Annotated in this window: 74 protein-coding genes and 1 pseudogene (1 of these 75 cut by a window edge); 39 read left to right on the forward strand and 36 right to left on the reverse strand. The window is 68.3% G+C overall.

Annotation, left to right across the window (positions count from 1 at the left end; genetic code table 11):
* A protein-coding gene (locus FJV41_RS00110) for an invertase recombinase-like protein (protein WP_141640303.1) crosses the window boundary here: on the reverse strand, nt 1-810 show its start. Its footprint begins 1,041 nt before the window's first position; the window shows 810 of its 1,851 coding nt (coding positions 1-810); the start codon lies at nt 808-810; its stop codon lies beyond the left edge, outside the window.
* A gap of 353 nt (nt 811-1,163) precedes the next feature.
* On the opposite strand from FJV41_RS00110, the gene FJV41_RS00115 reads away from it, so the two are divergent.
* From FJV41_RS00115 to FJV41_RS00125, 3 genes are all read left to right on the forward strand, one after another.
* Nucleotides 1,164-3,623: an ABC transporter permease gene (locus FJV41_RS00115; protein ID WP_141640368.1), complete on the forward strand. Its 2,460-nt coding sequence runs from the start codon at nt 1,164-1,166 to the stop codon at nt 3,621-3,623.
* Between the two features lie 76 nt (nt 3,624-3,699).
* On the forward strand, nt 3,700-4,983 hold the full coding sequence (locus FJV41_RS00120) for a radical SAM protein (protein ID WP_141640304.1): 1,284 nt from the start codon (nt 3,700-3,702) through the stop codon (nt 4,981-4,983).
* Nucleotides 4,980-5,957 carry a PLP-dependent aminotransferase family protein gene (locus FJV41_RS00125; RefSeq protein WP_141640305.1) on the forward strand — a complete coding sequence of 326 codons (978 nt, stop codon included), beginning with the start codon at nt 4,980-4,982 and terminating at the stop codon, nt 5,955-5,957. Before FJV41_RS00120 ends, FJV41_RS00125 begins: the two co-directional genes overlap by 4 nt.
* Before the next feature lie 57 nt (nt 5,958-6,014).
* Here the strand turns inward: FJV41_RS00125 and FJV41_RS00130 are convergent, their stop codons facing one another.
* On the reverse strand, nt 6,015-6,653 hold the full coding sequence (locus FJV41_RS00130) for a TetR/AcrR family transcriptional regulator (protein WP_174463896.1): 639 nt from the start codon (nt 6,651-6,653) through the stop codon (nt 6,015-6,017).
* Nucleotides 6,654-6,738: 85 nt separating this feature from the next.
* Here FJV41_RS00130 and FJV41_RS00135 point away from each other — a divergent pair, with 85 nt between their 5' ends.
* Nucleotides 6,739-7,518: a fatty acid desaturase gene (locus tag FJV41_RS00135; protein ID WP_174456280.1), complete on the forward strand. Its 780-nt coding sequence runs from the start codon at nt 6,739-6,741 to the stop codon at nt 7,516-7,518.
* Nucleotides 7,519-7,545: 27 nt separating this feature from the next.
* Here FJV41_RS00135 and roxB read toward each other — a convergent pair whose 3' ends face one another.
* Entirely contained in the window at nt 7,546-9,609 is a 2,064-nt protein-coding gene (gene roxB, locus FJV41_RS00140; RefSeq protein WP_141640307.1) for a rubber dioxygenase RoxB, read from the reverse strand.
* A 348-nt stretch (nt 9,610-9,957) separates the two neighbouring features.
* Nucleotides 9,958-10,971: an MBL fold metallo-hydrolase gene (locus FJV41_RS00145; protein WP_181790286.1), complete on the reverse strand. Its 1,014-nt coding sequence runs from the start codon at nt 10,969-10,971 to the stop codon at nt 9,958-9,960.
* Between the two features lie 131 nt (nt 10,972-11,102).
* Between FJV41_RS00145 and FJV41_RS00150 the strand changes: the two genes are divergently transcribed.
* Nucleotides 11,103-12,026 (forward strand): LysR family transcriptional regulator, encoded by a 924-nt coding sequence (locus tag FJV41_RS00150; RefSeq protein ID WP_141640308.1) that lies wholly within the window; start codon nt 11,103-11,105, stop codon nt 12,024-12,026.
* Nucleotides 12,027-12,044: 18 nt separating this feature from the next.
* Here FJV41_RS00150 and FJV41_RS00155 read toward each other — a convergent pair whose 3' ends face one another.
* Nucleotides 12,045-13,112, reverse strand: coding sequence for a hypothetical protein (locus FJV41_RS00155; protein ID WP_141640309.1), 1,068 nt, complete (start codon nt 13,110-13,112; stop codon nt 12,045-12,047).
* A 308-nt stretch (nt 13,113-13,420) separates the two neighbouring features.
* On the opposite strand from FJV41_RS00155, the gene FJV41_RS00160 reads away from it, so the two are divergent.
* A complete protein-coding gene (locus tag FJV41_RS00160) occupies nt 13,421-13,993 on the forward strand; it encodes a DUF1801 domain-containing protein (RefSeq protein ID WP_141640310.1) in 573 nt (190 codons plus the stop codon).
* Between the two features lie 111 nt (nt 13,994-14,104).
* On the opposite strand, the gene FJV41_RS00165 is transcribed toward FJV41_RS00160, so the two are convergent.
* Complete coding sequence (locus FJV41_RS00165) at nt 14,105-15,046, reverse strand: DUF808 domain-containing protein (RefSeq protein ID WP_141640311.1); 942 nt, start codon at nt 15,044-15,046, stop codon at nt 14,105-14,107.
* A 179-nt stretch (nt 15,047-15,225) separates the two neighbouring features.
* Here FJV41_RS00165 and FJV41_RS00170 point away from each other — a divergent pair, with 179 nt between their 5' ends.
* Together FJV41_RS00170 and FJV41_RS00175 are read left to right on the forward strand one after the other, a co-directional pair.
* Nucleotides 15,226-16,059 carry a TrmB family transcriptional regulator gene (locus FJV41_RS00170; RefSeq protein ID WP_141640312.1) on the forward strand — a complete coding sequence of 278 codons (834 nt, stop codon included), beginning with the start codon at nt 15,226-15,228 and terminating at the stop codon, nt 16,057-16,059.
* Nucleotides 16,056-17,885, forward strand: a complete 1,830-nt coding sequence (locus FJV41_RS00175; protein ID WP_141640313.1) for an aspartyl protease family protein — start codon at nt 16,056-16,058, stop codon at nt 17,883-17,885. Before FJV41_RS00170 ends, FJV41_RS00175 begins: the two co-directional genes overlap by 4 nt.
* Here FJV41_RS00175 and FJV41_RS00180 read toward each other — a convergent pair.
* On the reverse strand, nt 17,882-18,277 hold the full coding sequence (locus tag FJV41_RS00180; RefSeq protein WP_141640314.1) for a GlcG/HbpS family heme-binding protein: 396 nt from the start codon (nt 18,275-18,277) through the stop codon (nt 17,882-17,884). The two genes, FJV41_RS00175 and FJV41_RS00180, sit on opposite strands and share 4 nt — an antisense overlap.
* Nucleotides 18,278-18,514: 237 nt before the next feature.
* Between FJV41_RS00180 and FJV41_RS00185 the strand changes: the two genes are divergently transcribed.
* The 5 genes from FJV41_RS00185 to cml all read left to right on the forward strand — a co-directional run bounded on the left by FJV41_RS00185 (nt 18,515) and on the right by cml (nt 25,912).
* Nucleotides 18,515-19,519, forward strand: coding sequence for a serine/threonine-protein kinase (locus tag FJV41_RS00185; RefSeq protein ID WP_141640315.1), 1,005 nt, complete (start codon nt 18,515-18,517; stop codon nt 19,517-19,519).
* Nucleotides 19,520-19,580: 61 nt separating this feature from the next.
* A complete protein-coding gene (locus FJV41_RS00190; RefSeq protein ID WP_174476584.1) occupies nt 19,581-20,921 on the forward strand; it encodes a sigma 54-interacting transcriptional regulator in 1,341 nt (446 codons plus the stop codon).
* Between the two features lie 124 nt (nt 20,922-21,045).
* Nucleotides 21,046-22,410: a serine/threonine-protein kinase gene (locus FJV41_RS00195; RefSeq protein ID WP_246136914.1), complete on the forward strand. Its 1,365-nt coding sequence runs from the start codon at nt 21,046-21,048 to the stop codon at nt 22,408-22,410.
* Nucleotides 22,411-22,414: 4 nt separating this feature from the next.
* Nucleotides 22,415-23,302: a tetratricopeptide repeat protein gene (locus FJV41_RS00200; protein ID WP_141640318.1), complete on the forward strand. Its 888-nt coding sequence runs from the start codon at nt 22,415-22,417 to the stop codon at nt 23,300-23,302.
* Between the two features lie 1,347 nt (nt 23,303-24,649).
* Complete coding sequence (cml, locus tag FJV41_RS00205) at nt 24,650-25,912, forward strand: CmlA/FloR family chloramphenicol efflux MFS transporter (protein ID WP_181790290.1); 1,263 nt, start codon at nt 24,650-24,652, stop codon at nt 25,910-25,912.
* A gap of 247 nt (nt 25,913-26,159) precedes the next feature.
* On the opposite strand, the gene FJV41_RS00210 is transcribed toward cml, so the two are convergent.
* Together FJV41_RS00210 and FJV41_RS00215 are read right to left on the reverse strand one after the other, a co-directional pair.
* On the reverse strand, nt 26,160-26,888 hold the full coding sequence (locus FJV41_RS00210; protein WP_141640320.1) for a glutathione S-transferase family protein: 729 nt from the start codon (nt 26,886-26,888) through the stop codon (nt 26,160-26,162).
* Between the two features lie 42 nt (nt 26,889-26,930).
* The gene (locus tag FJV41_RS00215; protein ID WP_141640321.1) at nt 26,931-27,719 is read right to left on the reverse strand and encodes an AraC family transcriptional regulator; all 789 of its coding nucleotides are present in this window, start codon (nt 27,717-27,719) and stop codon (nt 26,931-26,933) included.
* Nucleotides 27,720-27,796: 77 nt separating this feature from the next.
* Here FJV41_RS00215 and FJV41_RS00220 point away from each other — a divergent pair, with 77 nt between their 5' ends.
* The 3 genes from FJV41_RS00220 (at nt 27,797) to FJV41_RS00230 (ending at nt 31,292) form a co-directional block, all read left to right on the forward strand.
* Complete coding sequence (locus tag FJV41_RS00220) at nt 27,797-28,288, forward strand: DUF1772 domain-containing protein (RefSeq protein WP_141640322.1); 492 nt, start codon at nt 27,797-27,799, stop codon at nt 28,286-28,288.
* A 254-nt stretch (nt 28,289-28,542) separates the two neighbouring features.
* Nucleotides 28,543-29,007, forward strand: a complete 465-nt coding sequence (locus FJV41_RS00225) for a GNAT family N-acetyltransferase (protein WP_181790292.1) — start codon at nt 28,543-28,545, stop codon at nt 29,005-29,007.
* Nucleotides 28,998-31,292 carry a hypothetical protein gene (locus FJV41_RS00230; RefSeq protein WP_141640324.1) on the forward strand — a complete coding sequence of 765 codons (2,295 nt, stop codon included), beginning with the start codon at nt 28,998-29,000 and terminating at the stop codon, nt 31,290-31,292. The genes FJV41_RS00225 and FJV41_RS00230 overlap by 10 nt, the downstream gene beginning before the upstream one ends.
* Before the next feature lie 30 nt (nt 31,293-31,322).
* On the opposite strand, the gene FJV41_RS00235 is transcribed toward FJV41_RS00230, so the two are convergent.
* Genes FJV41_RS00235 through FJV41_RS00245 form a run of 3 tightly spaced genes read right to left on the reverse strand, consistent with a single transcriptional unit; the run spans nt 31,323 to nt 34,053 of the window.
* Nucleotides 31,323-32,915 (reverse strand): caspase family protein, encoded by a 1,593-nt coding sequence (locus FJV41_RS00235; protein WP_141640325.1) that lies wholly within the window; start codon nt 32,913-32,915, stop codon nt 31,323-31,325.
* On the reverse strand, nt 32,912-33,577 hold the full coding sequence (locus tag FJV41_RS00240; protein WP_141640326.1) for a hypothetical protein: 666 nt from the start codon (nt 33,575-33,577) through the stop codon (nt 32,912-32,914). Before FJV41_RS00240 ends, FJV41_RS00235 begins: the two co-directional genes overlap by 4 nt.
* Nucleotides 33,574-34,053 carry an RNA polymerase sigma factor gene (locus tag FJV41_RS00245; protein WP_174456299.1) on the reverse strand — a complete coding sequence of 160 codons (480 nt, stop codon included), beginning with the start codon at nt 34,051-34,053 and terminating at the stop codon, nt 33,574-33,576. Before FJV41_RS00245 ends, FJV41_RS00240 begins: the two co-directional genes overlap by 4 nt.
* Before the next feature lie 145 nt (nt 34,054-34,198).
* On the opposite strand from FJV41_RS00245, the gene FJV41_RS00250 reads away from it, so the two are divergent.
* The 3 genes from FJV41_RS00250 (at nt 34,199) to FJV41_RS00260 (ending at nt 39,792) form a co-directional block, all read left to right on the forward strand.
* A complete protein-coding gene (locus tag FJV41_RS00250; protein ID WP_246136908.1) occupies nt 34,199-36,601 on the forward strand; it encodes a TonB-dependent receptor in 2,403 nt (800 codons plus the stop codon).
* A 1-nt stretch (nt 36,602) separates the two neighbouring features.
* Complete coding sequence (locus FJV41_RS00255; protein WP_141640329.1) at nt 36,603-37,895, forward strand: hypothetical protein; 1,293 nt, start codon at nt 36,603-36,605, stop codon at nt 37,893-37,895.
* Nucleotides 37,896-38,340: 445 nt separating this feature from the next.
* On the forward strand, nt 38,341-39,792 hold the full coding sequence (locus FJV41_RS00260; RefSeq protein ID WP_181790294.1) for a putative metal-binding motif-containing protein: 1,452 nt from the start codon (nt 38,341-38,343) through the stop codon (nt 39,790-39,792).
* 97 nt (nt 39,793-39,889) lie between these two features.
* Here the strand turns inward: FJV41_RS00260 and FJV41_RS00265 are convergent, their stop codons facing one another.
* The gene (locus FJV41_RS00265; protein ID WP_141640331.1) at nt 39,890-40,783 is read right to left on the reverse strand and encodes an SGNH/GDSL hydrolase family protein; all 894 of its coding nucleotides are present in this window, start codon (nt 40,781-40,783) and stop codon (nt 39,890-39,892) included.
* Nucleotides 40,784-41,026: 243 nt separating this feature from the next.
* On the opposite strand from FJV41_RS00265, the gene FJV41_RS00270 reads away from it, so the two are divergent.
* A complete protein-coding gene (locus FJV41_RS00270; RefSeq protein ID WP_141640332.1) occupies nt 41,027-41,437 on the forward strand; it encodes a VOC family protein in 411 nt (136 codons plus the stop codon).
* Nucleotides 41,438-41,503: 66 nt separating this feature from the next.
* Here the strand turns inward: FJV41_RS00270 and FJV41_RS00275 are convergent, their stop codons facing one another.
* From FJV41_RS00275 to FJV41_RS00300, 6 genes are all read right to left on the reverse strand, one after another.
* Nucleotides 41,504-43,123, reverse strand: coding sequence for a hybrid sensor histidine kinase/response regulator (locus tag FJV41_RS00275; protein WP_141640333.1), 1,620 nt, complete (start codon nt 43,121-43,123; stop codon nt 41,504-41,506).
* Nucleotides 43,120-44,589 (reverse strand): DUF7125 family protein, encoded by a 1,470-nt coding sequence (locus FJV41_RS00280; RefSeq protein WP_141640334.1) that lies wholly within the window; start codon nt 44,587-44,589, stop codon nt 43,120-43,122. The genes FJV41_RS00275 and FJV41_RS00280 overlap by 4 nt, the downstream gene beginning before the upstream one ends.
* Entirely contained in the window at nt 44,586-44,981 is a 396-nt protein-coding gene (locus FJV41_RS00285) for a hypothetical protein (protein ID WP_141640335.1), read from the reverse strand. Before FJV41_RS00285 ends, FJV41_RS00280 begins: the two co-directional genes overlap by 4 nt.
* 104 nt (nt 44,982-45,085) lie before the next feature.
* Nucleotides 45,086-45,304 carry a helix-turn-helix domain-containing protein gene (locus tag FJV41_RS00290; RefSeq protein ID WP_217440864.1) on the reverse strand — a complete coding sequence of 73 codons (219 nt, stop codon included), beginning with the start codon at nt 45,302-45,304 and terminating at the stop codon, nt 45,086-45,088.
* 121 nt (nt 45,305-45,425) lie between these two features.
* Nucleotides 45,426-46,559, reverse strand: coding sequence for an FAD-dependent monooxygenase (locus FJV41_RS00295; protein WP_141640336.1), 1,134 nt, complete (start codon nt 46,557-46,559; stop codon nt 45,426-45,428).
* Nucleotides 46,556-47,167 carry a TetR/AcrR family transcriptional regulator gene (locus tag FJV41_RS00300; protein WP_181790296.1) on the reverse strand — a complete coding sequence of 204 codons (612 nt, stop codon included), beginning with the start codon at nt 47,165-47,167 and terminating at the stop codon, nt 46,556-46,558. Before FJV41_RS00300 ends, FJV41_RS00295 begins: the two co-directional genes overlap by 4 nt.
* Nucleotides 47,168-47,396: 229 nt before the next feature.
* On the opposite strand from FJV41_RS00300, the gene FJV41_RS00305 reads away from it, so the two are divergent.
* Both FJV41_RS00305 and FJV41_RS00310 read left to right on the forward strand, forming a co-directional pair.
* On the forward strand, nt 47,397-48,443 hold the full coding sequence (locus FJV41_RS00305; protein WP_141640338.1) for a hypothetical protein: 1,047 nt from the start codon (nt 47,397-47,399) through the stop codon (nt 48,441-48,443).
* A 181-nt stretch (nt 48,444-48,624) separates the two neighbouring features.
* Nucleotides 48,625-49,653 carry a trigger factor gene (locus FJV41_RS00310; protein ID WP_141640372.1) on the forward strand — a complete coding sequence of 343 codons (1,029 nt, stop codon included), beginning with the start codon at nt 48,625-48,627 and terminating at the stop codon, nt 49,651-49,653.
* Nucleotides 49,654-49,671: 18 nt separating this feature from the next.
* Here FJV41_RS00310 and FJV41_RS00315 read toward each other — a convergent pair whose 3' ends face one another.
* From FJV41_RS00315 to FJV41_RS00345, 7 genes are all read right to left on the reverse strand, one after another.
* Entirely contained in the window at nt 49,672-50,046 is a 375-nt protein-coding gene (locus FJV41_RS00315) for a hypothetical protein (protein ID WP_246136909.1), read from the reverse strand.
* A gap of 80 nt (nt 50,047-50,126) precedes the next feature.
* Nucleotides 50,127-53,288 carry an efflux RND transporter permease subunit gene (locus tag FJV41_RS00320; protein WP_141640340.1) on the reverse strand — a complete coding sequence of 1,054 codons (3,162 nt, stop codon included), beginning with the start codon at nt 53,286-53,288 and terminating at the stop codon, nt 50,127-50,129.
* 22 nt (nt 53,289-53,310) lie between these two features.
* Nucleotides 53,311-54,459, reverse strand: coding sequence for an efflux RND transporter periplasmic adaptor subunit (locus FJV41_RS00325; protein WP_438616724.1), 1,149 nt, complete (start codon nt 54,457-54,459; stop codon nt 53,311-53,313).
* Nucleotides 54,456-55,727, reverse strand: coding sequence for a TolC family protein (locus FJV41_RS00330; protein WP_246136910.1), 1,272 nt, complete (start codon nt 55,725-55,727; stop codon nt 54,456-54,458). The genes FJV41_RS00325 and FJV41_RS00330 overlap by 4 nt, the downstream gene beginning before the upstream one ends.
* Before the next feature lie 188 nt (nt 55,728-55,915).
* Complete coding sequence (locus FJV41_RS00335) at nt 55,916-56,668, reverse strand: LolA-like protein (RefSeq protein WP_141640342.1); 753 nt, start codon at nt 56,666-56,668, stop codon at nt 55,916-55,918.
* A gap of 550 nt (nt 56,669-57,218) precedes the next feature.
* Nucleotides 57,219-58,025: a LytR/AlgR family response regulator transcription factor gene (locus FJV41_RS00340; RefSeq protein WP_141640343.1), complete on the reverse strand. Its 807-nt coding sequence runs from the start codon at nt 58,023-58,025 to the stop codon at nt 57,219-57,221.
* Entirely contained in the window at nt 58,022-59,212 is a 1,191-nt protein-coding gene (locus FJV41_RS00345) for a sensor histidine kinase (protein ID WP_141640344.1), read from the reverse strand. Before FJV41_RS00345 ends, FJV41_RS00340 begins: the two co-directional genes overlap by 4 nt.
* A 170-nt stretch (nt 59,213-59,382) precedes the next feature.
* Between FJV41_RS00345 and FJV41_RS00350 the strand changes: the two genes are divergently transcribed.
* Nucleotides 59,383-60,141 carry a 2OG-Fe(II) oxygenase gene (locus FJV41_RS00350; RefSeq protein WP_141640345.1) on the forward strand — a complete coding sequence of 253 codons (759 nt, stop codon included), beginning with the start codon at nt 59,383-59,385 and terminating at the stop codon, nt 60,139-60,141.
* A 44-nt stretch (nt 60,142-60,185) separates the two neighbouring features.
* Entirely contained in the window at nt 60,186-61,040 is an 855-nt protein-coding gene (locus FJV41_RS00355) for a nucleotidyltransferase domain-containing protein (protein WP_141640346.1), read from the forward strand.
* A gap of 11 nt (nt 61,041-61,051) precedes the next feature.
* On the opposite strand, the gene FJV41_RS00360 is transcribed toward FJV41_RS00355, so the two are convergent.
* Nucleotides 61,052-62,476, reverse strand: coding sequence for a M1 family aminopeptidase (locus FJV41_RS00360; protein ID WP_141640347.1), 1,425 nt, complete (start codon nt 62,474-62,476; stop codon nt 61,052-61,054).
* 218 nt (nt 62,477-62,694) lie between these two features.
* Between FJV41_RS00360 and FJV41_RS00365 the strand changes: the two genes are divergently transcribed.
* The 4 genes from FJV41_RS00365 (at nt 62,695) to FJV41_RS00380 (ending at nt 68,927) form a co-directional block, all read left to right on the forward strand.
* Complete coding sequence (locus FJV41_RS00365; RefSeq protein ID WP_306440843.1) at nt 62,695-64,125, forward strand: FAD-dependent oxidoreductase; 1,431 nt, start codon at nt 62,695-62,697, stop codon at nt 64,123-64,125.
* A gap of 153 nt (nt 64,126-64,278) precedes the next feature.
* On the forward strand, nt 64,279-65,715 hold the full coding sequence (locus FJV41_RS00370) for a S28 family serine protease (protein ID WP_141640349.1): 1,437 nt from the start codon (nt 64,279-64,281) through the stop codon (nt 65,713-65,715).
* A 33-nt stretch (nt 65,716-65,748) separates the two neighbouring features.
* Nucleotides 65,749-68,571: an eCIS core domain-containing protein gene (locus FJV41_RS00375; protein ID WP_141640350.1), complete on the forward strand. Its 2,823-nt coding sequence runs from the start codon at nt 65,749-65,751 to the stop codon at nt 68,569-68,571.
* Between the two features lie 8 nt (nt 68,572-68,579).
* Nucleotides 68,580-68,927 (forward strand): hypothetical protein, encoded by a 348-nt coding sequence (locus FJV41_RS00380; protein ID WP_141640351.1) that lies wholly within the window; start codon nt 68,580-68,582, stop codon nt 68,925-68,927.
* Between the two features lie 65 nt (nt 68,928-68,992).
* On the opposite strand, the gene FJV41_RS00385 is transcribed toward FJV41_RS00380, so the two are convergent.
* Nucleotides 68,993-69,337, reverse strand: a complete 345-nt coding sequence (locus FJV41_RS00385; RefSeq protein ID WP_141640352.1) for a winged helix-turn-helix transcriptional regulator — start codon at nt 69,335-69,337, stop codon at nt 68,993-68,995.
* A 74-nt stretch (nt 69,338-69,411) separates the two neighbouring features.
* On the opposite strand from FJV41_RS00385, the gene FJV41_RS00390 reads away from it, so the two are divergent.
* Both FJV41_RS00390 and FJV41_RS00395 read left to right on the forward strand, forming a co-directional pair.
* On the forward strand, nt 69,412-70,437 hold the full coding sequence (locus FJV41_RS00390) for a zinc-dependent alcohol dehydrogenase family protein (protein WP_141640353.1): 1,026 nt from the start codon (nt 69,412-69,414) through the stop codon (nt 70,435-70,437).
* Nucleotides 70,434-71,267, forward strand: a complete 834-nt coding sequence (locus FJV41_RS00395; protein ID WP_141640354.1) for an NAD(P)H-dependent oxidoreductase — start codon at nt 70,434-70,436, stop codon at nt 71,265-71,267. The genes FJV41_RS00390 and FJV41_RS00395 overlap by 4 nt, the downstream gene beginning before the upstream one ends.
* 32 nt (nt 71,268-71,299) lie before the next feature.
* Here FJV41_RS00395 and FJV41_RS00400 read toward each other — a convergent pair whose 3' ends face one another.
* Together FJV41_RS00400 and FJV41_RS00405 are read right to left on the reverse strand one after the other, a co-directional pair.
* Nucleotides 71,300-72,127, reverse strand: coding sequence for a hypothetical protein (locus FJV41_RS00400; protein WP_141640355.1), 828 nt, complete (start codon nt 72,125-72,127; stop codon nt 71,300-71,302).
* Between the two features lie 246 nt (nt 72,128-72,373).
* On the reverse strand, nt 72,374-73,309 hold the full coding sequence (locus FJV41_RS00405) for a LysR family transcriptional regulator (protein ID WP_141640356.1): 936 nt from the start codon (nt 73,307-73,309) through the stop codon (nt 72,374-72,376).
* A gap of 61 nt (nt 73,310-73,370) precedes the next feature.
* Here FJV41_RS00405 and FJV41_RS00410 point away from each other — a divergent pair, with 61 nt between their 5' ends.
* Both FJV41_RS00410 and FJV41_RS00415 read left to right on the forward strand, forming a co-directional pair.
* Nucleotides 73,371-74,087, forward strand: coding sequence for an SDR family oxidoreductase (locus FJV41_RS00410; RefSeq protein WP_141640357.1), 717 nt, complete (start codon nt 73,371-73,373; stop codon nt 74,085-74,087).
* 559 nt (nt 74,088-74,646) lie between these two features.
* The gene (locus FJV41_RS00415; RefSeq protein ID WP_141640358.1) at nt 74,647-75,921 is read left to right on the forward strand and encodes a hypothetical protein; all 1,275 of its coding nucleotides are present in this window, start codon (nt 74,647-74,649) and stop codon (nt 75,919-75,921) included.
* A gap of 107 nt (nt 75,922-76,028) precedes the next feature.
* Here FJV41_RS00415 and FJV41_RS00420 read toward each other — a convergent pair whose 3' ends face one another.
* Nucleotides 76,029-76,322, reverse strand: coding sequence for a hypothetical protein (locus FJV41_RS00420; RefSeq protein WP_246136911.1), 294 nt, complete (start codon nt 76,320-76,322; stop codon nt 76,029-76,031).
* Nucleotides 76,323-76,695: 373 nt separating this feature from the next.
* On the opposite strand from FJV41_RS00420, the gene FJV41_RS00425 reads away from it, so the two are divergent.
* Together FJV41_RS00425 and FJV41_RS00430 are read left to right on the forward strand one after the other, a co-directional pair.
* The gene (locus FJV41_RS00425) at nt 76,696-78,855 is read left to right on the forward strand and encodes a xanthine dehydrogenase family protein molybdopterin-binding subunit (RefSeq protein WP_141640359.1); all 2,160 of its coding nucleotides are present in this window, start codon (nt 76,696-76,698) and stop codon (nt 78,853-78,855) included.
* 2 nt (nt 78,856-78,857) lie between these two features.
* Nucleotides 78,858-79,343, forward strand: a complete 486-nt coding sequence (locus FJV41_RS00430; RefSeq protein ID WP_141640360.1) for a (2Fe-2S)-binding protein — start codon at nt 78,858-78,860, stop codon at nt 79,341-79,343.
* Between the two features lie 78 nt (nt 79,344-79,421).
* On the opposite strand, the gene FJV41_RS00435 is transcribed toward FJV41_RS00430, so the two are convergent.
* Nucleotides 79,422-79,898, reverse strand: a complete 477-nt coding sequence (locus FJV41_RS00435; RefSeq protein ID WP_141640361.1) for a DUF2147 domain-containing protein — start codon at nt 79,896-79,898, stop codon at nt 79,422-79,424.
* A gap of 369 nt (nt 79,899-80,267) precedes the next feature.
* Here FJV41_RS00435 and FJV41_RS00440 point away from each other — a divergent pair, with 369 nt between their 5' ends.
* The 3 genes and pseudogenes from FJV41_RS00440 to FJV41_RS00450 form a co-directional block, all read left to right on the forward strand.
* Entirely contained in the window at nt 80,268-81,140 is an 873-nt protein-coding gene (locus FJV41_RS00440; RefSeq protein ID WP_141640362.1) for a hypothetical protein, read from the forward strand.
* 229 nt (nt 81,141-81,369) lie between these two features.
* A complete protein-coding gene (locus FJV41_RS00445; RefSeq protein WP_141640363.1) occupies nt 81,370-82,359 on the forward strand; it encodes an aldo/keto reductase in 990 nt (329 codons plus the stop codon).
* A 129-nt stretch (nt 82,360-82,488) separates the two neighbouring features.
* Nucleotides 82,489-82,656 (forward strand): annotated as a pseudogene (locus FJV41_RS00450) (deaminase); the annotation flags it as partial.
* 31 nt (nt 82,657-82,687) lie between these two features.
* On the opposite strand, the gene FJV41_RS00455 reads toward FJV41_RS00450, so the two are convergent.
* Nucleotides 82,688-85,015, reverse strand: coding sequence for an arylsulfatase (locus tag FJV41_RS00455; RefSeq protein WP_141640364.1), 2,328 nt, complete (start codon nt 85,013-85,015; stop codon nt 82,688-82,690).
* 185 nt (nt 85,016-85,200) lie between these two features.
* Between FJV41_RS00455 and FJV41_RS00460 the strand changes: the two genes are divergently transcribed.
* Nucleotides 85,201-85,461, forward strand: coding sequence for a hypothetical protein (locus FJV41_RS00460; RefSeq protein WP_217441645.1), 261 nt, complete (start codon nt 85,201-85,203; stop codon nt 85,459-85,461).
* A 109-nt stretch (nt 85,462-85,570) separates the two neighbouring features.
* The gene (locus tag FJV41_RS00465; RefSeq protein WP_246136913.1) at nt 85,571-86,767 is read left to right on the forward strand and encodes an SGNH/GDSL hydrolase family protein; all 1,197 of its coding nucleotides are present in this window, start codon (nt 85,571-85,573) and stop codon (nt 86,765-86,767) included.
* 62 nt (nt 86,768-86,829) lie between these two features.
* Here the strand turns inward: FJV41_RS00465 and FJV41_RS00470 are convergent, their stop codons facing one another.
* From FJV41_RS00470 to FJV41_RS00480, 3 genes are all read right to left on the reverse strand, one after another.
* Nucleotides 86,830-87,261: a DoxX family protein gene (locus FJV41_RS00470; RefSeq protein WP_141640365.1), complete on the reverse strand. Its 432-nt coding sequence runs from the start codon at nt 87,259-87,261 to the stop codon at nt 86,830-86,832.
* Nucleotides 87,262-87,479: 218 nt separating this feature from the next.
* Nucleotides 87,480-87,683 carry a cold-shock protein gene (locus FJV41_RS00475; protein WP_141640366.1) on the reverse strand — a complete coding sequence of 68 codons (204 nt, stop codon included), beginning with the start codon at nt 87,681-87,683 and terminating at the stop codon, nt 87,480-87,482.
* 237 nt (nt 87,684-87,920) lie between these two features.
* Complete coding sequence (locus FJV41_RS00480) at nt 87,921-89,816, reverse strand: bifunctional metallophosphatase/5'-nucleotidase (RefSeq protein ID WP_141640367.1); 1,896 nt, start codon at nt 89,814-89,816, stop codon at nt 87,921-87,923.
* Nucleotides 89,817-89,907: the final 91 nt, after the last annotated feature.

Below are 89,907 nucleotides of genomic sequence, written 5' to 3' on the forward strand. Positions count from 1 at the left end.
GGACGAGTACGAGGAGTAGTCGTCGTCGAAGAAGGCATTCCGGACATCACCGGTGCCCCGCGCCTGGAAGGTGCAGGAGTAGCGACCGGCGGGCATCGACTTCGCCAGCGTCGTGAACCGCCGATGCGTGGAAGAGGCGTTGGTCAGCCGGACCGCGTTCACTCCTTCGAAGGCATTCGTCGTCACCTTTTGCACGGCGCCGGAATCGATATTCGACTTGCTGCCAAACCACTGCGCCGGAAGCGCATCGGGCCACACCTCGAAGCCCCAGTTGTCGATGACGCTCACGACGGGAGGCTCACCGGCGTCCGGAGTCCCACCACCCGCGTCAGGCGTCCCACCACCCGCATCGGGGAGCTCACCACCCGCGTCCGGCGTCTCACCTCCAGCATCGGGGAGCTCACCACCTGCGTCCGGAAGCTCTCCGCCCGCGTCCGGCGTCACCTCGCCTGCGTCGGGAAGCTCTCCGCCCGCGTCCGGCGTCACCTCGCCCGCGTCGGGAAGCTCTCCGCCCGCATCCGGCGTCACCTCGCCCGCGTCCGGAAGCTCTCCGCCCGCGTCCGGCGTCACCTCACCCGCGTCCGGAAGCTCTCCGCCTGCGTCCGGAATGTCTCCGCCCGCGTCCGGCGTCACCTCGCCCGCATCCGGAGTCCCATCACCCGCGTCGGGCGTCCCAACACCCGCGTCCGGCGTCCCATTTCCCGCGTCAGTCCGGGTCTCCCCCGCATCGGGAATCACCCCAGGCTCTGAATCACCACAGGAAACAACCAAGACCAGCAACGCGGTCAGACACCCTCGAAACAACGTCAAAGCAAGCCTCCGGGTCCCAGCAAAGTTCCTCTCGTACCACAATTTTCAAGCAGCGCGGGTGGCGCCGGGGTCACAAGAGGACCGCACCGGGGAGGGTTCACAACTCGGGAGGATTCGCCAGGACGGTCGGTGCTGCTGGCCTCGGACCCAGCGCGGCGCAACGGAGCAAGCCCGCGCCAACCGCTCCCCCATGCGGTTCCGAGCCGCTCGTTCCCATCTGGAATCAGCTCAAGGACAAGCCTGGCGGGAATTGGCGACGCCCTCGACCCGAGGCCTGATTGACGCAGCGGCCGGGTTTCAGTCTCCCCCACCCCGTGCGGCAATCGTTCGACGGCCAGGACGTAGCCTCCCGCGTGGACACCTTCTTTGTTGGATTGCGTCAGGCACTGCGCTCGCTGCGCCGGAGCCCCGGTTTCACGCTCAGTTGCGTCCTGATGCTGGCGGTAGGCATCGGAGCGAGCACCGCGCTCTTCAGCGTGGTGGAGGGGGTGCTGCTGCGCCCCCTGCCCTATCCAAGTCCCGAGCGCCTCGTGCACCTGTCGCAGCGGACGGCCGTCGGCCGCTCGATTCCGTTCTCGGACCCCAACTTCGAGGATGTGCGGACACAGAGCCGCACCGTCTCGGCGCTGGCCCAGGTATCGGGAGCGGCGAGCGTCGCCGTCACCGGCACGGACGAGCCGACCTTCGCCATGATGGCGCTCGCCTCGCGCGACTTCTTCCGCGCCTTCGCGGTGCAGCCCGTACAGGGCCGCCTATTCGCCGAGGATGAGCAACAGCAGGGAGGCGCCCCGGTGGTGGTCGTGAGCCAGACCTTCTGGAAGCGGCACCTGGGCGCACGGCCGCTGCCGCTGTCGGACACCCTCACCTTCGAGGGGCGCGCCTATACCGTGGTGGGTGTGATGCCCAAGTCCTTCGACTACCCGGTGGGCACACAGCTGTGGATTCCGCGCGAGTTGAAGGCGCCCCTGCCCAGCAGGACCGCGCACAACTGGTGGGTGGTGGGACGGCTGGCGGAGGGCGTCAACCCCCAAGCCGCGCAAGCGGAGCTCACGGGCATCGCACGGGAGCTCGAGGCGCGGTACGGCCGGGAAATCTCGATGCAAGACATCGCCATGGTGCCCCTGCACGAGAGCCTGGTGGGGAGTGCCCAGTCCACGCTCTACGTGCTGCTGGGCGCCGCGGCCTTCCTGTTGCTGGTGGCGGGAGCCAACGTCACCAACCTGCTGCTGGCCCGCGCGGCGACCCACAGGCGCGAGCTCGCCGTCCGAGTGGCGCTGGGCGCCGGGCCCGGCGCGTTGGCGCGGCGGTTCCTCACAGAGTCGCTGCTGCTGTCGCTGGCCGGCGGTGCGCTGGGCACCCTGCTCGCAGCATGGAGCGTGCGCGCACTGCTCGCGTTCGAGCCGGGCCGCCTGCCACGCGTGGACGAGGTGGAGGTGAACGCCACCGCGCTCCTCTTCGCGCTCGGGCTCTCGCTGCTCCTCGCGCTGGGGCTCGGGCTGGTGACGGCGTTGCGCGCGGCGCGCCAGAACCCCTGGGCCACGCTGGTGCAGGCGGGGCGCACCCAGGCCGGAGGAGTCGGAGCGGAGCGCACGCGCCGTGCCCTCGTGGTCGGACAGCTCGCGCTCGCGCTGGTGCTGCTGCTGGGCGCGGCGCTGCTCGGGCGCAGCCTGATGCGCCTGCTCTCGCTGGACCCGGGATATCGCACCGAGGACGTCGCGGTGCTCAGCCTCGTGCTCCCTCCCGTCGAGGACGAGGCGGGGTGGCGGCGCAACCTTCAACTGCAGGAGCAACTCCTCGCGCGGCTGGGCGCACTGCCCGGAGTGCGCGCGGTGGGCGCCGTGAGCAACTTCCCGCTCGAGGGGAGCCCCTCGGGCTACGGCACCTTCCTCGTGCTCAACCGTCCCGACGAGGTGAAGAGCATCGAGGACTTCGGGCGGCTGGCGCATGAGCGCGAGCGCACGGGCTCCGCCGAGTACCGCGTGGCGAGCGAGGGCTACTTCCATGCGCTCGACATTCCGCTCGTGCGCGGGCGCCACTTCGATGCACGCGACACCGCCGAGGCGCCTCATGTCGCCGTCATCAGCGAGTCGCTCGCGAAGGCCCGCTGGCCCCAAGAAGACCCGCTGGGCAAGACCATCCAGTTCGGCAACATGGACGGCGACCTGCGTCCCTTCACCATCGTCGGCGTGGTGGCGGACGTGCGCGAGCGGGGGTTGGATGAGGCGCCGAAGCCCATGTTCTATGGCTGCTCCCGCCAACGGGCGCGCGCCTCCTCCCGCTTCCACCTCGCCGTGTACGGCCCGATGGGCTCCGCGGCCCTCGTCACCGCGGTCCGGCCGGTGCTGCGTGAGCTCGCCCCCGAGCTGCCCTCGCGCCTGCACACCGTGGAGAGCCTGCTCACGGACTCACTCGCGCCCAGGCGCTTCAGCCTCCTGCTGCTGGGGGCCTTCGGTGTCGTGGCGCTGCTGCTCTCTGTCGCGGGGCTCGCGGCCGTCGTGTCCTATGCGGTGGCGCAGCGCACCCAGGAGTTCGGCATCCGCTTCGCCCTGGGAGCGACGGCGGGGGACGTACTGAAGCTGGTGCTCCGGCAGGCGGCGCTGCTCTCGGGGCTGGGCGTGGCGCTCGGCGTGCTGGGCGCCATCGGGCTCAGTCAGGTGCTCGCGGGGCTCGTCTACGGAGTGAGCACCACCGACCCGCTCGTCTTCGCCGCGGTGGCGCTCCTCCTGCTCGGCGTGGCGCTGCTCGCAAGCTGGTTGCCGGCCCGGCGAGCCTCGCGGGTGGACCCGATGACGGCGCTGCGCTCGGAGGCCTGAACCGCGCCCCACGAGCCCTTCACACATAAGTGTACTATTGACACGAAGCCTATGATGCTGCGAGAGTGCAGCCACCATGGACACCGCCTTCGTCGCCTTCATTCCGCTGTCGAACTGGCTGCGCGGATTTGATCGCTACCGAATGCGGTACTCGAAGGCGTCCATCGCCGAGTCGACCTTCCCCGACGCGTTCTACATGTTGAAGGAAGACGAGCCCTGGGCCCCCGGGCTCGAGAAGGCTCGGCGGCTGGTGGCGAAGCTCGGTCGCGCGAAGGACCGCGTCGTCGCGTTGCGCGCGCGGCTGCCGACGTCGGGGGCGCCAGCGATGCGCCCCAATGACACCACGGGCACCGGAATCGGCTGGCGCTGGCCCGCCCCCGAAGTGCCCCTGAGCGGAGTGGCCTGGGTCGACGACGCCGGTGCGCTGCGGCCCACGCTTCATGAGGAGGTCACCGCGCAGGCCTTCCTGCTCGAAGACACGGGGCTCGCGCCCTGGGCCGACTGTCGGCCTCGCTCCTTCTCGGTGCTGCCCGTGGCGAAGGCCTGCCAGGCGAAATGTGCGTTCTGCTTCTCGAAGGCCAGTGTCTCGGACCTCGCGCGGCAGCGGAGTGTCTCGCTTGAAGAGCAACTGCACTGGGCGGACCTCGCGCGCTCACGAGGGGCGGAGCGCGCCGTCATCACCGGCGGCGGCGAGCCGACCCTGCTGGCGCCTGGCCAGTTGCGTTCGCTGGTCCGTGGCCTCGCCGAGCGATTCCCGAAGACGCTGTTGATCACCAATGGCGCGCGGCTCGACGCCGAGCAACTGCACGCCCTGCGTGACGAGGGACTCACCACGCTGGCCGTCAGCCGTCACGGCGTCACCCGCGAGGACGACGCGCGCATCATGGGCCTGTCCGTCGACTCGGGTGCGCTCGCGCGAGCCTTTGGCCTCCGCAGCCGGGCCATCTGCGTGCTTCAGCGCGGCGGAGTCGATGACGCGGCCCAGGTCCACGCGTACCTGGAGCGCAGCGCGCGCGAAGGGTTCCACGAGGTCTGCTTCAAGGAACTCTACGTCTCCAGCCTCTCCGAGAACGCCTGGGCGCCGAGCGCCGTGAATCGCTACTGCGAGGCGAACCAGGTGCCGCTCGAAGTGGTGCTCCGCGCGATGGACGCGTGGGGCTTCACGAAGGTCACCGAACTGCCGTGGGGCAGCCCGGTGTTCGAGGGAGAGGTCGCAGGGCGCGTGCTGCGCGTCGCGGCCTACACGGAGCCCTCGGTCGGTTGGGAGCGAACACATCGGTTGGTGCGCTCGTGGAACCTCATGAGTGATGGAACCTGCCTGGCCTCGCTGGAAGACCCGGCCTCGGAGCTGCGCCGATGAAACACGACGCCTTTCTCTCCCTGGCTGACGCGTGGCGTGGCAAGCGCCCCGAGCTCGTCGACCTGGCGGAGCTCAATGTCTATCGCAGCCTCGCGCCGGCCTTCGCCGCCATCGCTCCGTCGACGCATCCCGAGGCTCCGTATCGGTGTCACCTCGCCGAACGCTTTCTCGCGCACCTCGAACTCGACGCGGAACTCAAGTCCAGGACCCAGGTCAGTCACGGCGTGCGCCGCTCCCTGCGAGCGCTGTTCGGTTGGCTCGCGTCACGCAACGCCCGCGTCGCGGTTCCCGCCGACGTGTATCCGGTCTACCTCCAGCTCGCTGGGGAAGCAGGCGTCGAGGTCGTTCCATTCTCCGCGCGGGAGGGGCTGCCCGAACTCGAGGCCCGCGACGCGCTGCTCCTGTGCGAGCCGCTCAAGCCCTGGGGACGAACCCCACGGAGCGAAGAGACCGAGCGCGTGGAGCGCTGGGTCCGCGCCGAGCCGGGAAAGCGGGTGCTCATCATCGACTCCGCGTACGCGACCCCTCCCACCCCGTGGACACTCCGGCTGCTGCGAGAGGAGCTCGCGTTCGTCCTCGTCTCGCTCTCGAAGAGCTGGCTCATCCCCGACCACGTGGGGTTGTGCATCACGCCTTCGCGGTGGCACCAGGACGCGCGCGCCGTCTTCGCGCCGCTGCCGAAAGACGAACAGAAGCTGCGCATCGGCTACGCGGCCCTCACGGAGCACGCGTCCCGTCCTCGCCAGGTCGGCGCGCTGCTGGCCGAGCGAGCCCGCGCCCTGGACGCGTTCACCGCCACCCGGCCCGAGCTCCGGGCCTCACCGTGCGTGGGCTACTTCGCCACCTCCCAGTGCTCCTTCGATGAACTCCTGGAGCAAGGGGTCCTCGGAGTGCCCGCCTCGGTCTTCGGCGGCCCCGCGCAGGTGACCATTCTTTCGAGCCTGCCCGCCGCCGTGAGCCCTTCGGCGTCCTGAGCGGGCGGGCGACTCCCAACGGAATCGCCAGACGGAAACCCGCGCGACGCGGCGCACTCAGCCCTTGGCCTTGCCCTTGGTCCGGAGGCCACTGGCCGAGGGGTCGCGCGGCAGGTGCCGCAGGCCCATCCAGCCCAGCGCCGACACGTGCCGCACCACGTGCTCCAGGGGGATGGGACGGCCCTCCGCCGCCCACCACACCCCCACCTGCGTCACCATGCCGACGAGCGCGTTGGCGTACACCGGGGCGACCTTGGGGTTGAAGCCCGCTCGGCTGAACTCCGCCTGGAAGATGTCTCCCACCCGCTGCGCCAGGTCGTCGATGACGCGCGTGAGGCCGCGCCGGGCGCTGGACGTGGGCGAGTCGCGCGTGAGGACGGCGAAGCCCGCCGGCTCCTCCTTCGCGTAGGTGAGGAAGACCAGCACCGCGGCCTCGAAGCGCTCGCGGGCGCTGCCCTGGGCGATGGCATCCGACATGCCCTGCACCAGCCCGTCCATCTCCCGCTCCACGATGGCCGCGTAGAGGCCCTCCTTCGCCCCGAAGTGCTCGTAGACGATGGGCTTGGAGACGCCGGCCTTCGCCGCCACCTCCTCGATGGACGTCGCCTCGTAGCCGCGCGAGGCGAAGAGCTCGCGGCCCACCTCCAGCAACTGGGCGCGCCGCTGCGGGCCCGTCAAACGCTGTTTCTTGGCCACCTTGACCTCTGGGCTACCCGAGCGTAGGTTACTTCAACGTAACTTACCGGTGAGTAGGCTACCTGCCGGTTTTCAGGAGACCTCCGTGTACCTCATCCTCTGCGGCCTCGTCTTCACTGGCGCCTACCTGCTCAACATCCTCACCATCTCCGTGGGCTATCACCGCGCGCTCGCGCACAAGGCGGTGCGGCTGCACCCGGCGCTGCGGCGTCTGCTCGTGGTGGGCGGCAACTGGTTCACCGGGCTGGACCCCAAGGCGTGGGTGGTGATGCACCGGCTGCACCACGAGCACTCGGACACGCCGCTCGACCCGCACTCCCCCGTGAATGTGGGGCTGCTGGGCATCGCGAACGAGCAACTGCGCAACTACAAGCGCATCATCGTGGGGCTCATGCGAGAGAAGCCCGAGTACACGAAGTACGCGAAGGACCTCGACTTCCCGCTCAACGCCCTCAACCGCAAGAACCTCTGGTGGCTGCCCTATGCGCTGCACGCGGGCGTGGGGCTGGCGCTGGCGCTGAGCGTGGGCTGGGTGCTGGGCGCGGCGTACTTCCTCGGGATGATGAGCCACCCGGTGCAGGGCGGCATCGTCAACGCGCTGGGGCACGCGGTGGGCGGGCGCAACTTCGACACCCGGGACAACTCGCGCAACAACCACCTGGCCGCCTGGCTCATCCTGGGCGAGGGCTTCCAGAACAACCACCACGCCTACCCGGGCTCGGCGTCCTTCTCGCACCACCGCCACGAGGTGGACCTGGGCTTCGTGGCCTGCCTCGCGCTCGAGCGGCTGGGGCTGCTGACCATCGACCGCGCCTATCTCATTCCCAGGCCCGAGCAGTTGGACACGGCGCGGGCACGGGCGTAATCGCCCGGCCCGATGACGACTCCGGGGCTACAGCGTCTTGAGGTACTCGATGAGCGCCAGGCGCTCCGGGTCCGTGAGGACGGCGTTGAACTCATGTCCGCCGTTGTCCTGGCCGAACGCGTGGGTGTTGTAGATTTTCCGGTCCTCGAGCTGCTGCCGTGTGCGCGTCGGTGGGAAGAGGATGTTCCATGAAGCGCTCAGGTTGCTGAAGAGCACGGCCATGATTTCCTGCGCGAGGGGCGTGCGGAACTCGTCACCCGGGTCGCAGTTGATGTACGGCGATACCGCCGGATTCCAGGGCGTGCGCCACTGGCAGGCGATTGTGTCGTACTTCCAGCCGAGCCTGCTGGAGTCGTAGGCGCGCTGCAGACTGGTGTCGAAGCCCATGATGACGAGCGGCTGGTCCCAGCGCGGTGGAGCGGAGACGCGGCGCCAGATGGGCTTGCGGTCAGCGGGCTTGAGCACCTCCCAGACATTGGGAACCGAGCCGTTGTGGAAGTACGGCGCGGTGGCCCAGACCCCGTAGAGCGGCGGCGCGAGATAGCCGTGCTCGCGGTCTCCACGAAGATGGGGCTGGTTCTGCGGGCCGCAGTCCTGCGCGGTGCCGGCCGTCTGCGGATAGCCGAAGAAGTTCTTGGCGCCAGCGGACTGCACCGCGGCGTTGTTGGTGTTCACCCGGACCGGGTCGGTGCCGATGATGCGCAGCGGCGCGATGTAGCTCGCCATGCCCGCCAACGCGGGGGTCGCGAGGAACGCCGGGTCATTGACGTAACGGGGCGAGTAGGCCCCATGGCAGCTCGCACAGGAGCCATTGCCTTGAGGCCGTGGCACGGCGTTGTTGCGCCCCGGAGCCCACATGTCGAGGGTGTGGAACAGCACCGCGCCCTGCTCGGCCAACGACGTGTTGACGGGCAGCGGATAGGGCGGTGACTTGAGCGACTCCACCCAGGTGTTGAGCGCCGGGCCGTTGGCGCGCATCCAGTCCTGCCCCGCTTCGCTCACCGGCCCGCCGATGCCGCCGAACAGTCCGAGGAACGGTGTGTAGAACACCATGTCCACGCGGGGTGCATCCATCGGGAACACGCCGTCGATGAACTTCACCGGCCGGTGCCCCATGTTCCACCAGGCGGGCGTATCCATTCCGGCGGTCGAGCCGGAGTTGATGAGGCCAATCACCTCCGAGGGCGTCAGCGGCTCCTCGTCCGGGAACAGGAAGGCGAGGTTGATGTCGCTGGCGTTGTTGGTGCCCCGAGTGCGGTTGAGGTTCAGGAACGTGGCCAGCGACGCCGGATACCCCAGGGGCAAGAGGTCGCTCAGGAACAGGTCCAGGTCCGCCAGGCTGCTGCCGCCGCCCATCAACACCCCAAGGCCCGGGCCGTCCGAAGGAGTGCCCACCACGCCGCTGTGGCAGGCGTGACAGGTGACTCCCATGCGTCCGCTCCAGCTCCCGTCCGGGTTGCGCAGCTGCGTGAGCATCTGCGGCAGCTGGCCGCTTCCTCCGTTGGTGCGATTGGGCAGCTGCAAGGGCAGCGGATAGGGATTGCGCTCGGTGCTCAGCCCCGACCCGTAGCGCTGGGCCACCAGGGCATCGAAGTTGTCGGGACGAAATGGAAAGCCCCAGACACGCCACAGCTCGTTGTACTGCGCCGCGGAGAAGGTGGCGATGCCGAAGCCCGCCTCGGGGCGAGTGGCGTCGGTGCCGGTGAACAGCGCACCCACGCCTGGATGGCCGTTCGTCAGCAGCCCCTCCCCGCGACTGAAGCGTCCACGCAGCTCGCCGCAAGTCCTGGCCGCGCCCTCCTCCTGCACCGCCTCTGGATTGACATGACAGTTCTTCCAGAAGGCATTGAAGTGCACCGCCCGGCCATTGCTGATGCCGGGCTGCACCAGGGTTCGTGGGTCCGCCGGTAGGACGGCTCCGTCCGGCTTGCCGTAACAGAAGTCCCACTGCGCCGAGCCGCCTCGGCTGCTGCCCAGCAAATCACTGGCGACGGAGACACCGGGCATCGCCAGTGTCCCCATGGCCAGCAACACTCGAATGAATGGAACAGCGGTGCCGCGCGCTGCGAACGCCTTCCTGACTGCGCTCATGGGTCCCTCCTCCTTCGCTGCGTGTTCCCACTTCCCGGTCGGCGGGGCGGACGTCCGCGGGGAGGAGAATCGGCGAGCGCAGCTCGGAGTTCGTCCGCCAGGCCATGGTCAACGTGCAGCCGTTGCGCGCCTCCGGAGGGTGGAGTTCGACAGTGGCGGCCTGCGCGGCAACCGACGACCGGCTGCGGTGACAGGCCATGAGAGCGATTCGTGAGAGGGATGATGGGCCGCTATTGGCACAACGTCAATAGAACCACCCCGGACTTGCCCGGAACCCGGTCGCCACGGCCCGCCGAGGTGTCCCTTACCCAGACAACCTGCACACCAGTGAACAGAGCCGGGAGCGAATCACTCCGCGAGGACCTTCGCGTCCGGCCACCGCTGGCCTGAGCTGTAATTGGCCGGAATCCACCGGTAGCTCCTCCCCTCCGCGCCCAGGCGGCCCAGTCCAGGGAAGGGCATGTGCGAAAGGCCGAGCAGGTCGCCGCGCTGCGCCGCCTCAGCGAATGTGCGTGCTCGCTGGGCCGCAGCCGCACGGTCGTCCACGTCGTAGGCGACCGTCACCGACGGCTCGCGCAGTTGCACCGAGCCGAAGTGCATCAGGTCGCCAAACAGGACCAGCCGCTGCCTCCGGCTCTCGATGATGTAGCTGCTGTGCCCCGGCGTGTGTCCCGCGGTGGGCATGACCCGGATGCCCGGGACGACGGAGTCCCCGCCTCCGAACGTCTTCAGCTTCCCCGCGACCCGGTAGGGCTCCACCATCGCCCGCGCCTCCTCGAAGTACTTCGGGTCCACCTGTCCCCGCGCCTTCTCACGCCCCAGCCAGAAGTCCGCTTCGCGTGCGTGGACCTGGAGGATGGCGTTGGGGAACGCCCGGCGCGTGCCAGACATGAGCCCGCCGGAGTGGTCGGAATGGATGTGCGTGAGCAGCACCACGTCAATCTGCTCGGGTTGGTAGCCCGCGGCCTGGAGGCTCTGCTGGAGTTGGCCTCCCACGCCGGGGCCAAAGAAGCCACCCACGCCCGTATCCACGAGCACCAGCGCCGTGCCGGTGTTGATGAGGAACGCGTTGATGGACAGCTCGACGGGGTCCTCGAGGTGGTCGCGCGCGAGCAGGTCCTTCACCCGCTCCGGCGTCGTGTGCGTCGCCACGTCGCGCACCGTCTGGGGGACGGTTCCGTCGGACAGCGCGGTGACCTCGAAGTCTCCGAGCATCATCCGGTAGAAGCCAGGTGCCTGCGTTCGCACCTGGGACGCGGCCGCGTGGGCGGCGGCCGGAAGCAGTGAAGCCGTGGCCATCACCAGCAAGGCCAGGGCGCGTGAGACAGCGAGAAAGACACCGCGAGGAAGAGGTCTTGTCATGGGTGACGAAGTAGCGCCCGACCTCGCCTCGGATAAACGGGCGCACGTCACACACACTGTTTCACCCTGGAAACAATCAGGAGCCCGCGGCCCGCGGGCTGAACGCGATATGCCATCAGCGGAGGTGGAAGATGGACAGGTTCACGGCGATGGAGGCCTTCGTCCGCGTGGTGGAGAGCGGCACCTTCACCAAGGCGGCGGACGCGCTGGGCCGCCCGAAGACAGCGGTGACCCGGCTCATCCAACAACTGGAGGCGCAGTTGCGCGTGAAGCTGCTGCACCGCACCACGCGCCGCGTGACTGTCACGCCGGAGGGCATGACCTACTACCACCAGGCCTTGCGCCTGCTCGGGGAGGTGCGGGAGCTCGAAGCCACGCTGTCCCAGTCACGGCGCGGCCCCCGGGGACGCCTGCGCGTGGAGTCGAGCGGAACCATTTCCCGGCTGCTGCTCGTCCCCGCGCTGCCGTCGTTCTACGCGCGCTACCCGCAGATGCACATCGAACTGGGGGTGAGCGACCGCGTCGTGGACCTGCTCGCGGACAATGTCGACTGCGCCATTCGCGGAGGGGGCGTGAAGGATGAGTCCCTGGTGGCGCGACACCTGGGAGACCTCTGCTATTGGCTGTGCGCGTCCCCCAGATATGTGGAGCGTCACGGTGCGCCAGGCCACCCGCGAGAGCTGGCGGGCCCGACGCACGCGGTGGTCAGCTACTTCTCGTCGCTGAGTGGCAAGGAGCTCCCCTTCGTCTTCCTCCGCGACGGTGAGCGGCTGGAGGTCCAGGGCCGCAGCCTGCTCACACTCAACGAAACCAACGCGTACCTGGCCGCCGGACTGGCCGGCCTCGGTGTCATGTTCGCGCCCCGCTTCGTGGTGGAGCCGTACGTCGCCACCGGGGAGCTGGTGCAGGTGCTGGAGGATTGGCGGCCCGAAGCCCGGCCCCTGTTCCTGGTCTACCCACCCGCACGCCCGCGGGGCGCCGGCCCGCGGGTCTTCATCGAATGGACGATGGAGCTGTTCGCGAGCCGGCCGGACCTGTGGCGCCATGAAGGGTAGCCGTCCGCGAGCGCGTCGCTACTCGAAGACGGAGAGCTGTCCCAGCGAGCGAAGCTCTCCCGTCGTATCCCTCGGGGTGGCTCGCACGCGGACGTGCGACACGGACGTCGTGCCCGTGAGGTCCACTTCCATGAAGAGCCGCACGCCAGCGCCGCCGAGCAGGTTGGCCAGGGGCAGCCACTGGGTGCCGTCGGCGCTGCCCTCCAGCAACAGCTCGGTCATGGTGCCGGACACCTCGAAGTTGCGCAGCACGGCCTTGCGCGGAACCACGGGCCGCGAGAGCTGCACGGCGACCTCCCGGACTCCCTGCTGGAAGAGCACGAGCCCGCTGAGGTCGCCGTTGGTGATGCGGCAGGGCGTCTCCGCGTTCAGGTAGGTACACGCCGCGCCACGGCTCACCGGGACGAGCGCGCGGCGAGGCAGCGCCACGAAGTTGCTGGAGTAGGAGAGGCCGACCGTCACGCCCCCCGCATTCGCCTCGCGCTCGACGCTGATGGAGGCCTTGAGTCCTTGGACATCCTCGAGGACGGAGTCGCTCAGGTGGACCGGCGAGGTGACCTTGGGGACCTGCCAGGCCGCCCTGAGGGAGGTGGTGTGAACGGAGAGCACGTGGTCGTCGTCCCCCGCGCCGTGGGTGGCGGACAGGGGCCGGAAGCCCACACCCACGCCCTGCGCTTCCCCGGTGGCCGTCAGCGTGCCGGTCCACTCCTGGAGGGTGGGCAGCGCCACCCCTGACTGCTGGATGAGGAAGAAGGCCGAGAGGCTCCTTCCCTGGGAGTGCTCGGGCGAGCGGGCGACGAAGCAGCGCGCGATGCTCCCGTTGCGGGTGTCCGCGCCCAGCAGGTCGAGTTCGAAGGTGCCATCAGCCCGGGTCTTCACCGACTTCCAGCTCGACGTGAAGCCCGCGAACGCGCACGAGGAGTTCTCGCTGCGGTAGAGCTTCAACAGCGCTTCCGGGAGCGGTGCGCCGGCCTCGTCGATGAATCGCCCACTCAGGGCGATCTCCTGGTCCGCATCCACCTTGCTCTCGGTACAGCCCCCCAACATCACCAGCACACCCAGGGACAACGTGCGCGTCCATCGCATGAGAACCTCCTTCACTTGTGAGTCGCGCTGTCAGTGCAAGACTGGTGCACGGCCCGGCTCCCTCTGAGGACGCGAGCCCGGGCCTGTCCTTTCCGGACAAGGCCGTCGTGGCGCGCCCCTTACGCGGGTGCCACCGCCACTTCGCAGTGCCCTAGAACCCGCCACGGCGACGGGCGTCAGGGTGGCGCGGGAACTCCAGCCGCTTGGAGGGGCCCGACAAGAAAAGCAGGGGTGTGTCGATCTCCCAGTGGGTCATTCGTCGCCAGGGTGAAGCAGCGAACCGAACCCAATAGGGAGGGCACCACCCGATGGCTACCGCGAAGAAGTCCGCGCCCCGAAAGGCGGCGATGAAGAACTCCACCTCGAAGACCGCCACGTCGAAGAAGCACGAAGCGCCCAAGAAGGTCGCGCCCCCGAAGAAGGCCCCCACGGCGCGGAAGTCCTCGTCGAAGGACAGGTCCGAGCGCCCCGTACCGAAGCTCGCGCCGGCGCAGGTCACCCCCCAGACGTCATCGGCGCAGGGGTCGGCGGTGGACGCCTTTGTCGCCAGGATGGAGGGTTGGCAGCAGGACATCGTGCGCCCGCTCGCGGCGCTCATCGCGAAGGAGGCGCCCGGCGCCTCGGCCTACATCAAGTGGGGACACCCCGTGTGGGACCATGCGGGCCCCTTCGCGCTGGTGAAGGCGGCCAAGGCGCATGTCACCCTCGGGTTCTGGCGTGGCGGGCAGATGCGCGATGCGGACGGCATCCTGGAGGGTGACAGCGACGGGATGCGGTACGTGAGAATCCAGTCGGGCCAGCGGCTCCCGGCTTCGCTCGCGGCGCTGGTGCACGAGGCCTTGGCGCTCAACCAGAAGCACGGCGACCCGCTGAAGCGCTGAGCGCTGGAATGACGGTCCATCCAGTCGCCTCGACAGCTCCCTCCTGGGCACCTTCAAGAGGCGCTGGCCAGGAGGGAGGAATCGAGGCGGGGGTCCCGCGCTCGCTCCGCGCTACTTCTTCGCGGCCTTCCCCTTCATCACCTTCTTGCCCAGGACGACGAGCAGGACCAGCACGGCTCCGGCGCCCAGACCCACCGCGGCATTGAGCAGCATGGGGGCAAGCCCCCCCAGGAGGCGGCCCACACCCGGCACGGTGGTGACCCAATCGGTGAAGGACGTCTCCGCGTGGTGCAGGAGGGAGACGCCGTGCACGAGGATGCCGCCGCCCACCAGGAACATGGCCGCCGTCCCCGCCACGGAGAGGAACTTCATCAACCACGGCGCGGCGCGGAGGATGCCCGCGCCCAGGCTGCGCTGGAAGGCCCCGGACTGGCGGCTGAGATACAGCCCCGCGTCGTCCAGCTTCACGATGCCCGCCACGAGCCCGTACACGCCCACGGTCATGATGAGGGCGATGCCCACCAGGACCGAGACGCGGGTGGCGAAGCTCACCGTCGCCACGGTGCCCAGCGTGATGGCGATGATTTCCGCGGAGAGGATGAAGTCGGTGCGCACCGCGCCCTTGATTTTGTCCTTCTCCAGCGCCACCAGGTCCACGCTCGGGTTCACCAGCGCCTCGCGCAGCTCGGCGCGGTGCGCGGTGTCCTCCTCCTCGCTGTGGAGGAACTTGTGCGCGAGCTTCTCGAAGCCCTCGAAGCAGAGGAAGGCGCCGCCCACCATCAGCAGGGGGGTCACCAGCCAGGGCGCCAGCGCGCTGATGGCCAGCGCCGCGGGGACCAGGATGGCCTTGTTGACCAGCGAGCCCTTCGCCACCGCCCACACCACCGGCAGCTCGCGGTCCGCGTTCACGCCCGTCACCTGCTGAGCGTTGAGCGCCAGGTCGTCTCCGAGCACACCCGCCGTCTTCTTCGCCGCCACCTTCGTCAGGATGGAGACGTCATCCAGGATGGTCGCGATATCGTCGATGAGCGCAATCAGACTGCTGCCTGCCATGGAGTTCTTTCGGGCTGGAGGGTGAAAAGTCGCTGTGCGGTCAGCGCGGATTAGCACAGGGCGGCGCTCGGGGCACGGCCTCGGACGGTCGCCTGCCCCATGGAGCCCTCCGGAGGTCGGGGCACCGGTTCACGACGCTTCGGCTTGACTATTATTATTCGCGAGTAATAACAGCGTCCATGAACGCGGATGAAGGGCTCGTGGCCCTTGGGTTCACCGAGGTCGAGGCGCGGGTGTATTGCGAGCTGCTCAAGGGAGCGCCCGCCACCGGGTACCGGCTCGCGCAGGCGCTGGGGAAGGCGCCGCCGAGCATCTACCAGGCGCTCGCTTCGCTCGAACACAAGGGGGCCGTGCTCGTCGAAGAGGGTGAGCCCCGCTCCTTCCGGCCCGTGCCTCCGGACGAGGTGCTCGCGGCGCTCCAGCGGGGCTTCGAGACACGCAGCCGCGAGGCCGCGAACGCGCTGCGCAAGCTCCACGCCCCGGTGCAGGACGACCGCATCTACCACCTCAAGAGCACCGCGCAGGTGATGGAGCGCGCACGGACGATGATTGCCGGCGCCACCGAGCGGCTGCTCTTCGACCTCTTCCCTCCCCCCTTCGCATCCCTCACCCAGGCGCTCACCGAAGCGAGCTCCCGGCGCGTGGCCATCGCGGGGCTCGTCTACGACGAGACTCCCAAGGTGCCCTTCGACTGCGTGCGCTCGTCCGAGGCGGACTTCGTGCGGGAGCGCTGGCCGGGCGCGCAGCTCACGCTCGTGGTCGATGCCCGCGAGTTCCTGGTGGCGCTGCTCACCCCGGATGGCACCGGCGTCAAGCAGGCCATCTGGAGCGACAGCGGCTATCTCTCCTGCCTGCAGCACAGCGGGCTGTCCGCGGAGGTCCGGCTGAACGCGCCCCAGTCCGCGCGCGCACGGCTGGCGCGGTCCTTCTCCCTCATTGCCTCGAGCCCACCCGGCCTGCGCCAGCTCGTGGGCCAGACCTCTTCCACTTCCAAGCGCGGAGACACTCCATGAGATTCCTCCTCCCGGGCCTGATGGCCCTGACCCTCGTGCTCACTCCCGTCGCATCCAGGGCGGACGCGCTGCGGTCGCTCGTCGACAAGCACCTCGCATGGCGTGGCGGGGACGCCTTCACGCGACTGGAGAGCATCCACGCCCAGGGGAAGACGGCGACGGGCGGGCTCCAGGGCCCGATGGAGTCCTGGAGACATCGGGACGGACGCGTCCGCATGAACGCGGATTATGGCGTGGTGCGCGAAGCGATGGCCGTCACCCCCAAGGGCGGCTGGAAGGTGAACACCAGCGGCCAGGTCGAAGACGCGTCACCCACCGACGCGCGCGATGCGCTGCACCGGGTGGCGCTCGACTTCGGAACGGCGCTGCGGGGCGGTGCCGGGGCGAAAATCGCCCTGCAACCCGACGCGCAGCGCGACGGCCGCACCTGGAAGGTGGTGCGCGTCACGTTCGGCGACGAAGACCTCTATGACCTGTTCCTCCATGACGCCGACGGAGCCCTCCACGGCGTGCTCATCCGCGAGGACAACGTCACCCGCTTCGTGCGGCTGGGAGACTGGCGTCAGGTGCAGGGCGTGCGCATGCCCTTCCTGGAGGAGGAGCTCACCGACAACCCGGACTCCGACTCGCGCACGGTGGTGGAGACGCTGGAGCTGAACGTGCCCATTCCGCCCGCCGTCCTCGAACGGCCCGAGGACGTCCGCAAGGCGACCTTCGCGAACGGCCGACACAGCACGGGCTTCATCCCCTTCGAGTTCTTCAACGAGAACCGCGTCTACATTCCGGCCCAGGTGAACGGCCGTGCGACGCAGGTGCTGCTGGACAGCGGCGCGGAGATGACGGTGGTCGACACGGCGTATGCCCGCGAGCTGGGGCTGAAGACGCAGGGGCAGCTCGCGGCGGTCGGCAGCGGCGGACAGGCGCAGGCCCAGTTCGCCGGCGGCGTGGACATCACCGTGGGCAACCTGCGACTGACGGGGCTGACCGTCGCCGTCATCGACCTGGCGGAGGTCGCGCGGCATCTCGGTCACTCGCTGCCCGTCATCCTGGGCAAGGAGGCCTTCAACCAGCTCGTCGTGGACGTGGACTTCCCCAACCGGCGCGTCGCCTTCCACGAGCCGCGAAGCTTCAAGGCTCCGCCGCGAGCGGTGCGCATCCCCCTGGTCGAGTCCGCGGGCGGGCAGCGCGCGGTCCAGCTCTCCATCGAGGACCGGCCCGCCATCGAGGTGCTGTTCGACGTGGGCAATGGAGGGGCGCTCTCGCTCTTCCCCTCATACTGGCAGCAGGCGGGGCTGCTCGCGGGACGGCGCAGCTCCAAGACGCTGTCCGGCGCGGTGGGCGGCATGCGGGAGCGAGACGTGGCGACGCTGAAGCACATCCAGTTCGCGGGCGTCACCCTGAAGAACGTGCCCACGGTGTTCGACGACGCGGGCAAGAGCATGTCCGCCTCGGACCGGGTCATGGGCAACGTGGGGCTCGACGTCCTCGGACGCTTCCGGATGATTACGGACTATTCGACGGACACGCTGATGCTGGTCCCCGATGCCCGCGCGCTGCGGCAGCCGTTCCGCAAGGACCGGTCCGGACTGATTGCCCTCCCCTCGGAGGGTCGGCTCGTGGTGAAGCTGGTCGCCCCCGGGAGCCCCGCCGCGGCCACGGGCTGGAAGCCCGGCGAGGAGATTGTCGCCATCGATGGACAGGCCATCGGGCCCGACTACTCCAGCACGCAGCTGTCGCGCTGGCGGTATCGCGCCGCGGGCCAGACGGTGGTGCTCACGATGAAGGACGGCGGCAAGCGCAAGCTCACCCTGGGCGACTATTTCTAGAAGGCGGACGCGCCCGCGGTGGCGACGGCATGGTCCTGGTCGCCGGAGCCACCGCTGACGCCGACGGCGCCCACGACCTTGCCGTTCTTCTTCAGCGGGACACCGCCCGCGAAAATCATCACCTTGCCGTCGTTGGACGCGTGGATGCCATAGAACGGCCCCCCCGGCTGGGAGTGCTTCGCCAGTTCCTGCGTGGTGATGTCGAAGGCCCGCGAGGTGAAGGCCTTCTTGATGGAGATGTCCACGCTGCCCAGCCACGCCCCATCCATGCGCACATGCGCGACCAGATTGCCGCCTTCGTCGGCGACGGCGATGTTCATGGGTTGACCCAGCTCCTGGGCCTTCTTCTCGGCTGCGGCGATGATGCGACGAGCGTCTTCCAGACGGACCATGGGGAACTCCTGTGCCCCCGTCTCCAATGGAAGACAAGGCCGCGCTCGCGCGCGCTCGTGGGAGTGTTCTGGACGCAATGAGGGTGGACGGAAGTTGTTCCACCAGGCGACGAAAGTGGGAGTCCGCGAATCCCCCGGGTATGCTGCGGGCGTGGCAAAGCCTGGAGAGCAACGGGACATGTGTGGGACGAGCCTCCCGGACCGTCGGCGCCCGCGTTCAAAGGCAGGTCCGGTGCCATGACGCTCGCGACTGAGTTGGGGATGCTCGGCCGGTACCGGCTGCGCTCGCGGCTGGCGAGTGGAGGGATGGCGGAGCTGTTCCTCGCGGTGCTCCCCGGGGCCGAGGGCTTCGAGAAGCCCGTGGTCATCAAGCGCATGTTGCCGAGGCTCGCCGCGCAGGAGACCTACCGGCAGATGTTCGCCCAGGAGGCCCGGCTCATGGCCACCTTCGGGCACGCACATGTCGTCTCCGCGCTGGACTTCGGCGTGGAGCAGGACAGCCCATACCTGGTGCTGGAGTACGTGGATGGCGTGGACCTGGGGCGCGTCCTGGGCGCGAGGCGCACGTTGCCGCCACCGCTGGTGCGCTATGTGGGACTGAGCCTGCTGCATGCGTTGGAGCACGTGCATGGCTTGCGAGACGCGCGGGGCGAGCTGCTCGGCATCGTCCATCGGGACATCAGCCCGGCCAACGTGCTGCTCGGCCGCACCGGGAATGTGAAGCTGACGGACTTCGGTATCGCCAAGGGGCTGCGGACGCCCTCGCACACCGCGCCGGGCAGCACGCGAGGCAGGCTCCGCTACATGTCCCCCGAGCAGGTCCAGGGAGGGCCGCTGGATGGCCGCGCGGACCTCTTCTCGCTCGCGGTGCTCCTCTACGAGGCGGTGGTGGGCCAGGGTCCGTTCTCCGCCACCAATGACGCGCAGCTGCTGCTCGCCGTGCGCGACGCGCGGCTGGCACCCACCGAGGACCTGCGGCGCACGGCCGGCCCCGCCCTGGCGGACGTGCTGCTTCGAGCCCTGCGACGTCACCCCTCGGAGCGCTATGCCACCGCGGGAGAGATGGCGCGGGCGCTGGCGGCCGTGGACGGCACGGGGGAGAGCGAGCAGCCCTGGCGCGTGGCGGAGGTGGTGGCGGACACGCTCACCTCGGAGGGCACGGCGCCCGCCGCCTCTCGGGGGGCCGGAAACCGCGGTCCGTTCTCGGCGGCCCTGCTCGAGCTGCGCGAGGACGATTCATGAAGCGGCGGGTCCATCGGGCGTCGGACAGGCTCCGCGCCATGACGAGGGGATGAGCGCGAGCATGTCAGAGCATACCGAGGTCATCTCCCTTCAGGACACGCCAGGTGGGCTGTCTGTCCGGCGAGTGCGACTCCAGGTCTCCACGGGCCCGGACACGAACATCGAGGTGTCCTCTTCCTCGGAGAGGCTCACCATCGGCAGCGCGCCCGGAAACGCTTTGGTGCTGAGCGACCCCACCGTGTCCCGCTTCCACGCCGAGCTCGAGAGGAAGCCTGGGGGCTACCGGTTGCGAGACCTGGAGAGCACCAACGGCACGCGGGTGGACCACGTCCGGGTGACGGACGCCTTCGTGGTGGATGGCTCCACGCTGGCCTTCGGCAACACCACGGTGCGCTTCACGTGGGTGGCCGAGCAGGACGTGGTGCCGCTCCACTCCGAGCCGCACTTTGGCAAGCTGGTCGGCGAGGGCGCGGTGATGCGGGCCTTGTTCGCGCGGCTCGCGCGGCTGGCCGTCACGGATGCCACCGTGCTCATCGAAGGAGAGAGCGGCACGGGAAAGGAGCTCGTGGCGGAGGCGCTCCATCAACGGAGCCCCCGCGCCTCCGGCCCCTTCGTGGTGGTGGACTGCGGCTCCATTCCGCCGGAGCTGGTGGAGAGCGAGCTGTTCGGCCATGAGAAGGGCTCCTTCACCGGCGCCACCCACGAGCGGCGCGGGGCCTTCGAGGCCGCCCATGGAGGGACGCTCTTCCTCGACGAGATTGGCGAGCTCCCCCTGGCGGTGCAGCCCCGTCTGCTGCGCGCCCTGGAGCGCCGACAGGTCAAGCGCGTGGGCGCGGATGCCTTCCGGCCCGTGGACGTGCGCTTCGTGGCCGCCACCCATCGGGACCTGCGCGCGGGCGTCAACCGGGGGGAGTTCCGGGAGGACCTCTACTTCCGGCTCGCGGTGGGCATGGTGAGCGTGCCCCCGCTGCGGGCCCACCTGGAGGACCTCTCGCTGCTGCTCCGACATCTGTGGGAGGAGACCTTCCGCTCGCTCGGGCTGCCGCCGCGACCGTACACGCCCCCGGGCGCGGAGACGCTTCGCCAGCTCATGTCGCTTCCCTGGCGAGGCAATGTGCGCGAGCTGCGCAACTTCGTGGAGCGCAGCGTGGCCATGTCCGGAGCGCTGGACGCGGCGTTCGTCCAGGGCACTCCCACGCCGGGCTCCGTGCCGAGCCTTCCCTCGGTGCGCGTGGATCTTTCGTACAAGGATGCAAAGGAAGCCTGGCTGGACCACTTCGAGGAGACCTACCTGCGCCAGCGTTTGAACTCCGCGGGCGGCAATGTGAGTCAGATGGCGCGCGAAGCCGAAGTGGACCGGGCCCACGTCATCAAGCTCTTGCGCAAACACGCGGTGCGCTGAGGCGCATGCCAGGAATGTCCGCGTGCTAACCTCTCGCCCCACGATGCCGCGGTGCTCGAGGTGCCAGAGCGAGTATGCAGAGGGAGTTGTCTACTGCGCCCAGGATGGCGAGGCATTGCTGCCCATGGTGCTCGAGGGGCGCTACCGGCTCCTGTCTCTCCTGGGCGAAGGGGCCATGGGAGTGGTCTACCTGGCCGAGCACATGGGGCTGGGCAAGCGCGTCGCGGTGAAGGTGCTGCGGGGTGAGCTGTCGCGCGATTCGACCTTCTGTCGTCGCTTCGAGCTGGAAGCCATTGCCGCCAGCCAGATTGGCCACGAGAACATCGTCGACGTGACGGACCTGGGGCGCACCGCCCACGGCGAGCTGTTCTACGTGATGGAGTTGTTGGACGGCCAGAGCCTGGGCACGCTGCTGCGGCGTGAGCGCGTCCTGCCGCTGGCGAGGGCCGTTCCCATTCTCGTGCAGGTGTGCCGGGCGTTGGAGGCGGCACATGCGCGCGGAATCATCCATCGCGATGTGAAGTCGCAGAACGTGATGCTGGTGTCGCGCGGGGGGAGGCCGGACTTCGTCAAGGTGGTGGACTTCGGCATCTCCAAGATGAACCACCTGGAGGGCGAGAAGCTCACGCAGACGGGCGCCATCCTCGGCACCGCGGACTACATGGCCCCCGAGCAGGTGTCGGGCGGCGCGGTGGACGCGCGCGCGGACGTCTACGCGGTGGGCGCGCTCACCTACAAGCTGCTCACCGGCACGCCGCCCTTCCATGGGGAGAACTCCTTCGCCACCATGCTCCAGCACCTGGAAGCGACGGTGGAGCCCCCCGGCCAGCGGCGCCCGGAGCTGGGCCTGCCCGCCGAACTGGATGCGCTGGTGGTGCGGGCGCTCGCCAAGGAGCCGCATGCGCGTCCCTCCATGGCGCGCTTTCGCGAGGAGTTGGAGGCGCTCGCCTCGGGGCACCTGCCGGGCGGGTTGGTGACGGCACGGGCCACGACACCCTTCCCCACTCCCATCGCCAGGTCGGCACCGGTCTCCGTGAGCCCGGCGGTGACGCCCCCGCGCGCCTTGCCCTCGAAGCGAGGCGTACGGTGGGGGGTGGCGGGTGGCGTGCTGACCTTGCTCATCGTCCTGGCCGGACTGCTCTCTGAACGCGAGCCTCCGGCGACAGCCCAGGTGGCCGCGTCCCCTGCCCCCGTGCGGACTCCGACTCCAGCGCCCCGGCTCCGCGTGTCCATCGTCTCCGAGCCCCCGGGCGCCACGGTGAGCGCGAAGGGGCAGGTCCTCGGGACGACGCCGCTGGAGCTGGACCGTTCGGATGACGGAGGACCGTGGGTTCTCTCGCTCGCGGGGCATGCTCCGGCATCCGTGGAATTTCTGCCGCCGAGCGGGCGGGTGGAAGTGACGTTGACGAAGCTGCCCGCGCCGCGTGTCCCGAAACCGCCCGCCTCCGAGTTGAAGAAGGTGCGGGAGCTGAAGCCCAACCCCTTTTGAGACGATGATGATCCGCCCCCCTCGAGCCACGTCTCCCCTTCTCCTCGCGCTGGTGCTGACCCTGACGGGCACGACGGCGGTCGCAGCCAATGCCGCCGCTCGGACCGAGGCGCGGCGCGCCTTCGAGCGAGGAACCCGCCTCTACGACGAGGCCCGCTACGCAGAGGCAGCGACTGCCTTCGAGCAGGCGTATCGCCGGGTGCCCAACGGCGTGGTCCTCTACAACCTGGGCCAGTGTTACGAGAAGCTCGGTGAGCTGGACAAGGCGCTGACCTCCTATCGTGAGTACCTGCGGCTGGTGCCCAAGGCGAAGGACCGCGAGGGCGTCCAGAACCGCATCACCAACCTGGAGACGCGGCTCGAGGCTGCGCGTCGGCCTCGGGTGACGGTGGACAGCGAGCCCTCGGGAGCCCAGGTGCTCCTGGATGGTCAGGCCCGCGGGCAGACCCCTTGGAGCGAGCCGGTGGAGGTGGGCGCGCATGAGCTGGAGCTGACCCTGCCGGACCACCTGTCCCTGAAGCGGGGGCTGGAAGTGCGCGCGGGCGAGCCCATCCAGCTTCGACTGGTGCTCGCACCGACGCCGGTGATGGCCGCCGCCCCCGTGCCCGACATCGTGCCCGTCGTCACGGAGGAAGCCCCTTCGCGAGGGCGGACCTGGACCTGGGTGGCCGCTGGGGCCACGGGGGCCGCGACGGTGGGGGCGGTGCTGCTCGGGAGCATCGCGCGAGCCGATGCCCGGGAGCTGACCACCCGTCCGCACGACGGGGCCGACGTCCGGCGGCTGCGAGACTCGGCGCAAGGCAAGTCACGCGCGGCGAACATCCTGTATGGCGTGGCGGGCGTGGCCGCGGCCACGAGCGTCACCCTCTTCTTCATCGAAGGGAGCTTCTGACATGCGCGCGACCTGGATGCTGCTGGGTGTGCTGTGGCTGGGCTGCTCCGTGACGCTCACGCCGGTGCCCTGTCAGGACGACCTCCACTGCCTCGAATCGCAGCACTGCGGGACAGAAGCGGTGTGCGTGGAGGGGGTGCGAACAGCACAGATGGTGGGGGAGTCCTGCCGCGCGGCGATATGGAGCGTCGCGGCCCATGCGAGCGAGTGCCTCGGCGGGTCCGTGGAAGCCTTCGGGCGGCTGCTGGGCCCGAATGACGTTTGCACGTCGGTCGAGTCGAGCGTGGCGGCGGGGCGACAGGTGTTCCGGCCGGAGGAGTTTGGCGCCTGCTTGCGTAAACTCCGGAGTAAGCCCTGTGGGGAGCTGAGCCTCGATGAGACGAACCGCGAGGGAGAGCGGCGCCTCGATGCGTTCGCACAGGGAACACTCTTGAAGGATTGCCCGGCCTTCGAGCCCCACGTGGCCACGGGAGGCACGTGTGCCAACACCGCCGACTGCCAGGGCGGGTGGTGCGATATTACGGAAGGGTGTTCCGGCATGTGCCGTGCGTACATCCCCGTCAGCGCGACGTGTACCAGCCAGGACCGGTGTGAGAAGGGCTCATCCTGCTCGGGGGGACACTGTCTCCTCGACGTGGAGTCGGACGGACGCTGCATCTTGGGAGTGAAGTGTTCGTCGGGCTCGGATACGCACTGCGAAAATGGTCGGTGCATCGCGCGCAGGACGGAGGGCCCTTGTGTGGGAGACGAGCAGTGCTCGCTCCGATATCGATGCGCCAGGACGCAGCCCCCCCTGGGCAACGACTCGCCCAAGGAGTGCCGCCCCGTGAAGGCACTGGGAGAGGCGTGTGAGCCGGGCGCGCTGGATTGTGCGCCGCTCTCCTATTGCGACGTGGGGTCTCGGAGCTGTCGCCCGGCGCCGGGCAGTAGCGCCCCTTGTGGCTGGCTCGGTGGCTTGAGCGGGGAGTTCGTCTCCTGTCTGGAGTCCCGCTGTGGAAACAGCGGCGCGTCCATCGTGTGTCTGCCCCCTGCTCCGGCAGGCGATATTTGTGGGGAGAGCAGGGAATGTGGTCCGACCAGATTCTGCCGGAGCGGTCGTTGCGCGCCCCTGTGGTGTGGCTGAGCCCCTGGAAGCAACCGTCCGACCACTGCCGGAGGATTGAGCGACACCGGCGCGGTTGCTATACCCGCCCGTGGCCTTCGTGCGCAGACACGACGCCCGTAGGAGCCAGCCGGATGAGCACCACCAAATCCGCAGATGAGTGAGCCGCGGCGACACGTCAACCGTTGCCGCGGCCCTCTGTCCCAGCTCATCCCGGTACCCGTGGAGAGGCAGAGCGCCGCCAGATGTTCCTCATTTGTGCGGATGCAATCGTGCCTGACCCTAAAACCCTGTCGTGGAAGCACTCGGTGCCAGCAGCGCTGTGGCTGATGGCCCCGTTCGACCTCCTGGCCTCACTGGCCATGGACATCTACCTCCCCGTGGTTCCGGCGATGACCGGAATCCTCAACACTTCCCCCGCCATCATCCAGCTCACGCTGAGCCTCTACATGGCCGTGCTCGGGCTCGGTCAGGTGGTGTTCGGCCCGGTCTCGGACCGCATCGGCCGGCGTCCAGTCCTGCTGGGAGGCGCGCTGTTGTTCGCGACCGCCTCGTTCCTGCTCGCGGGCACCTCCGATGCCGCGATGTTCGTCGGCCTGCGGCTCCTGCAAGCCGTGGGGGCGTCGGCGGCCCTCGTCGCCACGTTCGCGACGGTCCGTGATGTCTATGCGGACCGACCCGAGAGCGCGGTCATCTACAGCCTGTTCAGCGCCATGCTGGCCTTCGTGCCCGCGCTCGGTCCCATCGCCGGGGCCTTGCTCGCCAAACAGCTGGGATGGCGAGCCATCTTCACCACGCTCGGCATCCTGGCGGCGGCGGCCTTGCTGAACGCCGTTCCGAGATGGCACGAGACGCGCCCCTCCGGCGGGACACACCACCGCGTGGCGTTCCGGCCCATCGTGCGCAGCACAGCGTTCTGGACGTACACGCTGGGCTTCAGCGCGGCCATGGGCGCCTTCTTCGTGTTCTTCTCCACGGCGCCTCGCGTCCTCATCGGACAGGCCGGCTTCTCGGAGCTCGGGTTCAGCCTGGCCTTCGCCACCGCCGCGCTCGCGATGATTCTCACGACACGCTTCGCGAAGCGCTTCGTGGCGACCTGGGGGCTCGCAGGAAGCCTCACCCGCGGCATGCTCCTGTTGTTGCTCGGCGCGGCGTTGCTGACAGCCGGGCAGCTCCTCGCGGCCCCGTCCTTCTGGACGTTCGTCGTGCCGATGTGGGTCATCGCGGCCGGTATCGTGTTCGCCGCGTCCGTCACCGCCAATGGCGCACTCCAGGCCTTTGGCGCCATGGCGGGAACTGCGGTCGCGCTCTACTTCTGCATCCAGAGCCTCATCGTCGGCGTCCTCGGTACGCTGATGGTTGTCCTGCTCGACGGCGACACCGCGTGGCCGCTGGTGGGGTACGCCTCGGTCATGGCCCTGGTGACGTTGACCGCCCTGCGGCACCTCCGACAGCGGCAGCACACCCAGGAGGAGCCGGTGTCAGCGACGAGGCCCGACACGCCCTGAGCAGGGAGCCCAGGGTGCCCCAACAAATGCAGGGGCCACCTCTGTCAGGCGAGTCCCTGATTCGTTCATGAACTTCTGACCCAGGCTGGCCGCGTCGCGAAGGCACTCCCCTTCCGGCGCGGCCGGCTTCCGTCGTGCCCGCGCGGGACGGAAGCCGCGCGGAGAGCGGCCATGGGCAGAGTGGTTCTGTCAGTCGGAGCGGAGACTGAGCGCCGAGCCGCCGCGGCAGCAGCCAGCGACCTTGCGCCTACCGAGCCGAGTGTGTCGCCACCAGACGTGCGCGCCATTGGAGCAAGTCGTCGAATTCGCCCGCGAGGGCTTCGTCGCTCCAGCAGCGACGCGTCGCGGGGCCCAAGGGCGGCTCTATCCGCGCGGCTGGGGCAATGCCCTCCAGCACCACGGCCATGGTGACATCCGCATAGCTGAAGCGCCCGAGCAGGTACTCACCGCCCGACGCGCGCAACCCGGCGCGGGTTCGCTCCAGCGCTTGTCGCAACGAGCCCGGGACCACCAGATGCCGATACTTGCGGTCGAGTCGACGCGCGGCATCGCGTGCGACAAAACGCAGGGGGCGGCGCAGCGGCCGGGGCAGCACCGAGGCGGCGGCTTCGTCGAGCGCCTCCGGGTCGGCCAACACGGAGCGCACCACGCGCGTCCGCGCCTCGGCGAGCGCCGCTTCACTCAATTCATTCCAGGGGGCAATCACCTCGAAGTCACCCAGCCGCCCGTCACCGGCCCATTGCGCCGCATAACGGGCGATGTCCCAGGAACCGCGCACGACCTGCGCACCAGCCAGCAGCACCGGCACCGACACCTTGCCCGACCATTGCCGCATGCGCCAACGCAGCGCCGGCTCGCTCAGCGTCGGCGTGTACTCCCGATACACGAATGCAACGCCGCAATGCTCCAGGGCCCAGCGCGCCTTCTGGGTCCAGGGCGAGAACGCTTCGCCGAACAGGATGGTCGATTGCGACATGGCAGGGCTCCGTCTACGCAGGCACTCCAGCGCCGGAGAGTCTCACCCGCCTCCGCGCCGGAGGACAGCGGGAGTCAGCCCCGTGAGTCGGCGGAAGACGGTGGTGAAGTGGCTCTGCGAGCTGAAGCCCACCTCCAGCGCGATGTCCCCGAGGGAGCGGGAGGTGCGAAGCAACAACTCGCGGGCCCGCTCCACCCGCCGCTGCTGCACGAAGGCGTGCGGCGTCATCCCCGTGGACTGCCGGAAGGCGCGGGTGAAGTAGAAGACGCTCAACCCCGAGCGCTGGGCCAGCTCCTCCACGCGAATCGTCCGCGCGAGGTGCGCCTCGATGAACAACTGCACGCGATGGAGCGCGGCGGCGGAGAGGCCTCCACGCCGCCGCGCCGCCCTGGAGCCTCCGGGGGCCTGGAGCAGCTTCGCCACACGGGATGCATGGCGGTCCTGGACCGCCCGTGCCGAGGTCAGGAAGCCCGCGATGACCTTCAGGTCCGCGTCCGGCAGGGACGACATCAGCTGGAACCCATCCGTGCGAAAGGGTCCCCAGAGGGTCTCAATCCATTCGCGCGCGTGTCCGGTGAGCACCAGCCGCGTGCCACTTCCCGCCGACTCCCGTCGCACATAGCCCGCGAGCTCCAGCCGCGCCACGTCTGTTCCCCGGGCGACGGCGCTCAAGGGCGTGGGTCCGCCGAAGTGCAATTGCGCCAGACACACCAGCTCCGCGCGGCCGAGCGCGAGCACTTCCCCGACGGCCGCGTCGAACTCCGCGGTGGCCTCCTGGAAGCGGACGATGTCGGCGCCAATCTGCTCGAGGAGAGAGTGTCGGGGACCCATGAGGAACACCGCAGGAATCAGAAAAACAGCACAAGGGCACGAAAGACGCTCGCGGGCCCCGGACGCATCCTGCCCGCATGATGAACCTGAAGCCTTCGGCGGCGGAAATCTTCCTGTGGCTCTTCGTGCTCAACCTGGGCGTCTCCCTCGGCGCGGGGCTCTATGAGCACCGCATCGTGCTTCCCCGATGGCTCGACGCCACGGGCGCGCACTGGTTCGCGGAGGCGGCGCGCCAGGACAACGTGGGGCTGCGCTTCTGGGCCTTCGTCAGCACGGGACCACTGACGCTGCTCACCCTGGCGAGCCTCTTCTTCGCCACGCGCGCCACGGGGCCGCTGCGCACCTGGTGGCTCGCGGCCGCCGTGGTGGCGCTCGTGGACAGGCTCCTCACCTTCTCTTACTTCATCCCCACGATGATGCGGCTGATGCAGGCGTCAGACACGTCGGCGTCCGTGGAGAGCGCGGTGCTCTGGGCCCGGCTGAACCACCTGCGCCACCTCCTGGTCGCGGGCGCCTGGTTCGCCTCGCTCCAGGCCCTGTCATGGCTCAGGCTGCAAGGAGGGAGGTGACAGCCATCAACGTGCGGGCAACGAACCCATGGGGGACTCGTTCCTCCAGGACGCAGCCGCGTTCCGATGGCACGCCGGAACTGCCGCGCACTGGCACCCCACACAACCCAAGCGAGAGGCCCGCCGGCCCGGCGCCTGCCTTGCAATAGGCATACGGCATGGTGCCGCGCCCCGCATTGCTCCCTGGTGCTCCTTCCCTACCCCGGGTCATCGAACCGCACATCCGCCGGGCGGAACCCAGGGATGGAGACGCGATGTACCGGTTGGAGCTGGCCTCCATCCACTCCGCCTGGCGTGAGTACTACGATGGCACCCAGATACAGGCCTGGTGCCAGGCGCTCCATCCGACATACCGCCGCGACGCGCAGTCCGTCCGCGAGTTGCTTGTCGCGGAGCAGGAGGGCCGGGTGGTTGCCTTTGGCCAGCTCCATCCCCGCAGGGCCCGTATCGAGGCCCTGTATGCCGCGCCTGGCCACATGCGACGAGGACTGGGGCAAAGCCTCTTGCGATGCCTGGAACGCACCGCCTGGAATCTGGGCATGGAGGCCCTGGACGTCACCGCGTCCCTGTGCGCCGTCCCCTTCTACCGAGCCGCGGGATATGTCGAACAGGGCCCCTGGGACTTCGAGTTCGGCGAGGTCCGGGTTCCCGCCCTCCTGATGAAGAAGCACAGGCCGTCTCCCCACCCTCTCCCCTTCAGGAGGAGCCCATGGACCTGACGCATTACTGCGTGCTCTGCAAGCGCAACGTCGTCGACTTCCGGGGCGACCCATGCGCGCCCTGCAAGCGAAACCTCTGCATCTCGTGCCACTCGTTCCGTCGAGAATCCGAGGACGGGCTCTGCATGGGTTGTGGGAAGAAGTCGAACAGCTCTCGTGGCGGGCCGAGCCAGGGGGGCCCGCAGTCGAACCTGCTGATCTTCGGTCAGGCGCCGTCGCTCTGCTCCAACTGCAAGGGGCCCGTTTCGTTCGATGACGGCTGGTGTCCTGATTGCGGATTCAAGCTGCATCAGCCCAAACCCAAGAACACCAGGCAAGGCCCCGGCACGCTCTCGCTGGAGCTCGTCCTCTCGCTGATTGACCGATGGATCAACACCTATGACTTCTGGAAGGGTTACGAGCTCCAGTCATTCGAGTTGACGAAGAAATACCTCGAGTCGAACTCCTGCGACCTCGTCGTGGTGGTCGACTGTCTGTTGAAAACGCTCGCGCGCCCCATCCCCTTCAGCAACAAGCAGGGCGAGCTGGATATATTCCATCAGGCGCTTCGCAAGGTCACCCTCCTCGCGCAGACGCAGGGGCTCCTGAGCGTCAACCCGAATGACTTCGACCTGCTGTTCCGGCGAATCTTCCTGGACCGCCTGCACACGCTGAAGTACCTGCTCCACCTCCACGAACGAGGGGAGTCCCCCTCGTCGTCCTCGACGACTCAATCCATCAGCCTGATGGACAAGTGGCGCGTCGAGCAGCGCAAGGTGTGGACGAATACAATCCAGGAGAAGATCTACCAGGAGTACATCCACAAGCACGGAAAAGCATACACGCTCGCCATGGAGAGACTGAAGCAGCAGCACGTGCTGGCGGTGTCGTGCGGTTCGCTGCCGGCGACCCTCATCGAGCTGAGCGAGTGCAACCTCTTCTTCGTCATTCAAGAGTTGAATACGAAGCTCCCGCCCAAGGAGGGGGCCTGCGTCACCAAGAAGAAGTTCTATCAATTGCTGTACAGCGGGGAGATCTACGCGGAGTCAGGGTACTCGGCCTGGAAGATCGACCCCATGGAGGTCAAGAAGACCTATACCCGCCTGTCCGTGGAGGAGGACACACGGGAAATCGTCCTGACGTGCGCGGAGTGGATGCTCTACGAGCACTTCATCAAGCTGCCGATGTACTTCAAGCACGGCACCGAGACCGAGGCCATCAAGAGCAGCCACTCGCTGATGTCACCGACGGTCGGCAACCAGAGCGCGAAGTACACCAGCAAGACGATGGACGCCAAGTTCGGCCACATCGAATACGTGTTCGGCCGACTGGAGTTCACGTACAACGCCATGACGGGCGGCTCTCGCTACGGCGACATCGTCCTGTGCATGAACTTCGATGAGATCGGACCGGAGCTGTGCATCTCCCTTCATGACCAGGGCATCCCCTTCGACAACGAGAACACCCACAAGAGCATCTTGTACGACGAGCCGGTCAGGGTGATCGACTTCAAGGAAAAACACTGCAGCGAGTGGACCCAGGTCTACGGCAAGACCAAACACTACAACTGCTTCCTCTTCGAGGTGTTCTACGGGAACTGGGGCTGCCGGGCGGCGCTCGCGCTCTCCCTCATTCGCGAGCTGCGCCGCTATCAAGGCAAGGTCGACCTGCTCGGGATGCTCATCAAGGACCTGTCAGTCGCTTCCGCCACGCTCGAGAGTCCGGAGGATGCCTCCGTGCTCACCCTCCTCCACAAGACCCTCAAGACGTTCTTCCGCACCGAAATCCGGGTGCCGTGCATCCTCAGCCTCGAGGAGCCGACGGTCGTGACGATCTTCGACCAGACGGTCGACACGAACTCCCAAGAGCGAATCGCGCAAAGCAAATGGGCGAAAGCCAGGGCGCTCCCGTACGTGGATTACGGCCCCGTGATGTCAGTCGAACGCCTCACCTTCTGCATCCTGCGAATCTCGCAGATCAACCTCGAGGACGCGGGCTTCGACTTCGCGAAACATGTCCAGCCCAAGTTCAACCTATTGGAGGAGCTCTGCGCGAGGGCGGCGAAAGGCGAGAACGTCCCATTGCGCGACGTGCAGGACTACTTCAAACCCTACAAGGGGAAGCTGGACAAGCTGGACAGCAAGAAGAAGGTCAAGAAGACCAAGAAGCAGACCTTCATCATGAATTGCGACACCCTGTGCGGGGTGATTCATCGGATGTTGCAGACCATGGCGGAAATCGCAAACACGGGACACAGCAACCTGCTCGCGCCTCCGGAGTTGCGCTCGAAGTTCTCCTTCCAGTGAGGCGTGCCCCAGGCTCGGGGAGCAGCGGCGTCAGAACGCGACGCCGACAGCGACCCGATAGTCCGCGGAGAGCCCCAGCTGAGGCCTGCGCGGGCCCATGTCGATGACGATGGGGTGCCACATGCCATCCTCATTGACGTCCCGTGCCGTCGAGAAGGCGTTGCCCACGCCCACGCCCAGGGACAGCACGAGCCGGTTCCAGAGGAAGAGCGAGTAGCCCACCTCGAGCGCCTGGTGCAGCGTGAAGATGGTCCTGTTGGCCCCATCATCCTTGACCCCCAGGATGCTGATGCCCAGCTTCCCTCCGACGAAGAGCCCCTCCGGGGCATTGCCGAAGAGATGGTAGCGGGCGCCCGCGTCGAACCCGCCCATCGTGTAGCTCGTGACGCTGGTCTCCTGCCAGTACGAGGGCTCGAGCGTGAACGCCCAGTACGGGGTGAGGGCGTGGGCGTACTCCATCCGGAACGTCACCGCGAACGCGAGTGCCAAGGGGTGGAGCAACACCATCCGGTGCGGCGTGACCTGGGCCCAGGTCGTGGCGGGGTCCTCGGCCCCCTTGGTCACGATGGGGGCGAAGCTCGCCGGCACCATGTCCTCCTCGTCGAGCTGGAGCGACTGCGCCGCCTGGATGCTGAACTCGCGCACGGCCGGGCGGTCCGGGCCCTTGCGCACCAGCAGGTAGCGCCCCGGGCGAAGTGCCACCTTCATCTGCCGCTCGCCAGCGGGGGTCTCGATGACGCTTTGCCCCGTCGACGTGAGCACCACCTCCAGCGGTCCCCGGCGCTGGACGAGCACGACGACACTGTCGCCCGAGTCCACACGGGTGAGGGCCAGGTCATCGCGCCCCCGGAGGTTCATGTCGAAGCTGGGGTGCTGCAGGCGCTCCACGAACACCGACGTGTCGCGGATGGTGAGCTGCTTCGCATAGGTGAAGGCCTCGACGAGCGACACCTCGCCATCTCCGGCGATGTCGGCGGCGCCGCGCAGCCCCGCCACCAGATGATGGGTGAAGAACGAGCCCTCCAGGGCCTGCGTCTCGTGCGCGTTCTCCAGGCCGGAGCTGGAGGCGATGAGCACCGAGCCCGTGCTCTGCACATGGAGGGGCACCTCCAGCGCGAACGGCGCCTCCGCGTGAAGCCCCTTGGCCTGCGTCCACCCTCCACCACGGCACGCGTCGATGATGCCCACCCGCACCGTGGCATCCGGGCTTTCGATCCGCTGCTTCAACGCGGCGAGCAGGAGCGGTGCACCCTGGGGATACAGGGCCTGCTGGTCCGCGTGCCCGGAGTAGTAGAAAAGCAACATCGTGTCCCCGGGCGTCGAGCGCAGGCGCGCAAGCTGCCCGTCGAGCGCCGCGAGCACCGCCGCGGGGGTGGGGTCCAGGAGCAGCGCGACATCCTCCGCGCGGACCTCTCCCACCTGCACGAGGACGTCCGCCACCCGCCTCGCATCATCGTGCGCATAGCGCAGGGCGGCCCGGCCGGGCACCGCCGCGTTGGAGCCCACGATGACGGCCATCCGCCTCGACGCGGGGGGCGTGGCACGCGCCTCCTCGGCCCGGGCCGTGGCGGCCATCAGCCACGAGAGCAGGACGACGAGGCACGCGCGGGTGAATCCATTCATGGCGGAGGACCCTTGGGCAGACGCAGCTCGGTGGTCCACAGCTTCTCAGTCCTGGGCGCGTCGGAGAAGAGCGCCTCGGTCTGGGACGTGGGCAGCGGCTCGCGGCTGAAGAGGACGCGCAGGACCTCTTCGCCCCCCGCCTCGTCCACCCGCCAGCTCGCGGGCAGCGCCATGTCTGGCCCCTCGGAGAGCGGCCCCGCGAAGAGCACCGCCCACCCCGACGGCGCGCGCGCGGCCACGGCGACGTACCGGTACGACTCCGATGACACCTGCAACCGGATGCGGTCCTCGGGCACGAGCGGCGTCTGCCCATCCCAGAGGAAGACCTGCTCGCCGCGCTTGAGATGAACAGCGACAGCGGGCGCACCCTTGGGGGCCACGTACGGCGTCCCCGGGACGACCACGAACACCAGACAGGCCAGCGCGGCGGTGGCGACGAGGGGCAAACCCCATCGCCTCCACTCCAGACGCCACGTCCCACGGGGCGGCGCTGTCCCAAGCGTCCGCACCCACGCGGGCACGGACTCAGGCTGCTTCACGCGCTGGAGGTAGGAGTCACATTCGGCGCAGGTCTCCAGGTGCCGCGCGAGCGACGGTGCTGGCGGGCCGAGCGCCGCGCGGTCCAGTTCGAGGAAGGAAGGATGCCGTGGGGTCGTCGTCATGGTCCGAGCGTCCTCCTCAGGTGCTCCACCTGCTCATCGAGCCGCTGGAGGAGTCGCCGCACGGTGCGCTCCGACACCTGGAGCACCTCGGATATCTCCTGCTGCGTCAATCCATCCAGCCGGCTCAGCAAGGCGGCCTCCAGCGCATCCGCGGGCAGGTGCCGCGCATAGGCTTCCAACTCCTGACGCCGCCACAAAGTCGCCTCGGCGGAGCGCTCATCCGACAGCTCCTCCGAACGATGGGCGGATGCGCTGCTCGGGCGCTGGCGGAGCCGGTCCACGGCCAGGTTCGTGCTGGTCCGGTAGATCCACGCGGTCGCATGGCGGGCGTCCTTGGGGAGCCCCGTCCGCCACAGCCGGATGAAGGTCTCCTGCGCGACGTCCTGCGCCTCGTCGGAGTCCCCCAGCATCCGGCGGCACTTCTCCCGGATGAGCGGGAAGTAGCGCAGGTAGGCGCTCTGGATGTCGGTGTCCAAGGCTCTGGGAGGCTCCGGAGGGATTCTCCGAGGGAAACGAACAGGGGCCAGAAAAGCGGACAGGAAATCTCGCGACGAATCTCCGGACGAAGGCCTGGCCGGTTCCGAGCCCCCGCCCCGTTGTTCTGGCGGACCGGAGGGATTCATGTCTCGACTGCCGTTGCACCTGGCCAGGTGGGCCTTCACCCTGGGGCTCCTGCTCGCGCCCCACGCCCCGCTGGCACAGGCGCCTCCCGAGGCACCGCGAGAGGGACAGGTGCGGGGCACGGTGCGCGCCCGGGGCACGCGCCGCCCCCTGGCCGACGCCGCCCTCCAGGTGTCCGGAGTGTCGGAGGTGGTGCGGCCCGACGCGGAAGGCCGCTTCGTGCTCCAACTCCCAGCCGGCACCCACTCCATCGAGGTGCGTGCCCCCGGCCACAAGCCCACCACCTTCCTGGAGACTGTCAGCCAGGGCCAGCAGGTCGAGGTCATCTACCGGCTCGACCCCTTGAAGGTGAGCCCCTACGAGACGGTGGTGAGGGAGGACCGGCCGCGCACCGAGGTGACTCGCATCCGACTGCACGCGCAGGAGGTTCGCGAGGTGCCCGGGACGCAGGGAGACCCCTTCCGCGTCATCATGGTGATGCCGGGCGTGGCGAGCCTCGCCTCCGGCCTCGGCTATCCCGTGGTGCGAGGCAGTCAGCCGGCCTCCACGGGCTTCTTCGTCGATGGGGTCCGCCTCCCCATGCTCTATCACTTGATGCTCGGGCCGGCCGTGGTGCAGCCCGAGTTCATCGACGCCATCGACTTCTTCCCCGGGACACCGCCCGTCCAGTACGGGCGACTGCTCGGCGGCATCGTCGAGGGCCGCGTCTCCCGCCCGCGCGAGGACCGGGTCCACGCCTCGGCCACCCTGGACCTCATCAACAGCGCCGCCTTCCTGGAGGTGCCGTTCGCGTCCACCGGCACCAGCATCAGCGTGGGCGGCCGGATGAGCTACACGGGCCTGCTGAGCTCGCTCCTGGTCAACAGTCTCTCCAAGCCAGGCTCGAACGCCGTCGGCGCCGAGTTCTGGGACTACCAGGCTCGCGTCGACCAGAAGGTGGGGCAAGGGCGGCTGCGTCTCCTGGCCCTCGGGAGCTCCGATGTCCTGGCGTCCTACGCTCCCGAGGAGGAGGGGGAGATACCGGGCATGCCTGGCATGCCCAAGGACCCCACGAATGGCGGCGGCGGAATCACGCGCTTTCACCGGATGGACCTCCGCGGCCTCCACCCTCTCGCCGACGGGGAGCTGGAGGTGGGCCTCACGGCGGGCATCGACACGGTGGGCATCTTCTCCGAGCGAGGCCCTCCCCGCGTCCGAATCGGTGAGTTCACCCTGCGGCAGAAGAGCCTCGCGGGGCGCCTGCGCTGGAAGCGGGAGCTGGGGTCGACGATGCAGCTCACCGTGGGCGCGGACGTGGAGCAGCGCCGGGGGACGGTGGTCGCCACCGGGAGCGAGGCCCCCGCCGGCTCCCAGTACTTCTCCGAGGACGACCCGCTCACCCGCCCCACGTCGGACGCCCGCACCAGCGGCGCCTACGTCGAGCTGCAGTGGAGCCCGTCACCGCGCTGGAAGGTCGTCCCTGGCGTGCGCGCGGACGTCTATCAACTGCTCGGGGAAGTCACTCGCACGGCGCTCGAACCCCGGCTGACGGTGCGCCACGCCCTCACGGAGGCCGTCGTCCTCAAGGGGGGCGCGGGCCTGTTCCACCAGCCCCCCACCGTGCTGCTCCAGCTCCCGGTGATGGAGGCGTCCGGCCTTCGCTTCGGGCTGCAGGAAGGCCTGCAGTTCGACCTGGGCGCCGAGTGGAGGCCCCATCCCGCATGGGAGCTGAGCGCCGACGCCTTCTACAATCCCTTGCGTCGCACGGTGGAGTTCAGCCTCCAGCAACTCCTCGACCTGCGGCGGAGGGGTGGCGTCGCGGCGTCGGACCCGGCCGGCAGCGGCCACGCGTATGGCCTCGAGCTGATGGCCCGCCACGCGCTCGGCGGAGACTGGTTCGGTTGGGCGTCCTACAGCTTCCTCCAGAGCCGGCGCCGGGTGCGCATCGAGCGCTACGATGACCAGAACCAGTTGCTGGGCACCGACCACGCCACCGTGCCCTTCGCCTTCGAACAGGCGCATGTCTTCAACGCGGCCCTCAGCCGCAAGTTCGGCAATGGCTACACCGTGGGGGCCGTCGTCCACTTCAACACGGGCCGCCCCGAAACGGGGGAGCTCACGCCGCAGCCCATGCGCGCCTCCCAGGACAGCGAGGGCAATCCCCAGTGGGTGCGGCAGGAGCGGAGCCAGGCGGGGCGCCTGCCCTCCTTCTGGCGCGTGGACCTGCGCGCCGCCAAGGCGTGGGCCCTGGATGACCTCGTGCTCGAGGCCTCCCTCGACCTGCTGAACGCCTCCTTCCAGACGGAGGTCCTCTTCTACGAATACACCTCGGAGCCAGCGGGCACGGACAAATCCTCTCTCGTGCGCAAGGCACGGGGCTTCCCCATCGTCCTCCCCATGCTGGGGCTGAAAGGAACGTACTGACATGCGCCTCACCCTTCTCGCGGGCCTCCTCTTGGTGAGCCTGGGTAGCGCGGGCTGCGAGCCCTTTCCCGACTCCCCCATCTTCTTCTACGGCATGGCCCTGAGGGCCGACGGCTCCCCTTTCCACGCGACAGCGTTGCCACTGGACGGGGGACGACACGGCAAGCTCTACGGCGACCCGCTCGACTTCTCGCCGTATGGCATGACCACCACGCGCGACAATGGCGCCTTCGTGCTGGAAATCCTCTCGGGAGACATCGGGTCCATCGCGACGGTCAGCGGCTCCGCGCCAAGACCGAACGCCCGCGCCCGTTTCCGGGTGGCGACGCCCCTGGAGGACGGCCCGGCGGCGTTCGTCTCGTTCACCCAGGTCAACGGAGGAGGAGACTCCGAGCTGCCGGTGCTGCGTGTCTGGGATGCGGACCTCGCCTGGAGCGATGCCCCCACCGGAAGGTGGCTGACCTTCGCACCGCCACCGTCCGCGCCCGAGGCGCCCCGAGGCGTGGTGGTCGATCTCGACGACACCACACCGCAACCCGGAAGCCCGAGTGGTGACCTGGAGGACCCCTCGATTCCGCGGCCCGTGTTTCAGCTCCACACGAAGGAGGGCCTCGTCTGGAACGAAGAAGCCGTCACCTCGCCGAGGCTCCTGTCACCCTGGCTGCTCGAGGACTTCGCCACACTGGAGGCCCAGGTGCGAGTGGTGAGCGCGGGCGCCTGGCGCCGCGATGCCCTCACCAGCGACGAGGCCTGGCTCCACTTCCGACTCGAATGGCGCAGCGAGCGACTGCCATTGCCGGCGGGTGCGTTGCGCCCACTCAGCCGGGGGGCCCGGTGCCATCCGGTGACTGACGTGCCCTGCCCGTTCACGGATGGGCTGCTCGCCGAACAGCGCCTCTCCGAGCTGTGGCCAAGGGGGGAGCCCTCCTCCAGCCCACGGCGCGTGGGCGTGCAATTGGAGACGCCAGCCCAGCTCTCGCGCGTGGTCATCCGAGGCCTGAGGACATATGGACAGGAGGTGGTCATCGAAGGCAGCGAGGACGGAGTGCAATGGTCCGAGCTCGCCAGGCGACCGCTCGCCGAAGCACCCACGACAGGGAACAGCCGGCTCTTTCGCGACGTGAGCGACGCGGACAGTCCATGGGACCCACCGTTCCCGGGCCATGACTACGCCTTCCTCGACATTGCCCTGCCTGGAGGCCCCCGGGTCCGGTACGTCCGCCTGCTGTCCTTGTGGTACGAGGCCCAGGAGATAGAGGTGACCTCCATCGCGGAGCTGTCCCTCTTCGAGTGAGACAACCCGGCTCCCAAACTCCTTGCCAGATGGGCGGCCGGACTTGGTGGGTGGAGGGAAATCGATAAGCTCGTGGCCTGCCCAAGCCCATGCCAATTTCCAACTGGGAGCAGGACGGGTCGAGGGAGGGACGATGAGGTATCTGGCCCCGTGGCTCGGAGTGTGGCTGTCTGTCCTCGCGGGCTGCAGCGTGCCAGGACTGGAGGAACTCAAACGAGGGCGCGCCCTCCCTGTTTCCATCCATTACACGGCGAGCTTCACGACGGGCTGTATCCGTGTGGTGGCGCAGGGGGCACAGGACGCCACGACAAGGATGGAGGAGACAGCCTCGAACCTGGCCTCCATTTCCCCCCCATTGAAGTGGGTGCTTCTGCGCAAGCCCCATTGGGGCGGGGACGTAAGTCTTACCGTCACCGCGCACGAGCAGACTTGTAATGGGCCGGAGGTGGACCGTCAGGTGGTCGTCTTCGCGGCGGGAGTCGAGGACGAGCAGTCAGTGATGCTGGAGACGCCGGACATGGACGCGGATGGCTACGTCCCCCTCGCGAACGGCGGCACGGACTGCGACGACAGCATCGAAACGGGCGCGAGTGCCTTTCCTGGCCACACCGAAGTGTGTGACGCCGTGGACAATGACTGCGACCAGGTACTCAACGAGGGATTCACCGTCCTCTATCCCGACGGAGATGGTGATGGAGAGGGTGATTCGTCCAAGCCGTCCTGCGAAGGCGCCTTACCGCCCCCGGAGTTCGTGGCGAACGGCCGGGACTGCGATGACTCGGACCCTGGAGTGAAGACGACGGCGGCGGAGGTGTGCGACGCCATCGACAACAACTGCAAGGGAGGGGTGGACGAGGTGGGGGACTGCGGGGGCACGCTGCGAGAGGTCGCCGACTTTCATCTCCAAGGTCCGGGTGGCGACGCCCCCTGGAGGACGGTGGCGATGTCCCCAGCGAATGGCGGGTATCCCGTGTGGATCGCCGGCCTCGGGGGACAACTGGTCGTGCGCAAGGCGGCGAACGAGCGGTTCGAGAGCTTCAGCTTTGGAGCCTCGACGACGACGCCGCCTCCAGATGGGAGTCCGCCGGCCAGTCCGAACCATTGCGGCAACTACGGTTGGTATGCCTCGTGGGTTGATTCCGAGGGGGCTGTCTACCTGGGCGGAGCGTCCGGCCGGGTGGCGATCCATGACGGGGAGACGTGCGCCTTCGCGTCGCAACTTCCCGTCAATGACACGGTGGTGGGAATGGTGGGCTTCGAGAATGGCTCCGACACCATCGTGTACATGGCCACCGACGCGGGCCAGCTCTTCTACTGGAGGACCTTTGAATGGAACCTCGGGAGGCCTCCCCAATCAACCCCCGACAGCTCTCGGGAGGGGCACCGCTACACGGGGCTGCACGGCTTCTCCGCGGACCTCACTCAAGACGATAATGAAGAACTGTGTGTGTCGGCGGTCACGGGAGGCAAGCAAGCGGTCTTGAGCTATTTCACGAGGAACGACAGCCTGCATGTGCAGCCTCTGGACAATCCTGGCGACATCAGCGGAGCCATGAATGCGGTGTGGGCAAGGTCCTCCACCACGGCATGCGCGGTCGGTGACCGGGGAGGCGTCTGGCGGAAGATTGAAGCGGACAAGTGGGCGCGGAAATCGGCGCCCCCTGCTGGGGCGGTCGACTTCAGCAGTGTGGTGATGTTGTCGAACGATGACTGCTACATCGTGGACAAGAGCAACAATGGCAGGCTGCATCGGCTGACCGGGAAGGGCTGGGCCAAGGGGCCAGCCCTTCCCGAGCACCTGACGAACAAGCCCTTGCACGACCTCGCGATGGAGACGGCGGCGAACTTCTGGATTGTCGGAGACGGTCGCGTGCTCCACTACCCGGAGCCGCCGTAGCCGCCGGTTCGCGGTGTCTTCGAGCCAGGGGGCCGTGACAGCCCGTGCCATTCCGCCGCGCGGCTCCGCGGAATGGCACGAGCAGCGAACAAGCGACCTACAAGGTGCTCTCGGGTGCCATCACGGACGGGTCCATCGGGAATGGCGCACCGAAGCCGGGGATGTCGGAGACCAGGTCATAGACGAGGTCCGCGAAGATGCTGTGCCCGTAGCTGGTCGGGTGCGCGAGGTCCCAGAACAGGTACTTGTCCGGGTTGACTGACTTGCCTTCGCACGAGTCCTTCACATTCGTCAGCCCATACGTGGACGGAGACGCGATGATGAGGTTGAGGTGCTTGTGAGCGTCCACGCCATAGAAGGTCACGGTCGGGTAGTCGATGCGCAGCCGCTTCAGCGCCTGAGCCCACAGGCTGTTGAAATGTGTCACAGGAGGCGCGAACACGTACGTCCCCAGGCCGCCCGGAATGATTCGCGCCTTCGGCGTCTTCTCCAAGGGGGGAAGGTTCACCCAGACAATCTTCTTGGCGCCCGCGGCCACCAACTTACGAATCTGCGCCTCGACGTTCGAAGCCGCCTGGGCCGCCGCGGCCTTGATGGCCGTCGAGTTCAGCGGGTTGTCTTCCACCTTCCGGCTGATGTCGTTGGCGCCGCCCCACAACGTAAACAGCGTCGTGGGGGTGATGAGCGGAGCCTTGTTCAGGTAGGAGTTCACCTGGGTCGTCATTCCGCTCGTAAGCGCCCCGCCTCGTGCGTAGTTCGTCCCGCCGTCGTCGGAGGCCGTGAGCGGCAACCCGAGCGCGGTGGCGAGCTGTTTGACCCACACCCCGTAAATCTGACTGGCCGGTTGAGTGTTCGGACCGCTGGTGGAGACCCCGTTGTTTCCGTTGTCGCTCAGGCTGTCGCCGAACGCGACGATGGCACTCTGCGCGCTGGCATGCAGGGGCGCGAGCACGGCCAGGGTCATCCACCCTGTCAAAAATGACTTCTTCATCCAGAGACTCCGAGTCGAGGGGTACCCAAGCGAACCTATCCCCGGATTCTCTGCTTATCAATATTTTCTAGTTTTCTTGCCTGCACTCGCGGGGAGGGCGCGCGCGGACGGAGGGTCCGACCTGGCGCCTCCTCGCCGCCGCCCTCCGGCAAAAATAAATCCCGTGTCGATCTCCCCGAAATACGTTCGTCGTGAGGATGAAGGCGACGCTCACCTCATCCAACCCTCTGAAGGAGACGCACCATGGGCACCAAGATCTTCGTCAACCTCCCCGTCGAGTCGCTGGACCGCGCCGTCGGTTTCTTCACGAAGCTGGGCTACACGTTCAACCCCCAGTTCACCGACGCCAACGCGACGTGCATGGTCATCAGCGAGGACATCTACGCGATGCTGCTGGTGAAGCCCTACTTCAAGGGCTTCATCAAGAAGGAGGTCGCGGATGCCACGAAGACGACCCAGGTCATCATCGCCCTGACCGTGGACAGCCGGGCCGCCGTCGACTCGCTGCTGGAGAAGGCGCTCGCGGCGGGCGCCAAGGAGTCCAAGGAGAAGATGGACCAGGGCTTCATGTACCAGCGCAGCTTCGAGGACCTGGACGGGCACCAGTGGGAGAGCTTCTGGATGGACCCCTCCGCCGTCGCGCCGCAGCAGTAGGCACCTTGGAGGAGAGTGCCGCCCTTCGAGAGAGCCTCGAAGGGCGCGCGCCACCTCTCGCGACAGCTATTGCGAGAAGGTCTCGATGGCGCGGAGCAGCGTCTCCGGCTGGACGGGCTTGGCCAGAAAGCCCGAGGCCCCACCCCGAGTCAGCTTCACGGCGGTGGCGGCATCCGCGGAGAGAATCAGCAGCGGAATCGAGGAGAGCGCGGGGTCTTCACGACAGGCGTTGTAGAACGTCTCGCCATCCATGACGGGCATCCGGATGTCCAGGAGGATGAGACCGGGGCGCAGGCCCTGTCGGAGCAGCTCGAGCGCCACCTGGCCGTTCGACGCGGGAACCACCTTGTAGTCCCTGCCCTCCAGAATCTCCGAGATACCGAGCCGGACCTCGTCCTCGTCCTCGACGACCATCACCGTGGTTGAACCGGCGTTCCCACGCTCCATGGACGCAAGCTCCTGCCCATGACTCGCGCTCCGCGCGGGAGCATCCTCACTCGCACGCTGACTCGTCATCGACCGGGGGAGCACCACCGTGAAGGTCGTCCCCTCTGCTTCAGAAGAACGCACGGAGACCGTTCCTCCGTGGCTTCGAACAATCTGCTCGACGATGTAGAGCCCGAGGCCCAACCCTCCGCCCGCCACGCGCCGCTGCGCGTGCTGGCCCTGTCGGAAGGGATTGAAAAGCACCGGCACCAGGTCATCCGGAATCACGGGTCCCCGGTTGTGCACCGCGAAGACGACCTCGTCAGCCTCCGCCCGGAGTGTGACGCGGACGGGCGCTCGCTCCGCTCCGTACTGCAGGGCGTTGGTGATGAGGTTGGTGGCCACCTGCGTGAGGCGGCCAGGGTCCCAGTCGCCGAGGACGACCACCTCCGTCGCCACCAACTGAATCTCCCGCCCGGGATGGGACAGGCCCAGGTCGTCAAGGGCCTCCTTGAGGAGCGCCAGGAGGTCGATGCGCTGCCGGGACACGGGCAGGTGACTGGTCACTCGAGCATGGGTGACATCCAGGAGGTCGTTGATGATGAGGTTGGCTCTCTCCGCGCTCCGCAGGGCGCGCTCGATGGCCTTCGCCCGCTGGGGGTCTTCCGTCTTGCGCAGGAGGTGGGAGGCCACGGTGGTGATGACCGAGAGCGGATTGCGCAGGTCATGGCTGACGACCCCCACGAGGATCTGCTGGAAGTCATGGGCCGCGGCGAGCTCCCGCGTCCGCTGCGCGTCCTCGTCGCGAAGCTTGATCATGGTCAGGTAGGCGCCGAGCTGCGCCGTGATGACCGAGAGCAACCGGAGATGCTGCACGTCGTAGGAGATGTCCTCGGAGGGCTCCATGCGAACCAGGCCGATGACCTCGTCCAATCCCATCAAGGGCAAGGTCAGGTGAGGATGCGCATCGGACGAGCGGCCAATCTCGTCGGCGTGCGCGATGAGGCGGAAGAGCCGGGTGAGGGTCGACAGCAGCGCCCCCCGCTCCGAGGCAGGCGGCTCCGGCACCACGACCAGCGTGTACGAAGTGCCCGAGAACGCCTTCAAGAGCGCACATCGCCGGTAGGGAATGAGCACCCGCGTCAGCTCCAGCGTGCGCTGGACCCGCTCATCCGCCCTGTCGGCCGATTCGAGCGTGCGCGCAATCTCGGAGAGGGTCCGCGCGATGCGACCAAGCTCGGCGTCGTACTCCGCGCTCATGGGCTCTCCCTCGGCTCCCGGGTGGGAAGGCCGGTGAGAACACCGCGCAGGTCCTTGAAGCGCCCCGAGGTCACCTTCAAGCCGTCCGAGCCCACGGTCATCGACCGAAGCTCGGAGTTGTGCTTGATGCCGCGCGCCTTGAGCACCGAGATGGCCCGCTCCAGCTTGTTGCCAATCTCCACGTAGCGCAGCTGGATGAGGTTGTCGGCGATGAAGGAAACCCCGTGCCCCGAGATGACCGCGGTGCCCAGCAGCTGCTCGGATTCGACGGTCATCAGGAGCGTGACGCCCGCGCCGCGCATGTGTTTCGCGATGGCGTAGACCATCTCCTTGTAGCGACGGTCCGAGGGCACCCCCAGGGACATGGTGGTCAGGCTGTCGAACACCGCTCGGGTGGCCCCCAGCGCGCTCACCTCCTTGCGAGCCTCATAGAGGAAGCGGTCCGTCGACAGCTCCACGGGTGACGTGTACTTGATGACCAGCTTCCCCTGCTCCTCGAGCGCGGCCAGATCCCAACCCACGCTGCGCGCAATCGAGCGGAGCTGGTCGGGAGTCTCCTCGAGCGTGAAGAGGACGCCTTTCTCACCCCGCTGAGCCCCCTCGATGAGGAACTGGAGACTGAGCAGCGTCTTTCCGCTGCCCGTTCCGCCCTGAATCACCGTCGCGCTCCCGCTCGGGAGTCCGCCACCCAGCAGGTCATCCAGGCCCTCGACGCCCATGGTGGCGCGCGCCCCCGGGTCCGCGCTGGGCTGGACCTGGGTGTCCGAAGGAGTGCTCACGCGAGGGTAGAACGAGACGCCCGCCTTGCTGATGTCGAAGAAGTGCCGGCCCGACGTGTAGCCCGCGCCCCGCAGCTTGAGCACCTCCAGCTCGCGCACCGAGGTGAGCTCCTGCCGCTCGCTGCCCAGACGGATGATGCCATCGGCCACCGCGAACTCGGCGAAGACGGGGAACTCCTCCCGCGTGTATTCGCCGACGAGCAGCGTCGTCGCGCCCCAGCTCGCCGTCTGGACCGCGAGGTCATAGATGAACGGACGCGCCCCCCCACCCTGGTTCTGGAGGAGTTCGCCGATGGCGCGAAAGCTGTCGATGGCCACGAAGTCCGGCTCATGCTTCTCGACGCGCGCCTCTATCTCCGCGAGCGTCCGCTCCGCCCCCTGGCGCACGCATGCACCGAGGTCGACGAAGATGACCTGCTTGTCGAGCAGCTCGACATCGAAGAAGTCGAACAACTGCATGTAGCGGATGACCTTGAGGGCCGGCTCGGAGAGCGTGGTGAAGTAGAGGCACTTCTTTCCCTGACGCGCCGCATGGAAGAGCATCTGGAGCGTCAGGACCGTCTTTCCGGACCCCGGCTCGCCGGCGATGACCACCATGGAACGGGCGGGAATCCCGCCTCCGAGAATCCGGTCCAGCGCCACGTCACCCGTGGTCTCGGACTCGAGAGAGGTCTTCTTGGCGATCATGACTCATCCTCTGGAGGAAACAGACGACAGCGCTCGATTTCGGGAATCCCGCGGAGCCTGCGCAGGACCACGGGGCCCGTGAGCTCCCGCAGAAGCGGCTGCAGCTCGCGCGCGACTTCGCGCAGGCCGTCCAGCGTTCCGGCGGTGCCGGCCTTCCATTCGGGGGGAAGGAACAGGTGGTACTCGAAGCGCTCCCGGCTGACGGAGATGCCTTGGAGTTCGGGCACGGTTCTCGCGGCGTGCTTCAAGCTGCGACGAATGAGGGTCGCCGTGGCCGGCGTTCCCAGCAGGTCGGCCAACGCCGACCAGAGGACCTCGAAGAGCACCGCCGCCTCACAGTCGGGCGGATGGACGGTCTCGGTTCTCTGAGGCTGCTCACGCTTCTCGGTCACGGGCCATCCAGTCCGGGCGCATGCGAGCAGCCCCAAGCCAATCCGCTGTCACTCGCTTCGGCGTCCTCGTCCCGCCATCCCATGAGGTGACGAGAAGCAGGGCGTCACACTTCGCGGCCCCGAGCCTTGGGCCGCGCATTGCGCTGACGCTCTTCCGCCAGACGCTCGACGTCGCCTCGGCGCACGAGCCGTCGCCCGCTCATGGTGCGCAGCGCCGGCAGGCGGCCCTTGTCGCAGAGCACGCGCACCGTGTCGGGCGAAAGGCCCAGGACATGCCCGGCTTCGCTCGGCGTCAGAAGCTCTTCGGGGTCGCGATTCGACAAAAATGCCTCCCGCTCACGGTACGAAGATCCAGGTTCCTGGATCGCCGGAGGGAGTTAGGCATTGAACTGCGGTCCTGCAAGGGTGGGCGTGAACCACCACGGCCGCGGAAGGGCCCACGCCTCAGCCGACGGGCACGCCAGGCATGTCGCGGACGACCTTCTCGAGCTCCGCGCGGGCCACCGACTCCGGCGTCCACGCCATCGCCACGTCGCGCAGGCTTCGTGCGAGGCCGCTCTCCCACTGGGCGACCTTCCCGAGCATCCACGAGCGGTCGCGGATCCGCTCCGCGCGCGGGCGACGGAGGCTCTCGTAGCGGGCCAGCGCCGCGTCCGTGGGGCCCTGCGTCACGAGGAGCTGCGCGAGCGCGGCGGCGTCCTCGATGGCGAGCCCCGCGCCCTGCCCCAGGTTGGGCGTCACGGCGTGGGCGGCATCCCCGAGCAGCACGACGCGGGGACTCCACCAGCGCGGCGCGGAGCAATCCTCGATGTCGTTGTGCCGCAGCCCCTCCAGCCGCTCGAACGCAGCCAGCGCGGAGCGGGCCGGGTCCGCGAACTCGGCATACAGGGCCCGGAAGCCGGCGAGGTCCTTCCACGGCGGAGGCGCGCGACGCGGAGCATTGAGCGTGAGGAACACGTACGATTTCCCCGCTCCCAGCGGCACCACGCCCGCGCGCTTTCCCCGGCCCCACATCTCGACCACGCCGTCCCCGAAGTGCCCGTCGACCACGAGGCGCCAGCACGTGTAGCCGGAGTAGCGCGAGGGCACGTCGGCGCCGGGGACCTGGGCCCGCACAGTGGAGCGGATGCCGTCCGCGCCGACCACGACGTCATAGCGACCCGCCGTGCCGTCGGAGAACACCACGTCCACGCCGTCCGCGCCGCGCTCCAGGCTCGCGACCGTCACGCCGTGTCGCGGCGCGGGGGACGCGGCACGCAGGACCCGAAGCAGCTCGTTGCGGTGGATGGCCGTGGCCGGGAGCGGCATGTCCGGCATCGCGTACGCCGTCTGCTGGAGCACGCGGCCAGAGGCGTCCGTGATTCGGGCCAGGCCCACCAGATGCCCGGCGGCGACGACGGCCTCGTGCAACGCGAGCCCCTTCATCACCGACATCACATTGGGGCCGAGCACGATGCCCGCGCCCTCGTCCTCGTAGGAGGGCCGCCGCTCGACGAGGTCGGCCTCCACGTCACGACGCGCCAGGGCCGCGCCCAGCGCGAGCCCACCGATTCCACCGCCGACAATCAGCACCTTCACGACGACCTCCTGGAGCCCAGTCCGACGAGCAGCGTGGCCAGGGTGCGGCGCAGGACGTCCGTCGCTTCGGCCACGGTCGAGTTCGTCAGCGGCGAGAGCATGCGCAGCACCGCCGCGTGGTACACGGAGAAGACAAGCTCCGCCGCCAGTTGGAGCTCCACGTCCGCTCGCAGCTCTCCGCGCGCCTTCGCCTCGTCCACGATTCGCGCCAGCGCGCCGACCAACCTCGCCAGCGCGGGCCGGTGCAGCGACTCGGCGGCGCCCGTGAGCCACGGCAGCTCCTTCACCACGGCGCGGGCCAGCTCGGGCTGCGAGGCGTAGTGCGCCAGGAGCGGTGTGAACAGGTGCATGCACCGGTCCACGAAGGCGCCGTCCGGCAGGGACGACACCGCCTGCTCGACCAGCGGCATCGCCTCCGCGCGCCACAGCTCGTGCAGGAGCGCGTCCTTCGTCTCGCCGTACACCAGCACCGTGCCCGTCGCGACGCCCGCCTCCTCGGCGATGGCTCGCACCGTCGTGCCCGCGTACCCGCGCTCCACGAACAGCCGCTTCGCCGCGGCGCGGATCCGCTCCCACTTGTCGCTCTTGGCTCGCTCACGCAGGGACATATTGAACCCGTTCAAACTTGAACGCGTTCAATATTCGACGGGTCTTTCCTCGTCAATGGGGTGATGTCCACCCCCCATGGCCTGCTCAAGAGTTCAATGATTCCAAGGGTCTGCGGACTCGGGCCCACCGCGTTCGCGGGGTTCGCGATGAAGGCCCGACCGACGCAACTCTTGCCCGGTGATCCCGATAATCCCTGCAGGTTCCATCCAATTTATCGTGAGGCCCCCCATGGGTTTCGACATCCGCAAGACGCTCAACACCGTCCGCACCAACGTCCAGAAGACCGTCCAGGACGTGCAGAAGACCGTCCAGGAGAACAAGGAGCTCATCAAGGGCGGGACCGCGGTCGCGACCCAGAGCGCGAAGGCCTTCGGCTTCGGCAAGGACGCCTTCCAGCAGATCAAGAACATCAAGAAGGGCGCCGAGGGCCTGCTGACGGGCAAGAACCTCGACTTCGTCAGCAACCCCACCTACGCCAAGGGCGAGTTCAAGGGCCTGACCAAGCTGGGCGCGAACATGAAGGCCTTCGCGCGCTACGCGGGCATCCCCGGCGCGGTCATGGCCGGCTCCACGGCCGTCAAGGACATCCGCCAGGCCATCCGCACCGGTAGCAAGGACGACATCATCAGCGCCACGCGCTCGACGCTGGACGCGACCAAGGCCGGCCTCACCGCCGCGACGGGTGGCATCGTCGGTGGCAAGGTGATGGGCGGCGTGCTCGGCGGCACCGTCTTCAAGGACAAGCTGGAGGCCGGCAAGAAGGCCGTCGACGCCTTCAAGAGCAAGCTCCCCAACGCCAGCGACGACGTGCTCAAGGCCGTCAAGAACGTCGCCACCAAGGGCGTCTTCGAGGGCGCCACGGCGAGCGGCATCACCAAGGCCGCCAAGAACGTCGCCGCGGACGTGGCGAAGACGGGCGGCACGCTGGCCGAGGGCATCCTGGGCAGCGGCACGCGCCAGGCCGCCAAGGCCGCGCTGAAGGAGGTTGGCACGGAGGTCGGTGAGGCCGCCCTCAAGCAGGGCGCGAAGGCCGCTGGCACCACCGCCGCCAAGGCGCTGGGCCGGTTCGCTCCGGGCGTCAACGTGGCCATCGCCGCGGTCGACGTGGCCAACGCGGGCGCGACGCTGATGGACAAGAACGCGAGCACGGGCAAGAAGGTGACGTCCGTCATCACCGCCGTGGGCTCCATCGCCGCGGCCACCAACATCCCGATTGTCAGCCAGGTCGGCGCCGCGGTCTCCACGGTGTCCAGCATCGTGGGCGCGTTCTTCTAATCAGCGCCCCGCCCTTCGGGGTTTGTCAGAGCGGCTCGGCTGGACTATGCCCTGGTCCATGCCGAGCCGTCGCTTTTCCCCCCATTGGCGCGGACGCTGGCACGCCTATCTCCCGGGAGCATTCGTGAGCAGCAAGCAACGGACTCAAGGACCTGGTCGGGGAGTCGAGCGGCTTCTCAAGATGAGCCCGGTGGTGAGCACCGTCTCCGAGGAGGCCCTCACCCTTCCCAGCGTGGCGGCCCCCTCCCTGGAGGGAATCTCGGTGCTCGTCCCCACCCCGGACGACCTGACGCAAGAAGACCTCCTGCGCGCCTTCCACGAGAAGCGCCGCGCCCTGGCCACCACGCGCGAGCGTCAACCGGGCGAATCGCTGGAGATGGGCGACGAGGTGCAGCTCAACATCGTGGGGTACTGCGATGGGCACCTCATCCCCTTCTCCGCGCGCTTCGGCATGAAGACGGAGCTGGCGCCCATCGAGGCGCTGCCCGGGTTCTGCGAGGCCGTGGAGGAGGGCGGGAAGGTGGGCGAGTCCATGCAGATCGCCCTGGAGCTGTCGGACACCTATCCAGTGGAGGCCCTGCGCGGCAAGCCCGCGCGCTTCCTCGTGGACGTCGTCGGCGCGCATCAGGTGACGATGCCGCCGGAGAGCAGCCCGGAGTTCCTCGAGCAGCTCGGGATGGGCGGCACCCTGGAAGAGGTGCTGCTCCACCTCCGTGACAAGTTGGAGGACGAGGGCGCGGCGGAGCTCTGGGTGCGAGCCCGGGACATGGTGCTGGACGAGGTGGCCCGGCGCGCGCCGGTGGAGCTGCCCCGCGCGCTGGTGGACGAGGAGCTGCGCCGCCGCTGGGTCCAGGCCGAGGGACAGTCCCTGGTCGAGCACCAGTTCGACGTCGACGAGCAGCGGGAGGCGCTCCAGGGCTGGCTGACGGACCCCACCACGCGCGCGGACGCCGAGCGCCGGCTGCACATCGGCATCGTGCTGAAGGCCGTCACCGAGGCGGAGAAGCTTCAGCTCACGCCGGAGAAGCTGGAGCAGTTGATCCGCGACCACACGGCGCCCTTCGGGCTCACCGCGGAGGACACCCACGCCGCCCTGCGCGAGTCGCCGGAGACGACGAAGCGACTGACCGAGCTGGCCTGGTACCTGCTCGCCGTGGAGCACGTGATGAACAAGGCGAAGCTCACCTTCGAGGGCGCGGAGCAGGGCTGAGGCGTCTTTCGCGCGTCCTCAGCTCTCGCTGAACCAGAGGCCCACGCCGCCGAGCAGGCCCAGTCCCAGGAACAGCGCCGCGAGCCCCCACGTCTGGCCGCGCGACCACCGGAGCGACTCGCCATACCGGTGGCCGCACACCAGGATGAGGAGGGCCAGGCCCAGGCAGATGGATGCGGGCCCCAGGGCCACCAGCACCTTGCGGGGTGTGCCGCTCACGTCGAGGACCGCCAGCAGCAGCAGCGGCCAGAAGCCGATGATGAGCAGGCCGACCACGAGCCCCAGTCCCCACCGCCCCTCGGGCGAGTCCAGCTCCATGAAGTCCAGGAACCGCGACCACCATGAGCGGTGCGGCTCCAGCGGCTCTCGACGTCGGGGGGCAGTGGGCTGCACGCGTGGGGACTCCTGGGAGTCGTGACGTTCTAGTGCAGCGCGACGCTGATTTGAAGAAGGCGCGGGCGATGCGTGAACGGTCAGCCCTGGCCCTCGGCCAACCTCGTCTCCCGCCGAGCCCCGTCACCGGGAGCCCCGACGGGACGCCGCGCTTCGCCGCGCAGCTTCTGCATCAGCACATAGAGGCCGGGGATGAAGGCGAAGTTCACCACCGTGGACACGAGCATGCCTCCGAACACTGCCGTCCCCAGCGAGTTGCGCGAGGCGGCGCCCGCGCCCTCGGCGGTCATCAGCGGCACCACGCCCAGCAGGAAGGCCAACGACGTCATGAGGATGGGGCGCAGACGGACCTCCGCCGCCTCCACCACCGCGTCGACGGCGCTCTTGCCGCTCTCGCGCAGCTGCTCCGCGAACTCCACGATGAGGATGGCGTTCTTGCTTGCCAGGCCCACCAGCATGACGAGCCCCAACTGACAGAACACGTCGTTGGCGAACCCTCGCATCCACTGCAACCCCAGTGCCCCCAGGATGGCCAATGGCACCGAGAGGATGATGACCAGCGGAAGGGTGAAGCTCTCGTATTGCGCCGCGAGCACGAGGAACACGAACAGCAGCCCCAGTCCGAACATGACCAGCGTCTCCCCACCGCTCTGCCGCTGCTCCAGGCTGATGCCCGTCCACTCCGCGCTCATCCCCTGCGGAAGGACCTGCGCGGCCAGTGACTCCATCGCATCCATGGCCTGACCGGAGGACACCCCTGGGGCGGCCTGACCGCTCAACTCCACCGCGCGGAAGAGGTTGTAGTGGCGGATGCCCTGCGCGGAGACCGTGGGCGCCACCTTCACCAGTGACTCCAGCGGAATCATCTCTCCGCTGTCGCTGCGCACGTAGAAGGCGCCAATGTCATTCGGGCTGTCGCGGAACTGTTGCTCGGCCTGGACATAGACGCGGTACGAGCGGTTCGCGTAGTTGAAGTCGTTGACGTACTGGCTGCCCATGTAGACCTGCATCGTGCTGAAGATCTGCTCGATGGGGACCCCCAGCGCCTTGGCCATCTGCCGGTCCACCTCCACGTCCAGCAGCGGTGTGTCCGCGTTGAAGCCCGTGAAGACGCCGCGCAACCGGCCCTCCTCGTTGCCCTTCGCCATCAACTCCTGGACCGTGGCGGCGAGCTGGTCCAGCGAGGAGGTGCCGGCGACGTCCTCGACCATGAACTGGAAGCCGCCGACGCTGCCCACGCCCCGGATGGCCGGAGGCTGGAAGGGCATCACCCGCGCGCCGTCGATGCGCCCGAACGGCCCGCGCAGCCGCTCCACCAGCGCGGCCACGGACTGGTCCTTCCCCGGCCGCTCGTCCCACGGCTTCAGCGGGACGAAGATGCTGGCCATGTTGGGGCCCGTGCCCTGAGAGGAGAAACCACCGTTGGCGAAGATGGCGCGCACCTCGGGCTGCGCCTTCAGCACCGCCTCCACCTGCTCCATCACCTTCTCCGTCTCGGCCAGCGACGTCCCCTCCGGCCCCTGCACGGAGACCAGGAGGTAGCCCTGGTCCTCGTCGGGAATGAAGCCCTTGGGCGTGGCTCGCACGAGCGCCAACGTGGCGCCGAGGCACAGGAAGAACGCCACCAGGATGATGACCGGGCGCTTCAGCAGCCTTCGCAGGTTCCGGCCATAGGCGACTCGAATCGCGTCGAGCACCGTGTCCACCTGCCGGAAGAGCCACCACTTCTCCCCCGTGTGGTGCACGAGCATCCGCGCGCTCAAGGCGGGGGTGAGCGTGCAGGCGCAGAAGGTGGAGAGCGCCACCGAGGCGGCGATGGTCAGCGCGAACTGGCGGTAGATGGCGCCCGTGGTGCCGGGAAAGAGCGCCACCGGGACGAACACCGCCACCAGCACGATGGAGATGGCGATGACCGCGCCCGCCACCTCCTTCATACCCTCGCGAGCGGCCTCCGCGGCCGACAGCTTCCGCTCCACCATGAGCCGCTCGATGTTCTCGATGACCACGATGGCGTCATCGACGACGAGGCCCGTGGCCAGGGTGAGGCCGAACAAGGTGAGGGTGTTGATGGAGAAGTCCATCAACCGCACGAAGGCGAAGGTGCCCACCAGCGAGACGGGAAGCGTGAGGGCGGTGATGAGCACGCTGCGCCAGCCATGCAGGAACAGGAAGATGACGAGGATGACGAGGACAATCGCCTCCACCAAGGTCCGGAGCACCTCATGGACGGTGGCGCGCACCGCGAGCGTGGTGTCCGTGCCCGTCCGGTACGTCATGCCCGGAGGGAACTGCGTGGACAACCGCTCCAGTTCCTTGAAGACGGCGTCACGCACGTCCAGGGCATTGGCGGTGGGCAACTGGAAGGTGACGATTCCCACCGCCTGCTTCCCGTCGAAGCGCAAGAGCGTGCTGTAGTTCTCCGCGCCCATCTCCACGCGGCCCACGTCCTTCACCCGGACGCTCTTGCCGTCATGCTGGCGCAGCAGGACGATGTCACCGAACTCCTCCGGCTCCACCAGTCGTCCTCGGGCCCGCACAGAGAGCTGGTAGGGCTGGTCCGCCGCGGACGGAGGCTGGCCCACCTGGCCCGCGGCCACCTGGAGGTTCTGCTCCTGCAACGCACGCGTCACGTCCTGCGGGGTGAGCTTGCGCCGCGCCAGCTCCGTGGGGTCCAACCACAGGCGCATGGAGAACTTGCGCTCGCCGAAGATGCGGACTTCACCGACGCCTCGCACGCGCTTGATGGCGTCCTTGAGATTCACGTCGGCGTAGTTGCTGAGGAACTTCACGTCGTAGCGGTCGTCCGGGCTGAAGAGCGCCACGGACAGCAGAATCTGGCTGGAGGCCTTGTTGACGACGATGCCCGTCTGGTTCACCTGCGAGGGCAGGCGCGAGGCCGCGCGGCTGACCCGGTTCTGCACGTCGACGGCGGCCACCTCGATGTCGCGCGTGGACTCGAAGGTGATGACTATCTGGCTGGAGCCGTCGTTGCTGCTGGTGGAGGTGATGTAGCGCATGCCCTCCACGCCGTTGAGCTCCTGCTCCAGCGGGATGGTGACGGCGCTCTCCACGACCTCGGCGCTGGCGCCGACATAGTTGGCCGTCACCGTCACCTGCGGGGGTGCCAGGTCCGGGTATTGAGCGATGGGCAGCGTCGGGATGGCGATGGCACCCACCAGCGTCAGCAGGATGGAGCAGACGATGGCGAAGACGGGCCTGCGGATGAAGAAGTCGATGAACATGGTGCGCTTGAGTCCCCTGGGTTCAGCGACGGCTCTCGCGAAGGTCGTTCTTCACGGCCTCCGCGCGCGGTGCGGATGCGGTGGCCTTCACCGTCACGGGCATGCCGTCGCGCAGGGCCTGGATGGCCGAGACGGCCACGAGGTCTCCCGCCTTGAGGCCTCCTTCCACGACGTAGGTCCTGTCCCCCAGCGCACCGAGGGTGATGGGCCGGCGCGCCACCACCGTCCGGCCCTCCTGCTCCTGAACCACCAGCGCGAAGGGCTGGCCGCTCTGGCGCACCACCGCGAGCGCCGGAATCTGCAGGGCGTCACGGTGAGAGTAGACGATGCGCGTGCGCACCAGCTCGCTGGGGCGCAGGCCGACGGTGTTGCGGAAGGCCGCCTTCACCTCCACCAGTTGGGTGCGCGGGTCGGCCTGGGGCGCGATGAAGAAGACGGAGCTGGTGAGCACCACCCTGCCCTGGGCGTCGAGGACCTCCAACACCGTGTCCGGCTTCATCGAGCGCGCGCGGGACGACGGCACGGAGACGCTCACCTCGAGGACGTCCGCCTGCGCCACGCTGGTCAACTCCGTCGAGGCGCTGACGAAGTCTCCCACGCGCACCAGCACGTCACCCACGGTGCCGGCGAAGGGGGCCCGCACCACGTTGAGCTGGAGCTGCACCTGACGCTGCGTCACCTGCGCGACGGAGGAGCGCGCGGCGGCCTCGGCGGCCTGCACCTGGGCCCGGGCGCCCTCCAACTCCTGCACACTCGCGAGGCCCTCCCCATGGAGCGCCTCCGTACGGGCCAGCGTGCGGCGCGACAGCTCCAGGTTCACCTGTGACGCGCTGAGCTGGGCCTGGGCGCTGTCGAGCGCCGCCGACTCCTCTCTCGCGTCCACCTCCACCAGTGGCGCGCCTTCCGCGACCTGCTGTCCAGGGCGCACGGGGATGCGGCGCACGGAGCCCGCCACCTGCGGCAGCACCGTCACGCTTCGCCGCGACAGCAGTGAGCCCAGGTACTCGCTGGTGTCCCGCACCTCCTGGGGCGCCACCACCACCACCGCCACCTCGCGAGGCGGAGGCGCCGCCGGAGCCACCTTCTGACCCGAGCAGCCCGCCACCGCCGACAGCACCACCACACGCCACATCGACTTCTTCAGCGCCCCGAGGGGTCGCACCCACTTCACCAGTCGCACCGGGCCTCCGTCAGGAATGCGGCCAGGCGTGCCTGGACTCGCTCGAATTCACGCAGCACCAGGTTCAGCTCCGCCTGGCGGAGGGCCGCTCCGCTCTGCACCAGCTCGAGGCTGCTGCCACGGCCCACTTCAAAAGAACGGCGGGTGAGCGTGTCAGTCCGCTCCGCGAGCGCTCTCGACTCGACAGCCGTCTTCACCAGCGCCTCGGCGACCTCCACACCGCGCCGTGCCTGGGCCACTTCCAGGGCCACGTCGCGGTGCGCGCCCTCCAGCACCGCGGCGGACTGCTCCTCTATGCCCGTGCGCTCACGCACCAGGCCCTCGCGTCCGCCTCCCTCCCAGAGGGGCACCGACAGCACGGCGGCGACATTCCAGGTAGCGAACCGACCGAAGCCCGGGTCCGTGGTGAGACCGAAGAGGGTGCTGGAGACGCCCAGCGTGGGCAGGTAGCCCGCGGAGGCCTGACGCCTGCTGTCGCGCGCGGATTCCACCTGTGCCCGCGCCGCCAACACATCCGCGCGCGCGTCCAGGCGCTCCAGCGGCGCGCAGTCCTGGCGTGTCTGCTCCACCAACCCCTGGAGGTTGAAGGTCGGGTCGACCCCCACCGCGTGGCCGAAGCCCAGTGAGAGCCCCAGCGACTCGCGGGCCTGTCGCAGCTGCTCGTCACCGGCGATGAGCACGCTCCTCGCCACCGCCACGTCCTGACTCACGCGCACCACGTCCAAGGGAGTGCCCGCGCCCAGTTCGAAGATGCGCTGGGTGAGGGCCTCGCTCTCCAGGGCCCGCCGCAGGCCCACGCTGTTGATTTCGGCGGCGCGCTCGGCGGTGACAGTGGCCACCAGCGCCTGGGCCAGGCCCAGCGTGAGGCGACGCCGGACGTCCTGGAGGCTCGCCACCGCGCCCGCCTCCGAGGCCCGGGCCGACGACAGCCCTCGCCACGCGCTCAGGTCCACCAGCGACTGCGTCAGCGTCGCGGAGACGGTCCCCAGCGGCACCGTGGGCGTGCGCCCGCTCACGCCAGCCCCCGTCCCCTGTCCCGGGTTCACCGCGGGAGTGTCGGGGTTGAGCACGTCCAGGGCCACGCTGGCCTGGAGGCGTGCGTTGGGCAGCAGCACCGACAGCGCCTGGCGCCACCGGCCACTCGCACGCCGCACCCCAGCCTCCACGCCGCGCAGGTCCGTGGACCGCTCACGCACCAGGGCCAGCGCTTCGTCCCAGGTCTTCACCTGCTGCGCGGCGGGTGGAACAGGGGCGAGCATCGCGTCCTCCACCCTGGATGGCGCGGCGACAGGAGGGAGCTCGGACTGAACGGACGTGGCGACGAGCGCGAGAAGGAGGACGGAAGAAGTGGCCATACGCCAGACATGGATGAGGGAGGTGGAGTGCCCAGACCGGGCGCTCCCGAGGGCGCGCTGAGCACCCTCGGGAGCACGGGCATGGGGAACAGCTAGCTGCGCGGGGGCGACAGCTTGAAGACGGAGGCTTCGATGGGCGCGTCATAGCGAGCGCCCTGGATGACCTTCTCGCCCTGCTGGCCGTCGCCCTCCCACTTCACGCGGTGGCTCACCATGATGCCGTCCACGCTGCGGAAGTCGGAGAAGGTGATGGCCTTGTTGTACGCCTTGCCCTCATGGATTCCGGCGTAGGTGCGGCGCACCTCCAGGAAGGACTTCTGGTCGATGAAGCGAACCTGGGTGGTGGTGCCACGGGTGAGGACCAGCTTGAACGTGGGAGTGCCGTTCACGTCGTCCGCGCCGTCCATCGCCAGCGAGACGCCCTGGGCCTTCGGGTCCAGCAGCGCGTCATCGAAGTGCGCGCCCTCGGCCAGCGCCGTGTTCTTCTCCTTGTCCAGCCGCTGTGGCGCGGCCGAGCCCTCCACCGTCCAGCCCTGATTGCCGTCGAACATCTTGGTGAAGGATGTGCCGTTCTTGTCCGTGTCGTGGCGCATGAGGTTGGGGCGGGCACGCCGCACGTTCGTGGTCGTGACGGTGCTGCCCTCCGTGGCGACGACGGTGAACTGGTAGGTCTTCGCGGCCTTGAGGCGCGCCTTGCCGCCCATGGCCTGGAGGTGCTTGTCGACGACGGACTGGAGCGACAGCTTGCCCTGGGCGCATTCGGCACCTTCGCCAGCGCTTGCGAGGGCAGGAGCGAACGTCAGACCAAGGGCGAGCAACGAGGAAACAAAGGACCTGCGCGGCATGGGGTGCCTCCGTGGGTGACTGGGTGACGGACGGCACAGTGCCCGCGCGAGCGCCGCTCGGCCGGAGTGTTCAGCCGGTGGGGACGAACATGCGGCGAACCGGCACCACCGTGCGGCGAACGGGCCACATGCGGGGCGCGACGACGCCCCCGTGAGTCACGACACTCGATGGAGTTGCGGTGAACGGGCCACGTGTCGGGCGACTACGCACCGACGAGTCGCCGTTCGGCGATCGCGCAGGGAGACGACGCGCCGACGAGTCGCGACGCATGACAGCGGGGCGAACGATCAACGCGGCTCATGCGCAGGGAGACGACGCACTGACGAGTCGCGGCACATGAGGGCAGGCGGCGAACGGGCAACGCGGCTCTCGCGCAGGACAACGACGCACCGACGAGTCGCGGCACATGAGGGCAGGCGGCGAACGGGCAGCGCGGCTCTCGCGCAGGACAACGACGCACCGACGAGTCGCGACACATGACGGCCGGCGGCGAACGAGCAACGCGGCTCGCAAGCAGGGCGAGGGGGGCCGTGCCGCGAGCAGCGTGGCTCAGCGCAGGTGTTGGAACTTCTCGCGGTGACTGCGAGCGACGCGCAACTCCGTGCCGCCGGTGAGCACCACGACCAAGTCCCTGCGGCCCTCGCTGCGCAGCTCACGGATGCGACTCGAGTTGACGATGGCCGAGCGGTGGATGCGCATGAAGCGCTCCGGGTCCAGGCGCGCCTCCAGGCCCTGCATCGTCTCGCGATGGAGGTAGGCCTTCCCGCCCGCGTGAATCTGCACGTAGTAGTCGGCGGCTTCGATGTATTCGATTTCGTCCACGTCGAGGAACACCACGCGTCCCGAGTCGCGGATGGCGAGTCGGCGCACCCACCGCTCGGGGGGCGCGAGATTGGGCGCAGGGACGGGAGTGCCCTCACGCTCGCCGTAGGTGGAGAGCACGGACATCAGCCGCTGACTGAGGTCGGACATCCGCGTCAGGCGAATCTGGGCCTTGGCGCGGCCAATGGCGTCGTGGAAGCGGTCGTCTCGGAAGGGCTTGAGGAGGTAGTCGAGCGCGTGGATGTCGAAGGCGCGCAGGGCATAACGGTCATACGCGGTGACGAAGATGACCGCGGGCACCTCGCCAGGCCCCAGATGGGAGAGCACCTCGAAGCCGTTGAGCTCGGGCATCTGCACATCGAGCAGGACCAGGTCCGGCCGCTGCTCGCGGATGAGACGCACGGCCTCCGGGCCGTTACCGGCCTCGCCCACCACGCTGACGTCGGGGTCCGTTGCCAGCAACAGGCGCAGGCCCTCGCGAGCCAGGGGCTCGTCATCCACGACGAGCGTGCGAATGGCGGCGGCCGCGTTCATGACGCGAGCGCCTCTGACGAAGCGGCCTGGAAGGGCAGCTCCAGACGGGCGCGCACGCCGCCTCCGGAGCGGTTCTCCAGCGTGAAGACATGACCTTCGCCGTAGAGCTGATGCAGGCGGGCGCGCACATTGGCGACCCCGATGCATCCGTCATGCTGGTCCCAGCCAGGAGCCAGCCCGGGGCCGTCATCAAGCACCTCCAGCACCAGCCGCGAACCCTCGCGCGAGGCACGCAGCTCCACGCGTCCCGCGCCGGAGCGGGTGGCGAGTCCATGCTTGATGGCGTTCTCCACCAGTGGCTGGAGAATGAGGCTCGGCACGAGCGCACTGAGCGTGGCGGGGTCGATGGCGCGCACCACCTGGAGCCGGTCCTGGAAGCGCGTCTGCTCGATGTCGAGATAGCGCTCCAGGAAGTCGACGTCCTCGTGGAAGGGAACGAGCTGGCGGCCCGTGCTGTTGAGCGCCATGCGCAGCAGCTCGCTGACGCCGGTGAGCATGCGGATGGAGCCCGTGGTGTCCTGCTTGCGCACGAGGACGGAGATGGCGTTGAGCGTGTTGAATAGGAAGTGCGGATGGAGCTGGGCGCGCAACGCGTCGAGCTGCGCATGGACCAGTCGCGTCTCGAGCTGGGACTGGGCCAGTTCGCCCTCGCGGTAGCGGCGGTGGTACTCGACGGCGGAGCCGATGGCGACGATACCTCCGTAGATGAGCAGGCTCGTGACAACGTACTTGGCCATCAGCAGTGGCAGCAGCTGGCCCAGTGTGCCGTCGCTGATCAACCTCTCTCCCACGGCCCGGGAGAGGAAGTAGATGAGCGTCGCGTAGGGAACCATGACCGCGGCGAGGGAAGTCAGATGGACCGCGAGACTCCGGTGCCACACGCCGCGCTCCAGGCGAAACCGCCGTCCGAGCGCGAGGATGAGCGGAGTGACGAACGCCCAGTACTGCCAGGGCGGCACCTGCATCACCAGCGCCCGGGTAAAGGGGTACGTGGGGTCCTTGGCCTGAGCGTAGAACCACGTGTGGCTGGCGGTGATGATGCCCGGCACGGCGAAGATGAGCATCAACCACGGCAGGCTGCGCACCAGCTCGCGCAGCGCGGGCAGCGCGGACGCGGAGGGAGCCGGCCGGCGTGTCGCGGCAGCGGACAACAGGACGGGACTCGCGACGGGAGAGGTGGATTCCACGGCCAGTGGATTCTACGCTCGAACCGGGACCACGTCCGAGCGGGAGCAGCCAACGGGCTCCGGCGTGCAGCGAACGGGCGCGCTCGCATCCTTGCTTGGAGAGCGGGAATCCTGGTCGCCTGGCAGGTGGCGCGTCGGCGCTCGAGGCCTGTGGTAGTGGAGGAGCATCCGTGAGCGTCGCGACCCTCGATGAAGGCCCCCTGCGAGGGCCCAGCTTCTTTCTCAGCCGGACAGCCCTCCGAGCGCTCGCGCTGGCCCATCGGGACCGCTACGGCGGTGCTCGACCCCATCCCCACGTCGTCATCGACGGCTTCCTCGGAGAGCCGCTGGCGACCGGACTGGCCGACGTCTTCCCGGGAGCAACCGAGGCCACCTGGAAGCGCCGGGACCACCCGGAACAGGCGGCTCGCCTGGGACAGCTTCAGCGCAAGGCGTTCGAGGACGTGCCCGGTGCGCTCCGGCATCTGCTCTCGGAGTTCTCCAGCATGTCGTTCATCGACTTCCTGGAGACCCTCACCGGCGTGCAGGGGCTCATCGCGGACCCACACTTCCGGGGCGCCGGGCTGCACCTCACGTTGCGCGGGGGCCACCTCGCGCTGCATGCCGACTTCAACCGCGACCGCTTCCGCGCGCTCTCACGGCGACTCACCGTCCTCTACTACTTGAACCCCGGCTGGGAGTCCGCGTGGGGCGGCGACCTCGAGTTGTGGAGTGCCGACCTCTCCCGATGCGAGACGCGCATCGCGCCGCTCCTGGACCGCTTGGTCGTGATGGCCCATGGCGACACGCACTGGCACGGCCACCCCGCCCCACTGGAATGTCCCGAGGGCCGGGGGCGCGCCGCGGTCGCGGCCTACTTCTACACCGCGCAGGAATCCCCCGACGCACCAGAGGCCCACAGCGCCATCTGGGCACCGCCTCGTCCCTAGCTCGCCAAGACATCCTCCGCATGCACGGAAGGAGAGTAGGCCTCATGCAGGACCCGCGAGAACTCGCACGTGAAGTCGCGGAGCGTCTTGGGCGAATCAACGGCGTCCTCGCCGTTGTGCTCGGAGGCTCCCAGGCACGGGGAGACGCGGACGCGACGTCCGACATCGACCTGGGCATCTACTACCACCCGGAGCGTCCTCCCTCCCTGCTCGAGCTGCGCGCGCTCGCCCTGGAAGTGGACGACCACCACCGTGCTGATGCCGTCACCGACCTGGGTGGCTGGGGCCCGTGGATCAATGGGGGCGCCTGGCTCGACATCCGAGGCGTTCGCGTGGACTGGCTCTACCGGGATGTATCGAAGGTGGAGCAGGTCGTCGCGGACTGCCGGCAAGGCATCTGGACCTCGCACTATCAGCCGGGCCATCCCCATGCCTTCCACAGCCACATCTACATGGGAGAAGCGCACCTCGCGCGGCCCCTTTTCGACCCTCACGGAGCCTTCGCCAGACTCCAAGCGCTGACGACGCCGTATCCCGAGGCGCTGATGAAATCCATCCTCCAGCGTGCTGTCTGGGAAGCCGGCTTCGCGCTGGAGACGAGCCACAAGGCCATCGGGCGCGGTGACGTCTTCTACGTCTCCGGATGCTTCTTTCGCTCCGTCGCCATGATGGTCCAGGCGTTGTTTGCCCTCAACGCCCGCTACTGCATCAACGAGAAGCGCTCGGTCCCGTTGGTTGCTGACTTCCCGGTCGCTCCCGCGCACTTCTCAGCCATCGTCACTGAAGTCCTCGCGTCCCTTGGGGCGGACGCCAGTCACTTGCGGCCTCGCCTTCACGCCCTGGAGAAACTGGTCGCGGAGACAAAGGCCCTGTGCCAGGCGAAGTTCCCGGAGCTGTAGCGAGGCGCACGTCACGGCTTGGGCCCCGACGTGATGGGCGACGTGGCGGGGACGCCCAGCCCTCGCAGCCAGCCCTGCGCGAGCGGCCCGGGGTCATGGCCCGTCTCTGATTTCACGAAGTCGAGCAGTTGCTGCATGCGCGCGGCCTTGCCCACGTGGAGCTGGTAGAAGCGCGCCAGGACGCTGTCCAGCGCGGCGGTGCCCACCTGCTTCTCCAGCTCATGGAAGAAGAGGCTTCCTTTCAGATAGGGCAGCCCAGAGGCGAGCGGGTGCGTGCTCATGTCAATCGCATTGCACGTGGCGTCAGGCAGGACCACCGTGTCGCGCCGGACCACCAGCGCCTCGAGCGTCTTGCGCCTCGACTCCCACAGCTTCGCCTCCGCTTCCTCGCCCTCGGTGGCGCGCACCGCGCGGGCCGTGAGGTAGTCCGTCGTCCCCTCCGAGAGCACGAAGTCCTCCCAGCACTGGATGCGCACGCCATTCCCATACCAGCCATGCGCCGCCTCATGGTGATGCACCAGACTGTCCCCCATCGACTCCGAAGCCAGATGCCAGAACGGATGGTGCTCCATGCCCCCCTTGGCCTTGGGCCCCCAGTTCGCCGACACCGAGCCGACCTTGTCGCCAAAGGTATACGGCCCATACCGCGTCTCGAAGAAGTCCATCGCGTCCCGCAGGTGGCGCGTGCCCGCCAGCGCGGCCTCTTCCTCGCCCGGCAGATACCAGACGGACACCTGCGTCCCCGCGCGCGTGGCGCCCAGCGGTCGCTCCGTATAGGCCCCCACGGCCCACCCCAGCATGTACGCCGGGACATCGCCCGCGACCTGCTTCGGATACACCGCCACCTGCCCCTCCGGCAGGTCTCCGAGCCGCAGCGAGAACTTCACGCCGTCGTCGGGTGACGGATGGCAGGGAAACAGGTTCCCGCAGAAGGCCGGCCACGTGTACGTGGTCCCCGTGCGCCGGTACCCGTCGGTCTTCTCCGTCGAGGTGAACGTGTAGTCGACGACCACGGTGGTCGCCCACTCCGGCACACCGATGTCGAGCCGCCCGTCCTTCACGGTGTACTTCAGGTCGCCGCAGCGCCCCCGCACACCGGTGATGTTCAGCGTGCCCACCATCAACGACAGCCCCGGCTCCTTCGACTCACCCACCTGGAGCGTGGCCGTGCCGCGCATCGCGCCCAGCTTCACGTCCAGCGCCGTCGCGATGAGGTCGCGCGTCAGCCCCTCCCGAGGTGGCGGCGCGGGCAGCTGTCCCACGGCGTCGCAGAGCCGGGGACACGCGGAGAGGGCCCCGCCCTCCCCAGGCGTGGAACAGACCTGGGCTTCCCGGAGCCCGGCCCTGGACAGGTCCGAAGGCTCCCCGCACTTGCACGCGCCCATGCCACCCATGAGCAGCAGGAGAATGGCGGTACTCGGAATGACACGCTTCATGATGTGAACCCCCTGGAGACGGAGAGCGCCCTCCGTCAGCTCACCAACACCCTGCTGGACATGACACACATCGCGGCGAAACCGCGCACGCGGCTCCTCGAAGCAGACATCCTCCGGTAGCACCTCCACCCACTGCCCGGATGTCAGACCACCGACGTGGAATGCCTCGGGCCAGGACTTGGACCGGAGAGATATCCTCTCACAACAGGAGCATGAACATGGCGGGGCGCGGATTGGGCGGTGCCGTGGTCATCGGCGGCAGCATGGCGGGACTGCTCGCCGCACGGGTGCTCGCGGACCACTTCGAGAAGGTCATCCTCGTGGAGCGGGACCTCCGAGCGGAGGGGCCTGTCCCCCGGAAGGGCCTCCCGCAGGGGGTGCACCTCCACGTACTGCTGGATACGGGCCGTCGCATCCTCGACCAGTCCTTTCCAGGCCTCTTCGAGCAGCTCCAGGAACAGGGAGCCGAGCTCATCGATTCGAGCCGCGACGTCGCCTGGCACCACTTCGGCGTCTGGAAAAAGCGCTACACCAGCGGCATCCCCCTGTTGCTCTGCACGCGAACCCTCCTCGAGTGGAACGTGCTGCGCCGGGTGAAGGAGCGGCCCAACGTGGAGTTCCGCGAGGGGTGCTCCGTCGAGGGCCTGCTCGCCGACGAGCGCGGCGGTCGCGTCACGGGCATCCGCGTGAAGACAGCCCAGGGCGATGAGTCCTGGGAGGCGGACCTCGTCGTGGATGCGAGCGGTCGGGGCTCGCGCATGCCTCAATGGCTGGAGGCACTCGGCCATGCGCGTCCGGAAGAGGAGCAGGTCCAGGTGGACCTCGCCTATACCTCGGGTCTCTACGCGCCCCCTCCCCGCTTCCACCGCGAATGGAAGGCGCTCATGCAGTACCCCCGCCCTCCCTCGACCTGGCGCGCGGGCTTCATCTCCAGCGTGGAGGGTGGCAGGTGGCTGGTCACCCTCAATGGCTACTTCGGAGACCACGCGCCCACCGAGCCCGAGGGCTTCCTCGAGTTCGCCCGCTCGTTGAGCCGTCCGGACCTGTACGACTACCTGCGCGACGCCAGGCCCCTGGGGCCCCTCTCCACGCACAAGGTGAAGGACACCCGCTGGCGGCACTACGAGCGGCTGGCCCGGTTTCCCGAGGGACTGGTGGTCCTGGGAGACGCCGCCTGTGCCTTCAATCCGCTCTTCGGCCAGGGCATGTCCGTGGCGGGACTGGGCGCGGAGTTGCTGGACACCTGCCTGCGCGAGCAGGCCCACCGCGGTGACCTCACCGGCCTCGCCCAGCACTTCCGGCGGCGACTTCCCGAAGTCATCCGGCTGCCCTGGTTCATGAGCACGAGCATGGACCTCCAGTATCCACAGGCCACGGGCGAACGGGCCCCTGGCCTGGGCGCGCTGCATTGGTACATCCGTCAGTTGATGGAGCGCTCATCGACCGACGCGGGCGTCCATCGCCGGTTCAACCGGGTGCTCCATCTCCAGACCGGATTGGGAGCGGTCCTCCACCCCTTCGTGGCCCTGCCCGTGCTGACCCATGGGGCCCGGTCACTCGTCCTGCCACTCCAGCGACTGGCGAATACCGAGACACGACCGCCACCTCCGGAGCCCATGAGCCCGAGCCCCTCGCCGCGCGATGAGTGACGCGGTGTGCAAGCTGGCGCCCTCGGAAAGCAACGCGACGCGGCTCCCTCTCCTGAGCCAGCACCGCCTTCGCCGGACGCGATATCCAGCGGGTCCGATATGGGGACATCCGCGAGGCATTTGAACGGCACCTCGACCCCCCAGGTGCATCGCATGATGAAGATTCATAGGACGCCATGGCTGCTGGCCATGAGCGTGTTGCTACACGCGTGTGGTGATTCATCTCTCGCGGAGCCTGACGCCCCGGAGCCAGCGGAGCAGGCGTCGGCCACTCAGGAGGCCACGGGGCAATCCGAGGACATCCTCACCCAGCTCCAGTCCATCCCCGGGCTCACCGTCGTCCTCGAGCAGCCCTCTTCCTTCCCAGGCACACGTTTCTTCCTGCTGAGCTTCGAGCAGCCCCTGGACCACGAGCGCCCGCTCGGGGAGCGCTTCCAGCTCCGGATGACGCTCCTGCACCGCTCGGTGGACGCGCCCATGGTGCTCTCCACCGAGGGCTACATCGTCGCAAGCACACCCTCGCAGGCGGAGCCCACCGCGCTGCTCGGCGCCAACCAGCTCTCCGTGGAACACCGCTTCATGGGTGTCTCGCTACCCGAGTCCCGGGACTTGCGGATGCTCACCCTCTCCCAGGCCGCGAGCGACAGTCACCGCGCCGTCCAGGCCTTCAAGCCCCTGTACCCCGCGCGCTGGCTCTCCACGGGTGGAAGCAAGGGCGGCGTCGCGGCCGTGTATCACCGCTACCTCTACCCAGATGACGTGGACGCCACCGTGCCGTACGTCGCGCCCAGCAGCCACGGGCTGCGCGACGGTCGCTATGTCCACTTCCTCGCACAGGTGGGGGATGAAGCCTGCCGCGCGAAGCTGGAGGCCTTCCAGGTGGATGTGCTGCGACGCCGCGAGGAGCTGCTCCCCTTCGTGGAGGCGCTGGCCACGCAGTTCAACACCACCTTCACGGTGGTCGGCGGCGCGGACCGCGCGCTGGAGTTCTCCGCGGTCGAGACGTCCTTCTACTTCTGGCAATACGGCACGGCGTCCACCGCGTGCCCGCGCATTCCCGCGCCAGGCGCGCCGGCGGCGCAGACCTTCGCCTTCCTGAACGCCGTCGTCGGCGTGGCCTACACCTACTCGGACCGCTTCATCGCGCCACTCGAGTACGCCTACTACCAGGCCGCGACGCAGATTGGCTGGTCACGCTTCCCCACCCGACACCTGCGCGGGCTGTTGCGCTATCCCGGGGAGAACACGCCGGACCTGTACTTGAGCTTCCCCGTGACGGAGCCGTTCGATTGGGGCGCCATGCTCCGCGTGGAGCACTGGGTCCGCAACCACGGCGAGCGGATGCTCTTCATCTACGGGGAGAATGACCCCTACTCCGCGGCGGCCTTCTCCGTGCGCGCGAGGAACGACTCGTTCCGCTACTTCGCCCCGCAAGGCAACCACGGCTCCAGCATCAGCCGCCTCGCCGAGCCCGAGCGGACGCTCGCGCTGGAGCGCCTCTTCACCTGGATGGGAATGAGCGCGCCCTCCCCATCTCACCTCCAGGGTGAGGTCCCAGACAGGCTCCGTATGAATTCACTCGGAGAGTGAGTAGAATTGGCATGAGCCTTCCTGGAGGGCCTCATGTTCGCGTTCGACCGTAAGCCCCAGCCGTCCGCGGCTCGGGCTCCCGCCGCGAAGACCGAGCCGCGGCGCTCCTCCCAGGCACGACAGGCGGAGCCGACGGACACAGTGCCCCGGTTCGACTTCGCCCGCATCAGCGTCATGCCCCCGACGCCGCGAATCCAGCCCAAGCTTCGCATCGGAGCCCCCGATGATGCCCTGGAGCGCGAGGCTGACGCCGTGGCGGACCGCGTGGTGGGGGGAGGCGACGCACAAGCCTCTCCCCAGCCCACGATGCGAGACCGCATCCAGCGCAAGTGCTCGACGTGCGAGGACGAGGAAGGACCCTCGCCTCTCATCCAGCGCAAGTGCGGCAAGTGCGCGGAAGAGGAGACGGAAGGAACCCTTCAGCGCAAGGCGGACTCCGGAGCCACCGCGTCCGCCCCCGACGTGCAGAGCCAGCTGAGCGGGTCGTCGGGAGGGCAGCAGCTCCCGACAACTCTCGGAGGACAGCTGGGCGCGGCGATGGGCACCCCGTTCGACCGGGTCCGCATCCACACGGATGACCACGCGGCCCGGATGAACAGCTCCCTGGGAGCGCGCGCCTTCACCCACGGAACCCACATCTACTTCAATCAAGGCGAGTACAACCCGGGCACGCGCGCGGGCCGGCATCTGCTCGCGCACGAATTGGCGCATGTCGCGCAACAGGGCGGTGCGGGGCACACGCTGCGGAGGAAGGGGGGCGCGCCCGCGTCCGGCGTGTCGCTCGTGGAGATCGCCTGCGCGGACAACACGATTACGTTCCACGCCAGCACGGGGCCGGTCTCCTACCAGCTCACCCAGTGCGACATCGTCGACGGCGAGTTCGATGCCAACGTCGTCATCGACGCGGCGAGCAACAGCGTCCGCTTCGACATCGAATCGAACGAGGTCGCCGCCGAGGCCTTCCAGTTCGGCTTCTCCATCGCCCCCGGCCAGCTGAACCCCGTCACCCTCTTTCGCGGCCAGAAGACGGTCAAGCTCTCCGCGAAGAGCGGCATGACGACGCTGACGGCGGCGACGTCGCTGGCGGAGTTCAAGCAGCGCGTGAAGGAGGCGGGCAAGCTGCGGATGGACAGCAACAAGGCCCGCCTGGAGGAGTGGAAGAAGTTCTTCACCGAGAAACTCAGCGCCAATCAGGTCCAGGGCCAGGTGATGGCCAGCCGGGCCAACGAACTGGGGATGCTGGCGGCCAGCGAGGGGGGCATGACCATGCTCACCTTCGACAAGTGGGCCAGGACGGACAACCCGCTGCTCGGCTGGGTCTACGAGCAGCAGATTGAAGGCCGGTACCGCGCCTGCACCGGGTGCCACGCCCTGGTGCAGGCAGAGGACCGGTGGCGCAACCGCCCCGCGTTCGTCGCGCCGGCGCGCAGCCCTGTCTCATCGCTCCAGGAACACGCCCAGGCGGAGTCCGCGAACCCCGCCCCCCGGCTCCACGAGGGGCCCGACGCGGAGAGCACGGTCGCCGACCCGAACAAGTTCACGGGCTACGAATCCGCCCAGCAGGCGATGCAGGCCGTCAAGACTCTCAGGCCCTATCTGGATGAGCTGGGCCCGGCCCGGTACGACATCCTGCCGCTCGACATCTTCTCGACGAACCGGTCACCCGCGGCGTTGCTGGCGAGAATCATCTCCAGCATCGACAAGCGTCAGGCCGACTACGACCTCTTCAAGACGAAGATCGACTCGGCGGACTTCGACTACCTGCTCCTGCGTCCCATCGGCCAGGACCTGATGGTGCTGGCGACGCCGGAGGTCCAGCAGCAGGTCCTCGACGAGATTGCCTCCGCGCAGCGGTGGGAAATCGCCCAGGCCATCGTCATGGGCGCGGCGACGGTTGGCCTGCTGGTGCTCACCATCTTCCCGCCCACCTCGGCGGTGGGTGTCGCCGGAGTCATCGCGCTGGAGACGTCGCTCGCGACGTATGGCGCCGTCAGCGGCCTCAAGATGTATCAGGAGGGCTCGATGCTCTCGCTGACCCAGGGCGCGAACAACGTCGTCGACCCGGCGCAGCAGAAGGCGGCCGACACGATGATGGCCATGGGCCTGGTGTCGGTAGGCTTGTCGGCCCTGTCACTGGGGACGACGGGCATCCGGGCGGTCACCATCATCCGTGGCGCGCGCACCGGCGAGAAGACCGTGGGCGCGGCGGTGGCCATCGAGGCTCAGCTGCAGAACGGCGGCACGGTCAAGATCTCCGAGCTCGGGGGAGGCAGCCCCCGGGTCGTCGTGCTCGGGAAGGATGGCGAGCTGCTCGCGGAGGGAGTCCTCACGGACGCCGCGCTCTTGGGCTCCAAGCCCACGAAGCTGGCCCAGCTCCCCGACCAGGGCATCCAGGGCGTCACGCCGAGGGCCGCTTCGCCCGGCAGGCCCCTCTCCTTCCAGGGGCCGGCGCCGACCTGCGGCCCGGTCTCCTGCGAGATGATTGCCAGCATGGGCGGGCCCGTCAGTCCGACCCTCCTCAAGGACATGCTCAAGGGGGCGGGCCCCTCGGGCACCACCATCGAGAAGATGGTGGAGATGCTGAAGTGGAACAGGGTCGCCGCCGAGGCCAAGACAGGCTGGAAGGTGGCGGACCTCGCGTCGGCGACACAGGGTGGCAACCCGGCCATCGCCGTCATCAAGACCAACAATCCCACCCATCCACTGCATGCGGTGGTCATCGACGGCGTCACCGTCAGAAGTGGGGTCAAGGTGGTGGCGGTGCGAAACCCCTGGGGCATCCAGTACTTCCAGTCGGAAGCGGAGTTCTCGCAAATCTTCACCGGTCAGGCCGTCAAGGTGCTCCACTGGTACTGACGAACCCCATGGAAACTCCCATCTCGGTCGAGGCGCTCCTCGCACAAGCCCAGCGGTACGACGGTCAGCCCGTCGCCGTGGAGGGACAGTTCATCGCGATGTTCTCCAAGGCGTTCATCAGCGCGCCGCGAGAGTCGCTGGAGCTGACGCCCGAGCGGCCCCGAATCCGGCTGGAGTACCCGAACATCGAGGACCGCTGCTTCCAGGTCGTGTCCGCCTACGTGGGGGGCCCCTGGTACTACAACGACCCCGCCGTCGTGCGCGGCCGGTTCCTCGCGGGGCCGGAGCCTCGGCTGGTGGAGCTCTCGGAGCTCATCATCCGGAGGCCGGACGCCGAGCACCGGGTGGCACTGTAGCGTCGGGCTGGACTCGATGATGCGCCCGGTACTCGTCGCGAGTCGGGTGGGCAGGCCCGATGCGCTCAGGCCGCGCGCTGCAACCGGCGCTTGTACTTCTCACCCCACTCCCGCAGCCCCATCAGCACCGGCTCCAGGGAGCGCCCGAAGGCGGTGAGTTCGTACTCCACGCGCGGCGGCACCTCCGCGTAGACGGTGCGCTTCACCAGTCCGTCTTCCTCGAGCTCGCGCAACTGCAAGGTGAGCATCCGCTGGCTGCAGTTCGGCAGCCGCTTGCGCAGCTCGCCGAAGCGGTGCGTGCCCTTCAACAACCAGTACAGCACCACGCCCTTCCAGCGCCCGCCGATGACGCCCAGGGACGCCTCCACCGCGCAGTTGGTCTTCGAGTCGTCGTCGCGTTTCCGGGCCATGGTTCCCTTTTTGTGCGTACTCACCAAACTTGTGCGTACTTGCGAAGAAATAACCTGAATCGTACGTCTTCACCATGAAGACATGGGAGCTGCAGCCGAAGCCGGGGTTTGATGCACTCACGCGGGCCGAGCGCCCCTCGCCCAGCGTGGGCGCGGGTGAGGTGAAGGTGCGCGTGGAGGCGGTGTCGCTCAACTACCGCGACGTGCTCATCGCGAAGGGCGCCGAGAAGAACCTCAAGTCACCGCGCGTGCCCACCTCCGATGGCGCCGGCGAGGTCATCGAGGTGGGTCCTGGCGTCACGCGCTGGAAGGCAGGCGACCGGGTGATGGCCAACTTCTTCCCTCACTGGGTCGACGGCGAGCTGAGCGACGCGCACCACGCCAGCGCGCTCGGCGGCAGCGGGGTGGACGGCATGCTTCGCGAAGAGGTGGTGCTGCCGGAGCACAGCTGGGTGCGAATCCCAGCGGGGTACTCGTTCGAGGAGGCCTCGACGCTCCCCTGCGCCGGGCTCACCGCGTGGCAGGCGCTGTTCGAGGTCACGTCGCTCCGGCCGGGTGAGACGGTGCTGCTCCAGGGCTCCGGTGGCGTCTCGGTGTTCGCGCTGCAGCTCGCGAAGGCCGCCGGCGCGCGCGTGCTGATGACATCGAGCAGCGCGGACAAGGCGGCGAGGCTGCGCGAGCTCGGCGCCGAGGAGGTCATCGACTACCGGGCCGAGGCGAAGTGGGGCGAGCGGGCGAAGGCGCTCACCGGCGGGCGCGGCGTGGACCTCGTGGTCGACGTCGGTGGCCAGGCCACCTTCGACCAGTCCTCCGCGGCGCTGCGCTACGGCGGCACGATGAGCATGCTCGGCGTACTCACCGGCGGACGGGGCGAGGTGAACCTGCACTCGGTCTTCTACCGGCGGCAGACCGTGCACGGCGTCTACGTCGGCTCGGTCTCGATGTTCGAACGCTTCGTCGCGGCGCTCGAGCACACCCGCATCAGGCCCGTCATCGACCGCGTGTTCGGCTTCGACGATGCCCGCGCCGCCTGGGAGCACCTCGCGAGCGGCCAGCACCTGGGCAAGGTCGTCGTGAGCCGCGCCGGGAGGACGTCATGAACGTCCTGCTGGTCTATGCCCACCCCGAACCGCGTTCACTCAACGGGGCGCTGAAGGACCTCGCCGTGAACCACCTGACCGCGCTGGGTCACGAGGTCCGCGTCTCCGACCTCTACGCCATGGGGTGGAAGGCGGTCGCCGATGGCGCTGATTTCCTGAACCATGATGCCAGGGAGCGACTGTCCTATGTGGGAGCGTCGAAGCACGCCTTCGCCAACGGCTCTCAGAGCCCGGACATCGAGGCCGAGCAGGAGAAGCTGCTCTGGGCCGATGCCGTGCTCTTCCAGTTCCCGATGTGGTGGTTCTCGATGCCGGCCATCCTGAAGGGTTGGATTGACCGGGTCTTCGCCTACGGTTTCGCCTACGGCGTGGGCGAACACGGAGGCGAGCGCTGGGGCGACCGCTATGGCGAGGGCACACTGGTGGGCCGCCGCGCCATGCTGTCCGTCACGATTGGCGGGCGCGCGCCGCACTACACCGAGCGAGGCGTCAACGGCGCCCTGGATGACCTCCTCTTCCCCATCCAGCACGGGGTCCTCTTCTATCCCGGCATGGAGGTCCTGCCGCCATTCACGGCGTATCACGTGGACCGGCTGACAGAAGAGCAGTGGCCGTCCATCGCGGCGGCGTTCAAGGCGCGGCTGGACGGCTTGTTCACCGATGACGTCATCCCGTTCCGGAGGCAGAACGGTGGCCACTACGACACCCAGCAGGTGCTCAAGCCCGGCCTCGGGCACGCGGCCTCCGGCACCAGCATCCACCTGGTCAAACCGGGCGAGCCGGAGCAACTGCCAGTCGAGGTGAGCCCGCGCGCGACGGGAACGCGCTGAGCACTCGCCCGGAGCGAGCGACGACGTCCAGGTCAGCTGAAGGTCGTGGTCAGGTTCAACGGACCCGCGGGGACGCCCACATCGCGGCCCGCGGGGTCATCCGAGGGCGTCTGCCAGGCGTTGGCCTGCGTCACGGTCGCGCCCCCGGCGTCGTTCTTGATGGACATGTTTCCATTGTGGCCCGCGGGGCTGATTTGACTGGTGTCGTAGCCGCTCCAGCCCGTGCCCGCGTTCGCGAACGTCGCCTCTCCCCAGGTCTGACCTGAGTTCGCGCCGGGATTCGCCGTACCATCCCTGGACACGCACCACGCCACGCTGCTGTTGGTGTCGAACGCCACGACCTGCGACTGGCCGGGCTGCAGCGTGAAGGTCTTCGGCGTGCTCTTGTCGAAGTTCTGCCCATCATTCGGGCCACCGTTCTCGCCCGCCTTGTTCCAGAGGGTGACGGTCTGCGGCTGGCCCGTGTTGTTGGTGAACGTGTTCGTGTACTTGTACTGGCTCTTCTGGCCCGGGTCGATGAGCAGCATGTTGCTGTTGTAGGGTGAGCCGACGTTGTTGCGGCTCAACCACGGCTCACTCGGGTTCGCCTGCTGCGTGGACCCAGCGGAGGGCGCGCCGAAGCCGGGCCCCGCGTCACTGGTTGATGAAGCCCCCGAGGGCACGCCCGCCGCGCGAGAGCTTCCTGGCCGGGTCGGGGCCGGCTCGAAGGAGTCCGTCATGAGCTTCTGCCACACGTCGTTGCGCGGCTGGCGCGCGGCAGTGCTCTCCACTCCCTGGACCGGAGCCGAGACGGGCTGGCTGGTGGAAGTGCCCGCGTGGGGAAGGGAGAAGCAGAAGCGATTGAGGACCGAGATGGACATTTCAGACCCGGGGAAGCCGAAGAGTGGGGGCAAGCCCAGGGAGGACACCCAGGCCGCCATGGCGAGGCACGCGGGGGCATAGAGCAGGACGCATGCCACCCCGCCGGCCCCATCACCCACCAAGGGCGTGGCGCTCCTCCTCGTGGGAGATCAAGCACTTGGGGCGGACGCACGCGACAGCTCAGCCCGCTCGACACCGAGGAGCCCGATGACGGCATTCATCCCCCTGATGTCCCGTGTCATCAGCTACTCGTGAGCGCGGGTTGCCCGCTGCTTCGCCGACGGGGCCGTCGAGCCGTGCTTCATCACCCAGTCCAGCACCCGGCGCGCCCGCGTGGAGAGCTGCCGGCGTGAGGGATACACCGCGAAGACGTCTCGCGGCTCCAGGGTATGCCCCTTCACGGTGAGCGACACGAGCGCGGTGCCTTGCTGCTCGACCATCTCCCTGATTCCGCTGACCACGCCCAGCCCCTCCTGGGCAGCGGCCAGGGCCACCCGGGGGTCATTCACCGTGACGCGAACATCCCTGGGTCGGACTTCTTCGACTCGGCCGTCGCGGCGGCGCAGACGCCAGACACCTTGAGGCTGCGAGAGCACCGCTGGCACGTCCTGGAGCTCCTCCCGGGTCAGCAGGGTTCGCCCCTTCAAGACATCTTGCACGAAGCGTGGGGAGGCCACGAACACCGACTCGATGCTCCACAACCGTCGGGCCACCAGCTCGGCGTCGAGGATGGGGCCGACTCGGAAGGCGATGTCGAAACCCTCCTCCACCAGGTCCACCTTCGAATTGGTGAGCAGCAGCTCCACGTCCACACGGGGATGCCGGGCCATGAAGGAGAACAACAAGGGGGCGATCCGCTGAGCTCCGGACGTCACGGGCGCTGTCATCCGCAACCTGCCCGCGGGCTCCTCCTCCCGGTCCATGGTCTGGTCGAGCACTTCGCCCAGCTGGTCCAGGAGCGGTCCCGCGCGCTCCAGCAGTCGAGCCCCCTCCAGCGTCAACCCGACCCTCCGCGAGGTGCGCTGGAGGAGCCGAGTCCCAAGCGATTCCTCCAGGAGCGCCACCCGACGGCTCACCGTGCTGGTGGGAATGCCCAGGCGCCTCGCGGCCTCCACGAAGCTCAGCTGCCGTGCCACGGCCACGAAGAGTCGCAGGTTCTCGCTCATCATCATCCCATCCATGGGATGGAGTCTTTCATTTCATCCCGTGGTTGCAATCGTCTTCGAGCGCTAGTCATGCGTCATGACCCTCGAACAACAACATGTCGTGGTGGTGGGAGGCTCCTCGGGCATCGGGCTCGGAGTGGCCCAGGCGGCGCTGGAGCAAGGCGCTCGTGTGACGCTCGTGAGCCGTTCCCCTGAAAAGCTGGCCCAAGCCGCCGAGCAGCTCGGGAGCCCGGACCGTGTGCGCACCGTCTCAGCCGATGCAACCGAGGAGGACGCGGTGCGCCGGCTCTTCGAAGTGCTCCCCCCGGTGAACCACGTGGTCGTCACGGCGGTGGAGGCTCGCTACCTTCCCATCAAGGAGATGGATTTCGCCGCCGCGCGCCGCATCATCGACTCCAAGCTCATGGCCGCGTTCCATGTCGCGAAGCATGCGCGGCTCCAGCCCGGCGGCTCGCTCGTCTTCACCACGGGAATCGCCTCGGTGCGCCCCATGAAGAACGGCTCTGTCATCGCGGCGGTGAACGGCGCCATCGAGTCCGCCGTGCGAGCCTGGGCCTTGGAGCTCGCGCCGGTGCGAGTGAACGTCCTGTCGCCCGGCTGGATTGACACCCCCGTCTGGGACGCGGTCGCGGGGGACGCCAAGGGCCCGCTCCTCGAACAACACGCGCGCCGGCTCCCTGTGGGACGCATCGGCACCACCACCGACACGGGCCATGCCGCGGTGTTCCTGATGAGCAACGGGTTCACCACGGGAGAGGTGCTGCACGTGGATGGTGGACATCCGCTGGTCTGACCACGGCCCGCCAGGCCAGTGGACCTTCCTCCCCCGCTCAGACGTCAGTTCGAGGTCCCTCCATCGGCACCGTCCGAGAAGGAGCTCCCAGCAGCGTGTGAGCAGCCGTTGAACGCGGTGGGGCTCGAGGAGGAGAGCCTCCTGGCCCACCCGCTCTGGAAGGAGTGGTTCGCGGGGAGTGGGCTCCAGGACCCAGTGTTGGCTCTCGGCCATCCGCAAGCCTTTCAGGAGGATTGCCTCAGGACTTCGCGGGCCGGAGCTTCAATTCCGGTGTCCCCTTCACCTCTTTCAAGGACTCTTCGCATGGGCGCGATTTCCACGAAGGATGGCAGGCAGCCCTTCGACGAGGACCGCGGACAGGGGCGCCCCATCGAGTCCTCGCACGCCAGGCTCCCCGCCGGAGCGGCCTGACACACTTCCAGCAGTTCGACATCCCGACGCCGACGCGCCACGAGGACGTTGAGCGACCCGTCCCGTCGAGCCTCGGTATCTCAGTTCACCTTTCGTGGGGGGTCAGCCAATGCGGAATCGACAATCATGGTGGTGTGGGGCCGCGGTGATGATGACGGTCCTGGTGCCGGCAGCGGCGCGGGCCTTCGCCGAGGACGTGTGCTACCCGAAGGGCTCGGGGACGGTGGCGAACTGCACGACGTTGCCCAAGAGCTGCTCTCTCAGGGAGCCGACGAGCCCCCGGTGCCGCGCCGAGGCGCTGGAGGTGCTCCTCTCGGCCCCGAACAAGTTCGACGGAGGGCGGAGCGTCGTCCATTCCGACGCCACCTACCTCATGGCGCGGGCTGTGGGCTTCTCCTTCTCCGATGCCTATTGGATTGCGGCCTACGACGAGGCGACCGACCTCGGTCAATTCATCCCGCGAGACATTTACGGGCAGCCCGTGCCGGGTGCGGCGGACCTGACCACGGTCGACGTCAGTGGACTGGTGCGCACCAACCTCAGCACGGGAGGCGTGCTCTACCACTACCTGGCGCCCTACAACGGCGTGCTGGCGGTGCCGCCCACGGGGGTGAATGGGCTCGCGCCCGAGCTCGATGACGCGGACACCGAGGTGATGCTCGCCCACACGCGTGCATGGGCGATGGAGGGCGCGGGCGCCGCCGCGCCGTTGTGCACCGCGGGCCTGACGGTGGCGAGCCCCCGGGGAGACCTCGCGACCGGCTCGGCCTGCTACACCGACAAGGGCGGCGAGTCGGTGGAGGTGAAGGGGCTCATCGGCCTGTACGACGACCTGGCGATTCCCTTCACCCTCTCCACGGGGGAGCAGGTCATCTCCGTCTCTTCCGACAGCGGCACGCCTCCCGTGCTCTCCCATCAATTCGACACCTGGGTGGGTGGCAGCGCGTCCCATGTGGCGGATGCGCGGCTCGGCATCCACCTGCACGCGCTGGCGGACCGCATCTCCCACCACGTCTGCACGGACCGCGCGGAGTTCGTCGGCCCCGTTGGCGTCGACGGTAACTTCCACGAGGACTTCACGGGCCATGAATGTGGCCAGGGGCTCCATTCCCTCCGGCACCTGTATGAGATTGGCGTCGACTTCTCCAAGCTCAGCCCGCAGGACCGCACCACGGCCGCCACGCTCTCCGCTGTCTATGACGAACTGGTGGTCTTCGCTCGACTGAGGGGGGTGCTCATCCCCGCCGCGACGGAGCCCGCCTTCAAGGCGGCGTTGATCAACGGGCAGCTCCTGCCCGCGATGCAAACGCCTGAAGTGCTGTCTCGGCTCGCCAGGCTCAGCGCCACGGCCTGTGGACGGGGCTGGTCGCCGTTCCCCGGGTCACCGAGCTGCCCGCGAACCACTCCCGAACCAGAGGAGTGAGCAGCGCCCGGGGAGGGGCGTGTCCCGCTTCGCGCCTCTCCCTGGAACGCCTCGTGCCTGCTCGGAGGCGACCGCGCATCCGCCGACTCCGAGCTTCAACAGGACGGCTACGGGCAGATGAAACGGATGTCCGTATAGTAGGGCGTCACCTGGCCCGACACCGTGATGTACCCCTCACAGTCGTAGTGCCAGGCCCCGGCCCAGGTCGTCTTGGTCGCGCTGGTGTAATAGGTCCGGTGCTCGCCGTACCGAACTTCTCCGCCGGGCGGCTCTGAGTGCTGCTCCACCGTGCTCACCTCGGCCGCGGGAGTTGCCTCCTCGGACTGCTCCGGGGGCGGTCCACCGCAAGCGCTGACCAGCAGCGCGGACATCCCAACGACCCAACGGGACAGCGTCATCATGAACTCCTTGTGACAAGTATCGATGTTTCAATTGTAACCCTAGCAAGGTCCATCATCGGGCGTCCATCCAGCGCCAGCCTCTCGCCGCGGAGGGTGGCTCGTGGCCAGCCGCGAAGAGGTCCTGCTGTCGACGGAGAACAAGAACGTCGTGCGCGTGATACCCGTGCGCGAGACTGACACTCCACAATCCCTCACATGTGGCGCTCAACTCCGGAGCGGACGTACCGCGCGACTCGAATGTTCGCCCAGGCGTGCGGTTCCTTCGACACAAACCGGGACGGATGTCCTCGCCTGGACGGAGGGCCTGTCAGCCCGATGAACCAGGCGGCCACGTCGTCTTGGGCACACCGTGGCCGTGTGCGATGCTTTGCCCATGGCGGATGCGCTCGAATCAGACGCGGCGGCTCCAGGAGGGATGAACCGCCGCCGGTTCCTGACGTGGGTGGTGGCTTCTCCCACGTTGATGATTGCAGCCAGGCTGGGGCTGGACGTGCCCGAGGCGGCGGCAGCCGAAGCGCCCGTGACGGAGGCGCAGACGCCGCTCAGCCTCTACATCGCCATCCAGTTGGACGGGCGTGTCGTCACCACGCTGCCGCGTACCGAGATGGGCCAGGGCATCACCACGGCCGTGGCCATGCTGGTCGCCGAAGAGCTCGACGTGGCGCTCGACTCGGTCGACGTGCGCAGCGCCGACGCGGACCCTCGCTGGCTCATCCAGCTCACCGGGCTGTCCTCGACGATGCGCTACCTGGCGGGGCCGCTTCGCTCCGCCGCGGCGGAGGCCCGGGCACGGATCGTCACCGCCGCCGCGCTCCGCCTTCGGGCCCTCGCCTTCACCCTCACCACCGCCAACGGTGAGGTGCACGCACCCGACGGCCGCCGTGTCGGCTATGGCGAGCTGGCGGAGGACGCCGCGCACGTGCTGCTGCCCGCGGTCTCCTCCCAGCCCAAGCCTCCGAGCGAGTACACCGTGGTCGGTCGACCCACGGGACGCATCGACGCGCTGGACATCGTCACCGGTGCGGCGCGCTATGCGCTGGACCTCGACGTCCCCGGGGCACTGCCGGCGGTGGTGGCGCGGCCTCCCACGCTGCGAGGCACCGTCCAATCCTTCAACGATGCCGTGGCCCGAGCGATGCCAGGCGTGGTCGGCGTGGTGCCCCTGGCCTCGGGTGTGGCGGTGGTGGCCCAGACCTTCGCGCAGGCGTTCGCGGCGCGTGACGCCCTGCAGGTCTCCTGGACAGCGGGCCCGGCCAGCACGCTGTCCGACGTCGACATCCGGGCACGGCTGCGCGACGCGATAGGTCCCAGGCCCCTGCCCCCGCTGCTCACGACGCGGACCGTGGAAGGACGCTTCGACTTCCCCTACCTCGCGCATGCGACGATGGAGACCCAGAGCTGCGTGGCCCGGGTGCAGGGGACTCAAGCGGAGGTCTGGCTCGGAGCGCAGGACCCCAAGTACGCGCAGCGCGAGGTCGCCAGGGCGCTCGGCTGGGACCTCGCCCCGCAGCGAGTCACCGTGCACGTCGTCCGGGCCGGTGGCGGCTTCGGTCGCAGGTTCTTCAATCAGGTCGCGGTGGAAGCCGCGCTCGTCTCGCGCGCCATTGGCCGGCCGGTGAAGTTGATGTGGAGCCGCAACGACGACATGCGCCACGGACACTTCCGGCCCGCCAGCCACCACCGCATCCTCGCCCACCTGGGGCTGGGAGGAAGCCTCCTCGGCTGGAACCACCGCGCCGCCATTCCCACCGTGGAGCTCCCTCACGGCTTTGGAGATGTGCTCACGGCGCTCGCGGGCGAAGTCCTCCCCAACGTGACGAGCGCGGTGTTCTTCGCCCTCTCCCAGCGCCTCCACTACCGGTTCGGACTGGTGGGCCACGAGCTGCGCGAGGTCGCGATTCCGATTCCCACCGCCTCCTTCCGCTCGGTGTTCACCAGTCAGGTGGGAGTCGCCAACGAGGTCTTCGTCGACCAGTTGGCTCGCGAGCTCCAGGTCGACCCCGTGGCCCTGAGGCGCTCGCGGCTCACGTCCAGCCGGCTCAAGGCGGTCCTGGAGAAGGTCGTGTCCGAGGGCCAGTGGGGCCGAGCGCTGCCGCCCGGAGTGGCCCAGGGCGTCGCCGTCCTCGAGGAGTGGGAGAGCGCCATCGCGCACCTCATCGAAGTGGACGTCACGGGAGGCACGCCTCGGGTGCTGCGCGTGGTCATCGCCGCGGATGTCGGCCTGCCCATCAACCCGAAGGGCATCGAGGCGCAGCTCCAGGGCGCGGCGGTGGATGCGATGTCCACCACCCTGAGCGCGGGCCTCCACATCGACGCGGGAGCGGTGCGCGAGGGCAGCTTCGCGGACTACCGGTGGCTGCGGATGAAGCACGTCCCATCCGACATCCAGGTGCACCTGGTCCGGTCGGATGACCGCGTGGGCGGTGTGGGAGAGCTGGGTTATCCCAGCGCCGCGGCGGCCCTGGCCAACGCGATTGCCCGGGCGACCGGCACGATGCCCACCCGCTTCCCCATCCTCGACGAGGGAGTCTGACCATGGTGGCCCATCAATTCATCCTCAATGGTCAGTCGGTGACGGTGGAGACGCCCGCGGACCTGCCCCTGCTGTGGGTGCTCCGCGATGTGCTGGGCGTCACCGGCCCCAAGTATGGCTGCGGGGTGGGCGTGTGCGGCGCCTGCACCAGCCACCTGGATGGAGAAGCCTTCCGTCCCTGCATCCACCCCGTGGGAAGCACGGCGGGCCGCGAGGTGATGACCATCGAGGGACTGGGCGCCCAGGGGCTGCATCCCGTGCAGCAGGCGTGGGTGACCGAGGATGTGGCCCAGTGTGGCTTCTGTCAGCCGGGGCAGATCATGGCCGCCGTCGCGCTGCTGAGGAAGAACTCCCACCCGTCCGACGCGGACATCGACGCGGCCATGAGCGAGAACGTCTGTCGATGCGGCACCTATGTCCGCATCCGGGCCGCCATCAAACGCGCGGCGTTGTTGCTGCGAAGTGGAGCGGGCGTCAACGGCGGGTGATGCCGTGAGCCGCTGCATCCCGTGCTGGCGTGGACTCCCCTCGAACAGGGAGTCCACCCGGGCTCACGCGGCGACGCGCTACTCCTCGGCGCGCACCCAGTGCTGGGTGCGGCCCAGCAGCGACATGCCGATGTAGCCACGGACCTTCAGCTTCTTGCCGCCGTCCTCGAGGGCGATCTTGCACTTGTAGGTCTTGCCGTTCGCCGGGTCGAGGATGGTGCCACCGGTCCACTCGTCGTCGTCCTTCTTCAGGTCGCGCAGGATGGTCATCCCGATGATGGGCTGGTCCTTGAGCGAGCCCTGGCACTTGTCACAGACCGGGTTCTGCTCTTCCTTGGGGTCGCGGAAGAGCTTTTCAATCTTGCCGACGAGCTTGCCGTCCTCCTCGGAGATGACGATGACCGACTTGGGCTTCTTGGTCTCGTCATCGATGGTCGTCCACTTGCCGACGGCGCCATTCGTCGCGGCGGGAGCGGGGGCCTTGTCCTCGGCCAGGGCACTCGAGGCAAGCATCAGGGTCAGGGAAGCGAGGCCGAACCACCGGGTTGCGTTCATGTCTTGAGGTCCTTCTGCGCGGGGGGCTCACAACGGAGGGGGCTTGCGCTCAAGCGTCCCATCACGTCGTTTGTACTCCACCGCTGTGCCAACCGGCAGCCCTTCCTCGCGTTCTGTGCAGCGCTCAAACGTGCCGCTTCGCGGCATGCACGGCCCGTGGTGCCACCCCTGCATGGTGGAGTTGTCTCCCCGGGAAGGCGCGCCCCCATGCTGACGAGGAGACGGCGAGCCCCCTATGCTGCCGTCGTCCACCCCTTGGAACAGATGACACTCCCGGGAGGTCCCAAGGTCGCATGTCCCCTCCCCGCCCGCTCACGAGACAGGCACTCCAGATCTCCATCTGGCTTCGCGCCGAGGAAGGTTTGCCTGATGCTCCGCTGTAACGACTGTTCCCGCCCTGTCGCCGCGCGATGGCCGCGCTGCCGGTGGTGTCGCGCGGTCCGGCACCGGCCGTACGGCACCGAGGTCGCCATCCTCGATGCCTGGCTGGACACGCTCCGCAACTTCGGCGCGTCCCTCTCCCTGCCGCTCGCCGGTGCCGCCGTGGGGCTGTACCTCGACGACCAGCCGCTTTCCGCCGCGCTCCTGGGGCTCTACGCGGTCCTGATGCTGGTGAGTCACCTGCTGCTGCCCTGGTTCGCGCTGTCGTGGCACGTCGCGCAGGGGCTGTGGGGGCTGGGAGTCCTCACGAGCCTCGGCTTCATCACGATGGGGCTCGCCGAGACCGCGGTGTTCGCGGCGCTACCGGTCATGGTCTCTGTCGCCATGCTGAAGTGGAGAGCCCCTTTGCTGGCACGACTCGCGGGCAGTACTCCCGAGCCGAAGCAAGCACCTCGCCGTCCGAGCCGCTGGGGAGGCTGCGAGGTTTGCGGCGAAAGCAACGCCCGGGTGGTGGCACCGGTGTGGTGCGTCAGCATGCTCGTCGTGACGACGCGCTGGACGGGGGAGTTCCACCGTTTATGCGGGCACCATGCCCTGCTGCGCGCCCTTCCCGCCACGCTCTGCAGCGCCCTGGTCGGCTGGTGGGGCATTCCCTGGGGCATGTTCTGGACGCCGCTCGCCCTCTATCAGAACGTCGTTGAAGGGGGCGTGGAAGAGGACCCCAACCAATACGACGCACGGGTGTCCGCTGATCCGCTCCATGGACGGTGGGAGAGCTACCTGCCGCCCATGGCAATGGCGCTGGGGCTGCTGGGCATTCCGTTCGGGCTCCTCGTGGTCATGAGCAAGCTGGGCCACTGAAGCGCCCCAACCGCACGTCGCATTTTCAATCAGGCCTTACAAGCCCATGGGCTTCGGCGCGCCTGGTCCACTCAGGACCCGGGGCGTACCTTTCTTCGTGAACAGGGTGAGGCAGACCCGAACTGACCCTCGGCGCGCGTCGGACAGACCGGCTCGAGGCCGTCGTCGCGGGCATCGCGCGAGCGGGCGGCCAGGCAGGGGCTCGGAAAGACCCACGGGAGGAAGAGCCATGAAGAAGCGCAGACTCGGGAAGAGCGACCTGGAAGTATCAGCCCTCGGACTTGGCTGCATGGGTATGAGCTTCGGCTACGGCCCGGCGATGGACCGGCAGCAAGCGATTGCGCTCATCCGAGCGGCCGTCGAGAAGGGCGTCACGTTCTTCGACACCGCCGAAGTCTATGGTCCCTACACGAACGAGGAGCTCGTGGGCGAGGCGCTCGCGCCCTTCCGCAAGCAGGTGGCCATCGCCACCAAGTTCGGGTTCAGGCTCGATGAGAACGGGAAGCAGGCCGGCATGGACAGCCGGCCCGAGCACATCAAGCAGGTCGCCGAAGCCTCGCTCAAGCGGCTCAAGGTCGAGACCATCGACCTCTTCTACCAGCACCGTGTGGACCCGAACGTGCCCATCGAGGACGTCGCCGGCGCGGTGAAGGACCTGATTCGTGAAGGCAAGGTGAGGCACTTCGGGCTCTCCGAAGCCGGTGCGCAGACCGTCCGTCGGGCGCACGCGGTCCAGCCCGTCACGGCGCTGCAGAACGAGTACTCACTCTGGTGGAGACGGCCGGAGGAGGACGTGCTGCCGACCCTCGAGGAGCTGGGCATCGGCCTCGTCGCCTTCAGTCCGCTCGGTAAGGGCTTCCTGACGGGGAAGATCGACGAGACGACCTCCTTCGCCAAGGACGACTTCCGCAACATCGTCCCGCGCTTCACCGCCGAGGCCCGGAAGGCGAACCAGGCGCTGGTCGACCTGCTGACCCAGGTCGCCGCCAGGAAACAGGCGACACCGGCACAGATTGCGCTCGCGTGGCTGCTCGCCCAGAAGCCGTGGATCGTCCCCATCCCAGGCACCACGAAGTTGCACCGCCTCGAGGAGAACCTCGGCGCGGCCCGCATCGAGCTGACGGCGCAGGACCTTCACGAGCTCCGGGACGCGGCCTCGAAAATCACCGTGCAGGGTGCGCGCTACCCGGAGGCGTTGGAGAAGACGACAGGGCGCTGACTCACCGAGCCCCGCGCGCCAGCACAGGCGCTCAGCAATACTCCGGGGAGCAGCGACCCGGCCTTTTCGCGAGGACACCGCAGATGCGTGAAGTGAAGCGCCCCTGCGTGGATGATTGGCCGGATTTCAATCGACGAGCTGAGCGTGCTGGTGGCGCCCATCGCCGATGGTTCCATCGGCACCCCCTCGCTCTTCGATGCACGCGAGGGAAAGGGACCCACTCGCCACCTCAAGCGGGTCTCCTTCGAGAAGCGCACCGGCGACCTGCTCTGGCTGCGCTACAAGCCCAAACGCTGAACTGACTTCGCCATGGGGAGGGCCCTCCTCCTCACTCCTGGGAGAAGGCGAGCCGCAGCTCCCCTTCCGCGTCACGCTCGCCCTTCACGTCCACCACCAGCTTCTCCAGCGTCCCCGTGAAGGCGAACGGCACCTGGTAGCGAGAGCTGACGGCCGTGCCCGTGTTCCGCCCCACCAGCAGCCCATAACCCGTCATGGCGCTGTACATCGCCCCCATCTTGATACCCTTCAGCGCCCCGACCTGCTCGTCGTCCATCAACAGGAGCACGTCGCCCGTGGAGAAGTCCGGCTTGAGGTGCTTTCCCGTCGGCGTGAAGCGCACCCCCAGCCTGTGTTGCCCGGCCGGGACCACCCGGGTCGAGGACACGGCGTACTCCTCGATCTTGAGGTAGTTGTGGACGTAGTGCAGCCGGCCCTCCTGGACGAACAGGGTCCATCCACCAAACGCCCCGCCAAAACAAGCCAGCACCCCCTCCGCGCCAGTGTCAGGGAGGGAGGCAAACGCGGTGACGGTGTGCGGCTTGCCCAGCAGCGAGGGCCCCGCCAGCGGGTGCAGGTTCGACGTGCCCGTGTAGAACGTATAGCGCTCCTTGGGCAGTGCGGCGACGGGGCGCCCTGGGTCCGCGGCTCGCTCATAGCGCCGGTCGTCGAGCGGCCGGACCTGGTACTTCCTGGCCTCGACCTCCCACAGCGCAATCAGTTGCTGGAGCTTCTCGGGGTGCTTCGCGGCGACATCGTCGAACTCCGTCGTGTCGACGTCGGTGTTGTAGAGCTCCCAGCGGTCCTCGTCCCAGGACGTGCCCTTCTTGTGCCACGCCACGGCCGTCCAGCCGTCCGACCACAGGGCCCTGCTGCCGAGCATCTCGTAGTACTGCACCTTCTTGCGCGTCTTCGCCGTCGCATCGTCGAACGTATAGGCGAGGCTCACCCCCTGAACGGGCATCTGCTTGATGCCGTTGACTGACGTGGGCTCGGGAAGCCCGCCCACTTCGAGCAGGGTCGGAACGATATCGATGATGTGGTGGTACTGATTGCGAATCGCTCCCCGCGCTCGAATCCTCGCGGGCCAGGAGATGATGAGCGCGTCGGTGTTACCCCCCATATGCGTGTCCTGCTTCCACTTCTTGAAGGGCGCGTTCCCCGCGAGGGACCAGCCCATCGGATACAGCGGGTCCGTCTCGGGACCGCCCACCTGGTCCAGGAGCAGGGTCATCTCCTCCACGGTCTCCGGGTTGAAATTCCGATACCGGTCCGTATTCGTGACGCCGTGCTCCAACCCTTCTTGAGACGCCCCGTTGTCGGAGGCGACCAGGATGAGCGTGTTGTCACGGAGCCCCAGTTCGTCGAGCGCGGCGAGCAGGCGACCGATGTGGTGGTCGGCATGGTCGAGCATCCCGGCGAAGGCCTCCTGGAGCCGGCAGTACACCGCCTTCTGCGCCTCGCTCAAGTCGCTCCAGGCGGAGACCGCGGGGTCTCGCGGAGTCAGTCGCGCGCTCTCGGGAAGGATGCCCAGCGCCTTCTGCCTCGCGAGCACCTCCTCGCGGACCTTGTCCCAGCCCTGCGCGAACCGACCCCGGTACTTGTCGATGAACTCCCGGGGCGCATGGAGCGGTGAGTGGCAGGCCCCGAGCGCGAGATACGTGAAGAAGGGTCGCCCGGTGTTCGCCTGTTGCTGGTCCCGGATGTAGGTGATGGTCCGGTCCACCAGGTCTTCAGTCAGGTGATATCCCGGACGCGTGGGCGTCTCGATGAACTGATTGTCCTGGACCAGCAACGGCGCCCACTGGTCGGTCTCTCCTCCGAGGAACCCGTAGAACTTCTCGAAGCCCATGGCGACCGGCCAGCGGTCGAACGGCCCCGCGGCGGTGTAGGCGGTATACGGGGTGAGATGCCACTTCCCGAGGGCCATGGTGTTGTAACCATTCTGCTTCAGTACTTCAGCCACCGTGGCGGCGCTCTTCGGAATCGACCCGTAGCTGCCAGGAAAACCCGTGGCCGCCTCGGTGATGGCGGCGAGCCCCACGGAGTGATGATTGCGACCAGTGAGCAACGCCGCGCGCGAGGGTGAACAGAGCGCCGTCGTATGGAAGTTGTTGTACCGCAGCCCCGTGCTCGCGAGCGTGTCGAGGTTCGGCGTCTCGATGGGGCCGCCGTAACACCCCAACTGCCCGAAGCCGACATCGTCCAGGAGGATGATGAGCACGTTCGGCGCACCCTCCGGCGCGACCAGGGGGAGCGCGGGTGTCCAGTCGGGCACGGAGTCCTGGTAGGTCTCGCCAATCCTCCCACCGAAGGCAGACGGCTCGGGCGGCAGGACGGTGCGGTCCGGCGTGGAGTGATTGTGTTTCCTGGAAGTCATGCGAGGCCCCCCCTCTTCATGGAGAAAAGAGACTGGGGAGCGAAGGGTGCGCAGGCAATGACCACCCCCCGCATGCCCCAAGCGGAAGACACAGCAGCCAATGCTCCTCACGCGTGCCCTCCGGGCGGAAGCTCGCTATCCTAGGAAGGCTTCACATCCCCGAATTTCTCTCCGAGGGTCTCATCATGCGCAAGAGCATCATGGGTGGGCTGTTGGCGGTTGGAATGCTGGCGGGCTGCGGCGGTGTCGACAACGTGGGTGAGGACTCCCAGTTGGGCACGCGCGAGGACGAGCTCCCCTTCTGTGAAGGGTTCTCCTTCGTCACGTACTACAGCGACGCGACCTACAGCGTGCAGGTCGGTCATGGGGACTGCAGCTGTGGCCACACGCTGCGCGTCGTCGGCCAGAAGACGGACTTCGCCGTGTATCTCCCCGAGAACTGTTGAGCAGCGTCGCCCCAAGGAAACCTCGGCCCGCGTGTCGCGCGGGTCGAGCCTCGCGGCGCGGCCGCAGCGCACCTGCACCCGCACCGTGGTACGCATCGAGGGCATGAGGATGAGTCCGCATACGCCGCGCGGTATCGCAGTCATCCTCGGCCTCGGCTTGACGATGGCCGCGTGCAGACCGCCGGCGCCTCCCGCCCAGTCCCTGACGTGGGTGACCATTCCCGCCACGGACCCTCGGGTGCGCTACACCGGGCGGACCTACCGCGCCCCCACCGGCGTCGTCTTCTCCCACCCCGGAGTCACGATTCGCGCGAGCTTCTGGGGAGACGCCGTGCGAATGCAGCTCAACGACATGGGGCTGGGCGGCGAGGTGGGGACCAACTTCTTCGATGTCGTGATTGACGGAGCACCGCCCCAGCAGCTCGCGGTGCATCGCGGCCAGCTCACCTATGAGCTCGCCACCGGCCTGGACGAGGGACGGCACACGGTGGAGCTCGTCAAGCGCACCGAGTCCTCGGTGGGCGCAAGCGAGCTGGTGGCACTGGAGGTCCATGGCGAGCTTCAGGAGCCTCCCGCACGCGAAGGGCTCCGGATGGAGTTCATCGGAGACTCCATCACCTGTGGCTACGGCAACGACGTCACCGTCATCCCCCAGCCACCGCCCTGGAGCGCGCCGACCTTCACCTCGAAGCACCAGAATCCCCAGCGGAGCTACGCCTGGCTCACGGCGCTGGCGCTGGGCGCGGAGCCCGTCCTCCTCTGCTATTCCGGCCGGGGGGTGTATCGCAACCTGGACGCGTCGACGTCGGGACTGCTGCCCGCCATCTACGAGTTCGCCGTCCCGGACCAGGCCGTCCCGTGGGACTTCTCGCACGAGTCGCCCGACGTGATTGTCGTCAACGCCGGCACCAACGACACCTTCGCCGGCAGTGGCACCGACGCGTACCTTCCCGATGAGGCGACCTTCAAGGCCGCCTACCGGGCCTTCCTCGAGCGACTTCGGACGCTGCACCCACGGGCGCACATCGTCTGCACGCTGGGCAGCATGACGGACGGGCACAAGGACGCCGAAGGAGCTGGCGGGCCGCCGTCGGTGCATGTCGGCCAATGGATTTCCGACCTCGTGGCGGAACGTCATCAACAGGAGGATGCCCGGGTCTACCGCCACGAGATGGTCGAGCAGGTCCCCGAGCTCGACGGCGTCGGTGAGGATTGGCACCCATCCGCCGCCACGCACCGGAAGATGGCGGCGGCGCTGAGCCAGTTCATCGAAACAGTCGTGTGCCCCTGTCGCACGTCTCCGTGACGTGGACCTGGAACACCGGTGAGCCCCCCACCTTCGCGCTCACCGACCTGAGCGGCCACGGCTCAAGCGCTGGCGAGCCTCTTCCGCAGCCAGGCGTCCACCGAGAATCGCCCGGGCCCCACGGTCAGCAGCACCACCGCGATGACGAGGTACAGGAGCGCTATCTCGTAGCTGCCCGTGTGGCCGACGAAGGGGTCTCCCCGAATCACCGCGTGGAAGTGCACCGCGACCGCCATCGTGAAGAAGAGCCCCAAGGAGGCCAGGGGCACCAGCGCCCCCAGAATCCACGCGAGCCCGCCGCCGAACTCGGAGAGCGCCGCCAGCGCCTGGAGCACGCCCGGCGTGGAGGCCTCGGCCCCCATCCAGTGGAACGGGTCCTGAATCTTCGACCAGCCGTGGAACATGAACGCGGCCCCGGCGACGACCCGGAGCAGCAGGAGCCCCGTGCTGGCCAGCGTCGATGGGGGTGGAGGAAACAAGGAGGCGAGCTTCATGGCAGTCCCTTCGAGGAGCGCGGCACCTGGGCCGGAGCGGGGACATAAACCGGCGGGTCCGCGCACGCGCTCTCGCTGCCAATGGGTTGGAATCTTGCCGAAGCCGGCGGCCCTCACGCGGGGCGGACACCGCGGGGCCCGGAAAATACAGAAGGCCCGACCCACGAATGGATCGGACCCTCTGGGTGAATCACGAAGTCGTCAGGATGACGATGGGCTTAGATCGGGCGAACGTTCTGAGCCTGCAGGCCCTTGGGGCCCCGGGCGACATCGAACTCCACCTTCTGGCCTTCGGCCAGCGAGCGGAAGCCGTCCGCCTGGATCGACGTGTGGTGGCAGAACAGGTCCTCGCCCCCGCCGTCCTGGGTGATGAAGCCGAAGCCCTTCGCATCGTTGAACCACTTCACGGTACCGGTTGCCATTGCCTTGTTCTTCTTTCATCGCGGACAGGGAGAGTCGCCGTCCGGCCCCACAGAGTATCAACCCTACAAGACGGTGCAGCCTAAGCATCTGCCTTGGAAGATGTCCACCCCCACGCACGTCACCCATGACGCTTCTGCCCCTTCTTTCACTTCTGGACGGGGCAACGCAGCGAGCCAACGTCCGCTCTGTTCCAAGTTTTCCCCTGCTAACGGTCTGCCAGCTCCGCCAGCCCGGGATTACTGGTGCCCGGGGAGCCGCCCGAGGCCTCGGAGGCCGCCCCCCTGGCGGCCAACGGAGGGACCGCACTTCGCGGGGCCGAGCGTGGAGGCGAAGTACGGCGTGTAGAGGTCGGGCACGAGGGAGAAGTTGCAGGTGTTCACCGCCTCCGGCGACAGGCCCTGGTGCGACTGCATGTAGCGGGCGACGTAGTCGCGAACGCCGTCAGCGGAGGTCCAGAGCACGCGGCCCTCCTTGAACATGGCGTACCCGCCTCCTCCACCCGCGCGGTAGTTGTTGATGGCGACGATGAAGACCTGGTCGTCGGTGACGTCCGCGCCCTGGAAGCGCAGGTGCGTGAGCCGGGAGCCTGCGGGCTTCGTCAGGTCGTAGCCGTAGTCGATGCGCGAGTAGAGGTCCCAGTTGTAGTCGGCGACCACGGGCGAGGTGGCCTTCGCGCCCTCGGGCCTCGCGGGCAGGTTGCTCGCGTCGAGCGTGCCGAAATAGAGGGTGTTCATCTCCAGCGCGCGCCGGAGGATGGAGCCGTTGATCTCCATCACGTACAGCGTGTTGTCGTAGATGTAGATGCTGTAGGCGTCGCGCAGGGTGACGTCGCCGGCCGGCAGCGCCCCATCGTTGGTGAAGAGGGCGGCCAGGGACAGGTCCACGTCGAAGCCGGCCTCGTGAGCGGCCTCTTCCTGGACGATGTTGATGAGGTCCCCCAGGGGGCTGTCGACGTAGCGTCCCGCGAAGCCGCCCGGGAACGGCGCGGTGGTGGTGCCAATCTTCTGGTTCACGTAAGCCACGGTGGTGTCGTGGTAGTTCTGGGTGAGCTGCGTGACGGCGGCATCCGCGGCGACCTTGTCGTCCACGACGTGAAGCCGGGCGTCATGAGCGTCCACGCCCCAACGCTCCCCGTTCCAGGTGACCTGAAGCTGAACGTCCGCCAGGTGGCTGCCCCAGCGGTTGGGCTGGGTGAGGAGGACCTCGCGGCCTTGCGGGTTCTTCAGCAGCATCTTCGGGATGGGCTGGTGGGTGTGGCCGGTGAGGAGCACGTCCACGTCGGGCACGCCCTGGGCAATCTGCACGGCCTCGTTCTCGCCGGGGAGGTTGCCCCGGTCCGCCCACTTCGAGTCATCCGCGTAGTCGGCCAACCACGAGTCGGGGTTGCTCGCGCTGCCAACGGGCTGCCTGTCCGGGCCGCTGTGGATGGCCACCACGACCACGTCCGCGCCGGCCTGCTTCATCCTCGGCACGTAGGTCTTCGCCGTCTCCAGCGGGTCATCGAAGCGCAGGCCGAGGATGTTCTCCGCGCGCTCCCACGTCGCCACGCCGGGCGTCACGAGGCCGAGGATGCCGACCGTCACGTCGCAGACCTTGGTGAGCACGTAGGGCGTGAAGACCTCGGAGCCGTCCGCGCTGTCGCGCACGTTGGCGCCGAGCAGGGGGAAGTTGACCTCGCTCTTGAACTTGTTGAGCACGTCGAGGCCGTAGTTGAACTCGTGGTTGCCCACGGCCATGGCCACGTACCCCAGCTCGCTCATCGCGGCGGCCATGGGGTGCCGGGGCGCGTTGTCCACCAGGGCATAGTAGGTGCCGAGTGGCGTGCCCTGGATGGTGTCACCGGTGTCGACGAGCAGCGTGCAGTCCGGGTTCTTCTCGCGCTCCTGCTTGATGAGCGTGGCCACCTTGGCGACACCGCGCTTCGCGTCGGGCTTCCCGGTGAAGTAGTCCCACGGGAAGATGTTCGTGTGCAGGTCGCTCGTCTGCAGCAGCGTCAGCGTGCGCGGCGAGGTGTCCCGAGGAATGGGCCGGGGCGGCACGTCGGTGGATTCACAGGCTGTCAGCAGCGAGCAGGCCCCCACGAGGCAAACGGAGGCGGTGCGCAGCTCGCGCATCAGGACAGGCAAACGCATCAGAAGACCTCGACGAGGAGTGATGCCGGGACGAACCGCCCAGCGCGAGGGGACCCTAACGCTCCCCTCTGACGCGCCCCACCCTCGAGCC

The organism is Myxococcus llanfairpwllgwyngyllgogerychwyrndrobwllllantysiliogogogochensis (genome assembly GCF_006636215.1).
GTDB lineage: Bacteria > Myxococcota > Myxococcia > Myxococcales > Myxococcaceae > Myxococcus > Myxococcus llanfairpwllgwyngyllgogerychwyrndrobwllllantysiliogogogochensis.

Coding starts and splice junctions, on each gene's coding strand:
- FJV41_RS00240 (WP_141640326.1), bottom strand. CDS start 33,577: ATGACGACGACCCCACGGCATCCTTCCTTCCTCGAACTGGACCGCGCG.
- FJV41_RS00410 (WP_141640357.1), top strand. CDS start 73,371: ATGACCCTCGAACAACAACATGTCGTGGTGGTGGGAGGCTCCTCGGGC.
- FJV41_RS00390 (WP_141640353.1), top strand. CDS start 69,412: ATGAAGACATGGGAGCTGCAGCCGAAGCCGGGGTTTGATGCACTCACG.
- FJV41_RS00445 (WP_141640363.1), top strand. CDS start 81,370: ATGAAGAAGCGCAGACTCGGGAAGAGCGACCTGGAAGTATCAGCCCTC.
- FJV41_RS00380 (WP_141640351.1), top strand. CDS start 68,580: ATGGAAACTCCCATCTCGGTCGAGGCGCTCCTCGCACAAGCCCAGCGG.
- FJV41_RS00210 (WP_141640320.1), bottom strand. CDS start 26,888: ATGTCGCAATCGACCATCCTGTTCGGCGAAGCGTTCTCGCCCTGGACC.
- FJV41_RS00435 (WP_141640361.1), bottom strand. CDS start 79,898: ATGAACGCAACCCGGTGGTTCGGCCTCGCTTCCCTGACCCTGATGCTT.
- FJV41_RS00400 (WP_141640355.1), bottom strand. CDS start 72,127: ATGTCCATCTCGGTCCTCAATCGCTTCTGCTTCTCCCTTCCCCACGCG.
- FJV41_RS00305 (WP_141640338.1), top strand. CDS start 47,397: ATGGGTTTCGACATCCGCAAGACGCTCAACACCGTCCGCACCAACGTC.
- FJV41_RS00155 (WP_141640309.1), bottom strand. CDS start 13,112: ATGCGATGGACGCGCACGTTGTCCCTGGGTGTGCTGGTGATGTTGGGG.
- FJV41_RS00160 (WP_141640310.1), top strand. CDS start 13,421: ATGGCTACCGCGAAGAAGTCCGCGCCCCGAAAGGCGGCGATGAAGAAC.
- FJV41_RS00225 (WP_181790292.1), top strand. CDS start 28,543: ATGTACCGGTTGGAGCTGGCCTCCATCCACTCCGCCTGGCGTGAGTAC.
- FJV41_RS00180 (WP_141640314.1), bottom strand. CDS start 18,277: ATGGTCCGTCTGGAAGACGCTCGTCGCATCATCGCCGCAGCCGAGAAG.
- FJV41_RS00145 (WP_181790286.1), bottom strand. CDS start 10,971: ATGACAAGACCTCTTCCTCGCGGTGTCTTTCTCGCTGTCTCACGCGCC.
- FJV41_RS00275 (WP_141640333.1), bottom strand. CDS start 43,123: ATGAGCGCGGAGTACGACGCCGAGCTTGGTCGCATCGCGCGGACCCTC.
- FJV41_RS00170 (WP_141640312.1), top strand. CDS start 15,226: ATGAACGCGGATGAAGGGCTCGTGGCCCTTGGGTTCACCGAGGTCGAG.
- FJV41_RS00195 (WP_246136914.1), top strand. CDS start 21,046: ATGGTGCTCGAGGGGCGCTACCGGCTCCTGTCTCTCCTGGGCGAAGGG.
- FJV41_RS00320 (WP_141640340.1), bottom strand. CDS start 53,288: ATGTTCATCGACTTCTTCATCCGCAGGCCCGTCTTCGCCATCGTCTGC.
- FJV41_RS00465 (WP_246136913.1), top strand. CDS start 85,571: ATGAGTCCGCATACGCCGCGCGGTATCGCAGTCATCCTCGGCCTCGGC.
- FJV41_RS00335 (WP_141640342.1), bottom strand. CDS start 56,668: ATGCCGCGCAGGTCCTTTGTTTCCTCGTTGCTCGCCCTTGGTCTGACG.
- FJV41_RS00470 (WP_141640365.1), bottom strand. CDS start 87,261: ATGAAGCTCGCCTCCTTGTTTCCTCCACCCCCATCGACGCTGGCCAGC.
- FJV41_RS00420 (WP_246136911.1), bottom strand. CDS start 76,322: ATGATGACGCTGTCCCGTTGGGTCGTTGGGATGTCCGCGCTGCTGGTC.
- FJV41_RS00200 (WP_141640318.1), top strand. CDS start 22,415: ATGATGATCCGCCCCCCTCGAGCCACGTCTCCCCTTCTCCTCGCGCTG.
- FJV41_RS00250 (WP_246136908.1), top strand. CDS start 34,199: ATGTCTCGACTGCCGTTGCACCTGGCCAGGTGGGCCTTCACCCTGGGG.
- FJV41_RS00340 (WP_141640343.1), bottom strand. CDS start 58,025: ATGAACGCGGCCGCCGCCATTCGCACGCTCGTCGTGGATGACGAGCCC.
- FJV41_RS00255 (WP_141640329.1), top strand. CDS start 36,603: ATGCGCCTCACCCTTCTCGCGGGCCTCCTCTTGGTGAGCCTGGGTAGC.
- FJV41_RS00385 (WP_141640352.1), bottom strand. CDS start 69,337: ATGGCCCGGAAACGCGACGACGACTCGAAGACCAACTGCGCGGTGGAG.
- FJV41_RS00360 (WP_141640347.1), bottom strand. CDS start 62,476: ATGAAGCGTGTCATTCCGAGTACCGCCATTCTCCTGCTGCTCATGGGT.
- FJV41_RS00475 (WP_141640366.1), bottom strand. CDS start 87,683: ATGGCAACCGGTACCGTGAAGTGGTTCAACGATGCGAAGGGCTTCGGC.
- FJV41_RS00300 (WP_181790296.1), bottom strand. CDS start 47,167: ATGTCCCTGCGTGAGCGAGCCAAGAGCGACAAGTGGGAGCGGATCCGC.
- FJV41_RS00330 (WP_246136910.1), bottom strand. CDS start 55,727: ATGCTCGCCCCTGTTCCACCCGCCGCGCAGCAGGTGAAGACCTGGGAC.
- FJV41_RS00365 (WP_306440843.1), top strand. CDS start 62,695: ATGGCGGGGCGCGGATTGGGCGGTGCCGTGGTCATCGGCGGCAGCATG.
- FJV41_RS00270 (WP_141640332.1), top strand. CDS start 41,027: ATGGGCACCAAGATCTTCGTCAACCTCCCCGTCGAGTCGCTGGACCGC.
- FJV41_RS00215 (WP_141640321.1), bottom strand. CDS start 27,719: ATGGGTCCCCGACACTCTCTCCTCGAGCAGATTGGCGCCGACATCGTC.
- FJV41_RS00355 (WP_141640346.1), top strand. CDS start 60,186: ATGCAGGACCCGCGAGAACTCGCACGTGAAGTCGCGGAGCGTCTTGGG.
- FJV41_RS00280 (WP_141640334.1), bottom strand. CDS start 44,589: ATGATCGCCAAGAAGACCTCTCTCGAGTCCGAGACCACGGGTGACGTG.
- FJV41_RS00220 (WP_141640322.1), top strand. CDS start 27,797: ATGATGAACCTGAAGCCTTCGGCGGCGGAAATCTTCCTGTGGCTCTTC.
- roxB (WP_141640307.1), bottom strand. CDS start 9,609: ATGAGCGCAGTCAGGAAGGCGTTCGCAGCGCGCGGCACCGCTGTTCCA.
- FJV41_RS00185 (WP_141640315.1), top strand. CDS start 18,515: ATGACGCTCGCGACTGAGTTGGGGATGCTCGGCCGGTACCGGCTGCGC.
- FJV41_RS00455 (WP_141640364.1), bottom strand. CDS start 85,015: ATGACTTCCAGGAAACACAATCACTCCACGCCGGACCGCACCGTCCTG.
- FJV41_RS00165 (WP_141640311.1), bottom strand. CDS start 15,046: ATGGCAGGCAGCAGTCTGATTGCGCTCATCGACGATATCGCGACCATC.
- FJV41_RS00125 (WP_141640305.1), top strand. CDS start 4,980: ATGAAACACGACGCCTTTCTCTCCCTGGCTGACGCGTGGCGTGGCAAG.
- FJV41_RS00310 (WP_141640372.1), top strand. CDS start 48,625: ATGAGCCCGGTGGTGAGCACCGTCTCCGAGGAGGCCCTCACCCTTCCC.
- FJV41_RS00175 (WP_141640313.1), top strand. CDS start 16,056: ATGAGATTCCTCCTCCCGGGCCTGATGGCCCTGACCCTCGTGCTCACT.
- FJV41_RS00190 (WP_174476584.1), top strand. CDS start 19,581: ATGTCAGAGCATACCGAGGTCATCTCCCTTCAGGACACGCCAGGTGGG.
- FJV41_RS00480 (WP_141640367.1), bottom strand. CDS start 89,816: ATGCGTTTGCCTGTCCTGATGCGCGAGCTGCGCACCGCCTCCGTTTGC.
- FJV41_RS00460 (WP_217441645.1), top strand. CDS start 85,201: ATGCGCAAGAGCATCATGGGTGGGCTGTTGGCGGTTGGAATGCTGGCG.
- FJV41_RS00430 (WP_141640360.1), top strand. CDS start 78,858: ATGGTGGCCCATCAATTCATCCTCAATGGTCAGTCGGTGACGGTGGAG.
- FJV41_RS00440 (WP_141640362.1), top strand. CDS start 80,268: ATGCTCCGCTGTAACGACTGTTCCCGCCCTGTCGCCGCGCGATGGCCG.
- FJV41_RS00120 (WP_141640304.1), top strand. CDS start 3,700: ATGGACACCGCCTTCGTCGCCTTCATTCCGCTGTCGAACTGGCTGCGC.
- cml (WP_181790290.1), top strand. CDS start 24,650: ATGTTCCTCATTTGTGCGGATGCAATCGTGCCTGACCCTAAAACCCTG.
- FJV41_RS00375 (WP_141640350.1), top strand. CDS start 65,749: ATGTTCGCGTTCGACCGTAAGCCCCAGCCGTCCGCGGCTCGGGCTCCC.
- FJV41_RS00265 (WP_141640331.1), bottom strand. CDS start 40,783: ATGAAGAAGTCATTTTTGACAGGGTGGATGACCCTGGCCGTGCTCGCG.
- FJV41_RS00150 (WP_141640308.1), top strand. CDS start 11,103: ATGGACAGGTTCACGGCGATGGAGGCCTTCGTCCGCGTGGTGGAGAGC.
- FJV41_RS00415 (WP_141640358.1), top strand. CDS start 74,647: ATGATGACGGTCCTGGTGCCGGCAGCGGCGCGGGCCTTCGCCGAGGAC.
- FJV41_RS00395 (WP_141640354.1), top strand. CDS start 70,434: ATGAACGTCCTGCTGGTCTATGCCCACCCCGAACCGCGTTCACTCAAC.
- FJV41_RS00425 (WP_141640359.1), top strand. CDS start 76,696: ATGGCGGATGCGCTCGAATCAGACGCGGCGGCTCCAGGAGGGATGAAC.
- FJV41_RS00230 (WP_141640324.1), top strand. CDS start 28,998: ATGGACCTGACGCATTACTGCGTGCTCTGCAAGCGCAACGTCGTCGAC.
- FJV41_RS00235 (WP_141640325.1), bottom strand. CDS start 32,915: ATGAATGGATTCACCCGCGCGTGCCTCGTCGTCCTGCTCTCGTGGCTG.
- FJV41_RS00405 (WP_141640356.1), bottom strand. CDS start 73,309: ATGGATGGGATGATGATGAGCGAGAACCTGCGACTCTTCGTGGCCGTG.
- FJV41_RS00370 (WP_141640349.1), top strand. CDS start 64,279: ATGATGAAGATTCATAGGACGCCATGGCTGCTGGCCATGAGCGTGTTG.